The following is a 111,922-nucleotide window of genomic DNA, read 5'->3' as shown; positions in this document are numbered from 1 at the left end:
ATAATGGTCAGGACGATGGCGCGATCCATTAACTGGCGGCGCTCGTCACGGCTCAAACCCTTTCCGTTATCGATCTCTGAATGACAGGTGACGCAGATAGCAGCGGTGGCGCAGTCGTCTGTTTTCATACCGATACCCTTACCCTCGTTGCGGTGTGCCACCTGCACGCCCCACGCTCCGCACAGGACGCATTGCTCAATCTGGCCGACTGCGGCTAGCCACTTCTTGCTGCGGTAGGTTTTACTCATGTTCACCACCTTGAACCTGTACCAGTGTGAGGTTTCCGCAGAACACAGCTCCGGTGTCGATGTACATCTGGTTGGCATACTTAAGCGGCTGGCGCGCTGGGGTGTGCCCGAAGATAAACAGATCAGCACCAGCTATAGGCGAGACAATGCCGTCCTGAGCGTCGCTAACCCGCTCACGATTCCAGATGACCATATCTTTCGGGACGGGCTTATCGAACGCATATTCGTTATGCGGGTAGTCAGCGTGGCAGATAACGATTTTACGCTCAGCGGTAACCAGCTCGATGACGAGTGGCAGCTCAGCTGCTTTGTGAACTAGAGCCTTAGCCAGCACTTCTTTGTCATAGTCGAGATTGAAGAACCAGCCGCCACCATTTGCCAACCAGTGATTGACGTTCCCATACTCCGATAGCCCATCAATCATCATCTGCTCATGGTTTCCTCGCACAGCCCGGAACCACGGCATAGTAATCAGCTCCAGGCACTCGACGTTTTCCGCGCCTCGGTCAACAAGGTCTCCAACCGAAATCAGCAAATCACACGCAGGGTCGAACGAAACTTTTTCGAGCTCATTCATCAGCAGCGTGTAGCACCCATGCAGATCCCCGACGACGAAGATATTGCGCCAGTCAGCGCCATTAATGCGTTGATACATGCTCATGCGGATTTTCTCCTCGCTGCGAGACGCAGCCATTTCTGATCCACCAGGCGGGCGGTGTAGTCTTTCATGGTCGGGATGTCGGACGGCTTAACCGCGGGCTTGCGCTGGCGGCGCGCCGGAACGTTGAAGATGTGATTTGTGATGACGCGCGCGAGAGGACTACCCACGGGAAGCCCTCCACTCTTGCGCCCAGGCGATGCGCTTACTGGATGCTTCGGAGAACTTCACGCCGCGGTCGGTGCCGAACCAGTAAATCGCCTCGATGACGTCGACCATGTAGCGCTTGCTGGATTTGGATGTGCGGACGCCGAAATAAACGCGTCCGCCGTTGATGCCCGGCGCGGATTTCTGCTCCTGGTCCTGAGTCTGATTTACCAGAACGGTGATGAGGTCCTTCCACTCTTCGCGGGTCAGCTTTTCGCCGTGCCAAACAACCTGATCAGACAGGTCTTTCAGCAGCGGCCACATCAGACGGTTTTGCTTGTCGGTGCGGGTCTCTTCCCGAGCCTCGACTACCATCGGCGCGCGAGGGTTTACCGGCAGGGCGCGAATGTACGCGATGAGATTCTCTTTAACGGTGTCGTTAACGATGCAGTAGTGCTGTTTCATGCGCCACCTCCGAGAGGTAACGCAGAATGCAGAAAATCGCAGGTGCATGTCTGCATCTGTGACAATGTGAGGAGTTCAGATTGTGGTCGCATTTAAGTCCCCTTAAATGCGCAGAAGTCACCGGAGTTGTTCAAGCTCCGATGACATGATTATGGACGGTTGATTCAACAAAATCAACGCGAGAAAAAGGCCTCCGAAGAGGCCATGGCTCTCGATATGGGGATTCCCATATCGCTTGTATGGTAGCTATGGTTTGAATCTATGCTTAGTTAACCTCGCCCCCAGTTCCCACTCTTCCCTGGCCACAGTCTTGCCCTTCCTGATTTGGCTTTCTACCTCCTGCTGCGGTGCTGCTGGCATTGCGCAAGCTTCTACTGCTGCCTCATGAATTCGCTTTATGGTGTCCCAGCCAACGGGGATTTCAGCATCCCACCCGCCTGTATGGTTACAGTCTTCACAACCTTCACCTACGCATGACTGACAAACGATGCGGTATTGAACATGAAACTCTCCGCATAGCGCGCCTTTGGCTCCATTATCGGCAGTCAACTTTAGTGGCATGATGCAGTAACCATCCGGAATCACCGGGGCGTTGAGAGCATCACGCTCTGCAAAGATTTTCTCAGCGTCGATTTCAATGCCGGAGTTGCGTATGGTTTCCACTGCGTCGCGCAACTTGTTAGCCGTCGTTACAAGTTCGGCACCCTGAAGCATGGCGGCGCGGCATTCATCTTCGCGCTCACCAAAAATTGCTGACTCCAGGACATCGATAGCCTGCGATGGTGAGTACGCGTATTTATCGAATGACGCCCCCTTGATTCGCTGTGCGAGCTTGAACAGCCGTTTCTCCTGCGCGTGATAAAGCTCACTCAGATGCTGATAACGCTCATCAGGCACAGATACCGGCGCTGGCGGGGCGGCGTAATAATACTCGTCCTCAATCCCATCAACTGGTTTTGAGAAGCAGATAAAATTACCGTAATGCCAAGGATAAGGGCCGTATGGCTCAGCGGTCACCCTGCGCCAGCGATGAATGGCAGGCTCCGCTTCGAGCGATGCCAGCGCGATACGCGCCAGCTCAAGATCCATTTGCGCTTTTTCTGACTCCGGAAATCCTGATGCGACAGAAATTCTGTGCTGAAGCTTTTCGATTAACTGCTCTTTGGTGAAGGTGCTCATGATGCCTCTCCTTTACCGGCTGCGGCGGCGCTTAATTTTGTATTCACGTCGCCTTCAAAAATCGGCAGCACACCAATTGCAGCGGCCCAGTTTTTAGCTAGCTCAGGGTCAGATGTCTCGTCGGTGTAGTCTGATGCTCGCCAACCAATAATTCGCTTCTGGTCAGGAAGGTCAGAATTTCTCTTCTCTGATGATTGCCCTAACGCATTAAGAAGCGTTCGTATCTCCTGCTGCTGAGTGGCTATGGTTGAGTCTTTTGCTTCCAGCTCATCCAGCAGCGCCTCAATGCGCTTCTGCTGAAAATTCCACGCCTTTGCTTCATTCGAATTTACGTCTCCCCAATCCGCCCGTTCCGTGTCATCTGCTCCGCACAGATGGCAGTAGCAATCGCCGTAATCCCCGGAGTCAGCAATTGCTTCTCCACCATCCAGAAGGTTGCTGGGGTACATTTCACCGCAATTGCAGCATTCCACCAGGTAAAATGATCCTTCAACGCTTTGATCACGCAGCGCCTGTTTGTCGATGTGTTTGTCGATGTTGCTCATTGGGCGGCTCCTTCTGTGCGATACATCATGATTGTCAGATCGCCTTTAGTCGCCAGGCGCACCGTTGTTCCTGGTTCGATGCTGGACAAGTCAAACGCATCGTAAAATTCGTGTACTGCCTTCTGTCTACGAGATAGTTTTCTACGCTTCTCCCACTGCTTTAGCGCAATGGAGATAAACCACTGGCCCGTTTTGAACATGATGAATAACCACCCCATCAGAGCGAGGCCAGTGTTTAGAATGTCCAGAATGCTCATGACTGCACTCCTTTGCGAAGCTGGGCGGTGAAGTCACCGCAGATAGTTGCTGCTGCATCAAGCCCAATTTGTTCGTCCTGATAGCAATTAATAATTGCATTGCTAATTTTCAGGCAAACTTCATCTACTGCGGCGGCCCGCACTTCAGCCAGGAAAGCGTCGGTGGCTGGGGTTTCTGCTTTGATGATTTCGATCGCTTGCGGATGGCTGATGCTGCCGCGCATCTGATGAGTTGCCCATGCGTCGATGTCCTCTACCTCATCAGGGAACTCAAATCCCGGACCGGCAATAGTTCCGTACAGCAATTCCTGTGCGGCCTTCTTGTTGCCATTATCCAGATACATAATCGCCGCTTGAATGCCAATGAGGTACTTATGAAGCACCCAGGCATTTGACAGTTCGCTGGCCGCTTTGGGCACCAAATAGGCATTCTCCGCAGCCAGCGCCGCGCATCTGGCATCTGCTTCGGCAAATTTACGCACAAGATACTCGGCGTTGGTTTCGTTAACCTTCAGATCGCGTGGAATGCACTTGCCACGCAGAAAACCTTCCATCTCAAATAATTTCATGCCCCTACCCTCCCCCAAACCATCAAAACCCTTCTCATTGCCGGGCTGTTCCGGCACTCCTGGCAGATCGCGTTCGTCTCTGTACGCTGCACCAGCTTCGAATTCCCCTTCGGCATGGCAGGTATGGTTTCCGGTGCGTATTTCATGCCGTAACTGGTCAGCCGATAAAGCCGCTGGCCGTGCTTGCCCTCACAAGTGATCAGGCCGTCTGCCAGAAGCGAGCTGACCGTGCCTGACATCTTTTTGGTGGTCATGCCGATCATCTTGGCAATACGCCCGCTGTTCAGGCCCGGGTTATTACGCAGGGCTGCAAGAATCTGCCCACGAATTGTTATGGTCATGCTGCCCCCTTAGAACGGTAAGAACCCCACGTGAATGACAGAGTGCACCCGCCTCCATCGCTCATGCGATCAAGAACGCGTTCGCCGATGAATGCAGCCAGTTCTTCCCGGGTCTGGTTGCTGATCAGGATGGTTGGCTTCATCCGCTCATAACGGGTGTTGATGATTTCGAACATGATCAACTTCTCGGCGTCGCTTCCGAACTGCACGCCGACCTCGTCGATAATCAGCAGGTCGGGCTTCGTGAAGTAACGGATCACTTCGTCTTCAGTACGGCTTGACCCCTTCGACCAGGTTGACTTGTACTCCCTGGCAATTTTCAGCGCGGTGGTGAACACAGCTGAGCTTTGGTGCTCGGTGATTGCATGCCGGGCGATAGCCAATGCGAGGTGGTTCTTGCCGGTTCCAGGCTTGCCACACATCACCAGGCCACCACCCTTCTGCAAACGCTCAGGCCAGCGGCTGGCGTATGCCTGACAGACCTTCAGGGCGCGTTTCGCTTCTTCGTTCACCGGTTCATAATTCTCCAGTGAACAGGATTCAAACCTGGCCGGGATGCTCAGTCCATCCAGCAGGCGCTCGATGTTTCTTTTGCGGGCTGCTTCGTTGATGCTAATTCTTTCCGCCTGCAAGCGGCCTAACTCCTCTTTGAGGCATTCAGGGCAGCAGCTTGGGCGCGGGGGAATTTTCACGACTGAGTTTAAGAAATGCCTGGTCCTGCATTCAAAGGGGCCATGCGTTTCGCAGTTCTCGGTGCTGATAGTTAGCTCGATATCTTCATGCTGAACTGGCGGCTGGCTCAGCTCAGTAATGCGTTTCTCAAGTTGATTGATTTTTTCATCCAGCGTCATGATCAGTCCCTCGCCCATGCAGGAATTTCAGTCTGGCCATAGTCTTTGCCAGCAAAGTTCTCAGATACGCGAGACTGCGCGCGAGGGGTCTGCTTGGCGATCTTTGGCTCAAACAAACCCTGCCAGCCATTCGCGATGCTCTGGTTGATGATTTCTTCAGGCTGGTATCCGCTGCACTTGCAACGCTCAAGCAGGTTGATGGCCTGGGTAACCGTCTGCTGAGACTTGATCGGTTTCTTCAGGTCGCGACGATAATCGACCCATGACTTCCAGACTGAAACTGACAGCCATTCAGGAAGGTCAACACCAGCCGGATCGAACGAAGCCGGTTTGGAGGATTTAGGGGGTTTATTAATATTGTCTTTATTGTCTTTTGTATGTTTGTCTTTTGTGTTTACCTTATTTGGGTAAGTGTCGTTACCTGATTCGGGTAAACATTCCTTACCTGATTCAGGTGAATTTACCTCTTTCAGGTAACGTTTATTTTCATTACCGGTTTTGGGTAATTTCACCCATTCACTAACCGTTTTGTTAATGCCGACAGAACGCCCGATTTGGGTAAATACTCCACGCTTAACTAACGAGCTTTTAGCAGCAGAGCATTTGTGCGGAAGAATGCCGGTAAGGGCAGATAACTGATCGTTACTAACCCAGTCAGATTTTTTGTTGAAACCGTATGTTTTACGCATTACAGCCATGAAGACCAGCAGCTGATGCTGAGACAATCCTGCCAGCATGACAGCCTCCAGAAGTTCATTGGCAATACGCGTATAGCCATCATCAAGATCTGCCACGCGCGGCTCCACGACCTGCAAATCAGGCCTGATTGGTGAGATATTGTTAATTGCTAAGTTCATCAGCAGCCTCCCCGCCTTTCTTGAAGATAATTTCGACACAAAGCAGAATGCAGTTATCGCAGATAGCAACGCCTGGACCGGCAACTATGGTTTTCACGTCGCTATCAATATTGCTTCTGTCGCAGAAAGAGCATTTATGAGTTGCGTGCTGATTTGCCTTTTCGTTTATTGCTGGCATACTTACTCCCGTTACTTGGCGTAACACAGTGTCTTGAAAGCCGTTGCTGCTACCAACAGCGCGGCTTTCGCCTTTTCAGAGCAGACCTGGCTGCTGCTGCACACGCTTAACGCGCTTCTTTTCGAACTTGTCTGACGGAACCTGTTGTTTCTCCGCCCAGAGTTTTGCGTGTCGTAACACGTCATCGAAAATCCTCCCCTTACGACTGGCCTGTGACATACGCTTGTACATATCGACGGCCTGAAATGCCCCCCCCTGAGCCACCGCTACGGTGAATCCCTGTTTGATCAGTTCATCGCGTACATGCTTCTCGATAAATTCGATGTGGTTCATGGTCTTCTCCGGTTACATGACGCCGAGCATCGACGTGACCATCGTCATCAGCGGGCCTACTTGCTCCGGCATGAGGCGGAACAGCGACGCTATACCTTCGCTTACCTCTTTCAGCTTCTGATGCTCTGGAGCGTCCAGCAGCACGGCCTGTTTAGCTTCGGCACACTCTTTCATCGCAGAGGCGATCAGCGACATCGTGTCGTTCTGCGGCGCTAAGCGGTTGCGGTACTCCAGCGGCAGGACGGACATAATTGCCGGTGCCAGCTGGCGAATGTTGTTGGCGGCGTACTCTGTGTCGCCATCAATCCAGCGGAATACCTTCTGCATCTGGCGGTGTGAGTCAGTCGGGATATCCAGACCGGTTCCGCCGGACGCCCGCCACTCTTCCACAATCAGCGCTGCGACAAATTCACGGCTGCGGCAATCAGCTGCCCAGGCGCGAACAGCTGCGCGAATCCCATCGATGTTTAACGCCGCGGAATCAGGCTCCCGGCGATTCTGGTAAATCATCGCCGTTGGCGAAAATTTGTTACCTTGTTGATACGCAAGTGAATGCATTGCTTTCCCTTTCGTGGTTAGGGCCGCCAATTAGGCGGCGTTGTTGCTGATTGGTGGAAAAACGTCATCAACGCTTACTGAAGCGCCATGCTTATTCAGAGCTGCAACAATCGCCCGGCACTGCTCAAGGCTTAAGCTGCGTTTATTTTTTTCGTAATGGCAAACCGCACCTGTCGACAGGTTCAGCTCTTCGGCAATCTGTCGCTGAGTCAAACCGATGTTTCTGCGGATTTTTCGGATATTGTTCATGTCGGGTCTCCTTTAAACAACTTAAATATACGTTTTGTATTCTTTGTTCGCAAGTAAAATATACGAATTGTGGCTCGCGCAAATATATACAACTTGTATCATTCGGGTATGACTATGAAATGGTACGACTTAGCTAAGACCCTGATGAAAAGTCAGGGCATCAATCAGGAACAGCTGGCGGAGCACCTCGGTATTACTAAAGGTGCGGTAAGTCATTGGCTGAACGCTCGGCGTGAGCCAAGCCTTTCCGAGATCGCAAAAATATTGCAGTTCCTTGGCAAAAAGAACTTCTCCGTAGGAGCTGGCGGTATGATCATTGACGACACGCTTAAGGGTGATGTGGAGTACGCTGGCCCCTACAATCCTGGTAACAAGTATCCAGTAATCAGCAGTGTCCAGGCTGGTTCATGGTGCGAAGCGGTTGAGCCATACACCCTAAAAGATATAGATCTGTGGCTTGAGTCGAATGCTCACATTCAGGGTGACGCGTTCTGGTTGCTCGTTGATGGCGAGTCAATGACAGCCCCTACTGGCTTGAGCATACCTGAAGGAACCTATGTACTTTTCGACACCGGTAGAGATGCGGTAAATGGCAGTCTGGTAATAGCAAAGCTATCCGATTCGAACGAGGCAACATTTAAGAAGTTAGTGATCGACGGTGCACAGAAGTATCTGAAGGGCCTTAACCCGCAATGGCCACTCGTGCCGATTAATGGTAACTGTCGAATTATCGGTGTTGCTGTAGAGACGAAGATGCGGCTGGTGTGATAGGAAAGGTGTTCTGGTCGGCGCATAGTTGGTGATCGGTATTGTATCTGGCATCTAAAACGCCATTACGGCTCGAAAGCATCACTAGTGCCAGAACTACTAATCAGTGATAAAAACAAACTTTGACTGACATTTTTTATCAATATTTCAATCCCTAAGTGACGGAGCAAAAAGATGACAGCTGAAATTGCAGTATATAATCGTTCTGGCATAGCATTAGCCGCAGACTCCGCTGTAACTACTACAAATGGCTTCTCCGAGAAAATATATAATAACGCAGATAAACTATTTGAATTATCAAAGCATCATCCCGTCGCACTAATGATATATAATAATGCGGGTATATGCGGCGCCCCATGGGAATTGATGATTAAAGCTTACAGGAAAAGCCTTAATGACAAGTCTTTTGACTTTATTAGCGAGTATGCTGCCGATTTCTTTAGTTTCGTTCAGAGCAACCAGAATATTGTCACCTTTGATATGCAGGGGAAATATTTCTTTAGCTTGTTTTCAGATGCCATCCTACCCAAACTGTTAAAGGATGTGCAGGATGAGGACGTTGCTGGCTTCATTAAAATAAATAATGCCGCCCCATCTTTTGATGAATATCACAATTTCATCGAGCAACGGTGCCGAAGAAAATTTTCTGAGATAAACGAGAACCCATTTTTTGATTCATTTACGCAGGAAGATTTCGAATTAGCATTTAATGAGCTATCTCCAATAACATATCAATTATGCGCCTTAAGAATACAACCAAATATTGATACTCCTGAAACCCCATACCCTGAATCATTAAAAGAAGCGCTAGCATTGCTTCTTTCATCTTATATGTGTAAAGAAAATGATTTGCAGACTTATTCTGGGATTGTTTTTGCTGGCTATGGGGACGAGGAATTCTATCCTGCAATAGAGTCACATCATATCTACGGTGTTTATAATGGAAAAATTATGAAACCAAGCACCAAGGATAAAGACAACAGTGGCTCTTCAATTGGAATATTCCCTTTCGCACAAGAGGATGAGGTGCACACCTTTATGCAAGGCTGCAGCCAAGGAATTATAAAGTGTGTAGAAGATTCAGTATTTGGCTCTCTTCAGAAATTAAAAATGGAAGTGACTGGATTGATATCGGCACAGCATCCGTCAATCCCTAGATATGAGATTGAAGCAGCCTTCGATGCAACCATTGCAACGACTCAAGGTGATACTCTCGAAGCACTTCAAAACCATATGACGTTAAATCATGTGCAAAAAGTGCTTTCAGTGCTGGGTTCTCTAGCCAAGGTTGATTTAGGGTATATGGCTGAATCACTTGTAAACCTTACCGCCTTTAAGCGTAAAGTCTCAAATGATAGCGACAGTGTTGGCGGACCTATTGACGTTGCTGTATTATCTAAGGGTGATGGCTTCGTTTGGATGAAACGCAAGCATTATTTTGATAAAGAACTGAATTATCAATTTTTTAAGAGAAAATGATGGGGGGAAGCGTGAGCTTACAACAGGTAGTTGATAACGCCTACAAGGCACTTGCAGCAGCTAAGTTCCCGATTGGTAGTGGTAGCAGCTCTCAACAAGCTGCATTAGCTACCAAAAAGAAATAATCTAACCCGGCCACCGCGCCGGGTTTTTATTGCCCACCCATAAAGCCATCCCCCATTCTGCCGATAACTATCCAGCCTGAAGCTGATAACAATAACTATCGCAACACTACCTGCCCGCTCCGTGCGGGCTTTTTTATTGCCCTTTCCGCACTATCTCAGCCGCACCCCTGTTCACGCCCTTCCCTATCACGTTTCCTGTTTCCTTCCGGTACTGCTTCAGCTTGTCGATGATGTTTTGCTGGGTCATAGGTAAATCTGCCAGTGACAACTCCATGACCGCCCGCCCCATCGCCTGAATTTTCATGCTTATACGCTCTTCATCCAGAACCATGCACATCCCTCCTGCTGTTTTTTTTAAGCGTAGCACTGGTATTTAAAAAAATAAATCACCTTAGAATACAATTTGTTATCACAAAACCACCCACCAATTATACATTTCGTATTGCATGATAAGAATACGTTTTGTATATTCAATCCATCGAAACGAAACATCGACAGCTGAGCGAAGTTAGCCAGCGGCGAAGTGGAGATTCGGTCAGTCGAACGGCGCGACAGTAAACCATGCGTCGGACCATAGGCGGGCTCAGGAAGAGCGGCAATTATGGCAAAGCGAAAAAAGATTTATTCCAGTCCATTCGAAGCTGAGTGGGCTGTGCTGAATCACAAAGCATATCTCCCGCATCAGCGGGTAACGACAGAGGGTAAGGATATGGTAAGCACAACGGATAAATACGCTGCCGAGTGCAGTGAAGATTACAGGCAGTACCGCAAAAAATGCCGATCCTCAGTGCGTGGTGATGGGCTTCATGACCTTTGGGTAAAGCTGGCATGGATGAGCCGTCGGAACGCACGAGAATGGATTAACAGAGCCGCCTAACCAGCGGCTTTTTTCATACCTGGGGTCATTTACGAGTGGCTCAAGTTATGACAACCGGCGGCCATCCACCGCCCATAGAAACACTGAATAAATGCGTTGAAGTCTTGTATTAACCGTTCCGTTCGCCGCGATAAGGCTAAGAGGAAATCATGGTAAACCAGCAGCAGATCAGAGAGGCCCAACGACTCGCTTCGTTCGCGGTGCTCCATCGCAATGCTCCGGCGTGGGAAGAAGCAAAGCGTCTTTACGCCGTCGCCATCGGGAGGACTCTTCACTGATGGAAACTTTATTCGCGCTCGTCCTGACCGTGGCAATGACAAACGGTGATTATCAGGATGTCATTCTCGGCGTTTACGACAGCCAGCAGGAATGCAGCCAGGCAGCTACGGAGCAGAAAGTGTCAGCTGAGTGCTGGCCGGTAGAAAGCATCCTCCGAAACGGCGAGCTCCCGGCGAAATCCATCGCGCAGCACTAACCACCCTATTCAACCGATCGGCCTGGCTTTCTGCGGGCGGCATCTGCACATCCAAATTTCAGGAGTTCAGCCATGAACGCATACCTCACTTACGACCGAATCGAAGATCGGCGCTGGGTTGAGCAGCAGCTCACCGACGAGAAAGAGAAGTGGATCGACGACCGGGCACAGCAAATCATCGACATGATGCCAAAAGAGCCGTCCGGCCTCTTCCACTTCTCCGTACCGATTGACTCCAGCCCATACGAAGGACTTCGCAGCGATAAAGCTGGCGAGGCCTACAACGATTTCATTTCGGCAGTTGCTTATGCCCAGGCGGAATACGACTGGGAACACCGTACCGGCTGCCCGTTTTAATTTTTGAGGGAATTAACAATGAGCACTGCACTTTCCACCATGGCCGGGAAACTGGCCGCACGACTCGGCATGGATGCCGGCACAGACCTGATGAATACACTGAAGAATACAGCTTTCAAAGGTGGCAACGTCACGGACGAGCAGTTTACAGCCCTGCTGATCGTCGCCAACCAGTACGGCCTGAACCCATGGACCAAAGAGATTTACGCATTCCCAGATAAAGGCGGGATTGTCCCGGTCGTTGGTGTTGATGGATGGGCTCGCATTATCAATGAACATCCTCAGTTCGATGGCATGGAATTCTCTTACGACAAAGAGGAAGGCGCGTGCACCTGCAAGATTTATCGCAAAGACCGTAAGCACCCGACTATCGTCACCGAGTACATGGGAGAGTGTAAGCGCAACACTCAGCCATGGCAGTCCCACCCTACGCGCATGCTTCGCCACAAGACGCTTATCCAGTGCGCGCGCCTGGCCTTTGGTTTCGCTGGCATCTTCGACCAGGACGAGGCGGAGCGAGTTATTGAAGGAACAACGGCAGAGGTTCATGCGGGCCATGAATCAGATAGCCGTCGCCCGGATCTGATCGCAAAAGGTGAGTCCGCCGCGCGCCTTGGAACCGTCAAGTATCAGGAGTTTTGGGTAGCGCTGAGCGCTGAAGAGAAGCAGGTGATCGGCGCAGTTGAGAAGCGACGCATGTATGACATGAGTCTTGCTGTCGACAACGCCGAACCTGTCAATGTCGCAGAGAAGGAGGCTGAATGATGGAGCAACGCACCCCTGAATGGTTTGCTGCGCGCTGCGGCAAGGTCACAGCGAGTCGCCTGGCTGATGTCATGGCCCGGACTAAGTCGGGCTACTCCACCAGCCGCCAGAACTACATGGCCGAGCTGATTTGCCAACGGCTGACCGGGAAGCTGGAGGAAGGGTTTTCGAATGCCGCGATGATGCGCGGCACTGAACTTGAGCCAGTGGCGCGCGAAATGTACGCCCTGAATGAGTTCGATGCGGAAATCACTGAAGTTGGACTCATCGATCACCCATCCATACCCGGATTCGCAGCCAGCCCGGACGGACTTGTTAACGACGACGGGCTTATCGAAATCAAATGCCCCAATACCTGGACCCATCTTGAAACGCTGAAAACTGGCGAGCCAAAGCGCCAGTACATGCTGCAAATGCATGCGCAGATGATGTGCACCGGGCGGAAATGGTGTGATTTCGTTAGTTTCGATGATCGCCTGCCGCCCGACCTCGCCTATTTCAAGAAGCGCATTCATTTCGATGAAGGGCTGGCGCGCGAAATCGAGTCTGAGGTTAAGAGCTTTCTTGCAGATCTGGAATCGGAAATACTGAAAATCACAGAGCGTGCAGCATGAAGCGCACACCCTTCTACCGCAGGCCCGGGCGAACCGGGCAATTCTCCGGCCTCCGTGAACGCGTTATCTGGATGATTCAGACGCGCGGCCGCCCGGTAACGGGCAGCGAAATCGCCGAGAAGTTTGGCGTAACGCTCATCGAGTTTAACCGGGTTGCCAACGGCATTACCCGCGGCACCGGACAGATAGCGCAGATCGTTGAGTCGGAAAAGTGGATCAACGAGGACGGCATCTGCGACCGCACTTTCGACCTCGTCACGAAGCCGAAGGTTGTAACGCCGCAGGGCAAATCGCGGCTGTTCACCCGGCGTGCCAGAGAGCAATCGCAGGAAGGTAGACGGCAGGAATGCATTGAACGTGCCGCCCGCCGTCGCCGCCTAATTGCTCAGGGCCTCTACATCGACGAAATGGAGCCCATCCTATGACTCACGCTCACGACGACATCACGGTTGGCACGCTGTGCCTTCCCTTCATTGGTAACGGCTGGCTAATGCCATGGGGCGAAGTGGTCAGCAATCCATTAAAGGCGCAGCGGCTCGCTGAGGAATATCGGGAAAGGCAGGAGGCGGCATGACAGCGAAATACTCACTTCTGTATGTCGATCCACCATGGTCTTACGGAAACACCATCAGTAACGGGGCCGCTGCCGACCACTACTCCACCATGAAGCTCATCGACATCAAGCGCCTGCCAGTGTGGGAACTTGCCGCCGAAAACTCGGTGCTGGCGATGTGGTACACCGGCACGCATAACCAGGAGGCTATCGAACTGGCCGAGGCCTGGGGATTTACAGTTCGCACGATGAAGGGCTTTACCTGGGTGAAGCTGAATCAGAACGCCGAGTTGCGCATCAACAAGGCGCTGGCCGAGGGTGGAGTCACCGACTTTTACGACTTCCTCTATCTGCTTAACGCCGAGACGCGCATGAACGGCGGCAATCACACCCGGGCCAATACAGAAGACCTGTTGATTGCCACCCGCGGCGCCGGGCTGGAACGAAAGCACGCAGGGATTAAGCAGGTGGTATACAGCCCGCTCGGCGCGCACAGCGAAAAGCCGTGGGAAGTTCGGCACCGGCTTGAGCTGCTTTACGGCGATGTGCCGCGCATTGAGCTGTTTAGCCGCAGCGCGGCACCGGGCTGGGATCATTGGGGAAATCAGTGCGCCACCGCCGCGGTTGAATTGCTACCCGGCTGCGCCATCGATGTTGTGAAAACGGGGGCAGCATGACGCCAGAAAATGACAACGCCATACGCGCCGCCTGCCGCCGCCGCACCGAGGAAATCCAGCAGGCCATGCGCAAGAAGCCAAAGCCAAACTGGAACGAAACGGTGCCTCCCATCATCAACAAGCACCACAAGAAAATTGAAGCTCTGGGAGTTAGCCTCCTGGAGTTCGTCGTCAAAACTGGCCGCCTTAACGGGCGGTTTGGAGCCGAACAATGAATATGAAAACTGAAAAAATCGTGATGATGGACAGCGCTGAAGCGGCCAGCATCCAGACTGTAACTGGCTGGGTAGACCGACAAGGCCGTTTCTGGGGTGGTGACGAGCACCAGGCGCGTTGGTGCGGTGCCACTCATCGCAAGTGCAAAAACAAACCTGAAGAGCACCCTATTCATAGCACTCATGGCTATTGCGAAGAATGCCACCGCGAAAGCCGACAGGCGAAGTTCTCTACCTTTGAGCGCGCGGTATGGGCCGGAGAGCCGCTCGTTATCTTTGACAGTGACCAGTACTTTTTCGACGCTGAATCGCTGGCTGACTATTGTTGTGAGCACTCCCTACTGCCGAGTGAGTTGCAGTTAATGATCTGCGAGCCTAACTACCCGCCGGAGTTCGACCTGGAACAGCACTGCGAAGAGATAATACCTGATGGTGATGACTATTACTGCTTGCCACAAGCTGTGCGTGATGCTGCTGAGGCGCTGAATAAAGCACTGAAAGAAAGTGCTCCAGTATCGTGGAGCGCCAGCAACCGTGTGGCGATCGTCTCTGACGACATGCTCAACGACGAGCAGAGGGCCGAAATAATGGCGGAGCGCGCCGCATGAAGGCACTAATAACCAGGTCGCTAAAGCGGCCTTTTTTATTGCTGGCTTTCACCTTCAACCGTATTAACCGACAGTTCCGGGAGCATTGAATATGATTACTCAGGCAAGACTTAAGGAGTGCTTAGATTATGACCCGCTTACTGGATCGTTTACTTGGATAAAATCCACCGCTTATTGCATAAAGCCGGGAATGCCAGCTGGCAGCCTGACCTGCAATGGTTACATCGGGATTAAGCTCGACGGGAAGAATTACTTGGCGCACAGATTGGCCTGGCTTTACATGTTTGGCGAATTCCCTCCTGGTCACCTTGACCATATCAACTGCGTTCGTACCGACAATCGTATCGCAAATCTACGCCCAGCGACTCACACCCAAAACATGCATAACCAAAGGCTGCGCAAGACCAACAAAAGCGGTCACAAAGGTGTCAGTTGGTGCAATAAAACTAAGAAATGGCACTCCCAGTGCATGTTTGAGAGAAAGAAATATCACTTGGGTAAATTTGAAAATATTGAAGATGCAATTCAAGCCGTTGAGTCATTTAGAAATGCACGACATGGCGAATTCGCTAATCACGGCCAAACCGCGAGTAAGGAGTGACCATGGACATCATCGACACCGCAGCAGAGATTGAAGAGCTTCAGCGTAACGCTGCCCTTTCCGTTCACCGCATAGACCGCAGCGCCGTGTCGGCTGAGCGTTGTGAAGAATGACGAAGACGACTGACGCAACTGATAGCCAGTTATGAGCTATGAGCTGGCTATTGGGTGCGAAAGCCCACCTCGTAAATACCTTGATGTTATTACCGCCTACGGGCGGCTTCTTTTTGCCTGGAGAAAACCATGAGCGACATTATTCAGTTGGTACCGAATAAATGGGTCACAGAGGAACTTTTAACTGCGACAACCGGCATGTCAAAGCACATGATTCAGCATGCTCGCCGGTCTACCTGGATGGAGGGAAAGCATTATCGCTATGTTGCCCCTGATATGGCACCTAAGCAAAACAGCCCAATCATGTATAACCGCGATGAGATAAACCACTGGATCGAGCACCAAAGCCCAGCGAAACGCCGGAGAATATCTGCTTAAATGTCCTTTGGCACATCAAACGAGGAATGATTATGGCAGCATACCCAACAGGCGTAGAGGTTCATGGCGAATCGTTACGCATATGGTTCATATATCAGGGGAAGCGTGTCAGGGAAAATCTCGGCGTTCCTGACACGCCAAAAAACAGGAAAATGGCAGGCGAACTTCGGGCTTCAGTCTGCTTTGCGATAAAGACAGGCACATTCAATTATGCCTCGCAATTCCCTGATTCATCGAACGCAGAGAAATTCAGCACTGTCAGAAAGCAAATCTCACTACTTGAACTGAAATCGAAATGGCTTGGGCTTAAGGAGATGGAGCTTAGCCTCGGGACGTTGAGGCGTTACGATTGCCACCTCACAACCACTATCGAAACAATTGGTGAGCACAGGTATATCGGCAGCCTGAACACTGAAGATATCCTTAGTGCCAGGAAGGAGCTACTGAACGGCTGGCAGAAGACCAGACATGGCCTAAATCATCCACCCAAAAAGGGAAGAAGCGTTCCTACAGTCAATAGCTATATGGCATGCCTTGGCGGGATGCTGGGCTTTGCTTTCAAAAGTGGCTACCTGAAAACCGATCTGATGGCAGGTATTACCCCTCTCGCAAAAGAAAGACCCATTCCAGATCCTCTTACTTCTGTCGAGTATCAGAGAGTGGTTGCGGCCTGCCCAACGCTGCAGTTTCAGAATATGGTTATCTTTGCGGTAAATACAGGCGTCAGGCATGGCGAACTAAGCGCGTTATCCTGGGAGGATGTGGATACTGTCAACTGGACTGTTACAGTGTCACGGAACTATTCCCTGAAGGGAAACTTCACCCTGCCAAAAACCAACGCCGGGATTCGAACAATACAGCTGACCCAGCCAGCAATTGATGCACTCAAGGCGCAAATGCCACTGACCAGAATGATGGCATCCCACAAGGTAAGCGTCAGCCTACGGGAATACAAGAAAAAGAGAACTGACGAATGCACCTTTATATTCTCCCCGTCCATTACTTCAATGAACGGCAAGAAGACAATGTGCTACGTTCCCGGGTCTATTAATTCGGCCTGGCGCACTGCCCTGCGTCGTGCAGGCGTCCGGCAAAGACGATCTTATGAAACCAGAAACACATATGCTTGCTGGGCACTGGTAGCTGGAGCGAATCCAAACTTCGTTGCGCACCAGATGGGCCATTCGTCAGCGCAAATGCTCTTCACGGTTTACGGTAAATGGATGACCGAGAATAACCATGACCAGGTGGGCATTTTGAACGCGTCTTTTACTCAAAATGCCCCACTGATGCCCCATAGAAAAACCGCATAACCTCAAGTATCTGATTTTAAATATCAATATCACTTCAATCATGATTCATCTGGATGAGCAAGGTCGGCTCTTTTGCCTTTAGCTTCCTGCCGGTAATGTTCTGTATCGCCATTCCTCTGGGTCTGGCGCGGGAAAACAAAGGCGTGGCGGCGTTTGCAGGCTTCGTTGGCTATGCGGTCATGAACCTTGCGGTTAACTTCTGGCTGACCGCCAAAGGGATCCTGCCCACGACCGACGCGGCGGTACTGAAAGCCAATAACATTCAGAGCGTGATTGGAATTCAGTCCATCGATACCGGGATCCTTGGAGCCGTGATCGCGGGAGTGATCATCTGGATGCTGCACGAGCGCTTTCATAACATCCGCCTGCCCGATGCGCTGGCCTTCTTCGGCGGCACCCGCTTTGTGCCAATCATTACGCTGGTTGTGATGGGTCTGTTTGGTCTGATCATCCCTCTGATTTGGCCGGTTTTTGCCATGGGGATCACCGGTATTGGCCGCATTATCAACGGCGCGGGTGATTTCGGCCCGATGATTTTCGGTACGGGTGAACGTCTGCTGCTGCCATTTGGTTTACAGCACATCCTGGTTGCCCTGATCCGTTTTACTGAAGCAGGCGGTACTATGGACGTTTGCGGTCATTCCGTTAGCGGCGCGCTGACCATCTTCCAGGCCCAGCTGAGCTGCCCGACCACGCACGGCTTCTCTGAAAGTGCGACGCGTTTCCTCTCTCAGGGGAAAATGCCTGCCTTCCTCGGCGGCCTGCCGGGCGCTGCGCTGGCGATGTACCACTGCGCCCGCCCGGAAAATCGTCATAAAATTAAAGGCCTGCTGATCTCCGGCGTTATTGCCTGCGTGGTGGGCGGTACGACAGAACCTATCGAGTTCCTGTTCCTGTTCGTGGCACCGGTGCTGTACCTCATCCACGCCGTACTGACAGGCCTGGGCTTTACCGTGATGGCTGTGCTCGGTGTGACCATCGGTAACACCGACGGTAACGTGATTGACTTCGTGGTATTCGGTATCCTGCACGGCCTGTCCACCAAGTGGTATCTGGTGCCGGTTGTGGCCGCCATCTGGTTCGCGGTTTACTACGGGATCTTCCGCTTCGCCATCACCCGCTTTAACCTGAAAACGCCTGGCCGCGATACCGATACGGCCACCAGCGTTGAACAGGCAGTGGCCGGTACCGTTGGGAAATCCGGATATAACACGCCGGCTATTCTGGCGGCGCTGGGCGGTGCGGATAACATTACCTCTCTGGATAACTGCATCACCCGCCTGCGTTTGTCGGTGGCGGACATGTCCAAAGTGGATACCAACGCACTTAAAGCTAACCGGGCTATCGGCGTGGTACAGTTAAATCAACACAATTTGCAGGTCGTCATTGGCCCGCAGGTACAGTCAGTGAAGGATGAGCTGGCAACCCTGATGCGAACCGTCGAAGCCTGATGCCTCGCCCCCCTCGTCATGAGGGGGTTTTACTTTACGGAGCACCGTCATGTTTGATTTTTCTACTGTCGTGGATCGACACGGCACCTGGTGTACCCAGTGGGATTATGTCGCTGACCGTTTTGGGGCTGCCGACCTGCTGCCCTTCACCATCTCTGATATGGATTTCGCCACCGCTCCCTGTATTACCGATGCGCTGCACCAGCGCATCAACCACGGCGTGTTTGGCTACAGCCGCTGGAAAAATGACGAATTTCTGGCTGCCGTGGCGCACTGGTTCCGGCAACGCTTTAACAGTCAGATTGATACCGAAACCGTAGTGTATGGGCCGTCGGTCATTTATATGGTCTCGGAGCTGATCCGCATATGGTCCGCGCCTGGCGACGGCGTGGTGGTTCATACTCCGGCTTACGATGCCTTTTATAAAGCCATTGAAGGCAACCAGCGTACCGTTGTTTCCGTGCCGATGCAGAAAACGGCGCGTGGCTGGGACGGCAATATGGCCGCGCTGGAAGCGGCGCTGGCAAAACCGGAAAACACGGTTCTGCTGCTGTGTAGCCCGCAAAATCCGACCGGCAAAGTCTGGACGCGGGAAGAGCTGGCCACTATTGCAACGCTTTGCAGCCGTCATGATGTGGCGGTAATCAGCGACGAAATTCATATGGACATGGTATGGGGCACGCATCGCCATACCCCGTGGAATGAGGTTGCACGCGGTAAATGGGCGCTGCTGACCTCCGGTTCCAAAAGCTTCAATATTCCGGCACTGACAGGTGCCTGGGGGCTTATCGCCGATGACGACAGCCGTAACGCCTATCTGAATGCATTAAAAGGGCGGGACGGACTCTCTTCCCCTTCCGTGCTGGCGCTGACCGCGCACATTGCTGCTTACCGGCAGGGCGAACCCTGGCTGGACGCGCTGCGGACCTATCTCGAAGAAAACCTGCGCTACATTGCTGACGAACTGAATGCTGCATTTCCGACACTCAACTGGCAACCGCCAGAGGCCACCTATCTGGCCTGGATTGATCTCAGCCCACTCGGTATTGATGACAATACGCTGCAAAACGTGCTGATTGAACAACAAAAAGTGGCCATCATGCCGGGATATACTTATGGGGATGAAGGAAAAGGCTATGTGCGACTGAACGCTGGCTGTCCGCGTAGTAAGCTTGAACAGGGCGTTCAGCGCCTTATTGCTGGCATCAACACTCTGCTGTAAATAATTTGCGCAACGGAATATTCCCTTGCGCAAATAGCTTTTTCCCCCGTTTTGTTTTTATAATATGGCGCACTTTAACCAGCAAAGAGTGCGACCATGATTGATACACGCCTGCCTTTAACTGATATTCACCGCCACCTCGACGGGAACATTCGTGCCCAAACTATTCTCGATCTTGGTCGCCAGTTCAATTTAACGCTTCCTGCCGAAACGCTTGAAACCCTGATCCCCCATGTCCAGGTGACGTCGAACGAGCCGGATCTGGTAAGTTTTCTGAGCAAGCTTGACTGGGGTGTGAAGATGCTGGCCTCGCTCGATGCCTGTCGCCGTGTCGCCTTTGAAAACATCGAAGATGCCGCTCGCAACGGCCTGCACTATGTCGAACTGCGTTTCTCTCCGGGCTATATGGCGATGACCCACAGTCTCCCCGTAGCGGGCGTGGTTGAAGCGGTCATTGAAGGCGTGCGTGAAGGCTGCAAAACCTTTGACGTTCAGGCGCGTTTGATCGGCATTATGAGCCGTACCTTCGGTGAAGCGGCCTGTCTTCAGGAGCTGGAAGCGTTACTGGCGCATCGCGACCAGATCACCGCCATCGACCTGGCCGGTGATGAGTTGGGCTTCCCGGGCAGCCTGTTCCTGTCTCATTTCAACCGCGCACGTGATGCAGGATGGCATATTACCGTTCATGCTGGCGAAGCCGCGGGGCCGGAAAGCATCTGGCAGGCCATTCGTGAACTGGGTGCGGAACGTATTGGTCACGGTGTGAAAGCCATTGAAGATCGCGCGCTGATGGATTTCCTCGCTGAACAACGTATTGGAATCGAATCCTGCCTGACCTCCAATATTCAGACCAGTACAGTGGCGTCGCTGGCGCAACACCCGCTGAAAACCTTCCTTGAACACGGGGTGCTGGCTTCACTGAACACGGACGATCCGGCGGTTCAGGGCGTGGATATTATTCACGAATACAACATCGCCGCGCCGCAGGCCGGGCTGAGCCGCGAGCAGATCCGTCAGGCGCAAATCAACGGGCTGGAGATCGCCTTCCTGACGCCTGAAGAGAAACAGGCGCTGCGCGATAAAGTTGCTCAGTAGTCCTCTTTTCTGCCGGGTGGCGCTGCGCTTACCCGGCCTACGAAAGCGTTTGGAACTTATGCCAGACAGAGCGTTGCGCGATGTTTGGCAGATTCGATCCCCAGCTCGATGAGCTCCATAATCTGGATTGCCTGGCTCGCCGGAACCGGATTTTCACCTGAACCGTTCAGCGCGTCACGAATTGCGGCGTAATACGCCGGATAGTTCCCAGGCTGGGTCAACACCGTCTCTTCAACCAGTACCTCACCCTCCGCACGCGTCACCACCCCGTCCCGCATGTCGTAGCCCCAATCCTCCTGCGGTAAGCGTTCGCCATTTTTGAGGCGCTCTTCCTGCGGATCCAGGCCGAACTTCACATAGCTGCCGCGCGCCCCGTGAAGGATATAACGGGCCGATTCCGCCGCCGCAAGCATTGTCCCGTGCAGCACAATGCGCCGCTGCGGATAACTCAAAACGGCGTGGAAATAGTCGGTGGTCTGCGCCCCCGGCCTGAGCTGAGCTAAATCGACCGTCATGCTTACGGGCAGACCAAACAGATGAACGGCCTGATCGAGAAGATGCGGCGCTAAGTCATACCAGATGCCGCTGCCCGGTCCCGCCTGCTCGCGCCAGCGATCTCGCACTTGCGGACGATAACGATCGAAGTGAGACTCAAAAAAAGCAATTTCGCCGAGCGTGCCTTCGTTTATCAGCGCTTTGATCGTCAGGAAATCACTATCCCAGCGCCGGTTGTGAAAGACCGACAATAACCGACCCAGGCTTCGCGCCAGCGCATCCAGCTCGCGCGCCTGTGACAACGTCACGGTAAAAGGCTTATCGACAACGACATGTTTGCCAGCCTCCAGCGCCGCTTTCGCCAGGGGGAAATGGGTGTCGTTAGGGGTGGGAATGACAATAAGGTCAATATTAGGATCGTTAAACAGATGCTTAGGCTCCGTTACCACCGGCACGGCTGGCCAGTCGGCATGGACTTTGGTTTCATCGCTGCTTGTGATAGCCGCCAGTTCCATTCCCGGCGTGCCGGCAACCAGCGGCGCATGAAAGGTTTTGCTTGCGTACCCGTAGCCAATAAGACCGACGCGGATGTTTTCACTCATCGTATGCCCCCTCGCTGTGCGCTTATTTATCACTGGCCTTGTGCTTAACGCACAGATTAATAATGTGCCCTGTGAGTTAAAATAGCATCTCGCGACAGCTTTTTTTGTTACCTCGCATTAAAGTGTGTATATGGGGCCCGGGAATCGTTCCCAAAGCGCTTGCTCTGTCGAAAAGGCCGCTGTAACATTTGTAATCTGTATTTATGGATAAATTACAAACACAAATTATGTCATCAATAATTAATCGAATCATTGAATTAGCGGGATGGATTGTCCTTGGCGTTTCAGTCGTGTTGCTCGGCATTGCCAGCCATATCGATAACTACCAGCCGCCGGAGCCTGTTACTGTTGCTCAACAAAAGTAAGCCGCATCGTCATAAAGCGTGACACATTACGTCATGGAACGTATTGCCAGCCGTAATGAACGGGGTTACCCTTCTCTTCCAGGCATCTGCTGATGCCTGAATCTTCGCAAAGAAAACTCCTAATTTCGTCGCGTTACCCGAGTGGACAGTTTACGTCTTTATTAATCCGTTTATTATTCGAACGCATTACCTTTATGGGTATTACCCTTTTATATGGAAACTTATTAATATGACAGTTCAGGACTATTTATTAAAATTTCGCAAGATCAATTCCCTCGAAAGCCTGGAAAAACTGTTTGACCATCTGAACTACACGCTGTCGGATAATCAGGACATCATCAATATGTACCGCGCGGCTGACCATCGTCGCGCCGAACTCGTCTCTGGCGGTCGTCTGTTCAACGTGGGGGAAGTACCTAAATCTGTCTGGCGTTACGTTGTATAAGAAAGTAGCCTTCGGCGTGAAATGTTATATACTCTCCGCCCTGCAAATTTCTGTATAACATTTCGCGCAGACTATGGGAGAGCGTATGACCGCATTGCCTGGAGAGAGAATTGGGGGCTGGTTAATCGCCCCGCTGGCATGGCTGCTGGTGGCTTTATTAAGCGCTTCGCTGGCGCTGTTGCTTTACACCACTGCACTGGTTACTCCTCATGCTATCCAGACACTGATGTCTCAGAGCGCGCTCAATATTGCGACGTGGTTTGTGTCGTTCGTTTTCGCAATCGCGATGTGGTACTACACGCTTTGGCTGACCATCGCCTTCTTCAAACGCCGCAAAAGCGTGCCGAAACATTACATTATCTGGCTGCTGGTCTCCGTGCTGCTTGCCGTCAAAGCGTTCGCTTTTTCGCCAGTTTCTGACACACTGGCGGTTCGCCAGCTACTCTTTCCGTTGCTTGCAACGGCGCTTCTGGTGCCCTATTTCAAGCGGTCGACGCGTGTTAAGAAAACCTTCGTTAACCCGTAATAACCTTACAGTTAACCTGTTGTGGCCTGTTGTCGTTTATCCGATAATAGGCGGCTCTTTTATTTCAGGCTAAATAATGACCGATTACTTACTGCTCTTTGTCGGAACTGTGCTGGTTAATAACTTCGTACTGGTGAAGTTCCTTGGCCTGTGCCCGTTTATGGGGGTCTCCAAAAAGCTGGAGACGGCAATGGGCATGGGGCTGGCCACCACCTTCGTGATGACGATGGCCTCCATTTGCGCATGGCTGATTGATACCTGGATCCTGATCCCGCTGGACATGCTCTACCTGCGCACCTTGTCCTTTATTCTGGTCATTGCGGTGGTGGTGCAATTTACCGAAATGGTAGTGCGTAAAACCAGCCCTGCCCTGTATCGCCTGTTGGGTATTTTTCTGCCCCTCATCACCACCAACTGTGCTGTGCTGGGCGTGGCGCTGCTCAACATCAACCTTGGGCATAATTTCATGCAGTCGGCGCTGTACGGTTTTTCCGCGGCGGTCGGTTTCTCTTTTGTTATGGTCCTGTTCGCGTCGATTCGCGAGCGTCTGGCAGCGGCGGATATTCCCGCGCCGTTTCGCGGTAACGCCATCGCTCTGGTGACCGCAGGTTTAATGTCTCTGGCCTTTATGGGCTTTAGTGGTCTGGTGAAGTTGTAATGAGTGCTATCTGGATTGCCATCGCGTCCATCAGCGTACTGGGACTCGTCTTTGGCATCATTCTGGGTTATGCCTCCCGCCGGTTTGCGGTAGAGGACGATCCGGTGGTTGAAAAAATTGATGAGCTTTTGCCGCAGAGCCAATGTGGGCAGTGCGGCTACCCTGGCTGCCGTCCTTACGCTGAGGCGGTGGGCGTGCAGGGAGAAAAGATCAACCGCTGCGCGCCGGGTGGCGAAGCGGTCATGCTTAAAATAGCTGCCCTGCTGAACGTCGATCCGCAGCCTGTCGACGGCGATGAACAGGCGCAGGAGCCCGTTCGTGCCCTTGCTGTTATCGACGAAGCCAACTGCATCGGCTGCACCAAATGTATTCAGGCGTGCCCTGTCGACGCCATTGTAGGCGCAACCCGCGCCATGCACACCGTTGTGGCGGACCTGTGCACCGGCTGTAACCTCTGCGTGGCCCCCTGCCCGACGCAGTGTATAGAACTCCGCCCGGTTGAAACGACGACCGAAAGCTGGAAATGGGATCTTCAGACCATTCCGGTTCGCAATATTCCTGTGGAACAACATGCTTAAGTTATTTTCTGCTTTCAGAAAAGAGAAGATCTGGGACTTCGACGGCGGTATCCATCCCCCGGAAATGAAAACCCAGTCAAACGGTACGCCGCTGCGTCAAATTCCGCTGGCGACCCGCTACGTTATGCCATTGAAACAGCACATCGGCGCGGAAGGCGAGCTGTGCGTGAAAGAAGGCGATACCGTCCTTCGCGGCCAGCCGCTGACCTTTGGTCGTGGACGTATGTTGCCGATACATGCCCCGACTTCGGGCAAGGTGGTGGCTGTTGCCCCCCATACCGTTGCCCATCCCTCGGCGTTGTCTGAGCTGAGCGTCATCATTGAAGCCGATGGGGAAGATCGCTGGATCGATCGTGACGGCTGGAGCGATTACCGTTCCCGCAGCCGCGAAGCGCTGATTGAACGCATTCATCAGTTTGGCGTAGCAGGTCTTGGAGGCGCTGGCTTCCCGACCGGCGCCAAGCTTCACGGCGGCGGCGATAAAATCGAAACGCTGATTATTAACGCCGCCGAGTGCGAACCGTACATCACCGCCGATGATCGTCTGATGCAGGACTGTGCCGCGCAGGTGGTGGAAGGTATTCGCATTCTTGCGCATATCCTGCAACCCCGCGAAGTGCTGATCGGTATTGAGGACAATAAACCGCAGGCCATTTCGATGCTGCGCGCGGTGCTGGCGGACAGCCATGATATCGCCCTGCGCGTGATCCCAACCAAATACCCGTCCGGCGGGGCGAAGCAGCTGACGCAGATCCTGACCGGAAAACAGGTCCCCCATGGGGGCCGTTCGTCCGATATCGGCGTGCTGATGCAAAACGTGGGTACTGCCTACGCGGTGAAACGTGCGGTGATTGACGGCGAGCCATTGACCGAACGCGTCGTCACGCTGACCGGCGAGTCCGTCTCCCGTCCCGGCAACGTCTGGGCGCGTCTGGGTACGCCGGTGCATCATCTGCTGGAACAGGCTGACTTCTGCCCGGGGAGCGAGCAGATGGTCATTATGGGCGGCCCGCTGATGGGCTTTACCCTGCCGTGGCTGGATGTGCCAGTGGTGAAGATTACCAACTGCCTGCTCGCCCCTTCCCCAACGGAGATGGGCGAAACGCAGGAAGAGAAAGGTTGTATACGCTGTAGCGCCTGCGCGGATGCGTGTCCGGCAGACTTGCTGCCGCAGCAGTTGTACTGGTACAGCAAAGGCCAGCTGCACGATAAAGCCCAGGCGCATAACCTGGCTGACTGTATTGAATGCGGTGCCTGTGCCTGGGTCTGCCCAAGCAATATTCCGCTGGTGCAGTACTTCCGTCAGGAGAAAGCCGAAATCTACGCTATCTCCATGGAAGAAAAACGTGCCGCTGAAGCGAAGGCTCGCTTTGAAGCGCGCCAGGCGCGACTGGAGCGCGAGAAACAAGCCCGTCAGGAACGCCATAAGCAGGCTGCCGTGCAGCCTGCGGCGAAAGATCAGGATGCGATTAACGCTGCCCTCGCCCGTGTGCGGGAGAAGAACGCGACTGCCGCTCAGCCGGTAGCGATCGTGTCTGGCCAAAAGCCGGACAATAGCGAAGCGATTGCCGCCCGCGAAGCGCGTAAAGCCGAAGCGCGTGCACGTCAGGCGGAGAAGGCGCAAAACGCCAAACCGGAAGCCGACACAGACCCGCGTAAAGCGGCGGTGGAAGCGGCTATCGCCAGGGCAAAAGCCCGTAAAGCCGGTCAGCAGACAGTGGTGGTTGAACAGGAAGCGACCGATCCGCGCAAGGCGGCCGTTGAAGCCGCTATCGCCCGCGCCAAAGCACGTAAAGCGGCACAGCTTCAGCCTGCCGAAGAGAGTGAAGCGCCTGTCGACCCACGTAAAGCCGCCGTTGAAGCGGCCATCGCCCGTGCCAAAGCACGAAAAGCGGCACAGCAGGACGAACGGCCCGTGGCCGCCAACGACGATCCACGCAAAGCCGCAGTCGCCGCCGCGATTGCGCGTGTTCAGGCAAAGAAAGCCGCGCAGCAAGCCGTTAACGAGGATTAAATGGTTTTCAGAATTGCAAGTTCCCCTTATACCCATAACCAGCGCCAGACATCGCGTATTATGATGCTGGTGTGCCTGGCCGCGTTGCCAGGTATTGCCGTACAGTGTTGGTTTTTCGGCTGGGGTACGCTTTTCCAGTTAGTTCTGGGTTGCGCCAGTGCCGTCGCAGCGGAAGCAGCGATCCTGAAGCTGCGCAAAATGGAGGTGACTCGCATCCTGAGCGATAACTCCGCCCTGTTGACCGGCCTGTTGCTTGCCATCAGCATTCCCCCGTTCGCCCCGTGGTGGATGGTAGTATTGGGAACGGTATTTGCGGTGATCATCGCCAAGCAGCTGTACGGTGGGCTGGGCCATAACCCGTTTAACCCGGCAATGATTGGTTACGTGGTGCTACTGATCTCCTTCCCGGTACAGATGACCAGCTGGCTGCCGCCGCATGAGATCGCCGCCACGGTGCCCGGCTTTATGGATGCCCTGAACGTTATCTTTACTGGCCACACCGCGATGGGCGCGGATATGAACGCGCTTCGCATGGGCGTGGATGGCATCAGCCAGGCCACCCCGCTCGATACCTTCAAAACCTCCCTGCGTGCCGGCCACAGCGTCGAGCAGGTGATGAAATCGTCTATTTACAGCGGCGTACTGGCGGGTGCGGGCTGGCAGTGGGTCAATCTGGCCTACCTGTTGGGCGGTGCCTTCCTGCTGCAACAAAAAGCGATCCGCTGGCATATTCCGGTGAGCTTCCTGGTGACGCTGGCCGTCTGTTCAACGCTCGGCTGGGTCATCTCACCTGAGTCACTGGCCAGCCCGCAGCTCCATCTGCTCTCCGGCGCGACCATGCTCGGGGCATTCTTTATTCTGACCGATCCGGTCACCGCCTCTACCACCAACCGAGGTCGTCTGATTTTCGGCGCGCTGGCGGGCTTGCTGGTCTGGCTTATTCGCAGCTTTGGTGGCTATCCGGACGGCGTGGCATTTGCCGTACTGCTGGCTAACATCACCGTTCCGCTCATCGACTACTACACGCGTCCACGCGTGTACGGTCATCGCTAAGGGTTACGCCATGCTAAAGACTATGCAAAAACACGGCGTCACGCTGGCGATCTTCGCCGCCGCCCTCACCGGGCTGACCGCGCTGGTAAATGAACTGACGAAAAGCACCATTGAAGAGCAGGCAATGAAGCAGCAAAAGGCGTTGTTCGATCAGGTGATCCCATCAGACTTCTATGATAATGACCTGCAAAAAAGCTGCTTTGTCGTGCAGACCCCGCAGCTCGGTAAAGGAACCCACCGCGTTTATATTGCCCTTAAGGGCGAAAACCCGGTGGGTGCCATCATGGAAGCCACCGCGCCGGACGGTTACTCTGGCGCAATTCAGCTGCTGGTAGGCAGCGATTTTTCCGGCACCGTGCTGGGTACGCGCGTGACGGAACATCACGAAACGCCGGGCCTTGGCGACAAAATTGAAACACGCCTGAGCGACTGGATTTTACACTTTGCCGGTAAGATGATTCATGGCGAGGACGATCCTGCTTTCGCGGTGAAAAAAGATGGCGGTGAGTTTGACCAGTTCACGGGCGCCACGATTACGCCCCGCGCGGTCGTCAACGCCGTCAAACGCGCCGGTCTGTATGCCGAAACGCTGCCCGCGCAGATCAATCATCTTTCCGCCTGTGAGGAGTGACCATGAGCCAGGTTAAAGAGGTTATCGTCCAGGGACTCTGGAAGAACAACTCGGCATTGGTACAGCTGTTGGGATTGTGCCCGCTGCTGGCGGTGACGTCTACCGCCACCAACGCGCTCGGGCTGGGGCTGGCGACCACGCTGGTGCTGACCCTGACCAACTTCTCCATTTCTGTTTTGCGCCGCTGGACGCCATCGGAAATCCGTATTCCGATTTATGTCATGATCATTGCATCGGTGGTCAGCGTCGTGCAAATGCTGATTAACGCCTACGCATTTGGCCTGTACCAGTCGCTCGGGATCTTCATTCCGCTTATCGTGACTAACTGTATTGTCGTGGGACGCGCTGAAGCCTTCGCGGTGAAAAACAACCCGGCAATTTCCGCGCTGGATGGGTTTTCCATCGGCATGGGCGCGACTGCCGCCATGTTCGTCCTCGGCTCTCTGCGTGAAATTCTGGGCAACGGTACGCTCTTCGACGGTGCGGACGCGCTGCTTGGCGGCTGGGCGAAATCGCTGCGTATCGAGGTGTTCCATACGGACACCCCGTTCCTGCTGGCCATGCTACCGCCAGGCGCCTTCATTGGCCTTGGGATGATGCTGGCGTTAAAATACCTGATTGATGAAAAACGTAAACGCCGCGCCGCTGAACGCAGCGTACAGGAAGGGATCCCCGAGAAAGCAGTATGAATAAAGAGAAACGCATTGCGATCCTGACGCGCCTGCGCGATGAGAATCCTCATCCAACGACAGAGCTGAATTTTAACTCGCCGTTTGAACTGTTGATCGCGGTGCTGCTCTCTGCGCAGGCCACTGACGTAAGCGTCAACAAAGCCACGGCCCTGCTCTACCCTGTCGCCAATACGCCGCAGGCTATGCTGGAGCTGGGGGTTGAAGGGGTAAAATCCTATATCAAGACCATCGGCCTGTTTAACAGTAAGGCCGAAAACGTCATTAAGACCTGCCGGATCCTGCTTGATCAGCACGGCGGTGAAGTCCCGGAAGATCGCGCAGCGCTGGAAGCGTTGCCAGGCGTCGGGCGTAAAACGGCAAATGTCGTGCTCAACACGGCGTTTGGCTGGCCGACGATCGCCGTGGACACTCACATCTTCCGCGTTTCTAATCGCACCCGGTTCGCGCCGGGTAAAAACGTGGAAGAGGTGGAAGAAAAGCTATTAAAAGTGGTCCCTGCGGAATTTAAGGTGGATTGCCATCACTGGCTAATCCTTCACGGGCGCTATACCTGTATTGCACGTAAGCCACGCTGCGGCTCCTGCATTATCGAAGATCTCTGTGAATACAAAGAAAAAGTCTATCCCTGAAGGTACATCCACTTGTTACTGTTCAAGCCCTTAGATTAAACAAGGGCTCTGATATCTTCTCCCTTGGCCGTAATTTTCCCTCTCATTGTCCATAAAGTGTTGTCGATTCTGCGGATATTTAACACTCAAACAGGTTAATAGTTTTTTCATCACCAAAAATTTCTATACATCTGTGATCGCGATCACTCTGATAACTTGATGTTGGATTTTTGTTGTTAAAAGCCTCTCCACGCCTTTGCCAGACAAGATCTCATCCTTTACTCACCGCATATAAGACCAGTCATTTTTCAGAATATGGGCTATATCACTGCCTTTCACCCAAAATAGCAGAACATATCGCCATACAGCCATTCATCAGGGTCATTTACAGTGAAAAAAACCACCAATTCTCAACGGATGAAATTTAACGCTGCATAACATTTGCGTGAACCGATGATTATACCGCCACAGTTATATGTAACAGATTATTACAAACGTATTGCCAGATGGGGCTGGATAGTGAACATTACCCGCCGTTTCCCCTCCCAATATAACTATAAAGCGGATGGACTACGGTCATCACGCTATGAACACCCCCGTTAATATGGGATGTAAAAAAAGAGGTATATGTGTCTACTGCAAACAATAAACCAACAGATGAGAGCGTAAGTCTTAACGCTTTCAAACAGCCTAAAGCGTTCTATCTCATTTTCTCTATCGAATTATGGGAGCGTTTTGGCTACTACGGCCTGCAAGGGATTATGGCCGTTTACCTGGTTAAGCAACTGGGTATGTCCGAAGCCGATTCCATCACGCTGTTCTCGTCCTTCAGCGCTCTGGTCTATGGCCTGGTCGCCATCGGCGGCTGGTTAGGCGATAAAGTCCTCGGTACGAAACGTGTCATTATGCTGGGCGCCGTGGTTCTGGCGATTGGCTATGGTCTGGTTGCATGGTCCGGGCACGATGCGGGCGTGGTATACATGGGCATGGCTACCATCGCGGTAGGTAACGGCCTCTTTAAGGCTAACCCGTCCTCCCTGCTTTCTACCTGCTACAACAAAGATGATCCGCGTCTGGACGGTGCATTTACCATGTACTACATGTCCATCAACATCGGTTCATTCTTCTCTATGCTGGCAACCCCATGGCTGGCCGCGAAATTCGGCTGGAGCGTAGCGTTTGCGCTGAGCTTCGTGGGTATGCTGATCACCGTTGTGAACTTCCTGTTCTGTCGCAGCTGGGTTAAAGATTATGGTTCTAAACCAGACTTCGAACCCGTGCATATGGGCAAACTGCTGGCAACCATCGTCGGCATTGTGATCCTGGCCGCTGTCGCGACCTGGCTGCTGCACAACCAGGGTATTGCACGTGCCGTACTGGCCGTGGTTGCGCTGGGTATCGTGATTATCTTCGCTAAAGAAGCCTTCGCGATGCAGGGTGCGGCACGTCGTAAGATGATTGTGGCGTTCATCCTGATGCTGGAAGCGATTATCTTCTTCGTCCTGTACAGCCAGATGCCAACGTCCCTAAACTTCTTCGCAATCCGCAACGTTGAGCACTCCATCCTGGGTATCGCGTTCGAGCCGGAGCAGTACCAGGCACTGAACCCGTTCTGGATCATGATTGGTAGCCCGATTCTGGCCGCTATCTATAACAAGATGGGCGACCGTCTGCCGATGCCGCACAAGTTCGCTATCGGTATGGTGCTGTGCTCTGGCGCATTCCTGGTGCTGCCGCTGGGGACGAAATTCGCGACCGACGCGGGTATCGTGTCTGTTAACTGGCTGATCCTGAGCTATGCGCTGCAATCCATCGGTGAACTGATGATCTCCGGTCTGGGCCTGGCGATGGTTGCACAGCTGGTCCCTCAGCGTCTGATGGGCTTCATCATGGGTAGCTGGTTCCTGACGACCGCTGGCGCAGCCATCATTGCAGGTAAGATTGCGAACCTGATGGCGGTACCGGACAACGTTACCGACCCGCTGGTCTCCCTGAACGTCTACGGCACCGTGTTCATGCAAATTGGTATCGCGACAGCCGTAATTGCCGTGCTGATGCTGCTCACCGCACCAAAACTCAATCGTATGACGCAGGACGACGACAAATCCGCTAAAGCGATCAACACCGCGAACGCGTAATGTCATCGGGAAACGACTGAACAGAAGCCGCTAATTGATTAGCGGCTTTTTTTTTATCTGAACGCGCACTAACATAGCGGGAACCTCAGCAAAAAGGAGTTACCGATGAAACTGTTCTATAAACCGGGCGCCTGCTCTCTTGCTTCGCATATCACCCTTCGCGAGAGCGGTAAGGATTTCACGCTGGACGGCGTTGACCTGATGAAAAAGCGCCTGGAAAACGGGGGTGACTTTTTTGCGATTAACCCAAAAGGGCAGGTTCCGGCCCTGCTGCTGGACGATGGCACCCTGCTGACCGAAGGGGTGGCGATTATGCAGTACCTGGCCGACAACGTGCCTGATCGTCAGCTGCTGGCACCAACAGGCAGTATCTCTCGCTATAAAACCCTTGAGTGGCTTAACTACATCGCGACCGAGCTGCACAAAGGCTTTACGCCGCTGTTCCGCCCGGATACTCCTGAAGAGTACAAACCGACCGTACGTGCGTTGCTTGAGAAAAAGATGCAGTACATTAATGAATCACTGAAAGACGATCAGTGGATCTGCGGTGCGCGTTTCACTATTGCTGATGCGTATCTGTTTACCGTTCTGCGCTGGGCGCGCGCGGTGAAGCTGAACCTGGAAGGATTAGATCATATTGCGTCGTATATGGAACGCGTAGCGGCACGCCCTGCGGTTGCAGCGGCGCTGAAGGCAGAAGGGTTGAATTAATCCGAGCGCGCTGTATTGCCGGGTGGCGCTGCGCTTACCCGGCCTACACTATCCCTGCTCTTACAATTGGGTTGCGCTGAAATAATGCTCGGGCTTCGCGATGCGATCCTGCGCCGCAACCACCTGTAGCTCATATTCCTGCATCGTCTTCGTCGCAATCATGATTTCATAAACGGCTGCGGTGACGTGCTCCAGCGCATCGCGCAGGCTTGCGCTCTGCAATAGCTTCACCAGCAGCAAACCGCTGGTCACATCCCCAACCCCGACAGGCTGACGTGTACCGAAATCCACCAGCGGTCGACTGATGTGCCAGGCTTCGTCCTTGGTCACCAGCAGCATCTCAAAACGGTCCTGGCTCACCCCTGCGCGTGCCAGGTGCTTAACCAGCACAATCTCTGGCCCCTGGGCGAGGAGCTCGCGAGAGGCGCGTACAGCCTCTTCTACGCTGTTGACTGGATGCTCGCACAGGATCTCAAGTTCAATCAGGTTGGGCGCAATAATATCGCTGGCAGGCAATGCATGACGGACATGAAACTCCGCAACGCCCGGCGCGACGATGCAGCCTTTTTCCGGATGTCCCATCACCGGATCGCAGAAATATTTCGCCGCGGGGTTTGCCGCTTTCACCTGGCGCACAATGCCGAGGATATGTTCCCCCTGCTCCGCCGAACCCAGATAACCGCTCAGTACGGCATCGCAGCGTTTAAGCTGGTCGATATCCGCAATCCCCTGAACGATCTCCGTCAGATGCGACGGCGGCATCACGCAGCCGGTCCATTTACCGTACTGGGTGTGATTCGAGAACTGAACGGTATTGAGGGGCCAGACGTTGGCCCCGAGGCGGCGCATCGGGAATTCCGCAGCGCTGTTGCCAGCATGTCCAAAAACAACGTGGGACTGAATGGCGAGGATGTTCTTCATGTTGTACTTACCAAACCCTGTCAAAACAAAAGGGGCGTGGTTTCCCACGCCCCTGCGTACTTTTAATTACTTCCAGCAGACCAGACAGTAATTTTTCTTACCGCGACGCAGCAGCGTGTAGCGACCATAGAGACGGTCGTTCTCGGTAAAGGTGTATTCCGGATCGGCCTGTTTTTCGCCATTAATGGTGATCGCGTTAGAGGCGATGGTTTTACGCGCCTGACCGCGAGACGGCTGGAGCTCGGAGTCCACCAGCGCCTGCATCAGATCGGCGCCTTTTTCCATCTCCACCATCGGCACGCCATCCTGAGCAAGCTGTTCGAAGTCCGCTTCGCTTAAATCGCTCAGGGTCCCGTTGAACAGGCTCGCCGTAATGCGTTTCGCCGCTGCCAGACCTTCTTCACCATGAACCAGTTTAGTCACTTCGTCGGCCAGCACATACTGGGCGCGCGGTGCTTTACCGCTGTTCTTGTCTTCTTCTTCCAGCGCATTGATTTCTTCGATATCCATAAAGGTGAAGAATTTCAGGAAGCGATAAACGTCGGCATCCGCCGTGTTGATCCAGAACTGGTAGAATTTGTACGGGCTGGTTTTCTTCGGATCCAGCCATACTGCGCCGCCTTCGGTTTTACCAAACTTGGTACCGTCTGCTTTGGTGATCAGCGGCACGGTCAGACCAAACACCTGATTCTGGTGAAGACGACGGGTCAGATCGATACCGGAGGTGATGTTACCCCACTGGTCAGAACCGCCAATTTGCAGCGACACGCCGTGCAGCTTGTTCAGGCAGGCGAAGTCATACCCCTGCAACAGGTTGTAGGAGAACTCGGTGAAAGAGATACCCTGATCGTCACGGTTAAGACGCTGCTTGACCGCTTCTTTGTTAATCATCTGGTTAACAGAGAAGTGTTTACCGATGTCACGCAGGAACGTCAGCACGTTCATGCCACCAAACCAGTCGTAGTTGTTCGCCGCAATCGCAGCGTTGTCACCACAGTTGAAATCCAGGAACGGTGCAACCTGTTTACGGATCTTATCCACCCACTCCTGCACGGTGTCTTCGGTATTCAGCTTACGCTCAGCGGCTTTGAAACTTGGGTCGCCAATCAGACCAGTCGCACCGCCAACCAGGGCAACAGGCTTATGACCCGCCATCTGGAAGCGTTTCAGGCATAACAATGGAACAAGATGCCCCAAATGCAAGCTGTCAGCGGTGGGATCGAAGCCGCAATAGAGCGCGATCGGGCCTTGCGCCAGTCGCTCTGCTAACGCTTCCTCGTCCGTCACCTGGGCCACCAGGCCCCGCTCTTGCAATTGTTTAATCAAGTTACTGCTTGCCATCAAATTCTCCATGTATAAACGACTGCACCTTTGCCGGTACACGACTTTTCGCCTGATGCGAAAGGACCATAGAATAAAGCGCCAGCGCGGTGTGCGCTAGCGCTTAAATCAACAAATTTTGGGGATTACGGTGCCAGTCGGTCTATTTTCCAGCCACCGTTGTCGCGCTGGTATAAAAAGCGATCGTGCAGGCGGTGCTCACCGCCCTGCCAGAATTCCATCTGCTCAATGGGGATGCGGAACCCGCCCCAGAAACTCGGCAGCGGCACTTCACCCTGCTGAAACTTCTGTTTGAGTTCGAGGAATTTACTTTCAAGTACGCCGCGGGCCGAGATTCGGCTGGACTGTTTAGAAACCCAGGCGCCAATCTGACTGTCGCGCGGTCGGCTGTGGAAATATTTCACCACTTCGAGCGTAGAGAGGCGCTCTGCCTTGCCGGTAACCATCACCTGGCGCTCAAGCATATGCCACGGGAAGAGCAGGCTAATACGCGGATTATTTTCAAGGTGATGCGCTTTACGACTGCCAAGGTTGGTGTAGAACACCAGCCCTTTCTCGTCATAATGCTTAAGAAGAACGATGCGTTGATACGGCTGACCGTTTTCATCAACCGTGGCAACGACCATCGCCGTCGGGTCGGCCAGTTTCGCTTCGCAGGCCTGTTTCAGCCAGCGTTCAAAAAGCACCAGCGGTTCGGCGGGAAGATCCTGGCGGCGCAGACCGCCTTTGGTGTATTCACGGCGCAGATGCGCAATTTGCTGTAGTTCGTCGTTATCTGACATGGCGTTAGCTGAAAGTAAGGTTGGGTGGCGCTATTGTGCGCGCCCCCTTCAAAAATCTCAACGCTTCGGATTTTCCAGCTGACAATTGTTCAGCACAATGCGGTCTCGCTTATAGACGGTGGCGCTGTCACCTTTTGACCAGAAGACGTAGATCCCATCCGTGTAACGCGCCCCGGAGGCGGACATCCCCTGCTTCAGCGTCAACAACTTATTGTCATAAACAAAGCTGGCTTCCTGGCGAGTGTTGTTCAGCTTCACCGTCAGCGGTTTTTCATCACAACGATATTCCAGCGTATCGGTTTGCATACGCTCAACGAACTGGTTATAGACGCTGCATCCGGTCATAAGAAAAGGTACAGCAATGAGAAGAAGTTTTTTCATGGGCAGATTCCGAAGACTATCCTGGTCCTGGAGGGCCTAACCGCCCTCCTGTTTTTCCCTATTTTACGGGTTATGCCTCCCGCTGAATTTCAGTTAACTCTGATTATGGCGCGGATTTGCCGGGAAAATAGCACCGAGGACGCTCGCCTCCCGCGCACCGGTTACGGAGGGTAAATTCCCGGGCAGACCGGCAACCGTACGCCAGGCAAGCCAGGCGAAGGCCAGCGCTTCCATGTCGTCTCCGCTGATCCCGGCTTCGTCAGTGGTCGTGACTTCGGTGCCCGGCAGCAGGGCGGCGAGGCGTGCCATCAGGAGCGGGTTGCGGCTTCCGCCTCCGCATACCAGCAGACGCTCGCACCCGCCGCTGAGCAACACCTGTTCAGAAATCGACACGGCGGTAAGCTCAGTCAGCGTAGCCTGCACATCCTGAGGCGCAAGGCCGGGGAAGCGTGCCAGATGACGTTCAAGCCAGCCGTAGTTGAAATACTCTCGCCCCGTGCTTTTCGGCGCGGGCAGGGCAAAGAATGGATCGCTTAACAGGGCTTGCAGCAAGGGAAGGATCACTTTCCCCTGACTGGCCCACTGCGCGTCTTTGTCGTAGGGTTTACCGTTCTGACGCCAGATCCAGGCATCCATCAGCATATTACCGGGCCCGGTATCGTATCCACGCACGGGCTGCCCGGGAATGAGCATCGACAGGTTGGCAATCCCTCCAATGTTCAGGACCATTCTGCGCTCCACCGGGTGCGCCAGCAGCGCCTGATGAAATGCCGGAACCAGCGGCGCCCCCTGCCCGCCGAGGGCCATATCGCGACGACGGAAATCCCCCACCACCGTCACGCCGGTTTTTGCCACAATCTGGTTATTATCGCCAATTTGCATCGTGTGCGGCGCCTCGCCGACAGGTTCATGCCAGACGGTCTGCCCATGGCAGCCTATTGCCACGACATCCTGCGGATGAAGTCTTTCTTGCTGCATCAGAGCCAGTACCGCATCAGCAAACAGCGCCCCCAGACGCACATCCAGTTGGCCCAGTTGGGAAAGCGTCAGCTGTTGCCCCTGGCAGATGCTCAGGATCTCTTCTTTTAACGAGACCGGAATAGGCCAGGTCAGGCTTGCCTGCTGCGCCACCATGTTTTCATCAATGGCGGCCAGAACGACATCCACACCGTCAAGACTGGTACCAGACATCACACCGATATAGCGACCCGATTTCATGCGCTTTCCTTACGTTACATGGGCTAAGTGCAACCACTCCATCATAAATAACGCTGCTTTGCTATCCGGTGATAATATTTTTTAACAATCTCAGACCTGTAGCACAGACGGTTTTTGTTTATGTCCCGTTAAGCCCCGTTCAGGTAAAATTTATCTATTCGGCATGCAAAGATATGAACTGTGGTCAGGAATGCCATATAATTTAGCCATAACGGATGCCCCAACCGGGCGTTTTTTGGTGAACAGGAGAGTCAAATGATTTTACGTGTACTGGGCGTTTCGCTGATTGGTTTAACACTGGCGGGTTGTGTGAACGACAATTCACTCTCCGGCGACGTATATAGTGCTTCTGAAGCTAAACAGGTACAGAACGTGACCTACGGTACTATCGTTAATGCCCGTCCTGTTCAGATTCAGGGTGGTGATGACACGAACGTCGTGGGCGCAATCGGTGGTGCTGTGCTGGGTGGTTTCCTGGGTAACACCATTGGTGGCGGCACCGGTCGCTCTCTGGCTACCGCAGCAGGCGCAGTTGCAGGCGGCGTAGCGGGTCAGGGCGTTCAGGGTGCGATGAACAAAACTCAGGGCGTTGAGCTGGAAATCCGTAAAGACGATGGCAGCACCATTATGGTTGTGCAGAAACAGGGTAATACTCGCTTTTCTGCAGGCCAGCGTGTTGTACTGGCAAGCAACGGTAGCCAGGTCACCGTCTCCCCGCGTTAATATCCCGACGGATGCGGTCCTTTCGGGCCGCATCCATTTACAAAAACTATCATTTTAAAAAATGTATTTATAAAAATACATTCACACGGCGTATAATTAATTCCCTCTGATATTGTTCCTGCGCAAAGTATTTTTTATTTCCCTCCTTTAGACTCGTCTGATTCTCTTTTTCCTCTTTTTAATTTTTTAACATTCTATGCTTGCGAACTGTCGATTTGTAATGAACCGCTTTGTGGCCTTTGCACTTGGGTGCATTTTTATCATTGCCGTGTTACAAGGTTGTTTTATAAAACTTGTTGAATGGGTTCCTTCATTCTCTCCGCTATTTTTCCCTACGCTCACTATTTTTCTTCTGGTATTCCATCTGTTTATCGCCTGTTTTATGGCAATGAAATACTGGTGTGATAAAAAACGGCTATATCTCGTTCCGATTGCGTCAGCCTTTGCCGGTTCAGCACTGCTGATGGTGGGTACGCTATCCAGTTTTCCAGGCTGGCTGGATCTCTATCAGTTCAACGAGGCGAACTATAATGACGCGATGATCTTTTATATGTTCCGACACCTCTTAATGGCGGTGCTCATGATGGCCTCAGCCTTACTTTATACGCTTCGCGTTTCCCCCCTTTCACGAAGCACCCACATCGGTATTGTTGTCGGATCGGCTCTCTTTACGGGCTGCATGCTTTGGCTGGCGTGGTTCTATTCCAGCCATTCCACGACGTTAACCCTGGATCTTGTGGATAATGAAACCCGGCAGTTCATGATTCTCTGGAGCCAGACCATCAACATCATTTTGGTCATTCTTTGGGTTGTCACATTAATCACCCTGATGGTCGTGACCCGGATAAAAAATTTGTTCTGGGCGGGCGGCAATTTTTTATGCGTCTGTTATGTCGTCACGCTGTTAATGCTGTTGTTAGGTGGATACGTAGAAGATGTATCATGGTACCGCGCCCGGTTATTCGAAACTGTCGCGACATTAATGATTATTTTCATTTTGCTTTCCGACGTCTTTAATTTGTATCGTGACTCGCACGTCAAATACCAGCAGTCATATCAAAATTCAATCCGCGACCCGCTTACCCGTCTTTATAATCGCAGCTATTTTTATGATTCATTAAACTATGCCCTCAGCTCTGCAACGGAGGCACACCCGGTATCGGTGGTGGTAAGCGACCTTGACCGTTTCAAACGTATCAACGACTGTTACGGGCATTTGCAGGGCGATAAGGTATTACAGTTCGTCTCTAATCTGCTGACGGATTCCGTGCGCCCCCAGGATATCGCGGCCCGAATCGGTGGTGAAGAGTTTGTGTTGATGCTGACAAATACCCCTTCAGACGCCGCGCGGCAGGTGGCCGAGCGCATTCGCCTCAAGCTGAGCGGGTTTGATAAAGCCAGCAGCGGCGGTCATCTGCCGGAACCCATTACCATCAGCATGGGCGTATTCACCGCAACCTCGCCGGAAACCAGTGCGGAAACCTGCGTGGAGAGCGCGGATAAAGCCATGTATGAGGCAAAAGAGACAGGGCGCAACCGGGTGGTGGTGTTCAGATAATAAGAAAGGCCTTGATTTCGCAAGGCCTTTACCTTCGGTCAGTCGCGAGACTGCAGATCGTGGATGTTCTGCTCAAGACGGGCGATGAGTCCTATCAGCATCTCCAGCTCAGCGGGGGAAATACCTTCAAGGATCTCCCCACGCGTTTTACTGATGACAGCTTCCATCTCAGTAATAATCGGGGCCGCTTTTTCCGTCAATTTGATCCGCTTGGCGCGACGGTCGCTGGCGCAGGTTTGTCGGGAGATAAGTCCCTTCTCTTCCAGTTGGTCAAGAGTGCGCACCAGTGACGGCTGCTCAATGCCAATCGCTTTTGCCAGTTGGATCTGTGACTGGTCGGGCGGGAGCTGATGAATGTTATGCAGCGTAACCCAGTGCGTCTGCGTGAGTTCCAGAGGTTTCAGGCGATGGTCAATCAGAGCACGCCAGATGCGTACCAACCTTGCCAGATCAGAACCTAATGGCGATTCCAATTTCATCTCCTTATAATTAGCTTGCTAAGTGATTATAGTGATTTTAGAATAGTTTGCAGTATTTGTATTGCCAAAACAAATGCAATCACGGTATTCATCATTCCTGAAAGGATGATTTACACTGAACGGTAATGCGCCATCGCATTGAAATATGCCATTGTGGCCCTCACCCCACTGCAAAGGATCACTGCTTGTGACGTTCTTTTCCCTCTCCGCAGGGTTGCCCCTCCAGGATCTGATTGTCGGCGCATCGGTCTACTTTCCGCCACTGTTTAAAGCCGTGATGGTCGGTTTTGTGATCTGGCTCATTGCGCATCGTCTGCTGCGCGACTGGATGTATTCCGGTGAAATCTGGCACCCGATGTTAATGGATCTCTCCCTGTTTACCCTTTCCGTCTGTCTTGGCCATGCCGTGTTAACCGTGTGGTGAGAATAGCATTGAAAACGTTAAAATATTTTTCCACTCTTTTCGTTTTAGCGCTGGCGCTTATGGCCGGCTGGTGGCTCTGGAATTATTACATGCAGTCGCCCTGGACGCGTGACGGCAAGATCCGCGCAGAACAGGTCAGCATCACGCCACAGGTGTCCGGCAGTATCAGCGCGCTGCTGGTGAAGGACAACCAGTTCGTTCATGCGGGCGATGTGTTATTCCGCATCGATGAGACCCCTTTCCACATTGCGGTGCTCAATGCCCAGGCGCAGCTCGCAAAAGCTCAATCAGATCTGGCAAAAGCCAATAACGAAGCCGAACGTCGCCGACATCTGTCGAGGAATTACATCTCTGCGGAAGATCTCGATACCGCCAATATCAATGTAAAAGCCATGCAGGCCAGCCTGAAGGTTGCAGAGGCAACGCTGAAACAGGCCGAGTGGCAACTGACCCAGACCGTTGTCAAAGCTCCGGTGGATGGATGGATCACGAGCCTGTCGACCCGTGTGGGGGATTACGCCACCACAGGCCAGCCGGTCTTTGCCCTGGTAGATAGCCACTCTTTCTATGTTGTAGGTTATTTTGAAGAGACCAAGCTGCGCCATATCCGCGAGGGTGCGCCTGCCCGGATCACGCTTTACAGCGGTGCAGAAAAGTTACAGGGTCACGTTAGCAGTATAGGTCGGGCAATTTACGATCAGAGCGTGGAAACCGATTCTGGTCTGGTGCCTGACATCAAACCCAACGTACCGTGGGTGCGTCTGGCTCAGCGGGTGCCTGTTCGCGTCGAGTTAGAGCAACTGCCGAAAGACATTACTCTGGTCTCTGGCACAACCTGCACCGTCGCCATCGGATCGCGATGATGAACCTGGGAGCTTTCTCCTGGCGCAATACGCCGTGGATAAAAGCGACACGGCCGCAGTGGCGTTACGCGCTGCGTAACGGCATCGCCATGTGCCTTGCGCTTACGGTTGCCTATTATCTGAATCTGGATGAGCCTTACTGGGCGATGACCTCTGCGGCGGTCGTCAGCTTCCCTACCGTCGGGGGCGTTATCAGTAAAAGCCTCGGGCGCGTGGCGGGTAGCCTGCTGGGTGCGACCGCTGCACTGCTTCTTGCCGGCCATACCCTGAACGATCCCTGGCTCTTTCTGTTAAGCATGTCGGCATGGCTGGGGCTGTGCACCTGGGCCTGCGCCCATTTTACCAACAACGTTGCGTACGCGTTTCAACTGGCAGGTTACACCGCAGCCATTATCGCCTTTCCGGTCGTCAACGTGCTGGATACCACCGAGCTATGGGACATCGCCCAGGCACGCGTATGTGAAGTGATGGTCGGCATTCTGTGCGGCGGCGTCATGATGATGATCCTGCCCAGCACCTCGGATGGCACTACGCTTATCACCGCCCTTAAAACGATGCACGCGCGTTTGCTGGAGCATGCCAGCCTGCTCTGGCAGCCTGATAGCAGCGATAACATCCGTCTAGCACACGAAAAGGTCATCGGCCAGATCCTGACCATGAATCTGCTGCGCATCCAGGCATTCTGGAGCCACTACCGTTTTCGTCGCCAGAACACGCTCCTGAACTATTTACTGCACCAGCAATTGCGGATGACGAGTGCGATCTCAAGCCTTCGCCGGATGTTGCTGAACTGGCCTGCGCCGCCAGCCCATACCCGGGAAGTTATCGAGGCGCTTCTCGCCGCCCTTGCGCGTCCGGATGCCGATATCTATACCGTGGCCCGCATTATCGCGCCGCTCGCCCCAACGGATGAATATGATTACCGGCACCGCGCCTTCTGGCAGCGTCTGAACTATTTCTGCCGCCTGTATCTGCGCAGCAGCCGCTGGTTAAAAGCCGTCGAAAATGCCACGCCCGTCACCGAATTTTCCGTTCCCGGTAGCCCAGCTCTGGCGCGCCATACCGACGCAATGGAGGCGCTGTGGAGCGGTTTTCGTACGTTTTGCGCGTTGACGGCCGTGGGCGCATGGGCCATCACCACGCAATGGGATGCGGGCAGTGCAGCCCTGACGCTTGCGGCAATCAGCTGCGTGCTCTATTCCGTCGCAGCTTCCCCGTTTAATTCCCTGACGCTTCTGCTGCGTACGCTGGTACTGCTGTCGCTGTTCAGTTTCGTGGTGAAATTTGGTTTGATGGTGCAGATAACCGACCTCTGGCAATTTCTGCTGTTTCTGTTCCCGCTGTTAACCACCATGCAGTTGCTCAAACTGCAAATGCCAAAACTGGCCGGTCTGTGGGGTCAGTTGATTGTTTTTATGGGCTCATTTATCTCTGTAACGAATCCTCCGATTTACGATTACGCTGATTTTCTCAACGATAACATGGCGAAGATCCTCGGCGTGGGGCTGGCGTGGCTGGCTTTCGCCGTGCTACGCCCGGGCTCGGATGCGCGTAAAAGCCGCAGGCATATTCGTGAGCTGCGCAGGGGTTTTGTCGATCAACTGAGCCGCAGGCCGCATCTGCGTGAAAGCGAGTATGAATCGCTGGTTTACCATCATGTCAGCCAGCTGAACAACAGCCAGGATTCCCTCTCCCGTCGCTGGCTACTGCGCTGGGGCGTGGTGCTGCTGAACTGTTCGCACGTGGTGTGGCAGCTGCGTGCCTGGGAGACGCGTTCCGACCCGCTTTCGCAGGTCCGCGATAATTGTATTTCCATGCTTCGCGATGTGATGAGCGAGCGCGGAGTTCAGCAACGCCCCCTGAGCGTCACGCTCGCCGAGCTTCAGCGTATTTGCGACGCTCTGGCGCACCACCATCAGCCTGCGGCCCGCGATCTGGCGTCCATTATCTGGCGGCTGCACTGCTCCCTGTCACAGCTTGAACAGGCGCCGCCACCCGGAACAATTGGCGATCAGATCACCCCGCAGGCATAGCGCGCCCCGCCGCCGCCAAGCGGTTTAGGTTGATCGGACATGTTATCGCCGCCCACATGGACCATCAGCGCCTTGCCTTTGACCTCGTCAATCTTTTTCAGCCGGGGCGCAACAACCGGATCGGTGGCTTTACCGTCGTTATTCACCACCAGCACCGGCAGATCGCCGAGGTGCCCCATACCTTCCGGGCCTTCATGCTTACCAGAGTTGTGCGGATCCAGATGCCCCCCAGCGGCCTCAGCGGCTGAAGGTTTCCCCTCTTTCATTGCAGGTTGACAGCTGCCTTTGGCATGAACGTGAAAACCATGTTCACCGGGTGGAAGGGCCTTGAGATCGGGAGCAAATTCCAGCCCTTTATCGGTTTCGGTGATTTTCACCGTCCCGATGGACTGGCCTACTCCCTGAGAAGTGACGAGATTCATTTCAACTTCTTCGCTGGCTGCCTGCGCTCCTGCGCAAACAACCAGCGTGACCACTGCCAGAGCAAAACGCTTCATATGACCTCCACGGGTTATTTTTTGCACCTTAAGTCTATACCAGAGGCGCAGATTTCACCGGAAAGTCAGACTCCACGCACTCAGGGTACGTCGTAGCCCAGAGCCGCCTTGCGGATGCGGAACCACTGCTGACGCGACATATCCAGCTCTTCAGCCACCAGCGCAGCGCGTACGCGCTCAATTTTGCCGGAGCCGATAATTGGCAGCGGTTTAGACGGCAGGCGCAGGATCCAGGCGTAAACCACCTGCTCGATGCTTTCCGCATTCAGTTCGCGGGCCACGGTTTCAAGCTCGTTACGCAGCGGCTGGAAGGCCTCATCGTTAAACAGGCGGCCGCCGCCGAGACAAGACCAGGCCATCGGACGAATGCGTAACTGTTGCAGCTGATCGAGCGTTCCGTCCAGCAGCAGCGGCTGGTGAACAGGCGAGATCTCCACCTGATTCGTCGCCAGCGTAAACGGCAGGCGAGACTGCAATAGCGCAAACTGTGCCGGGGTGAAGTTAGACACGCCAAAATGACGCACTTTGCCGCTCTGGTGTAGCGTCAGGAACGCTTCCGCAACCTCATCCGCATCCATCAATGGATCGGGACGGTGGATCAGCAGCAGGTCGATACGATCGGTGGCCAGGTTGACCAGTGACTGCTCAGCGCTTTTAACGATATGCGCGCTGTCAGTGATGTAATGCCCAAGTGCATGCTCCGGTTTTGCTGTGGTGGCAATACCGCATTTGGTCACAATCTCCATACGTTCACGCAGCGCTGGCGCACGCTTCAGCGCTTCGCCAAAAGCGGCCTCGCACTGATAGCCACCATAAATATCAGCGTGATCGACGGTGGTGATCCCGAGATCGAGATGCTCTTCTATAAAGTCCGCCAGCTGGACCGGAGACATATTCCAGTCCATAAGGCGCCAGTAGCCCATAACGAATCGGGAGAATTCCGGGCCCTGCGGGGCAAGGGTAATACGCTGAACCATAACATTTTCCTCAAGGAAGTCATGTCACCAGTATACGCAATTACCCTGCTAAAACAGTGAAGGTTGCTGAGGTTCTTCGGTTTCAACCGCTTTGTTTGCACGAATTTTGCGCAGCAGACGTTGTCGGCAGAGCCGTAAGACCTCCTGCTTTTGCGCGTCGCTGAAATTTTGCCAGTTAAAACGTTCATCGCGTGTGCGCATGCAGCCACGGCAGTATCCTCGTTCATCAACCTGGCAAATACCCCGGCACGGGCTCTGGACAGGGAAAAATTCCAGTTGCTCTGCCACACCTACCTCCAGAACGTCATTATTCCCTACAGTGAAGACCCTAAATGGCCTGCATGCAAGGCGTGTCCGTCACAAACAGGGCATTAAGGTTTCGCTAATCTTCCCTTCTTATACTCGCCGCATTGATATAACGAATGGTCTGGTCATCATGTGGCTCACTAAAAAGTTACACTGTAACGATACGAAGTTTACCCTCGCCTGTGCGCTTTTCTTCACCGTGTTCAATGCGCTGTTTATCCAGCGCAGCTGGTCAATTATCGCACCTGCCCGTCTGCACGACGTGCTTTTTGCCGCCAGTGTGCCGCTGGTTCTGTTCTGCGGCTGGGTCATTGTTTTTAGCCTGCTGAATATTCCCTTTATTCGCAAGCCGCTCATGATTGCCCTGACCATAGGATGCGCCGCCGCGACCTGGTTTATGTACACCTATGGCGCGGTTATCGATCAGAACATGATTGTGAACGTGTTTGAGACTAACTCCCAGGAAGCGACAGCCCTGGTAACGCCGCAGCTGATCCTGTGGTTGGCCGTCGCGGGTCTGGTCCCTTCCGTCATCTTAGCCCTGACGCGCATTCGAACCGGAAAATGGTGGTATGCCCTGCTAACACGTTTCGCCGCTATACTGGGTGCGCTGCTGGTGATCATTCTCGTCGCGGCAGTGTTCTATAAAGACTATGCTTCGCTGTTCCGCAATAACAAAAGCATCGTCAAAATGGTCACTCCGGCGAACTACGTGAGCGCCGTTGTGAAGTACAGCAAAATGCGCTGGTTTGCCGGCGACCAGACGCTGGTCCGCATTGGCGAGGATGCCCATAAAGGGGCGCTGATTTCCGGCCAACGTAAGAAAACCGTGCTGCTTCTGGTGGTGGGCGAAGCCTCCCGCGCTGCAAACTATTCGTTAAATGGTTACCCCCGTGAAACCAACCCCGAGCTGAAAAAGCGGGATGTCATCAACTTCCCACAGGCCTCCTCCTGTGGCACGGAAACCGCCGTTTCCGTCCCCTGCATGTTCTCCGGCATGACGCGAAAAAAATATGACGCGGACTTCGCCCATCATCAGGAAGGACTGCTCGATGTGCTTAACCACGCCGGGTTCAACCTGCTGTGGCGCGACAATGACGGCGGGTGTAAAGGTGCCTGCGACCGCGTGCCGCACACGGATATGACCCAGTGGAAACTGGATCAGTTCTGTAAGGACAAATCCTGTATCGACGACGTCAACCTGTACCGCCTGGACAACGTGCTGGACGGAATAAAGCAGGATACCGTACTGGTGATACACCTGATGGGCAGCCACGGTCCGGCTTATTACAACCGTTACCCGGACCGCTTCCGGAAATTCACCCCAACCTGCGATACCAATGAAATTCAGGATTGCGATCATCAGTCGCTGATCAATACCTATGACAACTCGATTCTGTATACCGATAGCGTGCTCAGCCGAACCATCGACGCGCTAAAAGCCCGGAAGGCCAGTATGAACACAGCGCTCATTTACCTCTCCGATCACGGCGAATCGCTGGGCGAAAGCGGAATTTACCTGCACGGTACGCCGTATATGCTGGCCCCGGAGCAGCAAACGCATATTCCGTTTATGTTCTGGCTCTCCCCGGACTATGCGAAAAACTTCGGCGTAAACACGGATTGCCTGCGTAACCATGCTGCAAAAGAGGCAGTTTCACAGGACAATTTGTTTGCCACGGTTCTGGGCATGATGGACGTGAAATCAGTGGCTTATCAGCCGCAGCTGGATATTTTGTCGCAATGTCGTCGCTAAGCGGGCTTGCATTAGACCGAACGGTCTATTAGAGTAAGAGCATGAGCAGACATACAGAACACGATACACGAGAACATTTGCTGGCTACCGGCGAGCGCCTTTGCATGCATCGCGGGTTTACCGGTATGGGGCTGAGTGAGTTATTAAAAACCGCTGAAGTGCCTAAGGGATCGTTTTATCACTATTTTCGATCCAAAGAGGCGTTTGGCGTAGCCATGCTGGAGCGGCACTACGCCAGCTACCATCAGCGCCTGGCAGCCCACTTCGCCAGCGGCGAAGGTGACTACCGGGATCGTGTTCTGAACTACTATCAGGATACGCTGACGCAGTTCTGTCAGCAGGGCATCATCAGCGGCTGCCTGACGGTAAAACTGTCTGCCGAAGTGTGCGATCTCTCCGAAGATATGCGCACCGCCATGGATAAAGGGGCCAGCGGCGTAATCGCTCTGCTGGCTCAGGCGCTGGAAAAAGGCCGCGATGAAACAACGCTCTCCTTCTCCGGCGATCCGCTCACGCAGGCACAGGTGCTCTATTCCCTCTGGTTAGGCGCCAACCTGCAAGCAAAAATGTCTCGCAGCGCCGTGCCGCTCGAAAGCGCGCTGGCGCATGTGAAAAACTGTATTACTGCGCCTGGCGTGTAACCGGCGTTTTTATTTACCCTTTTACTAGTCGACTGGTCTACTCAGGAGCCATTATGTCCGCTGAAAAGCTATTTACCCCACTGAAAGTGGGTGCCGTTACTGCCCCAAACCGCGTGTTTATGGCCCCACTTACCCGTCTGCGCAGCATCGAGCCGGGAGATATCCCAACGCCATTGATGGGTGAGTATTACCGTCAGCGCGCCAGCTCGGGCCTGATTATTTCCGAAGCCACGCAGATTTCTGCCCAGGCTAAAGGCTACGCCGGTGCGCCGGGTCTGCACAGCCCGGAACAGATCGCCGCGTGGAAAAAAATCACCGCAGGCGTTCATGCTGAAGATGGCCGTATTGCGGTTCAGCTGTGGCACACCGGTCGTATCTCGCACAGCAGCATCCAGCCTGGCGGTCAGGCGCCCGTTTCTGCCTCTGCCCTGAATGCGAATACCCGCACTTCCCTGCGCGATGAAAACGGTAATGCTATTCGCGTCGACACCACCACGCCACGCGCGCTTGAGCTGGACGAGATCCCGGGTATCGTGAATGATTTCCGTCAGGCCGTCGCCAACGCCCGTGAAGCGGGCTTCGACCTGGTTGAGCTGCACTCTGCGCACGGCTACCTGCTGCACCAGTTCCTGTCACCGTCTTCCAATCAGCGTACCGACCAGTACGGCGGCAGCGTTGAAAACCGCGCGCGTCTGGTGCTTGAAGTGGTAGATGCCGTGTGTAATGAGTGGAGCGCAGATCGCATTGGTATTCGAGTTTCCCCAATTGGTACCTTCCAGAACGTCGACAACGGTCCGAACGAAGAAGCGGATGCGCTGTATCTGATTGAAGAGCTGGCTAAACGCGGTATCGCGTATCTGCACATGTCCGAGCCGGACTGGGCAGGCGGCAAGCCCTACAGCGAAGCCTTCCGCCAGAAAGTTCGCGAGCGCTTCCACGGCGTGATTATCGGGGCGGGCGCTTATACGGCAGAGAAAGCCGAGGATATGATCGGTAAAGGTCTGATCGACGCCGTGGCCTTTGGCCGTGATTACATTGCTAACCCGGATCTGGTTGCCCGTTTGCAGAAGAAAGCCGAACTGAACCCGCAGCGCCCTGAAAGCTTCTATGGCGGCGGCGCGGAAGGTTATACCGACTACCCTTCACTGTAATCCCGCTTTGTACATTGATAGCGGCGACCTTTCGCCGCTATACTAAAACATCGTTTCTGTTCAAAAAGATAATCCATTCCACTGGTTAATGAGGAAATTATGCGCCTACTTCACACCATGCTGCGCGTTGGCGACCTGCAACGTTCCATCGATTTCTACACTAACGTTCTGGGCATGAAGCTGCTGCGCACCAGCGAAAATCCGGAATATAAATACTCTCTGGCGTTTGTCGGTTACGGCCCGGAATCTGAAGAAGCGGTCATCGAGCTGACCTACAACTGGGGCGTGGACAGCTACGAGCTGGGTACGGCTTACGGCCACATCGCGCTGGAAGTGGATAACGCGGCTGAAGCCTGCGAACGTATCCGCAGCAATGGCGGTAACGTCACCCGTGAAGCCGGTCCGGTTAAAGGCGGCACCACCGTGATTGCGTTTGTTGAAGATCCGGACGGGTATAAAATCGAACTGATCGAAGCTAAAGACGCTGGTCGCGGTCTGGGCAATTGATCCCGCAGGGCGCACTATGCGCCCGTTGTTTTGCTGCATCCCCTCTCAAAATTTGCCATAATGCGCACTGCTTTTTCCCCCTTGTAAGAGACCCTGATGTCCGATAACGCTCAATTTACCGGTCTGTGCGACCGTTTTCGTGGTTTTTATCCCGTTGTCATTGATGTAGAAACAGCCGGATTTAACGCTAAAACCGATGCGCTGCTTGAAATTGCCGCCATCACGCTGAAGATGGATGAACAGGGCTGGCTTGTACCGGACACCACGCTGCATTTCCACGTTGAACCCTTTGAAGGGGCAAACTTACAGCCAGAGGCGCTGGCCTTTAACGGTATCGATCCGACAAACCCGCTGCGCGGGGCGGTAAGCGAATACGAGGCGCTGCACGCCATTTTCAAAATGGTGCGCAAAGGCATGAAAGAGAATGACTGTAGCCGCGCCATCATGGTGGCCCACAACGCTACGTTCGATCACAGCTTCACCATGGCTGCCGCCGAGCGCGCCTCGCTAAAGCGTAATCCATTCCATCCGTTTGTGACCTTCGACACCGCCGCGCTGAGCGGCCTGGCGCTGGGGCAAACCGTGCTCTCTAAAGCCTGCATCACGGCGGGTATTGCGTTTGACGGCACTCAGGCGCATTCCGCGTTATACGATACCGAGCGTACGGCGGAGCTGTTCTGTGAGATCGTCAACCGCTGGAAACGTCTGGGTGGCTGGCCGCTGCCGATGGGCGACGAGGCCGATCTTCAATCGTAGACTGGGTAATCAACAGCCCCACAGGACAAAAAAAAGCGACCAACATAATGTGGTCGCTTTTTTATATCCGCAGAAAACTTATTCTGCGTCCGGCTCTTCGGTTTTATACTTCGCCGCAGTCTCTTTGATCAGCTGTTGCAGTTCGCCGCGCTGATACATTTCAATCAGAATATCACAGCCGCCAACCAGTTCACCGTCAACCCACAGCTGTGGGAAGGTCGGCCAGTTTGCGTATTTTGGCAGCTCAGCGCGGATGTCCGGGTTTTGCAGGATATCAACGTAAGCAAAACGCTCACCACAGGCGGACAGCGCCTGAACCGCTTGCGCGGAGAAGCCGCAGCTTGGCAGCTTCGGAGAACCTTTCATGTACAGGAGAATCGGGTTTTCAGCGATCTGGCGCTGAATTTTTTCAATAGTGGTGCTCATGTCTTGCTTCCTTTAACTTCTGTTACGGCATCAGTCTGACATTGTAGCGGGTCAGGCCGACATCGGAAAATAACATTTTTGTCACGTCTCATTATTTTATCCGCTATCGCGTAAAGTTGCATTGATAATGACGTTTAAGGCTGCGCGCCGTGCGGTTTTGCTTAAGGAGCGAACAAGAGTGCGACAGAATGGTGAATTTTTTTGCACTTGCTAACGAAACACATTTTTTGAATGAAAAATGCTATTAACTTATTCCGATTTTATGGATTAGAATCGACTGGTTTTGTAAATCTCATGCGGGTATGTATTTTGGCTCGCACTTATCAGGGGACTGCCCAGTGGCGCGGATAACTAAAATCTCGATGACGCTCTGTGCTTTACTGTTTACCACACTCTCATTTACGCCAGCGGCGAACGCCTCCGAACAGGCGCGGCATTCTGCTGTACAAAAAACGCATCTGGCAAAAACCACAGAACGTAAGAAAAAAACCACCAGCAAAACAGTAAAGAAGAAAACCACCGCTCACACCAAAAAGACCGCCTCCAGTAAAACCAAAACTCTCCGTTCCGGCACGCACAAAACCACTCGCACGACCGCCAGCCTGGTGAATGATAAATGCACCGTGCGCAAAGGCCATAAAACGAAATGCGCAAAAGTGACGAAGCTGGCTGACGTGCATAAAGCGCGTATGCAGAAAGCGCAAAAAACGGCGATGAATAAACTGATGGGGCAAATAGGTAAACCATATCGCTGGGGTGGCACCTCTCCGCGCACCGGTTTTGACTGTAGTGGGCTGGTTTATTATGCCTATAAAGATCTGGTGAAGTTTCGCATTCCACGCACCGCCAATGAGATGTACCATCTGCGCGACGCCGCGCCTGTAAACCGTGGCGAATTGCAAAATGGCGACCTGGTGTTCTTCCGCACCCAGGGACGCGGCACGGCCGATCACGTTGGGGTGTATGTGGGTAACGGTAAATTTATCCAGTCACCGCGCAGCGGTCAGGACATTCAGATCACCTCCCTCAGTGAAGATTACTGGGTGCGCCACTATGTGGGTGCGCGCCGAGTGATGACGCCAAAAACCATTCGCTAGACCCTGCCCTGCCGCCTCCGTGGCGGGGTAAGTTCCTCTTTTGCATACCCTTTCAATTTGCTATTCTGTCCTTGTTGTCTGTAGGGTTATTGGCAACGTATAAAACTATAAGGAGAGTAGCAATGTCGTTCGAATTACCTGCACTACCGTATGCAAAAGACGCCCTGGCTCCGCACATTTCAGCGGAAACCCTGGAGTACCATTACGGCAAGCATCACCAGACCTATGTCACCAACCTGAATAACCTGATCAAGGGCACCGATTTTGAAGGCAAAACGCTGGAAGAGATTGTGCGCAGTTCAGACGGTGGCGTATTCAACAACGCCGCTCAGGTGTGGAACCACACCTTCTACTGGCACTGCCTGGCTCCAAATGCAGGCGGAGAACCTACCGGTGAGCTGGCCGCAGCGATTAACGCCGCGTTCGGCAGTTTCGCGGATTTCAAAGCGAAATTTACTGACGCAGCCGTTAAAAACTTTGGCTCCGGCTGGACCTGGCTGGTAAGAGAGGCTGATGGCAAACTGGCTATCGTTTCCACTTCTAATGCGGGTACCCCTCTGACCACCAGCGCAACGCCGCTGATGACCGTGGACGTATGGGAACACGCCTATTACATTGATTACCGTAATGCGCGCCCGAACTACCTGGAACATTTCTGGGCACTGGTTAACTGGGAATTTGTTGCGAAGAACTTCGCCGCATAAGGGACACGCAGAAGGGGCAACCCTTCTGCGTTTTTATTTATTCCGCCGTACACACCGCTTCTGGCTGTTTACGCCCGGACATCAACACCAGCAGCAAGCCGAGTGCGGCAATGATCGCCCCCATCACCGGCACAAAGCTGTAACCCAAACCACTGGAGATCACCGCCCCGCCCGCTGCGGCCCCCAACGCATTGCCCAGGTTAAACGCACCGATATTCACGGACGAAGAAAGCCCCGGTGCTTCGTGCGCAACGCGCATTACACGCATCTGCAACGGTGGCACCACGGCAAAGGTTGCGGCGCCCCACACCACCATGGCAATCGCGGCGCCCACTTCGTTTCGCGCCAGCCACGGGATCGCCACCATGATGACAATCAGCAGCGTTAAAAAACCTTTCAGCGTCCCGCTGACGGAGCGGTCGGCAAATTTCCCGCCGAGATAGTTGCCAATCGAGAACCCGACACCAATCAGCACCAGCATCGCGGTAACAAAGAGTGGCGTTGCGTGGGTAATGTCGTGCAGCACCGGGGAGATATAGGTGTAGAGCGTAAACATCGCCCCTGCCCCCAGCACCGTGGTGAGCAGCGCGGACAACACCTGAGGACGCATCAGCACCGCCAGCTCTTTACGTACTTCCGGACGCTCACCGGCACTCCCTTTGGGCAGCGAGAAGAACAGCGCGACCATCGCGACCACGCCCAGTCCGGCGGTTGCGAGGAAAGACATACGCCAGCCGATGGCTTCTCCCAGCCAGGTGGCAGCGGGAACGCCGCCGATATTAGCGATGGTGAGGCCCATAAACATAGTGGCTACCGCGCTGGCCTGCTTATGTTTTGGCACTACGCTTGCGGCAACAACCGAGCCCAGCCCGAAGAAAGCGCCGTGGTTCAGGCTGGTCAGAATACGGGAAAGCATCAGCGTGGTGTAATCCGGCGAAATCGCGGAAAGCACATTTCCGAGAGTAAAAATTGCCATCAGGAAAATCAGCGCATTGCGTCGCGCGCGGTGCGAAAGCAGCAGCGTCATCAGCGGTGCGCCCACCATCACGCCGATCGCATAGGCGCTAATCAACATACCGGCCGCAGGGATAGAGACGTCCACACCCCGGGCGATAACAGGCAATAACCCCATCGGGGAGAATTCAGTGGTGCCAATCCCAAAAGCGCCAATCGCCAGGGCCAGCAGGGGAAAATTGATTTTCATGAAAAGACTCCGGATACCGTGCCGTTACCCGGCACAGACTAAGAAGGCAAAAGCATGACATCAATCACAAAAAATGAGAAGTTAACATTTTGGCAAAAGATTTTTGCCGGAGAGGTAACAATAGCGGCAAGGGAGGGAGAAGACTCTCCCTCCACCTAAATCAGTGCAGCGCAGCGGTTAAACCACCCGCAACAATCAGGGCAAGAACAACAATGGTGGTAAACAGCGAAAACTTCAGATCGGTACTCATCAATTTTTCTCCTTTTATTCACCCTACGAAAAGTGAGCTTGCTCATTTTTACACAGTTCAGGTCAAAAATCTTCCAGGATTTAAACGGATATCCACTTTACCTCTTCCCCTTTTCATCAAGATAGGACAAAATTCCACGCTAAATTTATTAGCGTACCGGCCACTGACCCCCTCCTGACGTCCTGTGTCGTTTTCCCGGCGTGTCGCAACTCATGTTTGCGTAATAAGGGTGAGAGAAGGCAAACGTTTACCTTCATTTTTTTCAGGAGCTTAGGATATGGTCTGGAGTGACACTTAATGGCAACAATTAAAGACGTAGCAAAACGCGCAAACGTTTCCACTACAACCGTATCACATGTTATTAACAAAACGCGTTTCGTCGCAGAAGAGACGCGTAATGCCGTTTGGGCGGCAATCAAAGAACTGCACTACTCGCCAAGTGCGGTCGCCCGTAGCCTGAAGGTTAATCACACCAAATCGATTGGCCTGCTGGCCACCAGCAGTGAAGCGGCTTACTTTGCTGAAATCATCGAAGCCGTTGAAAAAAACTGCTTTCAGAAAGGCTATACCCTGATTCTGGGCAACGCGTGGAACAACATTGAAAAACAGCGCGCTTACCTGTCGATGATGGCGCAAAAGCGCGTCGACGGCCTGCTGGTCATGTGTTCTGAATACCCTGAGTCGGTGCTTTCCATGCTGGAAGAGTATCGCCACATTCCGATGGTAGTGATGGACTGGGGCGAGGCGCGCGCAGACTTCACCGACTCTGTTATTGATAACGCCTTTGAAGGCGGCTACATGGCCGGGCGTTATCTGGTAGAACGCGGGCATCGTGAAATTGGCGTGATCCCGGGCCCGCTGGAGCGTAACACCGGTGCTGGCCGTCTGGCCGGTTTCATGAAAGCGATGGAAGAGGCGCTGATTACCGTGCCAGAAAACTGGATTGTCCAGGGCGATTTCGAACCGGAGTCGGGCTATCGCGCCATGCAGCAGATCGTCTCCCAGCCGCATCGCCCTACCGCTGTGTTCTGCGGCGGCGATATCATGGCAATGGGCGCGCTCTGCGCGGCGGATGAACTCGGCCTGCGCGTTCCGCAGGACATCTCGGTGATCGGCTATGATAACGTTCGCAACGCCCGTTTCTTTACCCCGGCGCTGACCACCATTCACCAGCCGAAAGATTCGCTGGGTGAAACGGCCTTCAATATGCTGATGGACAGGATCGTCAACAAGCGAGAACAGTCCCAGTCCATTGAGGTCCACCCGCGCCTGATTGAACGCCGTTCCGTTGCCGACGGTCCGTTCCGCGACTACCGACGTTAATCTCTTTACGGGGCCAGCTACGCTGGTCCCCGCAACCACTCCCGGTTCAGCGTTTCGCTGTCTCCCAGATAATCCAGCAGCCAGGCCATGGCGGGCGAGACGTCGTTTTGCTGCCACGTCAGACAGCATGCAGCATCCGGGAAAGGGTTTTCCAGCGTCAGAGCCACCCACTCTCCCGCGTCGATGCGCGGGCGCGCAAAATGCACCGGCACCATGCCAACGCACAGCCCCGCGCTCAGACAGGTGGCTGACGACTCCCAGTCCGGCGCAACCACGCGGCGCTGATTATCCAGCAGCCAGGTAATGCGCTTGGGCAGCGAGCGGGAGGTATCTTCCAGCACCAGCGAGGGCCAGTTGCGTAAGGTGTCATCACTCAGCGGCCCGTCCAGCGCCGCCAGCGGGTGATCGCGCGCGACCACGCAGGTCCAGCTCAGCATGCCCATGTCGCGGAACGCGTAGCGCCCGCCAACCGGGATCGCCTGGGTTGCACCAATCGCCATCTCCGCCCTGCCGTCCGCCAGCGCATCCCATACGCCGTTGAACACTTCCTGCGACACACGCAGTTCGACGTCGGAAAAATGACGATAGAAATCGACGATCATCTGCCGGGTCCGCTCCGGCTTAACGATGTTATCCACCGCGATAGCGAGATGCCCGCGCCAGCCGTTGGCGATCTGCTGGCACTGCTCACGGGTGATCTGCATTTTTTTGATAACAGACCGGCCTTCCTTCAAAAACCACGCGCCGGCAGGCGTGAGCTCCACGTCGCGATGACGCCGCTCGAACAGCGGGACTGCCAGCCACGCTTCCAGCTGGCGCACCGTATAGCTGATAGCCGAGGGAACGCGGTGCAACTCCTGGGCGGCACCAGTAAAGCTGCCGTTACGCGCCACGGCATCAACCACTTCAAGGGAATAATCTGACCACATCTTTAGCCTGCAAATTTTTTGAATGCACCCACCAAATATTAGCGTTTCACAAGCCGCTTTGCACTCCCTACACTCTGCGCCAACGTACACCTGCCTCCTCAGGAGAAAAAACAGTGCAACCCAGGAAAGGATTTTTAGTCTGGCTCGGCGGCTTAAGCGTGCTGGGCTTTTTGGCGACCGATATGTATCTGCCCGCATTCGCCGCGATGCAGGAGGATTTGCAAACCCCTGCCGCCGCCATCAGCGCCAGTTTGAGTTTGTTCCTCGCCGGCTTTGCTTTTGCGCAACTACTCTGGGGACCGCTCTCTGATCGTTTTGGCCGTAAGCCCGTCCTGTTGCTGGGACTGGCGATTTTTGCCGTAGGCTGTCTGGGCATGCTGTGGGTCCGCGATGCCGCCTGGTTACTGGTGTTGCGCTTTATTCAGGCGGTCGGCGTCTGTGCCGCAGCGGTCACCTGGCAGGCGCTGGTGACCGATTACTACCCCGCCTCACGCACTAACCGCATTTTCGCCACCATCATGCCGTTGGTCGGCCTGTCTCCGGCACTCGCCCCGTTACTGGGCAGCTGGATCCTGGCGCATTTCGACTGGCAGGCCATTTTCGCCACGCTCTTTGCGATCACGCTGGTCCTGATGCTGCCCGCGTTCGGGCTTAAACCTGCGCATAAAAAAGAGACGCATCCGGACGCGAAGCCCATCACCTTTACCTCTTTACTGCGGTCGAAAGCCTATCGCGGTAACGTGCTGATTTATGCCGCCTGCTCTGCCAGCTTCTTTGCCTGGCTGACCGGTTCGCCGTTCATTTTGCATGACATGGGCTACAGCCCGGCGGCTATCGGCCTGAGCTATGTACCACAGACCATCGCCTTCCTGGTGGGTGGCTATGGCTGTCGCGCCGCGCTGCAAAAATGGGAAGGCCAGCAGATGCTGCCCTGGCTGCTGGTGCTGTATGCGCTAAGCGTGATTGCGACCTGGGCTGTCGGCTTTATTCCCGGCGCCGGGCTTGCAGAAATTTTGATTCCGTTCTGCGTCATGGCGATCGCTAACGGGGCCATTTACCCTATTGTTGTAGCCCAGGCGCTGCGTCCATTCCCTCAGGCGACAGGCCGCGCTGCCGCGCTGCAAAATACCCTGCAACTTGGCCTGTGCTTCCTGGCAAGTCTCGTGGTCTCTGCATTGATTGCAACCCCGCTGCTCACCACCACCAGCGTGATGCTGGTCACCGTTGTGCTGGCAGGATTGGGTTATCGCATGCAGTCCTCCGCCCATCGCGAGCAGAGTGAAAACGCGCAGACAGAAACGTCGCACGCCTGATTACGCGGGAAACTATGTTAAAAACCAGTGATTAGGTTGCTAACAATTTTCTGTTGAATCACCAAATTTTGCGGCCTATACTGAATTTGGTTCGATTAAATACGATAAATATTAAGTGTTAACGGGAGCCGGAGCGCTCCCGTTTTACCATGGAAGGCATTTCGGCAAGGGTTATCTCCCTTCCTCTGTTCTACGTCGGATATTAGCCTCGCGGGCATTTACCGTGAGATTTCTCACAAACCAAAAAAGCGTCTACGCTGTTTTAAGGTTCTGATCACAGCAAGGTGATGGAGAAGCTATGAGTTCATCGTGTATAGAAGAAGTCAGCGTTCCGGACGATAACTGGTCCCGGATCGTCAGTGAACTGTTGGGACGTGCGGGCATTACGATTAATGGCTCATCCCCCTCCGATCCCCAGATTAAACATCCCGATTTTTTCAAACGCGTGTTACAGGAGGGATCGTTAGGGCTGGGTGAAAGCTATATGGACGGCTGGTGGGAGTGTGAGCGGCTGGATATGTTCTTCTCCAGCGTTTTACGCGCCGGTCTTGAAAATCAGCTCCCTCGTCATTTCAAAGATACGTTACGTATCGCCTCCGCCCGCCTGTTCAATCTGCAAAGTAAAAAGCGCGCGTGGATCGTCGGTAAAGAGCATTATGACCTGGGCAACGATCTGTTTAGCCGTATGCTCGACCCGTTAATGCAGTACTCCTGCGGGTACTGGAAAAAAGCGACAACCCTGGAAGAGGCGCAGCAGGATAAGCTACAGCTGATTTGCGATAAGTTGCAGTTGCAGCCCGGCATGCGCGTGCTGGACATCGGCTGTGGTTGGGGCGGCCTTGCCTGGTTTATGGCGAAACATTACGGTGTCAGCGTAGTCGGCGTCACGATTTCAGCTGAACAGCAGAAGATGGCACAGGAACGCTGTCTGGGTCTGGATGTCGATATTCGGCTTCAGGATTACCGCGACCTGAATGAGCAGTTCGATCGGATTGTTTCCGTGGGTATGTTCGAGCACGTGGGGCCAAAGAACTACAAGACTTATTTCGACGTCGCCGACCATAACCTGAAGCCTGACGGAATTTTCCTGCTACACACCATCGGCTCTAAACGCACCGATAACAATGTGGATCCCTGGATCAACAAATATATCTTCCCGAATGGTTGTTTGCCCTCTGTTCGCCAGATTGCGAACGCCAGCGAACCGCATTTTATTGTGGAAGACTGGCATAACTTCGGCGCAGATTACGACACCACGCTGATGGCCTGGCATGAACGTTTCCAGGCTGCATGGCCTGAAATCGCCGACAACTATTCGGAACGATTCAAACGGATGTTCAGCTATTATCTTAATGCCTGCGCGGGTGCGTTCCGCGCGCGGGATATACAGCTGTGGCAAGTGGTGTTTAGTCGTGGGATTGAGCACGGCCTGCGCGTGGCCCGCTGAAAAATAACCCCGGGTAACCGGGGTTATTTTTTATTCTTCTTCCACGGCCTTTATTATCGCCGCCTCTTTCGCCGCCAGCACGCGCTCAACGGTATCCACGACCGCCTGGGTCTGCGGATCAATTTCGATATTTACGCGCTGCCCCAGTTTTTTTGCGCCAAGCGTAGTACGTTGCAGCGTTTCAGGAATTAAATGCACGCAAAAACGCGTCGACGTCACTTCACCGACGGTCAGACTAATCCCATCGATGCCAATAAATCCTTTATAAAGGATGTATTTCATTAATGACGGATCCTGCACCTTAAACCAGATTTGACGGTTATTTTCCGAGGTCACGATTTTCGCCACTTCTGCGGTGGTCATAATATGGCCCGACATCAGATGCCCGCCAATCTCATCGCTGAATTTCGCCGCACGTTCAACGTTGACGGTATCCCCCACCACCAGCTCACCCAGGTTAGTGATGCGCAGCGTCTCTTTCATTAAATCAAAGCTTATCTGGTTACCGTTAATTTCGGTCACCGTCAGGCAGCAGCCGTTATGCGCTATCGACGCCCCGGTTTCAATGCCGTCGAGCATATATTCAGGCAGCTCAACTACGTGAGTGCGGAAATTCGGTTTTTCATCAATGGACACCACTTTGGCAGTGCCCTGCACAATACCAGTAAACATGCTTACAGCTCCTGTTCATTCCGAACGGCGATGACACCGTATAATCACACCACAATAACAGTTGAAAAAACAGGTTGCCAGTGATGCGCAATTTCTGGCGATTTTTTCACTAGATAATTAGTTAAACCCCGCTACAATAGCTGGCATCCCTCTGTTTTTTCTTCTTGCTGCCAGTAACGGCGGCCTTTTTAGTCTCTCAAATAACTACAATACAAAGGTGTTCACGTGCAGAAGTATATGATCGAAGCGCGTCAGTTATTGGCACTGGCCATACCGGTGATCGTCGCGCAGGTAGCCCAAACCGCAATGGGATTTGTGGATACGGTAATGGCCGGTGGTTACAGCGCCACCGATATGGCCGCCGTGGCGATCGGAACCTCAATCTGGCTCCCGGCCATTCTGTTTGGTCACGGCCTGCTGCTGGCGCTGACGCCCGTTATCGCGCAGCTTAACGGCTCCGGTCGACGCGACCGCGTAGCCCATCAGGTGCGCCAGGGCTTCTGGCTGGCCGGGGGTGTCTCCGTCCTGATTATGATCGTCCTGTGGAACGCCGGGTATATTATTCGCGCCATGCATAATATCGACCCGGCGCTGGCAGATAAAGCAGTCGGTTATCTGCGCGCCTTGCTCTGGGGCGCGCCCGGTTATCTCTTCTTCCAGGTGGCTCGTAACCAGTGTGAAGGGCTGGCAAAAACCAAGCCGGGCATGGTGATGGGCTTTATCGGCTTGCTGGTGAACATTCCCGTGAACTACATCTTCATCTACGGTCATTTTGGCATGCCGGAACTCGGCGGCGTGGGTTGTGGCGTGGCGACGGCTGCGGTGTACTGGGTGATGTTCGGCTGTATGCTCACCTACGTTAAACATGCGCGATCCATGCGCGACATTCGTAACGACACCGCCTTTAGCACGCCTGACTGGTCGATGATGAGCCGCCTTACCCAACTGGGTCTGCCCATTGCGCTGGCGCTGTTCTTTGAAGTGACGCTGTTTGCCGTTGTCGCCCTGCTGGTCTCGCCGTTAGGGATTATTGACGTGGCAGGCCACCAGATCGCCCTGAACTTCAGCTCTTTGATGTTCGTCCTGCCGATGTCCCTGGCTGCTGCGGTGACGATTCGCGTGGGCTTCCGTCTGGGGCAAGGCTCGACGCTGGATGCGCAAACGGCAGCCCGCACCGGGCTGGGCGTCGGCGTCTGCATGGCAGTCTGTACCGCGCTCTTTACCGTGCTGTTGCGTGAGCAAATTGCCCTGCTCTATAACGACAACCCGGAAGTAGTGACTCTGGCCTCGCATTTGATGCTGCTGGCGGCCATTTATCAGATCTCTGACTCCATCCAGGTAATTGGCAGCGGCGTGCTGCGTGGGTATAAAGATACGCGTTCCATCTTCTTTATCACCTTTATCGCTTACTGGGTTCTGGGCCTGCCGAGTGGGTATATTCTGGCGCTCACGGATCTGGTGGTGGATCGCATGGGGCCAGCCGGATTCTGGATGGGCTTTATCATCGGCTTAACGTCTGCAGCCATTATGATGATGCTGCGCATGCGCTTCCTGCAACGTCAGTCGTCTGCGGTCATTTTGCAACGAGCTGCGCGTTAATGACACAGTAGCCGCCGGCTGGCGGCTACTTTCTCTTCACTTTGCGCGGTATTGAAGCAATCGCGTGAAATCAGAGAGAAAAATGCATTTTCCCTCTTGCCACCTTGGGGCTGTGCCGCTAATATTCGTCCCCGTTGTCACCGACAACACAATGCGTTCATAGCTCAGTTGGTTAGAGCACCACCTTGACATGGTGGGGGTCGTTGGTTCGAGTCCAATTGAACGCACCATTCTGCGTCCGTAGCTCAGTTGGTTAGAGCACCACCTTGACATGGTGGGGGTCGGTGGTTCGAGTCCACTCGGACGCACCATTTCAGTCCTGAAATGGTGCAAAAATCCTCTTCTGAACGTCTTAATTTTTCCCTTCATTGAATGACTTAACCTTTCTCCTGCTACGCTTGTTGTATGGTTCAGAAACGCAGGAACGCTTTCGATGAAAAAAATCGCCATTATCGGCTCAGGCCCAACAGGGATTTACACCTTTTACTCACTTCTTAACAACGCAGCACCGCTGTCGATCACCGTGTTCGAAAAAGCAGACCAACCCGGCGTTGGGATGCCCTACAGCGACGAGGATAACTCCCGGCTGATGCTGGCGAATATCGCCAGTATCGAAATCCCGCCCATTTTTATCACCTACCTCGACTGGCTCAAACAGCAGAGTGAAGCCCATCTTGCCCGCTATAACGTCGACAAAGACAGACTGAATGAACGGCAGTTTCTGCCGCGTATTCTGCTGGGTGAATATTTCCATGACCGCTTTCTCGCCGTCGTTGCCGAGGCGAAAAAGGCTGGGTTTCATATCGAGGTTCACCCCAATGCAGAAGTCACTGATATTAAGGCTGATGCAGACGGCGTGGCCCTATCAGTGAACGATGCCCCTTTCTCAAGGCGGTTTGATCTTGCAGTGGTCGCCACCGGTCACGTCTGGCCTGATGAAGATGAATCCACCCGCGACTATTTCCCAAGCCCATGGTCGGGACTGATGGACGCGGATATCCGAGCCTGTGAGGTGGGGATTATGGGTACCTCCCTCAGCGGACTGGACGCTGCTATGGCTGTAGTAATGCAGCATGGTCGGTTTAGCGGGGAGCAGTTCGTTGTCAATAAAGGTAGTGAGGGGCTAAACATCACGCTGATGTCCCGCTCGGGCGTTCTTCCGGAGGCCGACTTTTACTGCCCTATCCCTTATGAACCGCTGTCGGTGTTAACGGAGTCTGTGGCAGAAAGCGAAATTGCCAAAGGCCCTGACGGGCTGCTTGACCGCATCTTTGCGCTGATGGTGAAAGAGCTTGAGCTGGCCGATCCGCGCTGGTGCCAGGCGATAGCGATCGGCACGCTGAATGCTGACACGCTTCGTGATGTCTGGTTTGAGGATCGTAAAAAGCATGGTCCTTTCACCTGGGCCGAAGCGAATCTGAAAGAAGTGGAGCGCAACAAGTGCGAGAAACGCACCGTTGCCTGGCGCTATACCGTGCTTCGTCTGCATGAAGTAGTTCAGGCCATTGTCCCTTCACTCAATGAACGTGACAGAGAACGGTTTAAATCCGGGCTGGAGCGTGTGTTTATTGATAACTATGCCGCCATTCCACCGCAGTCTATCCGCCGGTTACTGGCACTGCGCGAGGCAGGGATCATTAGCGTAGTCGCACTCGGTGATGATTACGACCTGGATATCGGCAGCGATCAGACCGTCATCACCACGAAAGAAAAGCGTTATCGCTTCGACGTCTTTATCGATGCCCGCGGGCAGAAACCGCTCAGAAATAAGGATATTCCCTTCCCGACGCTGCGCAAACAGCTTGAGGAAACGGGGGATGAAATACCGGACGTGGGGGAAGACTACACGTTGCTGTCACCTGCGTCTCTGCGCGGACGTATCGCTTTTGGGGCGATCCCCTGGCTGATGCACGATCATCCGTTTGTTCAGGGTTTGTCTGAGTGCGCTGAAATTGGTAAAGCGATGGCGAAAGCGGCGGGGAATCCTGCATCTGGCGTGCGACGGAAGTTACCTTACACGGAGTTTTAACAGGGCTTCCCTGCCCTGCGGTGTCGGATTACTCGAAGAAGACTTCCGGGTTTTCCGACAACGACACGAAGGATTTAGTGTTCTTGTCCAGGGCAAGGATTTTGCCGCTTTCGATGTCATATACCCAGCCGTGCAGGCGAATGGCGTTGTTGCGCAGGCCTACCGCCACCGACGGATGGGTCTTGATGTTGCTCAGCTGAGCAAAGACGTTCTCCTGCACCATCGCATTCACTTTATCGATTGGCTGATCCCAGGTTTTCTTCTCAACCACCGCTTTTGCCGCATCAGAATAGCGCAGCCAGTGGGAAACGGCTGGCATCGGCTCCAGATCGGCGTTGTCAGCAATCGCCTTCATCGCGCCGCAGTTGGAGTGGCCGCAAATAACAATATCGGTCACGCCAAGGGCCACTACCGCGTATTCGATGGTTGCAGAGACACCGCCAGGCTCCGGCCCGAACGGTGGCACAATGTTGCCCGCGTTTCGAATGACAAAGAGCTGTCCTGGCTCCTGCTGCGTGACCAGTTCCGGAACCAGACGGCTGTCGGAGCAGGAGATAAACAGCGCTTTGGGATTCTGACTGGACGCTAAACTACGAAAAAGCTCTTTACGTTGCGGGAAAATCTCTTTTTGAAAGCTGAGAAAACCTTCAATGATATGTTGCATAGCCATTTCTCTTTTATCTGTTTTAGTTTAGGTATGATCGCGATCACACTCGTAAAATTTAACCACCGTGCCTTAGCGGAGACAAGCAATATATTTCTGGCCCGACCGCTGCACAATCTCATCTGCGTTCGCCGGGATGTTTTGCCCTTCAAAGGCCCCGTACAGTCGCTGGTACGTTTTCCCGGTCAGTCGACCGATCACCGCCTCAACGGTGCGGGCAGGCAGCGGCAGCATATTCGGATAACTCCACATAAACGACACGGCGTCCTTACCAGGCGTAACCTGCAAAATATCACCGGCCAGCAGCACGCCGTCGCCTGACTGCCAGTGCAGCACCGTGCCGCCTGCAAAATGCCCGCCCAGACGCAGCAGCGTCACCGACGGCATAATCTCCAGGGCGTCCTCCTCCCAGAAGCGTATCGCCGGACTGTCACGCATCACCCACTGCCGATCGCTGGCGTGCAGATAGATCGGCGCGTTAAACGCGGCGGCCCACTCCTGCATGGTGGTGTAGTAATGCGGGTGCGAAATCGCGATCGCGCTGATGCCCCCGAGCGCGTCAACTAACGCTCTGGTCGCCGGATCGAGGTTGGCGATGCAGTCCCACAGAACATTGCCCTGCGGCGTACTCAGCAGAAGCGCCCGCTGGTTGATGGCAAAAGCGGGAACGGTTTTGATGCTGAACAGCTGCGACTCCAGCTGTTGCCATTTGTTGGTGTGCGTGGTCGTAAGGCTGTCGAAGTCCGTCCATGCCTGGCCCGTCACCGGGACATACTGGCGCTCATCGTCGCAAATCGGGCAGTTTTTGGGCTGTTTATCGTAAGCGGTACCGCAGGTTTTACAGAGTGTAATCATCGGCTTTCCTCAGCAATAAAGCACTGAGTATGGCAGGGATTAACCATATGTGCTGAGGGGTGCCTGGCCCGCTTTTTTTGACTTATACTGTGCCAGTATCAAAAACTGAATAACGCAGGTGGCACATGGAAATTGATCTCGATAACTTAGTCTTTAACGGGCTGGATGAAGCAGAAGAGCGCAACGCGGAACGTCTCGACGATGCGGATAAAAAAGCCCAGGCGATTGTCGCCGATGACGACTGCGGCGATGCCTGCAAGATCTGAAGAAAAAGCACCGGGCTCCCCGGTGCTTTTTTTATGAATACATTTGCTACCCGCTATCAGATCTCCGGCGTTTTGCTAAACCCGGTCAGCATCAGGATCAGGCTTTGTTGAGATGACCCCGTCTCAAACTGATAGTGGTTTCCCTGACGATCGCCGCCGATATACCACGAAATTTCAGTTTTCCCTTCTGCCAGCGCCTTGCGTACCGCTTTATCGACATCCACCATCCGGTATTCGCGGGAGTGGTTCAGGTAAAGCACCGCATCCGAGCGATAGTTGCAGGGCGGCCGTGAATGCCAGCTCATGGTGGCCGGATCCCAGTCGTTGCTCGCCGGATAGAAGAAGATTTGATCCGCGCCGTTGGTTTCCACTTTCCCGCCATAAATTCTCACGCGGTATTTAAACTGGGCAGGATCCTGTCCGGCAGGCAGCGGAGGGATGTTGAACTTCACCAGCGACAATGTTTCGCTGTTTTTCGTGCGTCCACCGTTCTTCCAGTTATCCTGCACCAGTAAGAGCTGGGGATCGGGTTGTGAAAGTGCGGGTTCCATGCTGCTGAGCCAGACGTTGGCCTTCGCTTTTGAATAACCATACGGCACGGTGGTGCCGCAATCCATTCCGCGGTTCATGCACAGGTCGGTCATAAAGCGCGCGGCATCTTCCGTCCAGCCGTTCATGAAGTCAGCATGCGCCGTATACAGGCTCCCCCATCGCTCTTCACGTTCACTGCCATGCATGGTGGGGTCGAGGGAAAGCTGGACTTTACTGGTATCCAGAGAGCTAATTGTCGGAAGCACGTACGCAATATTCATGTTCACCGTCGGGATCTTCACCGGGAAGGCGGACGGACACTGTCCTTTCGTATCGTAGGTGGCGTTAGCCAGGCCGTGGGCGGGCTTCAGGTTGACCCCGTCCCAGCAGTTCGGGAACTGAATGCCGATATTAAACTGCACGGCATCCTTCGCCTTGCGTAAGCCGCAGACTTCACCCGTTCTGGTGGTGTAGCCCTTGCCGTTGGCGCATAAAAAGGTGATATGTCGATTCGGCGCGGTGCCGTGATGATCGCCTGCCAGCAGCGACAGCCCCGCCGGGAACGGGTGCAGCGGCCAGGCGTCAACGTTCGATGCCTGATAATAGGTTTTTTGATAGGCGGGTTTGACCACCGTTCCGTCCGGTAATTTTAGCGACGGAGCCCAGTAGGCCGAGCTGTCTGCTTTGTTATCGCAGGTGGTCTTTTCCTGGGTACGCAGCGATTCACGGCTGGAGTAAGCATCCGTTTGCACGTTACCAAAAAAATCGTGCAGCATGGCCTCGTTGGGCATGCCGTACATCATAATGGCATCATCGCCGAGGGTATGGGAATAACTGCATACAACATGCGCCTGTGGACCAGCGTGTGCCGCCTGCATGGCAAGCAATAGCACGGTGGCAGAAAGCGCGGGGGTTAATACTGTCCGTTTCATTATCATCTCCATCTGAGAAAGGAGATAGTGGTAACAAAACGGCTATCGTTTACCGAGGATTAGCCAGGGCATTTTTCCCTTCATTCTCACTTTACACGCATCACGCACAGCTCATTCCAGTACATTTCGCGCGTCCGGCGAAGTTCAGCGTGACGTTTTAACATAGAACCACTCCGGGTCGATGTTGGCTACGTCCACGCCATAGAGGCTGGCGACAGGCAGTATTGACTCAAGAACACGTTGCGCGCTGTTCTCCGCATTCGCTGGTCGGGGCGCAAAAAACCGCCGTAACGTGCTTATCCATTTTTTCATCGTCATTACCCTTCTCGCTTAACCTGGAGTCAGTTAAACACGCCTTCATCATGAAGAGGAAATAACAATAATGACTGTTGATATGCAGGATCTGAAAAACTCGCGAGACGCTGTCGTCCTAACCGGCCAGCGCTTTAACCACCGTTTCCATCGCTTTGGTGGTCAACTCACTGCGCTTAACGCGCTGGTTCGCCAGCGCGGTACGCAGTACCCCGGCAATCACGATATGCTTGGGCTCCTGCCCTAAGTCACGCATCTCCAGAACGACCTTGCCAACCACCCGACACATCTCCTGGTACAGCGCTTCGTCTTTGGTCACATTGCCCATTGCCATCACTCCGTTGCCCTAAACCGTCAGCTTAAATCATTCGTCGGCTGGATACAAAAAAGAAGCCCGGCGTGTTGTTCGCCGGGCTTCGTCTGGAAAATCAGGCGATTAGTTGTTTACCGGGATGACCGCGCCTTTGTATTTGGTGCGGATCCAGTCCTGAATCTCTTTGGAGTGCAGCACGTTCACCAGCGCGACGATATCCTTCTTCTTCTCATCACCGCGATGAACGGTAATGATGTTGGCGTACGGGTTATTCTCACCGCTTTCAACCGCAATTGGATCGTGGACCGGATCCAGACCGGCATCAATTGCGTAGTTGGCGTTGATCACCACCGCAGCACCTTCGTCGTTGTTGTACATCTGCGGCAGCAGAGATGCCTCGACGTTAGGGGTGAATTGCAGCTTTTTCGGGTTCTCCACAATATCACTGATGCGCGCGGTCACTTTATCGATGCCTGGCTTCAGCTTGATCACGCCCTCTTTTTCGAAGATGGAGAGAATACGCCCTTCCTCGGAAACCGCATCACGCATGATGATTTTGCCGCCTTCCGGCAGATCCTTCAGCGATTTGTATTTTTTTGAATAGATACCGATCGGCTCAATGTGGATTGCGCCTGCACTGACAAAATCATAATCCTTATCGCCCGCATGGTCTTTAAGCACACTGTTCAGGTAAGGGATGTGCTGGAAATAGTTGGCATCAATGTCATGCCCTGCCAGCGCCGTGTTTGGCAGAATGTAGTCCTGGAACGGTTTAATCTCCAGATCGATCCCCTGCTTTGCCAGAATCGGCTTAGCCTGCTCCAGAATTTCCGCGTGCGGGGTGTTGGACGCCCCCACGGTGAGCGTGTCCGCCCAGGAGGCAAAGCTCAGGGCGCTCAGGGTGGCTGCGGCGATCAGTGTCAGTGTCTTTTTCATGATGTGGTTCCTGTGTGTATTTATTAGCGTTTATCTAACAGTGAAGTAATGGCATCGCCGCAGAACTGGATAATGAACACGATGATCAGAATGGTCACCGTTGCCACCAGCGTGACGTCACCATGGTTGCGCTGGAATCCTTCCAGATAAGCCAGATTTCCCAAACCGCCGGCACCTATCACCCCCGCCATTGCGCTGTAGCTCACCAGCGCAATCAGCGTCACCGTCATACCTGAAACCAGAGCGGGTGAAGATTCCGGCAGTAAAACCCGAAACACTAACGTGCTCAGCCGCGCGCCCATCGAACGCGTGGCTTCAATTACCCCTTTATCCACTTCCCGCAGGGCAATCTCGACCAGACGGGCGTAGAACGGCGCGGCGCCCACAATCAGGGCGGGCAGCGCAGCGTTAGCGCCGAGAATGGTCCCCACAACGGTCTTGGTGAACGGGATCAGCAGAACAATGAGAATGATGAACGGAATCGAGCGGAACACGTTCACCACAATCGACATCACGCTGTAGACCGTGCGGTTGTGGAATAACCCGCCGCGGGCGGTTAAAAACAGCGCCAGACCGAGCGCGATCCCCAGAACAAACGTCGCCACGCCGGAAAGCGCGGTCATGTAGAGCGTCTCCTGGGTTGCAGCCCAAAGTTGATCCCACTTCAGGTGCGGAAAGAGTTCTTCAGCCATGCTTGATTACCTCGCCTTCAATATCGCTTTGCTTCAGGTCGGCGAGGATATTGTTCAGTTGTTCATCCGATGCCACCACGTGCACCCAGAGCTGCCCGAAAACACCGTGGGCGGTTTGCGTCATTTTGCCGTGCAGGATGTTAAACGGCAGGCCGTAGCGCAGGGTCAGTTCACCGACGATCGGCCTGTGCGTGCTGTGCCCGGTGAAGGTGAGCTTGATGACCGCGCCCTCCAGCTCATTTGCCAGTTCGGTATTGAAGGTCTCTTCCTCCGCGTACTGGCTCACCTGGCGGACAAACTGCCGGGTGATCGGCTGCTGAGGATGCGTAAACACGCTCAGCACCTCCCCCTCTTCCACCACCTTGCCGTTCTCCATTACCGCCACGCGGTCGCAGATTTTGCGCACCACATGCATCTCATGCGTAATGAGTACGATGGTCAGGTTAAAACGACGGTTAATGTCCAGGAGCAGATCGAGGATCTGATCGGTGGTCTGCGGATCCAGCGCCGAGGTGGCTTCGTCACACAGCAGTACGTCCGGATGATTGGCCAGCGCGCGGGCAATGCCCACACGCTGTTTTTGCCCGCCGCTCAGCTGCGACGGGTAGGCATTCTCGCGCCCCTTCAGGCCGACCAGCTCCACCAGCTCGGCAACGCGAGCCTGAATTTGCGCTTTTGGCACACCGGCAATTTGCATTGAAAAGGCGATGTTTTCCTTCACCGTGCGCGACCAGAGCAGATTAAAGTGCTGGAACACCATGCTGATTTTCAGGCGTGCCTGACGCAGCGCTTCTCCTTTCGCGGCGGAGATATCCTGACCGTTAATGGTGACGCTGCCGGCGCTGGGCTTTTCCAGACCGTTCAGCAGACGGATAAGCGTACTTTTCCCGGCCCCGCTGTAACCAATGATCCCGTAAATCTGTCCCTGCTCTATCGTCAAGTTGACGTTATCAACGGCTGTCAGCGCCAGCTTCCCGTTGTCAAAAACCTTCGAAATATTACTGAGTACGATCATTCTTATTCGTTATCCGTTACGCATATAGCGGTTTAGCAGTATGGATGTCCAAAAGATAGTAAACAGCCGTTATCAGCTTTTAAATGACCAAAAAAGAATTTCTTATAATGCGGCGGAATAAGCAGCGAACTGGCGGGTGAAAAGCATTTAGATGAATATCTGCAATAATTATCTGCCTTTTGCATATCAGGTCTCATTCATCCGACGAAATTGGTTAATTTTTCAGCACCATGTACTGATATAGCCATCCTCACATCCGGGCACCTTTACGTCTTGCTGTCTTTCAATCCAAAAACATAAGGATTATTCCCTTCTGTTCTAAAACCCAGTGAAACGTTCTTTATTGAGAAAATTTCATGGTCCTATTATCCGGTCATCACCTCTTCACAGGACATGACCATGACGCTTTACCACTCCGTCACCGAACTAATTGGCCATACGCCACTCATCCAGCTGCACAAGCTGGATACCGGCCCCTGCTCGCTGTTTCTGAAGCTGGAAAATCAGAATCCAGGCGGCTCGATTAAAGACCGCGTCGCGCTGTCGATGATTAACGAGGCCGAGCGTATGGGGCAGCTACGGCCCGGCGGCACCATTATTGAAGCCACGGCGGGGAACACCGGCCTGGGGCTGGCGTTGATTGCGGCGCAAAAGGGATACTCGCTGATCCTGGTGGTGCCGGACAAAATGAGCCGCGAGAAGATTTTCCACCTGCGCGCGTTAGGGGCGCAGGTCGTGCTGACCCGTTCAGATGTGAATAAAGGGCATCCGGCCTACTACCAGGATTATGCCCGGCGGTTGGCGAACGAACTGCCAGGCGCGTTTTATATCGATCAGTTCAATAACGCGGCCAATCCGCTGGCGCACCGCACCACTACCGCACCGGAACTGTTTGAACAGCTTGACGGCCAGATCGATGCCATCGTCGTCGGCGTGGGGTCGGGCGGTACGCTGGGTGGCTTACAGGCGTGGTTTGCAGAACATTCGCCGCAGACGAAATTTGTGCTTGCCGATCCGGCCGGGTCGGTACTGGCGGACCAGGTTGAGACCGGACGCCATCACGATGCCGGATCGTGGCTGGTTGAAGGGATTGGCGAAGACTTTATCCCTCCGCTGGCGCACATCGAAGGGGTTAACCGCGCCTGGCGCATTACCGATCGCGAGGCGTTCACCACCGCCCGCGATCTGCTAAAAACGGAAGGGATCCTGGCAGGCTCCTCCACCGGCACGCTGCTGGCGGCGGCGCTGAAATATTGCCAGGCGCAGACTACGCCAAAACGTGTGGTCACCTTCGCCTGCGACAGCGGCAATAAATACCTCTCAAAGATGTTCAACGACGACTGGATGCGCCAGCAGGGGCTGATTTCACGTCCGCAGGCAGGCGATCTCTCGGACTATATTGCCCTGCGCCACGATGAAGGCGCGACGGTGACTGCCGCCCCGGACGACACGCTTTCCACCGTGCTGGCCCGCATGCGCCTGTACGACATCTCCCAGCTGCCGGTGCTCGATAACAACAAGGTCGTCGGCATCATCGACGAGTGGGACCTGCTGCGGCACATCGGGGGGGAAGCCGATCGCTTCTCTCTCCCCGTGACGGCGGCCATGACGCGTCAGGTGGAATACCTGGACAGGCAGGCCCCGGAGAGCGCCCTGTACGCCATCTTTGACCGTGGCCTGGTGGCGATTATTTATGACGAAGACCGCTTTCTGGGTCTGATCACACGCAGTGACGTACTCACCACCTGGCGTAACCGCCTGACGAAATAAAAGGAGCAAAAGATGAAAAACCTGGCCACCCTCAGCGTTCACAGCGGTGAGTATCACGACACGCACGGCGCCGTGATGCCGCCAATTTACGCCACGTCGACGTTTGCGCAACCGGCACCGGGTGAACATACCGGCTACGAATACTCCCGGAGCGGCAACCCAACCCGCCATGCGCTGGAGACCGCCATCGCCGAACTGGAAGGCGGCACGCGCGGGTACGCCTTCGCGTCAGGGCTGGCGGCCATTTCCACCGTGCTCGAACTGCTGGATAAAGACAGCCATATCGTCGCCATTGACGACGTGTACGGCGGTACGTATCGCCTGATCGAAAACGTGCGTAAGCGCAGCACCGGGCTACAGGTGAGCTGGGTTAAGCCGGACGATGTAGCCGGACTTGAGGCCGCCATTCGCCCGAACACCCGCATGATCTGGGTGGAAACGCCGACGAACCCGCTGCTGAAACTGGCCGACCTGGAGGCCATCGCAGACATTGCCCGGCGCCATAATGCGATCAGCGTGGCGGATAATACCTTCGCCTCCCCGGTCATTCACCGGCCGCTGGAGGCGGGGTTCGACATTGTGGTTCACTCCGCCACCAAATATCTCAACGGTCATTCAGACGTGGTTGCCGGGCTGGCTGTTGTCGGGGCAAATAAGGATCTCGCGGAGCGTCTGGGCTATCTGCAAAACGCGGTTGGCGGCGTTCTGGATCCGTTCAGCAGCTTCCTGACGCTACGGGGGATTCGCACCCTCTCCCTGCGCGTTGAGAAGCACAGTGCCAACGCGCTGGCGATTGCGCAATGGCTGGAGCAGCATCCGCAGATAGAGAACGTGCTCTATCCCGGGCTGGAGTCACACCCCCAGTATGCGCTTGCCCGCAGACAAATGGCGCTGCCGGGCGGCATGATCTCCGTTGTGATTAAAGGCGATGCGCAACGCGCGACAGAGGTGATTCGTCATCTTACGCTCTTTACCCTGGCGGAAAGCCTGGGCGGGGTGGAGAGTCTGGTGAGCCAGCCCTACAGCATGACCCACGCCTCCATTCCACTGGCGCAGCGTCTTGCAAACGGCATTGTGCCGCAGCTGATACGCCTGTCGGTGGGGATTGAGGATGCGAAGGATCTGATCGCCGACCTTCAACAGGCGCTGGAAAAGTGAGCAAAAAACGGCGGGCGTTGCGCCTGCCGTCATAAGATGACATTAGGCCTTAACGCCTTGATAACAAACTTATGTGAATCTGCACAGAATGTTTTTGAAACGCTGTTTCCATTTTCCTTTTTACTGTGAATCAGCGTATAATGCGCGCCAAATCCCTGGTGAATGGTTTCAGCGCTTGGAATACAAAAAACAACGTACAACTTCTCCTCTCCTTCGTTGGGCTGGCACTCAGGCACACTTTCTTCTGCACGCTCATTTGATGTCACCTATTCTTAGTGCGTGTCATATACTCTTTCGCAACACAGGTTTGACTCCGCGGCGGTGCGCCCCCGGAGCGAGATTCCCATATCCTTCCCAACTTAAAGACTAAGACTGTCATGAAAAAGACGAAAATTGTTTGTACTATCGGCCCGAAAACCGAATCCGAAGAGATGCTGAGCAAAATGCTGGATGCCGGCATGAACGTGATGCGTCTGAACTTCTCCCACGGCGACTATGCTGAACACGGTCAGCGTATTCAGAACTTGCGCAACGTGATGAGCAAGACCGGGAAAAAAGCGGCAATCCTGCTCGACACCAAAGGTCCTGAAATCCGCACCATCAAACTGGAAGGCGGTAACGACGTTTCCCTGAAAGCGGGCCAGACCTTCACCTTCACCACCGACAAATCCGTTGTAGGTAATAACGAAATCGTTGCCGTGACCTACGAAGGCTTCACCAGCGATCTGTCCGTTGGCAACACCGTGCTGGTAGATGACGGCCTGATCGGCATGGAAGTGACCGCGATTGAAGGTAACAAGGTTATCTGTAAAGTGCTGAACAACGGCGATCTGGGCGAAAACAAAGGCGTTAACCTGCCGGGTGTGTCCATTGCTCTGCCAGCGCTGGCTGAAAAAGACAAACAAGACCTGATCTTCGGCTGCGAACAAGGTGTGGACTTCGTTGCGGCGTCCTTCATCCGTAAACGTTCTGATGTGGTTGAGATCCGTGAGCACCTGAAAGCGCACGGCGGTGAGAACATTCAGATCATCTCCAAGATCGAAAACCAGGAAGGCCTGAACAACTTCGACGAAATCCTTGAAGCGTCTGACGGTATCATGGTAGCGCGTGGCGACCTGGGCGTAGAAATCCCGGTTGAAGAAGTGATCTTCGCGCAGAAGATGATGATCGAGAAATGCGTTCGCGCGCGTAAAGTGGTTATCACCGCAACGCAGATGCTGGACTCCATGATCAAAAACCCACGCCCTACCCGTGCTGAAGCCGGCGACGTGGCGAACGCCATCCTCGACGGTACCGATGCCGTTATGCTGTCTGGCGAATCTGCAAAAGGGAAATACCCCCTGGAAGCGGTCGGCATCATGGCGACCATCTGTGAGCGTACCGACCGCGTGATGAAAAGCCGTCTGGATTACAATAACGACAGCCGTAAACTGCGCATCACCGAAGCCGTGTGCCGTGGTGCGGTAGAAACCGCCGAGAAACTGGAAGCCCCACTGATTGTCGTGGCGACCCAGGGCGGTAAATCTGCGCGTGCCGTGCGTAAATACTTCCCGGATGCGACCATTCTGGCGCTGACCACCAACGAAACCACCGCGCGTCAGCTGGTGCTGAGCAAAGGCGTGATCCCACACCTGGTGAAAGAGATTGCCTCTACCGATGATTTCTATCGTCTGGGTAAAGAAGTGGCTCTGGAACTGGTTGATTGTGGCCTGGCTCAGAAAGGCGACGTGGTGGTTATGGTTTCAGGTGCACTGGTACCAAGCGGTACAACCAACACTGCATCTGTCCACGTACTGTAATATTTCACGAACAAATTATTGTTTTGTTAAAAAGCGTCCTTCGGGGCGCTTTTTTTATTCCCGCCATTAACCAGAACTATTCAAAAAGCAAATCGGGTTTTTCTATTTAATCGCGATTTATCTAAGATGAATCCGATGAAAAATGCCTTTTTTAACATAGCTTTTTCGTCAAAATTGCCGATTTCGTTGCTTCTTTGAGCGAACGATCAAAAATAGGCGTAATCCCATCAAAAAAATATTCTCAACCCAAAAAACTTTGTGTAATACTTGTAACGCTACATGGAGATTAACTCAATCTAGAGGGTATTAATAATGAATCGTACTAAACTGGTACTGGGCGCGGTAATCCTGGGTTCTACTCTGCTGGCAGGTTGCTCCAGCAACGCTAAAATCGATCAGCTGTCTTCTGACGTTCAGACTCTGAACGCTAAAGTTGACCAGCTGAGCAACGACGTGAACGCAATGCGTTCCGACGTTCAGGCTGCTAAAGACGACGCAGCTCGCGCTAACCAGCGTCTGGACAACCAGGCTACTAAATACCGTAAGTAATAGTACCTGTTAATAAAATGGCGCACATTGTGCGCCATTTTTTTTGCCTTCGTCAAACCTCTACTGAAGCGCTTTCTCTCCCTCGCCTTCCGTCACCGCCGCTGAGACACGACTGTTCTGAACCGACAGGACAGAATTGCTGGCTGACGAACCATTGCCTGCTGAAACGGCAACCGGGATCCCGGCTCTGCGCGCCAGAGCTTTGTCGATTAGCGTTTTATCGCTACCAGATTCCGCTGCGAAGGCGGTAAATGCCGCTGAGTGCGTGAACGGCACCGTCTGTGGGTTTTCGCCCTCAGCCTGCGCCAGCGGCCTGTGCACCTCGATATAACGTTTGCCGTCCGGCTCGACGGAGAACTTAACCGGCTCATTGATAATCTGCACCCGCGTGCCGACGCGCACTTGTTCAAACAACGCTTTGATATCCGGCGCGTTCATTCGCATACAGCCCGAGCTGACCCGCAGCCCTACGCTGTCCGGCGCGCTGGTGCCATGAATAAGATATTCCCCATTCCCGATGCCCAGACGCAGCGCAAAGCGCCCCAGCGGGTTATTTGGCCCTGCGGGTACCACAGGCGGCAGTTTAATGCCCTGCGCCAGTGAGCGCGCTCTGATGCCCGCTGTGGGGGTCCAGGTAGGGTTAGGGATTTTCTGACTCACACGGGTGGTGCTGACCGGTGTTTCCAGCCCAAGCTGACCAATACCCAGCGGATAGACCTGCACGATATTTTCGCCAGGCGGATAGAAGTAAAGACGCAGCTCCGCCAGATTCACCACAATGCCCTCACGCTCGGTGTCCGGGAGCAGCATCTGGGAAGGAATGGTAATAACCGTTCCTGGCGCAGGGTTAACCGGTGCAATGGTATTATTGGTTTCAAGGATAAGCTGTGCGGCGGTATTAAACCGACGAGCGATAGCCTGGAGCTTATTGTCGCCTTCCTGAATGGTGTATGTCTGATTTTGCCCAATCAGGCGGCTGCCTGCGGGCGGTAAAGGATAATCAACCGCCCTGGCTGAATTAACTGCACTGAGCGAACCAAGGAGTAATAGAGTTATTAGAGACGCGCGCTTCATGCTGAGATTCCTTATTCACTGACCAAACGTCAGAAAGCTGAAAAACCAGCGAGGTGGAAACCACCCCGCGAAACAGAATGAATGCTGTTCTGTCAGTTTAGCTAAGGATTGCGGCTTTGGCGCGTATGGCGCGGATCATCGCTTCCAGTCCCTGGGAGCGGGACGGGGTGAGGTGTTGGGTTAAGGCCATTTTTTCAAACCACGAGCGAACGTCAAAGGCGACAATATCCTGCGCCGACATCTGGTGATAAAGAATAAATACGACGGCAATAAGCCCCTTCACAATGGCCGCATCGCTGTCACCCTGTAAATCGATTACGCCATCATCCGTCTGCTGCATCTGGATCCAGACCTGGCTCTGGCAGCCCTGAATGATGTTGTCCGGGTTATGCGCCTCTTCGCTGAGCGGCGGCAGGCGCTGACCTAGCTCGATAATATAAAGGTATTTCTCTTCCCAGTTTGCGCAACGCCCAAAGTTACGCAGCAATTTATCTCTGTCCGGCAAATCTGCCATCTCTCGCCTCTCCGTTAGCCAAGCAGTTGGTGAATACGTTTCAGTCCCGCCACCAGTCTGTCGACCTCTTCCGTTGTGTTGTACATCACCAGCGATGCGCGGCACATGGCCGGTACCTGATAATACGCCATCAGTGGCATCGCGCAGTGATGCCCGGTACGTACGGCGACGCCGTAATTATCCAGGAAACTGCCCACATCATAAGCGTGATGCTTGCCGAGGTTGAAGGCTATCACACCCAGACGGTCAGCAGGGCCATATAAGGTCAGATCCGGGACGCCGGCAAGCTCCTGCAAGGCATATTGCATCAGCAGCTGTTCGTACTCCTGAATCGCCACCAGCCCCGTTTCAGATACGTAGCTAATGGCCGCGCCCAGCCCGATGATCCCGCCCGTGTTTGGCGTACCCGCCTCGAAGCGCCAGGGCGCCCGGGCGTAGGTTGTGCCTTCCGTCAGGCTGACGGTGGCAATCATTGACCCGCCCCCTTCCCACGGCGGCATGGCCTGGAGAATATCCTCCTTCACATACAGCACGCCGATGCCCGTCGGACCATACAGCTTGTGCCCGGAGAAGACGTAGAAATCGCAGTCCAGAGTCTGAACGTCAACCGCATGGTGCATCACCGCCTGGGCACCATCAATCAACACTTTCGCACCGGCCTGATGGGCTTTGTCGACGATCAGCGCCACCGGATTTTCCGTCCCCAGCACGTTTGAAACGTGGGTCACCGCTACCAGCCGCGTTCTGTCGTCAAGCAGGGCGTCCAGCTGTTCAAGCTGAAGCGTACCGTCTTCGTTTAGCGGGATCACCCGCAGTTGCGCCCCCACACGCTCACAGAGCATCTGCCAGGGCACGATGTTAGCGTGGTGCTCCATCTGGGTGATGATGATGTTATCCCCCGCGTGCACCTGCGCATTGCCCCAGCTGTTAGCCACCAGGTTGATCCCTTCGGTGGTGCCACGCACGAACACCAGCTCTTCCGGCGAACGCGCGTTGAGAAACGCCGCAACCTGCGTGCGCACGTTTTCCATGCGCTGGGTCGCCTCGGCGCTCAGAGTGTGGATCCCGCGATGGACCGCCGCATAACCGTGGCGGTAAAACTCGGCTTCCGCATCCACCACCTGATTCGGTTTTTGCGCGCTGGCCGCACTGTCGAGATATGCCAGCGGCAGACCGTTCACTTCACGGGTCAGTACCGGAAAATCTGCCCGGACTTTCTCTACGGGAAATGTCATGCTTCGCCTCCAGGCAGCCGCTGACCGATACGGGCCAGCACCTGCTGTTTAAGTCCGCCATCGGGCAGCGCTTCCGTCAGCTCAGCCGCAAAGGCGTAAATAATCATCTTTTGCGCGGCCTGCTGGTCTATCCCGCGAGAGCGCAGGTAGAACATCTGCTCATCGTCAATACGCCCGACCGTTGCGCCGTGGCTGCATTTCACGTCGTCCGCATAAATTTCCAGCTGTGGTTTGGTGTCCACCTCTGCCAGACGTCCCAGCAAAAGGTTGTTGTTGGTCATCTGCCCGTCAGTTTTGATGGCGTGCTGCGCCACATTGATCAGGCCGTTAAACACCGCACGTCCTTTGTCGCTGACGATGGTTTTGTGCAGCTGACGGCTGTTGCAGTAGCCTTTGTTATGCTCAAGCCAGGTGCGCGTGTCGCACACTTCTGACTTCACCGGCATCGCCAGGCTGTTAATACGCAGCGTAGTGTTCTCACCGTTCAGCTGGGTGCTGGTATTGTGGCGCAGCACCGCGCCGCCAAGCAGGAAGCTGTGGCTGTAAGCCGCGGCATCCTGGCCCAGCAGAATATCGTTGTGGGCGAAGTGGTGACTGAGCGGATTCTCAAACGCCAGCTTGATATGGTGCAGCTGGGCGTTGGCCGCCACGTTCATCGTCAGACGCGAGCCGGTAAAATGGCGGGTGTCGTTCAGACTAACGTAATGTTCAATTACCGTCGCTTCTGCCCCTTCTGCCAGCTCGAGATGGTGGCGATAGTGGGCGGTGTTGATCTCGCCGCCCTCAACACCCTGGGTGATATGCATCAGCAGCAGCGGTTTCGCCGGGCGCTGGTTACGCTTAACGTGAATATGGGTGACAGACTTAGACAGGCTCTCTGTGAGGTGCAGAAAGACGTCAGGCTGGACCGGAGCACTCAACGACTGGCGCTCGTCGTTAATGGCGATATCGAACCCGCTCTCCTGTACGCTGTCGCTGAGTTCCTCACGAAACTGCCCGTCTACAAACACCAGACGCACGGCATCCACGCTCAGCGCCAGCACATCGCGCTGGCCGGGGCTAACCTGCGCCAGACGGGTGACAAACTCGCCGTTCAGCAGGCCGTCCAGCGGGGTATATTTCCAGTTCTCATGCTTACGCGTCGGTAAACCGAGACGCAGCATCTGCTGGAGATGGTGCTGAGCCTGTTCAGAGCGCGCTCCACCCTGGGCTTCAAACAGTCGGTGCCACTGCTGGAGTGCATTACTGCTGTTCGGTAAGCCAGCCATAACCCTGCTCCTCCAGTTGTTTAACCAGCGTAAAGTCACCGGATTTCACAATGCGCCCCTGATAAAGCACGTGGACATAGTCCGGTTTGATGTAGTCCAGAATACGCTGGTAGTGAGTCACGATAATAAATGAGCGGTTACCGTCACGCAGAGAGTTTACGCCGTCGGCAACGATCTTCAGGGCATCAATATCCAGCCCTGAATCGGTTTCATCGAGAATGCACAGCTCCGGCTCAAGAACCGCCATTTGCAGAATATCGTTACGTTTTTTCTCACCGCCAGAAAAACCCACGTTCACCGAGCGGGTGAGCAGATCTTCGGGCATTTTCAGCAGCTTGATTTTCTCTTCCATCAGATCCTGGAAGTCAAAGCGATCCAGCGCCTCAAGCCCGCGATACTTGCGCACCGCGTTCAGCGCGGTTTGCAGGAAGAACTGGTTGCTGACGCCCGGGATTTCCACCGGATACTGGAAGGCCATAAAGATGCCCTCACCGGCACGCTCTTCAGGCGACATCTCCAGCAGATCCTTGCCGTTAAACTCAACGGAGCCGCTGGTGACCTCATAATCTTCGCGTCCTGCCAGCGTCGCTGAAAGCGTACTTTTCCCGGAGCCGTTTGGCCCCATGATGGCGTGAACTTCACCCGGTTTGACGTCAAAATTGAGCCCACGCAGGATCTCTTTCTCTTCCACGCTAACCTGTAAATCTTTAATGCTTAACATGTGCTTTCCTTAACCGACGCTGTGTTCAAGACTAATGGCGAGGAGTTTCTGGGCTTCAACGGCAAATTCCAGTGGCAGTTCAGAGAACACGTCCTTACAGAAGCCGTTAACAATCATTGAAATCGCATCTTCTTCACTGATCCCGCGTTGCAGGCAGTAGAACAGCTGATCTTCACCGATACGTGATGTAGTCGCCTCATGCTCGAGCTGGGCGCTGTTATTGCGGCATTCGACATAGGGGAAGGTATGCGCCCCGCAGTCCGCACCAATCAGCATGGAGTCGCACTGGGTAAAGTTACGTGCGTTGGTGGCTGTCGGCATGATTTTCACCAGCCCGCGATAGCTGTTCTGGCTGTGACCGGCAGAGATCCCTTTGGAGATGATGGTCGATCTGGTGTTTTTGCCGATGTGGATCATCTTGGTACCGGTATCGGCCTGCTGATGACCGCTGGTCAGTGCCACGGAGTAAAACTCACCGATGGAGTTGTCGCCGCGCAGAATACAGCTCGGGTATTTCCAGGTAATGGCGGAGCCGGTTTCTGACTGCGTCCAGGACATCTTACTGTTTTCACCTTCGCACAGCGCACGCTTGGTGACGAAGTTCAGAATACCACCGGTGTTGCCATCGCCCGGGAACCAGTTCTGTACCGTAGAGTATTTCACTTCCGCGTCTTTATGGATGATCACCTCTACCACCGCCGCGTGCAGCTGGTAGCTGTCGCGCACCGGCGCCGAACAGCCTTCGATATAGCTGACGTAGCTGCCTTCATCGGCCACCAGGATGGTGCGTTCAAACTGGCCGGTTTTTTCCGCGTTGATGCGGAAATAGGTCGAGAGCTCCATCGGGCAGCGCACACCTTTAGGCACGTAGATAAAGGTGCCGTCTGACGCCACCGCCGCATTCAGTGCCGCGAAGAAGTTATCGTTACTGGGTACCACGGTGCCAATGTACTTTTTCACCAGCTCCGGGTGATCGTGAATGGCTTCCCCAAAGGAGCAGAAAATTATCCCCTGCTCCGCCAGCTTTTCACGGTAGGTGGTTGCCACCGAGACGGAGTCAAAAATGGCGTCCACCGCCACCTCTTTACCTTCGCGCACGGGCACGCCGAGCTGATTGAAGGCCTCTTCCACCTCTTTACTCAGGAAGCTGTTCTCGGCACCGGTTTGCTGTACCGCGCCGGGCTGCGAGGCACAGGTATCATCGCAGCTGCCGCATGAGGGCGCGGAGTAGTAGCTGTAATCCTGATAGTTCAGCTTATCGTAATGCGCTTTCAGCCAGTGGGGTTCTTCCATCTCCAGCCACGCGCGGAATGCGCTCAGGCGAAACTCCAGCATCCACTCCGGCTCGTTACGTTTCGCCGAAATGGCGCGCACGACCTCTTCGTTGATGCCTTTCGCCAGCTCGTCAGTTTGCAGCTGCGTGAAGAAACCCTCTTTATAGTTGAGGTGTCCGCCGCTCCAGGTGTTTACATCACTCGTTGCTTCAGTATTACGAGACATAGTACCGCCTATACCCCAAAGCTTTCGCCGCAGCCGCATTCGTTCTGAGCTTTCGGGTTATGAAATTTGAATAACTGGTTTAAACCTTCCCGAACGTAGTCGACTTCGGTTCCATCAATAAACGGCATAGCCTGTAGCGCGACGTATAACTTTGCACCGTCGGTTTCAAAGACCAGATCGTCCTTTTTGGGTTCGGTTACGGTATCCAGCACGTAGCCAAATCCTGCGCAGCCCGTCTGCTTAACGCCTAAGCGTACGCCGAGGATGTCGGGATTTTTTGCCACCAGCTCATGAATATGCGCCGCCGCCGCGGGCGTCAGCGTTAAGCCACGCCAGGCAAAATCGGCCGGATTGAAGGTTTCTGAATGCAGTTCCATAGGTCCACCTCATCTGATAAGCCACCAGGGCATAACACCATGTTAGTGATAACGATTATCACTTCAACCCCCTGCGAGCAGGGGCTTTGGGCTAAACCGCCCTTTTTGGCTACTTTCATTAAGCATAGACCCTGTGACGGGATGCGGATGGGTGGGTTAGTTTTGTTCAATGCATTGATAAATAATGCATTTCATAAGAAAGGCGGTAAGGTGGCGGGCAATAATAAAAATTGTATTGAAAATACCTATTTTTGAGATAGCTAAAGTACGCCCAGGCATCATATACATTTTTTACGTATGCCTCCCCCTTAAGCCAGGTTCTTTTTAATTCTTTTTTGCCTTACCTGGGCGCGCATAAAGACGTTTGATGGATAAGTTAACCATTATTTATCAGTCTGATAGTGGTTAAATTCCGATCATGATTAATTACATAAACTCGTCCCTTTTCGGCGTAATGTTTCCCTTGTTAACCATTTATTCAGTAAGGGATTAAATTATGTGGAGTGCCCATAAAGCCGCAGTTCATGCTCGCCAGCATGCAGGTCAGTATAGCCAGAAAAGATGTGCAGAATTTGTTTCAAAATCCATTCGCGCCGGCGGTGCTAATCTACAGAACACACATTATGCTAAGGATATGAAAAGCAATTTAATTCTGGCGGGCTTCCACCAGGTTTACGGTGAGCCTGTTGAGGGCGATGTGGCGGTGATCCAGCCCACAGCGCACCACCCCTATGGCCACGCTTGCATCTATGGTGGGAACGGCGTCTGGTACTCTGATTTTGTTCAGCGAACAATGTATCCGGGAAAAGAATACCGGGAAGTAAAGCCAGCATATGCAATTTACAGGCATGACTGACATGAAAAAAATAATTCTGGCGATCCTGCTTCTGCCCACTCTCGCATCCGCTGCAAAGGAGTTACCCCCTGAGGTATCCGCTGCCCTTCAGTTTAATAAGTGGTACATCTCGCAAATTATTACCGGGAAAGAGCCCCTGAAAAACTATGAAGCGCTGAGGCCATATGTGACCCGCGAAACCATCAGCAAACTCAAAGCCATGGATAAGTTGGATCCAGATGAATATGACGTGCCTGACGTCGATTTGTTCATCAAGGCTCAGGGATATGAAGATGACTGGAACATCGTCAGTGCCCGGGCGCTGGATTACGATGCCGCCTATCTCATTCGGCAAAAAGCGGGATCACACCGTGATTGACTGCATGCTCAAGGAAGATGGCGTGTGGAAAGTTGAATCCGTGGCCAGTATGAATATTTCAGACAACCTGATGATGGAATAAACCGACGATATGACAGGGGTACTGATGCTATGCATCTTCGCGGATACCCCTGTCGTATCGCCAGAAAGCAAAAATCCCGCGCTGGCGGTTTACCGTTGGACCCCTTAACATCAGTGATGGAACGAGACGGCGAAACCCTGTTCACGCCAGTGGTCGAGCTGCTCCTGTTGACGAGGCGTAGGTGCTTTACCGGTCCAGACGAAAATTTTTTGTCCAGGGAAAAGTTCCGGACGTGGAGAATCAATCGGTTCAGCCAGCACGTCAATATGCCAGCCCTTATAGGCAAGACGGGCAGCTTCCAGCCATAAATGCGTACGGTCGTCGCACTCCCACCCAATCAGCAGCGCATCCTTACCTGCTTTTTTTCGCGACTCACCCAGGCTTGTAACGGCAAACTCAATCAGGACACCGTCGAGCAGGCTCGCCATGTGACGCACCGTATTCTGGTCCTGGTTCATTCGCTGACGCACAGGGGTGATGATGTTATCTATCAGAACATCCATCGCATGGTCGCGGCGGAACTCGCCGATTTTGGCGCGCAGTTTTGCCGGGCTGGCATAGCGCAGAACGGTTAACATCTCTTCCTGAAACGATGCCCAGTTCCCCTGAGTCATCACTTCTGTATTTTCAAGAAGCGCTTTTACTTTACCGACCGAAACACCCGTTTTCATCAGGCGTTTGATCTCTTCGATACGCAGGATATCTTCATCGTCAAACTGACGATGGCCCCCTTCGCTTCGCTGCGGCTTCAACAATCCATAACGGCGCTGCCAGGCACGCAACGTAACGGGGTTGATACCGCATCGTTCGGCCACTTCGCCGATACTGTAATAGGCCATTAACTCCCTCACGCACAATACTTCCATACCTAACCAAACCAACCTTATCAGATTGTACAAATCATTTGTATAACTAACTCCTCGTTCTGAGACAAGTGAATGGCTCAACGAACCACTCACTCGTTAATGTATTGTTGTATAAATTTAGCCGTACGTACAGGTCACTTTTAAGAGTTACGTACAGGTTTTTATAAATCGTACTTTTTCTCGGGCCAGGCAATCGCCGGTATGCCCCCCAGGCGCGGGCTGGCGAAAAGGTGCCCCTGGAACTGAGAAATCCCGGCTGATTCCAGCCACATCCACTCTTCAGCCAGCTCTACACCTACCGCACAGAACAGGATTTCCAGGGACGCACAGCATTTAATGATCGACTGAATGATCGCCTGACGCGGGCCGCTCTTGTGCACGTTGGCAATCAAATCACGGTTGATCTTGATTCTGTCCGGCTGGAACTGGGCCAGCAGTTGCAGACCGGCGAATCCCGCGCCAAAGTGATCGATGGCCACGCTGATCCCGGCGCTTTTAAGCTGTCTGACCGCGCTGGTGAACTCTTCAAAGCGCGAGATGGCCTCGCTCTCGGTGAACTCGACTACAATTTGCTCCGGCACAAAACCGTTCGCCTCAATTGCCGTCAGTAAAAAATCGACGGCGCCAGGAACATTGACCAGCGTCATCGGCAGCAGATTAATGGACAACGTTTGAGTCTGTAGACCCAGCGCGCTGGCCATCGACAAAGCCACCTGTTTACTCTTCAGATCCGATTCGTACAGCGCCTCACGCGACAGGTTGGCAAAATAGCTTTCCGGAGACTCACCGGACGGCGTGCGGATCAGGGCTTCCCAGGAAACAACCTGCTGCATAAACGGATCGACGATAGGTTGAAATGCGAAACTACAGTCCGCGCCCTTTGCCACTACTGTCGGCTGGGAGGATAACGGCGTGTTTTCGATGACAAACTCCCAGGCGTCAGCCGGAGGCAGCTCAAAGTAGTTGGCTTTTTCAGTGGCCTCAACGAAGGTGCGGAAAAATTGCAGGGCGCGATCGTTATAGGTTAGCTGATAGCGGCTTGTGCCTTTATCAAGAACCTGTTGCAGCACTTCGTTGGTGTCGTACTGACGAAGGTCGAAGAGCTCCATACCCACATTGCCAAAACGTCTTGAAGGCCCGTGATCGCTCAACAATTCGACCACGTTGTGATGCCGTGGGTCACGGCAGATGAGCTCATAGATCTCCTTAACGTTATCAGCGGGCCCTTCAAGTAACTGAAAAAAGTGTGTGCCGTTAAACAGCAAAATCCCCGTCACATCGAACTGGCGATTTCTACAATTTGCAGCAGCGACCATGTCTTCCAGCGCTTTCACTGGAACGTCCTCGCAGATATGACTGCGGTAAATGATGGTTGTGAGCATGCTAATCCTGAAGATTGAGGGGGTGACCACGAAAACACGTGGGGAAAACTCTGTTATAGCACATTAATTGCCCAACAAATAATTTACATCTCAACGATTTACACGGCTTTTTTGCGTCATTTACGGACTTGTACAACTCTGCGACGCCGCTTCGGATTGTACAATATATCTTGTGAATACCGCAGTAAATCGTATAAGAATAAGCATCTGATAAATAATGATTTCATAAAATATATTATAAAATATTTAAAAAATTGTACATTTTAAATGTACAGATTTGAAAATTATGTATACCTTAAATGTAACGTTACTGATTACGAAAATTTACAGGAGCGAAACATGCAGCAGAACGGACACCTCGCAGACTCGGCAACAGCGATTGCGCAGTATTTCGAAAAAGCCGCGCTTCCAACCCAACAGGAAACATTGGGTCAGGTTGTTGTTGAAATCCTTAGCGACGGGCGAAATCTGAATCGCAAATCGCTCTGCACAAAACTGTTGAGTCGCCTTGAAAAGGCCAATGGCCCGGAAGAGGAACATCATTATCACATGCTTCTTGGTCTGCTCTTCGAACGTTAATGTCATGAACAGCAGTGATGCGGACAGACTGATCGACAAGCTTATTGGAGAAGCCGCTCTTTCACTTTTGAAGGAGCGCGGTCCCGTGACGACCGAGGGATTGGTTCAGCGTCTGCGTAACATGCAAGCCTGTGAGACGGATCCCCAGCGGCGGGAGACATTAGCGAGGGTGATAGCTGAAATCAGCTCAGGCACGGTCGCTTTTAAAGGTCGCAGAACCGCACAAGGACGAATACAGAGAGAGGGATCTCTCAAAAATAATCGAGACAATGTAGTGCCGTTATTTGGAAATGGAAAACCGTCCGATCCCAAAAAGATGCATTGACTACAACTTTACAGCAACGGTGAGAACAAATGAGACAAAATATTCAGCTTCAACCCGAATACCACTCCGCCTTTTTAGATAGCGCGTTGTCGGAGTATTTCCGTCACGCAGGCGATCGCTTTGCTGAAGAGTCTGCCATTTTTTCGACTGCGGTTCGTTGTGTTCTCGCTTCTGAAGGTCATCTGACCAACAAAGCGATCATTCTCTGGCTGATCCAGACGCTGGAAACCACCGACGATGTCGTTAAGGCGGATGTGATCCGCAAGACGCTGGAAATTGTTGTCGGTTATACTATGGACGATCTTTAACGCCTCTCCCTTCCCATCCCTACGGATAGCGTGTCATCGTCAATTCTGACGAGCAGATTGACGATGACACACCCTCTCTTCCCTGACGCCCTGTTAATCAAGCACGCTGAATGTGGCATGGATCCTGCTTAGTCCGCTAAGGGACTGGGCTTTCCAGTAAACATTGCTTCATTTCTTAACAGGTCTGTTATTGATGAAAAAAATCGCCAGCGTCTGCCCTTACTGCGGTGCAGGCTGCAAACTAATCCTCGTCGTGAAAAATAACCGGATTATCCGTGCCGAAGCCGCTGATGGCGTAACCAATCAGGGCACGCTTTGCCTGAAAGGATTCTACGGCTGGGACTTTCTTAACGACACACGGCTGCTTACCCCCCGTCTGACGCAGCCCATGATCCGCTACAGCAAAGGTGAGTCCTTTACCCCTGTTACCTGGGAAGAGGCCATTCGCTATACTGCTCACAGGCTTAAAAGCATCAAAGATCAGTACGGCCCTCGATCCATTATGACCACGGGGTCCTCGCGGGGAACGGGCAATGAGACCAACTATGTGATGCAAAAATTTGCCCGTGCGGTGCTGAACACTAACAACGTCGACTGCTGCGCCCGCGTCTGTCACGGTCCGTCCGTTGCCGGTTTACAGGAGACCCTCGGCAACGGTGCCATGAGCAATTCCATTAACGATATTGAAAACTCAAAATGCCTGCTGGTGTTCGGCTATAACTGCGCCGACTCTCACCCCATCGTCGCCCGACGCGTGCTTAAAGCACGTGAAAATGGCGCAAAAATCATCGTCTGCGATCCGCGTCATATTGAAACGGCACGCATTGCCGATCTTCATCTTCAGTTGAAAAACGGCAGTAACATGGCGCTGGTCAATGCCTTTGGCTATGTCCTGCTTGAAGAGGAACTGTACGACAAAAACTACGTTGCCCGCTTCACAGAAGGGCTTGAGGCTTACCGACTGACGGTAAAAGATTACGCACCCGAGCAGGTTGAACATCTGACGGGCATTCCCGCGCGGGATGTTCGTCAGGCAATGCGCATGTTCGCGGCGGCGCCTTCAGCAACGGTAATGTGGGGAATGGGCGTTACGCAGTTTGGTCAGGCGGTTGATGTGGTGAAAGGTCTCTCCAGCCTGGCGCTACTCACCGGCAACCTGGGCCGCCCTGCCGTCGGCGTAGGTCCGGTTCGCGGGCAAAATAACGTTCAGGGTGCCTGCGATATGGGCGTTTTGCCCAATATGTTCCCCGGCTACCAGGATGTCACTGACCCGGCGGTCAGACTGAAATTTGCCGATGCGTGGAAAATCAATGTCAGCCGGATGGACGATCGCGTCGGGACGCGTATCACCGAAGTGCCGCATCTCGCGCTGGAAGGTAAGATCAAAGCCTATTACATCATGGGGGAAGATCCGCTTCAGACAGAAGCCGATCTGGGCCTGGTCCGCCGCGGCTTTGAGTCCCTCGATTTTGTGGTGGTTCAGGACATCTTTATGACCAAAACGGCAGAGGTGGCTGACGTACTGCTCCCTGCCACGTCATGGGGAGAACATGCTGGCGTGTTCACCTGTGCCGATCGCGGCTTCCAGCGTTTTGGCAAGGCCATTGAGGCCAGCGGCAACGTCAAGCGCGACTGGGAGATCATCAGCCTGCTGGCCACGGAGATGGGCTATCCCATGCATTACGAGAATAACCAGCAGATCTGGGACGAAATGCGCGAGCTGTGCCCCCTCTTCTACGGCGTGACTTACGAAAAAATGGGCGAGATGGGCCATGTCCAGTGGCCCTGCCCAACCCTTGATCATCCCGGCACACCCTATCTGTACAGGGATAATCAGTTCGACACCCCCACTGGCAAAGGCCAGCTGTTTGCTGCCCCCTGGCGCGCTCCGGCCGAGACACCGGATACGGATTACCCGCTGGTACTTTGCACGGTGCGCGAAGTCGGTCACTACTCCTGTCGCTCAATGACCGGGAACTGCGCGGCGCTGCAAAGCCTGGCCGACGAGCCGGGCCGGGTGCAAATGAACCCGGCCGACGCGGATGAGCGTGGGATCGCCGACGGCCAATTGGTCTGGGTACGTTCACGCCGGGGTAAAGTGATCACGCGCGCCAGCATCAGCGAGCGCATCAATGCGGGAGCAATCTATATGACCTACCAGTGGTGGATTGGCGCCTGTAATGAGCTGACGCAGGATAATCTAGACCCGATCTCCAGAACGCCTGAAACGAAATATTGCGCCGTGCAGATGGAGGCGATCGAGGACCAGCGCTGGGCGGAGGATTTTGCGGCTTCTGCATACCAGACCATGAAGACGCGGTTGATCGCTGCGGTTAACGTTTAAATACATTGCCGGGTGGTGGCTATCACTGCCCGGCCAGCTATCCGCTGACGTTTTAAGCTATCTGTTCTGCATAATTATTTTCCAGGTAATCGCGAAGCAGGTTCGGACGGTTCTTTTTCTCCATCAGCCTTCTCAACAGTACGATCAGCTCGTAATCGCTTCGCAGATTAAATTTTTGCATCAGCATATATTTATGGGTAAAGACCGTTTTCTGGCTCATCTCCAGCGCCTGAGCGGTCTGCACTACCGACAGCCCTCGGTAAAAATTGACCAGAATACGAATTTGTTGCCGGGATAACCCTTTATGCTGGCAGTCGAAGCAGTTATGTTTAGTCCATGTATAACCCGGTAATTGCGTCCTGAACCACGCGATAAACAGTACGCCACTGATACGATCAAGCGATGCACGTCGAGGGAGAAAAATAATGTCCTGAAAGCAGGAGGGTAACGCCGAAAAGCGCAGTTCATCGTCGACAAACCCTAGCACAATCCCTTTTTGCCGGGCGAGTAACTCGGGAAAACAGGTCAGTGTTTCACCCTGGCATAATGACAGGACAATAATATCGGCCTGACTGACGTTTTCATGGGTCAGCGCCAGGTTAAATGTGATGGCACGATGAAAGTTATGTTTAAAAAAATCCTCGAAAAATTCATGTAGCCCAACCTGAAAAAATAGATCGGTTTCCTGAATCAGAATATTTAACATAGTTCATACCAACGTCTTTAAAAAAGGCATATCACCGGCGCTCAGTTGTACTGCATCGTCATCACCACAACTGCACTGATGCTTCCCGGCGTGACGCCACCCGTCACGGATTTGACCGAGGCCTGCATAGCCATTGTCGCGGTTCTGTCGGCACCAATAGTTTGAGTCATGCCAGAGCCTGTTCCTTTAAGCGTACCCGTTTGGGCATCGCGCATGGCTATCGCCACGTGCGTGGCCGAACCGCTGTTCATAAATAGTCCGCGCCCGCCGCGGGATCGGGGCTGCCGGTAAAAGAGACGGTCACACTTTGCGTTCCCGTTGGGCACTGGGTGAACAGCAGACTAAATGGCACCGGATCCGATGTTGAGCCCGGCGTCGCCATATTGGTTGCCTGAATATTGCCCAGATTGACATCGAGGCTGTTACTCCCGCCATTAAATATGCACGGCGACGCAACGATATTTCCCGTCACACCGATGTTGACGCTATCAGCGGTGAAAGCCTTCCCGCTGAGTAAAGCCAGTAACAGCAGTGTCCCGTATATTATTTTCATCTTCGTACCTGCTACTGATAGGTCAAATTAAGGGTGGCGGAGGCATTTGCTGAACCTGACTCCACGCGGTTCAACGTCTGGTAATATCGGGCCGTTAACGGCAATGTCTCTTGCCCGCCGGCAGACTGCCGCAAGAATAGTCGGCTGTTCATCACCAGCGGCACACCGTTATAGATAAGCTGCACCCCAACCCCTTTTGCGGTGCCGGCATTTCCCTGCCCGGTTAAGGCCATCACGCTGGTATTGGCGCTGTCCGGATTCTGTATTCCACTGAGCGAGACCGTAATATTGGTTCCGGCGGCGCAGGTTAAGCCCAGGTTTTGCGTGTTTTGTGCTCCCGCTGGCGTGGTGCCCACCACGGTGCCGAACGCCGAGGCGGGGATATCCCCGATCGGAAACGTCAGCTGTGACGTATTCACCGTGCACGCCATGGCATTAATGGTTCCGGCGGTGAGCTGCGTGGTCAGGCCGTCACGATAGATGCCGTCGCTCCCCTGAAGCGTCACGACGCCGATCGCCCCCGGGGTTAACGCCCCCGATGAGACCGGGCCAGTCACCACCAGCTCAATCCTCCCGCCATACCAGTCGACATAGGAGGTCTGCGCATTGTACGAGAACGTATTGCTCGGGTTTTCAAAATAGGCGTTGGAGGAAAAGCGTATGCCTATCCCGCTGACGTTAGTGTTGTAAACATGATTGCCGTAGCTGCTCAACGTGGCGCTGTTGTAGCGCATGCTGAATCCCAGCATCAGCGGATTAGCACATCCAGTAAGATAGGAACCGGTGGCTGTCGCCGCGCCGGAAAAGACCACCGTGCCGACAGGCGCATCACGCTGCACGTTAATCGTCCCCACGGACAGGGTTGACAGCTGCGGCGTGATGGTGGTGCACGTACCGGCACGGGCGAGGTTTCCCGCCGCGAGCAAACAGAGAAGCAAAATCACGATAAGCCATTTCATGTTAACGTTCCTGACGGCAGGAGGCGCGCATGTCAGCGATCCCACCGAATGTTGAGTGTGTCGGCAGGCTGAAATCAGCGCGGCATTGCTGGCTGGGCTGACTCCCCCATGTTGCGACTAACGTCCCCTCCTCGCGCATACCGGTTAAATAAACCTGGCCGCGATCGCCCACAATAAAACTGCTGCTCTCATCACCGACAAGGGTGACCACCGCCCCAAACGGAACGGCGCGTTCGTTGTCGGTCAAGGTCATCAGCACCCGGCGACCTGACTTCGGCAAATAATCGGCTCTCACCACCGCTCCCCGCGTCGGCGTCACCGTGCGGGTGTTGATCTCCAGTTCGACATCCTCCGGCATATTTTCCGGATCGAGAGTGAGATCGTTTTTTCGGTAGACCGAAAGGTTGCTCACGACCGTATAACCGCGAACATCTGTCCGTACACCGGGCTGATTGCGGATATCCACGCCGTGGGCGCCAGGAGCTTTAATTAAGGCGTTGGTCTCCCCCAGCGGCTGAGAAAGCGTGATGCCATCAGCATGGGCGAGAATGCCGCCTTGTAGCCCGTAATTCAGGCGTTCACTGTTTTTGTCATAACCATACCCCGCCGTGGCTTCGCCATAGGTGCCTCTGTAGTTCGCGTTAACGTTGCCGGTATAGCCCACGCCCTCTGTGCCGTATCCCTGCTGCACGTTCCAGTTCAGGGCTCGGTTTTCGAGTGCCACCCCGTTCAGACCGATGCTGTGTGTCGTCCCGTTATTCCTGTTGGCGTTCATGCCATAGTTCGCCCATGTCTGCGGCAAAAATTTATCCAGCGGAATGCTGATGTTGAACGCCAGAAGCTGGTCGTGATCAGCGTTTTTTTGGTTGTCGCGGGTTTCTGACGCTGAGCGGACATTTTTGCTGTAGGTCCATGTCAGGCCATAGCTGATGTTGTGCCAGTAGTTGCTATAGCCGACGCTCCACGAAGCCATCGACTTACCGTCATTCCAGTAATCTTCCTGCGCCGCACTGAGGGTGAGCGCGCCCAGGTTGTCCCCCAGCGTCTGGCTCATTGTCAGCTCGGCACGGTTACGTCGCCTGTCCTGAAGCGCGCTGCTGTCGCCGTACGAATCGAGGACCTCCTGCATCCCGTAATAGCCGCGGGTCGAGTAGCGATACCCGGCAATCGAAAAGTTCGTCCCGGTATTAATAAAATTCTTGCTGTATCGGGCCCGCCACGACTGACCGCTTGTTTTCGCGGCATGCTCCGGCGTTGACAAGCCCTGGGTGAGGTCTGCGGATATCGCCCCGAGAACGCCCATGTTCTTGCCCACCCCCAGAGCCGCCGACTGGTACTTATCTGCCCGCTGGACGCCGCCATAGAGCGTGAGGCCGTGAGAGAGGCCGTAAATTCCGGTCAGTTGCCCGAAGGGGGTTTTCTCCACGCTACGGTTATACGATCGATACTGCCCGGCGGTAAGGGCATATTTCAGGCGCCCCTCCCGTAGCAGGACCGGCAGCGAAGCGTACGGCAGGGTGAAATGTTGCTCACTGCCATCGGCTTCGACGATCGTGACATCAAGATCGCCCGCGCCGCCGGTGGGATACATATCCGCGATCTCAAACGCGCCCGGCGCCACATAGCTTTGGTAGATTTGATAGCCATTCTGACGCACCACGACCTGCGCGTTAGTTCGCGCAATACCGCGCACCACCGGCGCATAGCCTTTCAGGGAATCCGGTAGCATGTCGTCGTCGGACGCCAGCTGGACGCCGCGAAAAGGCATGCTGTCAAAGACATCGGCAGGGGCGGAACTGTCTCCGAGCGTAAGCTGGGCTTGCAGGGGAATAATCGCGCGCTGCATCAAGGTATAGACATTGTCCCACTTATCCTGGCCGGACGCATCGCGGGACCAGGTGGTGTAGTTGCGTAACCGCCAGGGACCGACGTTGATCCCCGGTCGCAGGTTTGCATACTGACTGTCGCTGCGGGTGCCTGCCCCGCTTCTTGCCCGGCTGTTCGCGCCGCTCAGGCTGTAGTTGAGCATAGCCGCGGTAATGCCTTCATCCCATATCTCCGGCGGAACGTAACCTCTCGCTGGCAGATCTATGGCCGCCTGTGGGATGCTGATTGCCAGACGCTGGGCGCCAAACTGGAAGTCCGCGCTGGCCTGTGGAATCGCCTTGAGATCGGCGCATTCTCCTTGCCCGGCGTCGAGCTGCGGGAAAAGCGCCGTTTTCACGCCCCACGCTTTTAACTGCCCGATACTCAGGCACGGCTGCAACGTTTCACTGCCGTTAGCATCCTTCACTGCCATGAAACGAATATCCCGCGTTTCCAGCAGCCGATCGTCAAGAATAATATCCACGTGGTACGTCCCGGGTGCCTGCGAGCCGGATTCAAAGGCAGATAAATCCGCTTTTCCCATTCCGGGATTATCCAGTTCTACCAGTTCCGTATTAAACGTCTCACTGGCCCACAGTGTGGGAGAGAAACCCGCAAGCGCGAGGGCAATGAATATTGCCAGGCGCGCAGGCTGCACTGTATTAAATGCCGTTGTCATGACGAGCACCCGATTAATGCAAAGGGATCACAAACTGGCCCGGTGTAATTCGCCAGGATTGCCATAATCGTTAATGACTTTAAACGTCAGCGTATTGCCATTGGTCCCATTCGGTAACGGGAAACGAACTGAGCCTGAAGGCATTACGTACGTGACATCGTCAAGTTTTTTACCCCCGACCGTTATTTCATTGAAATTGATAACGTACGGCGTAGGGTTATTTACCTGCAGAGCATTTCCCGCACGATGCCAGGTTAATTTGTTGGTTTGTTCCTCAGGGGTAGACGCACGAAGGCTCTCTGGCCGATAAATAAGTTTAATCCGCGTTTTGACGGCAATTTGCAGCGAGTTCATCTGCTTTGAGGCTGATGGAATAGCTTTAATGTTCAGCCAGAATAAACTCTCCTGCCCCTGAGGCAGCGAGCCTGTCATGACAATACGCTCAAGGTTTTTTTGCCCGCCATCCAGCCGATACAGCGGAGGCGTAATAATAAAAGGCGCTTTACCGGATTGCCCATCCTGAACATCAATCCACGACTGGATTAAATAAGGAACGTCATCAGGATTGGTGATACTTATTGACGTTTCTTTTTTTGCCCCATCGAAAATAATGCGGGTGCCGCCAATAACTACTCCAGCACTGGCGGATGTTAATGTCAGCGATAACAGCGCCATCGCCAGGCCAGTTGTCGTTATAAAACGCATTTCAATACCTCATAAAACAAGGGGCCGGGAAGCCCCCTGCTAATTACTGCCAATGACTTAGTTGTAAACCACTGAGAAGTTCGCGACCGAGTTAGCCGGGCCCGCGGTCACGGACGCTGCGGTGGAGATATACTGCGCGTAGAAGTTCAGTGTATTATCAGCCGTACTGCTGAGCGCGTAGGTATAGCTGTTGCTGCCGTACAGCGGCAGATCGGCTTTATCTGCAGTCATCAGGTTAATCGCTACCCCTGTGGCCGCCCCCGCCACGGACGTATCAATCGCCAGCAGGCTGGCGTTGGTTAAATCCGGCGTACCGTCAAAACGGACTTTTGCATTAGTGACCGTCACAGGACAGTTTTTCAAAATAATATTAAACTGCGTCGCAGCCGTTCTGGCTCCCGCCGTCGGGAATTCCGTTTTATAATAATCGCCCAATACCACCACCTGGTTCTGAGATGCCACATCTACGTCGCAGGCAGAATCCAGAATATTTCCGTTAAAATTAACGGTACCTGCTGCTGCAAATGCATTGGTCATGGTGAGTACAGAACCTGCCGCTAACATTGCCATCATCAATTTTTTATTCATAATTCTCTTTCCTGTATTACTTTATTTATTACCGATATTCAGTTGCAGAAACAAAACCCCTTTCGACGAATCAAAATTTATACAACTCTTTTTCTACGCACAATCGATTTTAGGGTCTAGCTGTAGACTCTCTTTTAACAAAAACAAAACAAATTACTTTGGAAATATCTTAACAATAAAGTCCCCGGTCTACTTTTAGACCTAAGTCAAAAATGTTTCAAATTCAACTAATTAACACTCATTAATAGGCAAGTCTATAATTAGACTCGACGAAAATATTCCCTGACTAACTGTTTTTTAAGATAATTCTTTATGTCGATCAAAAAATGATCGCATCAGTGTCTGAGGCCTCTTATGAACACCCGTATTGCGCCCGTTTCAGGCAATGAAATAACAACAGTGCTTGGCGCTAAGCCTCTTAAGCACATTGAAAAAATAATCGATAATGTTTTGCCGCATACCGAAAGATGCATCATGGCTAAAGGTGAAGTCATCCATTATTATTCCGGTGATATCCGCCAGTGCTTTTTACTGTTACATGGCAGCGTGGCATTGCATCGTCGAGGTGACGGTATCGTCTTAAATTCCGAATCCGCACCTTTTATACTCGGCGTGAGCAGCCAGTTTTCTTCTGAGCACCTCTACGTCAGAGCGCTGGAAACTTCAGAGGTGGCTAGCGTTACGCTGGAGCGTTTTAATCACGTAGTCGCACAACAGAATTTATGGGAGTCCTTCTCGAACCTGCTGATCTATACCGCATCGCGCGTTTACGAACATTGTGCCCAGATATCGCAGATGTCGGCTTACGACATTATCCGCTTTCAGCTGGTAGAACTGATGCAGGAGCCGGAAGCCATAAGACAAAGCATTACCGCCGCAGCCTATATCAAAAGCCGCACCTATCTTTCACGCAGCGGCATTATGCGGATCCTGGCGGAGTTGCGGACGGGGAAATACATCACTATGGAGCGCGGCGTGCTAATCGAGATCCATCACTTACCCCGCAAGTACTGAGGCTGTTTTTATCTCTGGAGAAGGTGGAAAATAAGAGCGACACTATAGAAAGTACAGTCTCTTTCCAGGTTAACGCTATGTCTTCTGACAAACCATCGCATCGCGGCTCTCCCTATGCCCAGGAACTGATTTCCCACTTACAGCCGCACTGCGCCACGTATAAAACCGATCCCGGTGAGCAACTTGATCTCCAGGTTAACGGGCAGAGTATGTGTTATTTAATTCTCGAGGGCACAATCGCGGTATACAGAAGAAGCGACGACATGATGCTTACCACCGCGCGCAGTCCCGCCCTGTTTGGTCTCGCTAATCTGACGGACATATATTTTAACGATTATCTCAAAACGGTGACGCCATGCCTGATCGGCGTGCTAGCAACCGATCGGGTGGCAGAAGTTATCAAAGAGAAGGCGTTATGGGGGCTGCTTTCTAATCATCTGATGTTTGTCTATAACCGCCTTTATCACAACGTCATGCCGAAAGGTGCGCCAACGGCTTACGAGATGATTCGTCAGCAGCTCATGATGCTGATGCAGGAAGATGACAACTACCGACGCAGCGTGACGGCGGAAAGGTACATCCGGGATAAAACCCGGCTTTCCCGCAGCGGCGTAATGCGGATACTGGCTGACCTGAAAACGGGCGGGTTCATCGAAATGGAAGAAGGCCGGCTCATTAAAATTAACAAACTGCCTGCCAAATACTGAGTTTCAGACACAAAAAAGGCCGCGCGGGCGGCCTTTTCTTCACTGCTCAATGGACGTGAACGCCCAACCGCCAGGCAAAGTAGATCTCTTCTTTCAGCTCGTTTGAAGAGAGCGCCAGCAAATCCGTAAATTCCAGCTCAAGCTGTTTCAGCTTTTTCAGGTACTGCGCCGGAGACAGATTGCTTTTATCGCGACGTAAATATTCAATTGCCAGCTGTGTTGGGGTTATTTCAGTATCCATGATGTCCTCGCTTATGTTCAAAACGTGACCAGTATATCACAATCAGACGGCTAATTTTTGACCAAAAGCAAGACATTCGGAAACTTTACACAACGGCCGTCGTCAGTCTGGATGAACAACACAGGCGATCCTGCTCGTCCAGAATATCAATCTGCCACACCTGATGACGACTTCCGGCGTGCAGTGCGCGGCAAACACCGCGCACGCGCCCGCTGCGAACGGAGCGGATGTGGTTGGCATTGACCTCCAGCCCGACCACCTTCTGCTCCCCTTCCGTACACAGGTAACCTGCGACCGACCCCAGCGTTTCGGCCAGCACGACGGACGCGCCGCCGTGCAGCAGGCCAAACGGTTGATGAGTACGACTGTCTACTGGCATCGTCGCTTCAAGTTCGGTATCGCCAATGCGCGTAAACTGGATATCCAGCAAACCGACCATGTTTTCCGCACCCATGGCATTTAAGGCCTGCAGAGTGACCGCACGTTTCCAGATCATCCGATAATCTCCAGTAAAGCCTGCAAGGGATGGCGAACGCCGTTACCTTCCACCCGTTTCACCTGGCTGCGGCAGGAGTAGCCCGTCGCCAGACAGCGGTTACGCGGCAGGCGCTGCATTGCCTGGTGCCACGACAGCTCGTAAATGCCGAGCGAGTTAGCGTGGTTTTTGACTTCATGACCGTAGGTTCCGGCCATACCGCAGCAGCCCACGCTGACGCTTTCCAGCTTCGCGCCAAAGCGGGCGAAGATAGAAGCCCACTGGGCAGGCGCCGTCGGCAGCGCGGTCACTTCAGTGCAGTGCCCAAACAGGTACCAGGATTCTCCGCTGACCTCCTGAGGGGCCGTTTGCTTCAGCACCGCAGGCAGCCACTCATGCACCAGTAAGACCTGAAAATCACCGCGCTTATCGCCGAGCGTCTGCTTATATTCATCCCGGTAACAGAGCACCAGCGCCGGATCGACGCCCACCATTGGCATATCGAGCTGCGCCACGCGATTCAGGAAATCTGAAGTTTTCTGCGCGGTTTTCGCGAAGCGGGTCAGGAAACCTTTAATGTGCTGCGCCTTGCCGTTCGGCGAGAACGGCAGTACCACCGGCTGGTAGCCAATTTTCTCTGCCAGACGGACAAAATCAGCCACCACCTGTGCATCGTAATAGCTGGTAAACGGATCCTGCACCACCAGCACCACCTTCGCTTTCTGCTCAGGGCTTAATGCTTCCAGTTGTTCCAGGGTCATGTTCGCCGAGCGGTGCCCCACCAGCCGACGCTGGAGCGATGGCACCGACAGCAGCGGCAGATCCACCATGCCGATATGTTTTTCAGACAGTTTGCGCACCAGCGGCTGATTGATAAAGAAGTTAAAGGTTTTTGGCGCACGAGCCATTAGCGGCGCGTAACTCTCCACCGTTGCCACCAGATGATCGCGCATCGGGCGCAGATAACGCGTGTGGTACAGCTGGAGGAAGCGGGAACGGAATTCCGGCACGTCAATTTTAATCGGGCACTGGGTTGAACACGCCTTGCACGCCAGGCAGCCGGACATCGCCTCTTTCACCTCATGCGAGAAATCGTATTCGCCTTTATTCGCATGCCAGCTGTTGCGGGTCCGTTCGATGAGCCCGCGCAGGCTGGCGCGTTTTTCCGGCAGCTCCTGTTCCATCTTCAGCGGGTCAATGCCGCGGTCAGCCAGCAGGCGCAGCCATTCGCGCACCAGCGTCGCACGTCCTTTTGGGGAGTGGATGCGGTTGCTGGTGATTTTCATCGACGGACACATCGGGCTTTTCACATCGAAGTTGAAGCACAGCCCGTTGCCGTTGCACTCCATCGCGCCGCGCCAGGAAGCGCGAACCGCAATCGGAATTTGTCGGTCATAGGTGCCGCGCTTGACGGCGTCTACCTGCAACATCGGCGCATCAACGCCCTCTGGCGGGCAGATTTTACCCGGGTTAAGACGGTTATCAGGATCAAAAGCGGCTTTCACCTTACGCAGCTCGGCGTAGAGTTGTTCGCCAAAAAACGCCGGGCTGTACTCGGCGCGGAATCCTTTGCCATGCTCTCCCCATAACAAACCGCCATATTTGGCCGTAAGGGCCACGACTTCGTCGGAGATCTCCTTCATCAGGATCTCCTGCTGCGGATCACACATGTCCAGCGCCGGGCGCACGTGTAGCACACCCGCGTCAACGTGCCCGAACATGCCATAGCTCAGACCATGGCTGTCGAGCAGCGCACGAAACTCCACAATATAATCCGCCAGATGCTCCGGCGGCACGCAGGTATCTTCCGCAAACGGAATCGGCTTCGCCGCCCCTTTCGCGTTACCGAGCAGCCCCACCGCCTTTTTACGCATCGCGTAGATTCGCTCGATGCCGGAGAGGTCGTTACACAGCTGCCAGCCAATGACGCCGCCTTCCCCCTGTGCAATCAGCTCATCCAGACGCTGACAGAGCGTGCTCACCTGGCTCTCAATCAGCTCTGCGTCATCGCCGGCGAACTCGACGATGTTCAGACCGAGCATCTCTTTATCCGGCACGTCGGTAATCAGTTCGCTCACCGAATGCCAGACAATATCTTCCCGGGCCAGGTTCAGTACTTTTGAATCAACGGTTTCCACCGACAGCGCCCGCGCCTCCACCATAAACGGGGCATTACGCAGCGCGGAGTCAAAGGAGTTGTATTTGACGTTCACCAGACGGCGCACCTTCGGCAGCGGGGTGATATCCAGACGCGCTTCGGTGATAAAGGCCAGCGTACCTTCTGACCCGGTCAGTACGCGGGTAAGATCGAACTGGCTCAGATCGTCATTAAAGACATGGCGCAGATCGTAGCCCGTCAGGAAGCGATTGAGCTTCGGGAATTTGTCGAGGATCAGTTCGCGATTTTCGCGGCAGCGCTCCAGCACGGTGCGATAAATCCGTCCGCTGGTGGTGCTCTCTTTTGCCAGCGTTTCAGCCAGTTCGACCGGCAACGGCTGGGTATCGAGAATATCGCCCCCCAGCAGCACCGCCCGCACACCCATGACGTGATCGGAGGTTTTGCCGTAGACCAGCGAGCCCTGCCCTGAGGCATCGGTGTTGATCATCCCGCCAAGGGTTGCGCGGTTACTGGTGGAAAGCTCGGGCGCAAAAAAATAGCCATACGGTTTTAAAAACTGATTCAGCTGATCTTTGATTACCCCCGCTTCCACACGCACCCACCCCTCTTCCGGGTTGATCTCAATGATGCGATTCATATAGCGGGACATATCAACGATGATGCCCTGGTTCAGCGCCTGCCCATTGGTGCCCGTCCCGCCGCCGCGCGGGGTAAAGACCAGGGAGCTGAAACGCTCCTGCGACGCCAGACGGGCGATGAGGGCCACATCGGCGGTAGAGCGCGGGAAAACGACGGCATCGGGAAGAAGCTGGTAAATACTGTTATCGGTTGCCATCGTCAGCCTGTCGGCATAATCGGTGGCGGTATCACCTGTAAAACCCTGTTGCTCCAGTGCCTGCAAAAAATTAAGCACCAGTTGAACGACGCCCGGTGCCTGAGAAATCTGTGGGATCATTGCTGTCGACCCTAATGAGAATAGTGTGAAATCGTTTGCGTTGTGTCTGGAAAGTTTTATCACATTTTTTTCTTATGTGCTTCGTAGAATTACGGGCAAAATCCGCCTGTCAAAAATCGCTGAAATCACTAATGATTAGAGAGATGCGGTTTATATTCCCATCAGCCTTGCTGGTGTTCATTTAAGGAAAGTTTCGTTTATGGTCAATCTTCGTCAGCCCAGGGATGTCGCACAGATACTGCTGTCGGTGCTGTTCTTAGCCATTATGATTATTGCGTGTCTGTGGATTGTTCGTCCTTTCGTGCTCGGATTTGCCTGGGCCGCGACCGTCGTGGTCGCAACCTGGCCTTTACTCTTACGTTTGCAGAAACTGCTGTTTGGTCGCCGCGGCCTTGCCGTGCTGGTGATGACGCTGCTGCTGTTCCTGCTGTTTATTATTCCCATTGCGCTGCTGGTTAACAGCCTGGTTGACAGCAGCGGCCCGGTTATTCGCGCGGTCACCAGCGGTGACATGACGCTGCCGGATCTCGCGTGGCTGAACAGCATTCCTGTTGTGGGCGCAAAACTATACAGCGGCTGGCACAGCCTGCTGGAGATGGGCGGTAGCGCCCTGATGGCCAAAGTGCGCCCGTACATCGGCACAACCACCACCTGGTTTGTCGGGCAGGCTGCACATATTGGTCGCTTCATGATGCACTGTACGTTGATGCTGGTCTTCAGCGCCCTGCTGTACTGGCGCGGCGAGCAGGTTGCGCTGGGGGTACGCCATTTCGCCACCCGACTGGCAGGTAAACGCGGCGATGCGGCCGTGCTGCTGGCAGCCCAGGCCGTTCGCGCGGTGGCGCTCGGCGTGGTGGTCACAGCGCTGGTGCAGGCGGTGCTTGGCGGTATCGGGCTGGCGGTTTCCGGCGTACCTTATGCCACCATTTTCACCGTTGTCATGCTGATGACCTGTCTGGCACAGCTTGGTCCGCTGCTGGTGCTGGTTCCCTGCATTATCTGGCTTTACTGGACGGGGGACACGACCTGGGGCACGGTGCTGCTGGTCTGGAGTTGCGTGGTGGGCACCATGGATAACGTGATTCGTCCTCTCCTCATCCGCATGGGCGCTGATCTGCCGCTGATTCTGATCCTGTCTGGGGTGATCGGGGGGTTGATTGCCTTCGGCATGATTGGCCTGTTTATCGGTCCGGTGCTGCTTGCGGTAACCTGGCGTCTCTTCTCTGCCTGGGTGCATGAAGTGCCGCCACCCGGAACCGATCCGGACCTCATCTTAAGCGAACTTGAAGAGCTGGAAGATAAGAACGCGCAGTAAGAACCTTTGCCGGGTGGCGCTAACGCTTACCCGGCCTACACTCTTCGCAGGAATACTTAAACGTTGCTAAACTATTTATTCTCTGCGCACTGGTCAGACCCGCCTTTTCATGCCTAAAACCGTCATTCTCTTCAAGAAATCTTTACCTCCCTTTAACTATTGAGACGAATCCGATCGACTCATAAAGTTGGCATGCCTACTATTAAGACACGGTTATAAATCAACACCTTGATTTATAAGCATGGAAATCCCCTGAGTGAAACAACGAATTGCTGTGTGTAGTCTTTGCCCATCTCCCACGATGGGCTTTTTTTTATTTAACTTATGCTGAGCGCGCAGGATTTAGGCGTGTTTTAAACGAAAAAACCGTTCATTACAGACGAATGAATAGCGATGAAAGAGTTTTACTGTTTAGTTCCATTCGTCATAAGCATATGCCATTTCACTATCTTCTGAATATCTTTCTCGTACCGCCAGCTGTTCCTTTTACTCTGAATTATTAGTAGCCTCTGCCCGTTCATCAGCGCGAGCACGTTCACGTTGTAATGAGCATCACCACGTTTAAGGCGGCTGACCACTGCAGGAGCAGCGCCTGCACCTTTTTCTTCTGTCAATAATAGTTATGTGGGTTATTCTCCCGCCATAAGAAAAAAGATAAACGTCAAGGCAAGCACAGTAAATGATATAATAGCCAAACTGGCGTTCCTAAAAACGCCATCATTTAGCTTTATCTTTTATACTTTTTTCAACCTGAGCATGAAGATTCATGCAGTTTATATACCCTTCTCTACGCGCTGCGTTGACTTCCGTAGCGTGTCTTAACTCCATTGCTAACAACTTATCTTCCATGACAGAAAGGCGATAAATCAGGGCGCACACAATCATTAAAAGAATAATGAATAACACCGAAATATCTACAACCACTTAACCTCTCCAGTTACTTATTGAATCCTGAGTTCTGACGCTATGCACTGTAGGTCTTCGTTTTCCCTGCATTGCGTTGTCATGTAGCCGTTGCACAGGGAACTTAAATCAGACAGAGTCCGTATCTTCATTTAAATTTCATCTTTTATAGCTCATCAAACCTATCAGGCTATCTGGCGCAGTCCTGCAACCAGCAGACGGTGAGGAGTAGCTATATCAGTTCCAGGCTCAGAGCAAGGCGGCTAAGACTATTCTTATGCGAACTATTTTTTTAAGTTATTAGTGCTTTGTAAGTTCATTTTCCTCTTTTAATTGCTTGAAAGAGGACTCGCCTTTGTGGCCAGGCGAGTCCTGAATATTAATTTTTACAAATTTCACTCCTACTCAACATCTGCCATTCCCCCTCCAGCACCCGCGTCTCCCCGGTCACCTGCACGTTCACCACCTCGCGTATATCCGCCGAGGACGCGCCAACCTGTAGCTCAAATTCCCCTGGCTCGACAATCCGCTTCCCGTCCCGGCGGGTGAAATTAAACATCTCCACCGGCAGGGTAAAGGTCAGGGTGGCGTTTTCTCCCGGTGAAAGCGTAACGCGTTGAAACGCTTTCAGCTCCTGAAGCGGACGAACCTGCGTCGCGACTTTGTCACGCACGTACACCTGTATTACTTTGCTGCCGCTGCGCTCCCCGATGTTGCTGACATCGACGCTTAACACCACCTCTCCGTCGACCGGGACGTGGCTTTCAGCGAGACGCGCCGCACTCCAGCGAAACTGCGTCCAGCCAAGACCGTAACCGAACGGGTAAAGTGCGCCAAAATGGAACGCAAACGGCGTGCCGCCGCTTTTCAGCTTGTGGTTATAGTAGTACGGCATCGCCCCGGCGTTTTTCGGCACGCTGACTACCAGCCTGCCCTGCGGCTCCGCGCGGCCGGTTAAGATATCGGCAATCGCCCAGCCCCCTTCCTGCCCCGGCGCCCAGGCCATCATCAGCGCGGCCACCTTCTCTTCCAGCCCCTGAAGGTTATAAGGACGCCCGCCCGTCATGACGACAATTACCGGCTTGCCGGTTGCCACCAGCTCCTCAAGCAGCTCTTGCTGCACGCCCGGCAGATTTAGCGAATCGGTATCCGATCCTTCCCCCACGGTGCCGCTCTGGAATAGCCCGGCGAGGTCGCCCACGCAGGCCACCACCACGTCACTCTCTTTTGCCGCGCTCACGGCTTCGGGGATCAAATCCGTGCGTTGTGAAACCGGCGATTGCTGCATCGGTTTACCGCCGCTGTCGCCCGGGAACACCGGCGCACCCGCCATCCGTTTTTCGATAATGTGGCACCCTTTGGCGTAACGTACCTGTGATGCGCCAAGGTACTGTTCCAGCGCCGCGCGCGGGGTTGTCACCTGCGAGGTCTCTTCAACCATATCGCTGATGATCAGGTGAACCGGGAAGCTGTAGCCGCTCAGCAACGCCAGCGGATCGTCCGCCGTCGGCCCCACTACCGCTACACGGGGTTTTCCGCCGAGGGGCAAAATGCCGTTATTTTCCAGCAGCGTGATCGATTTTGTTGCCACCTCGCGCGCCACCTGCCGGGTCGCCTCATTCTGCAAATCGATACCTTCTTCGTCGGCGTACGGTTTTTCAAACAGCCCGAGACGGAATTTTTCACTTAGCACGCGCGCCACAATCTCATCCACTTTCGCCATTGAGATAAGCCCACGCTCTACCGCTTCCGCCAGATGACGCGCGCAGTCATCCTTCGGCAATTCCACGTCCAGCCCGGCGTTAAACGCCAGCGCCGCCGATTCTGCGGGATCGTGAGAAATCCCGTGGTGCTGGTGCAGCAGGCTTACGCCGCCGTAATCCGCGACAATAATGCCGTCGAAGCCCCACTGTTCACGCAGCACGGTGGTGAGCAGGAAATGGTCGCTGTGCCCTGGCTGATTATCGATGTCATGATAGGCTGGCATCACCGAACCGGCGTTGGCCAGCTTCACCGCCATCTCAAACGGCAGCAGGAAGGTATCGTTTAGCTCGCTGAAACCCAGATGGACCGGCGCATGATTGCGCGCCCCTTCGCTGAAGGAGTGCCCCACGTAATGTTTCAGGGTCGCCAGCAGATCGCGCTTATCGCCCTGCAACCCCTTCACGTACGCCGTCGCCATCACCCCTACCAGCCACGGATCTTCCCCAAAGGTCTCTTCCGTCCGTCCCCAGCGCACATCGCGCGAGACATCCAGCACCGGGGCCAGCCCCTGCTGGCACCCGACAGACCGGGCCTCGTTGCCAATCTGCTCCGCCGCGCGCTGCACCAGCGCCGGGTCCCAGGTGGAACCGTAGTTCAGCGACGACGGGAACAGGGTTGCATCTTTGCACAGCAGCCCCACCAGACACTCCTCATGAAACAGCGCCGGAATGCCGAGCCGGGTCTCCTCCATCATCATACGTTGCAGGCGGTTAGCGGCACGCACGCCGGTTTTTGCATCAACAATGTGCGTGCCGAGCGGACGGGTGATCTGCCCGACGCCCAGCTTCAGCCTTTCGCTGAGGGACGCCTGTTCGCTCACGCCGGCGAACTCATCGCTCAAATCGCTACGCTCGCGGTGGTTGCCGTGTTCATCGAGGATCAGCCAGTACGCGTGCATCTGGGCAAATTTCTCTTCCGGCGTCATACGCGCCAGTAAATCAGCGACACGCTCGTGTACGGGACGTCCCGCGTCCTTGTAGATCACAGTCATGGTTTACTCCTGTAGTGCGGATTGGGTTACCGGGCTGAGCTGCCCCGCATCGTTTCGAATGTCTCGCTTGCTGGCCAGCTCACGGGCAATGGAATCCACCAGTCGGCTGTTGAGTTTGTAGATAGCAAGGAGCGCCACCATGCAGAGGAACAGCGCGCAGGGGATCAGGGTGAAAAGGGCATTGATGGTTGCGAGGACGTGAGGCGCCTGGTTTGCCTGTCCGGGCGCGTAATCCACCATGCCCAGCACCCAACCGACTACCGCCCCACCCAGCGCCAACCCAAACTTGATGGCAAACAGGGCGGTAGAAAAGACCAGCCCGTCCAGACGGCGGCCGCTGCGGTGTTCTTCGTAGTCCACCACATCGGAGAACATGGTCCATTGCAGCGGCGTGGTCAGGTTCTGAATAAAACTAAACACAATATTCAGACCGAATATCAGCCACACCTGCGAAGGAGGAATGAAGAAAATCAACGCGCCAAAAATAACGAAAGAAATAATGGTCCACTGATAGGCACGTACGCGATCAAATTTCCCCAGCAGGCGTTCAGATAATAATGCGCCGCTTAAGGATGCCACCATGCCGGAAACAATAAAGGCAAAGACCAGTTCAGGACGTAACAGAACATAGTTAACGTAATACATGGTCGCAGAGCCACGCGTCACGACGGCGGTTAACAGTAAAATATTAAACAGAAAAACAATTCGCCACTGGTTGTTGGCGGCCAGCAGTTTTAAATCCGTCAGCATCGAGCCGGAGGTGTCATTGCGTGGCGAGTAACGCTCCCGGGTCATAAAGAAGCAGCAGAAGAATAAAACAATACCCAGCAGCCCCATCAGGCTCATGGCATAGAAATAACCTTTTTGCACATTCCCCTGACCTAATAATGAGACCAGCGGCAGCGCGATGACCGTTACAATCAACCCGCCGATAAACGACAGGCCAAAGCGCCAGGATTGCAGCGAGTGGCGCTCGCGCGGGTCGAGCGTCAGCGCGCCGGGCATGGCGCAGTATGGAACGTTAATCGCGGAGTAGATCAGGCTCAGGATGGCATAGGTTACGCAGGCATAGACAATTTTCGCCGTCTGCCCGGCATCCGGTACGTAGAAGGTAATCAGGCAGCTCACGCCAAACGGAATGGCAAACCAGAGTAGCCAGGGACGAAAACGACCGTGGCGGGTCTGAGTGCGGTCCACCAGCGCGCCAATGCACGGATCGACAAACGCATCGATCACGCGCACCACTAAAAACATGGTGCCCATAATGGCCGCCGGCAAACCGAATACGTCCGTATAGAAATACGCGAGAAATAACGTTGCCGTTTGCCAGACCAGCGCGCTGGCCATATCACCGAGGCCATAACCTATTTTATCTTTGGTACGTAATACAGAGGAGATTGTCATTGTTATTTGCCTTTTTATCAGGTTAAAACGTATTTCAACCAGTCGCGCATCATCCCGACGGATGTACGCGGTAAGGCTCAAGTATTAGCAACGCCCTGCCCACTAACAATTGTCTAAATTAACAGATAAATTATGATATTTGGTTTTTTGCTTTATTTGTGATGGTGAGCATATTCGCAGGAAAATAAAAAAGGCGAGGACAGATATCCTCGCCTTTTTCAGGTTATGCAGGTTTTACTTGTTCAGCTCTGCCAGGCTCAGCCAGGTTTGCACCACGGTGTCCGGGTTCAGGGAGAGGCTATCAATCCCCTCATCCATCAGCCAGGCCGCAAAGTCTTCATGGTCAGAAGGACCCTGCCCGCAGATCCCGACATATTTACCCTGTTTCTTCGCCGCACGGATGGCCATGGAGAGCAGCGCCTTCACCGCCTCGTTACGCTCATCAAACAGCTCAGAGACGACGCCGGAGTCGCGGTCCAGGCCGAGCGCCAGCTGCGTCATATCATTCGAACCAATGGAGAAGCCGTCGAAGTGCTCCAGGAACTGCTCGGCCAGCAGGGCGTTGGACGGAATTTCACACATCATGATGATCTTCAGCCCGTTCTCGCCGCGCTTCAGCCCCTGACGCGCCAGCTCATCCACCACCGCTTTCGCCTGATCCACGGTACGGACGAACGGGATCATGATTTCCACGTTGGTCAACCCCATGTCGTTGCGCACGCGTTTTACCGCTTCGCACTCCAGCGCGAAGCAGTCGCGGAAGCTTTCCGACACGTAGCGTCCGGCGCCGCGGAAGCCCAGCATCGGGTTCTCTTCTTCCGGCTCGTAGCGTTCGCCGCCCACCAGGTTGGCATATTCGTTGGACTTAAAGTCCGACAGACGCACGATCACGCGTTTCGGGTAGAAGGCCGCGCCGAGCGTGGCGATGCCTTCCGTCAGACGACCGACATAGAACTCTCTCGGCGAGTCGTAACCCTTCATCATCTCGCGGATTTCGTTTTGCAGCTTCGCGTCCTGGTCGTCAAACTCCAGCAGCGCGCGCGGGTGAACGCCGATCATGCGGTTGATGATGAATTCCAGACGCGCCAGGCCCACGCCTTCGTTCGGCAGGCAGGCGAAGTCAAACGCGCGATCCGGGTTACCGACGTTCATCATGATTTTCAGCGGCAGGTCCGGCATGGTATCCACGCTGGAACTCTTCACGCTGAAGTCGAGGATATCGGCATATACGTAACCGGTATCGCCTTCGGCACAGGAGACCGTCACGTTCTGGTCGTCCTTCATGCGTTCGGTCGCGTCACCGCAGCCGACCACCGCCGGGATCCCCAGCTCACGGGCGATAATAGCCGCGTGGCAGGTACGGCCACCGCGGTTGGTGACGATAGCAGCCGCTTTCTTCATGATCGGCTCCCAGTCCGGATCGGTCATGTCGGTCACCAGCACGTCGCCAGGCTGAATGCGATTCATCTCGCTGATGTCGTGGATCACTTTCACCGGACCGGCACCGATGCGGTGGCCGATTGCGCGGCCTTCCGCGACAATTTTGCCCTGCGCGTGCAGGGTGTAGCGCTCCATGACCTGACCGCGCGAACGGACGGTTTCCGGACGCGCCTGCACGATAAACAGCTTGCCGGTGTGTCCGTCTTTGGCCCACTCGATGTCCATCGGACGGCCATAGTGTTTTTCAATCTGCACCGCCTGCTTCGCCAGCTCTTCCACTTCGGCGTCGGTGAGCGAGAAGCGATCCCGCTGCTCCTGCGGCACATCTTCAATGGTGACCTGCTTGCCATGCTCTTGCGTCGGGGCATAGATCATGCGGATTTTTTTCGAGCCCATGGTGCGGCGTACCACTGCCGGACGGTTAGCCGCCAGCGTAGGCTTGTGCACGTAGAATTCGTCAGGGTTCACCGCCCCCTGCACCACCATCTCGCCCAGACCCCACGCGGAGGTGATAAACACCACCTGGTCGAAGCCGGATTCCGTGTCGATAGAGAACATCACGCCGGAAGAGCCTACGTCGGAGCGCACCATGCGCTGTACGCCTGCGGAGAGCGCGACGCCGCGGTGGTCATAGCCCTGATGCACGCGATAGGAGATGGCGCGGTCGTTGAACAGGGAAGCAAACACATGCTTCACCGCCACCAGTACCGCCTCGTAACCCTGAACGTTGAGGAAGGTTTCCTGCTGTCCGGCGAAAGAGGCATCCGGCATATCTTCCGCGGTAGCGGAAGAGCGCACGGCAAAGGAGGCCTGCGCGTCGTCAGCGGAGAGCTGGTTGTAGGCGTCATGGATGGCTTTTTCCAGTTCCGGCTGGAAAGGTGTGTCGATAATCCACTGGCGGATTTGCGCCCCGGCTTTGGCAAGCTCGGTGACATCATCAATATCCGTTTTATCCAGCAGGTCGTAAATGCGCTGGTTTACACCGCTCTGGTCTAAAAACAGGTTAAACGCATCGGCGGTTGTGGCAAACCCGTTTGGTACGGAGACACCCATACCGGACAGATTTGTAATCATTTCACCCAGGGAGGCATTTTTGCCCCCAACTCTGTCTACATCATTCATGCCGAGTTGGTTATACCAAAGCACCAGCGGTGACGAGCCATTGTTGGACATCGAAACAATCCTTTTGTGATATTTGATCGGAGTAAGAAACACCTGACTACGTATTTATACTGGCATATTTATTTCCGCTAAAAAAACGGTGAATCGTGTAAGCAATTTAAATTTTCAACTTTTCGGACAGTTTCCCCGCACTCGCTAACCCGATGATTCCTATAGATTCCGGCAAAAACCATAGAAATAACGCCGCTAATCAGAAAATGAAATCCACTTTTCAGGAAAATCAAAAACACCATTTCATTTTAAATTCAGATAAGTTCTTTACTGTGCAATTAACTTTTTTAATTTATGCTTTCAGGCAATTACGTACGCTATTCTGGGTGGATAAAATGGATAATGCTGTCGATCGTCACGTTTTTTATATTTCTGATGGGACGGCGATTACCGCCGAGGTGCTGGGACACGCGGTGATGTCGCAGTTTCCCGTGTCGATAAACAGCATCACGCTGCCGTTCGTGGAAAACGAGAGCCGGGCCAAAGCGGTCAAGGACCAGATCGACGCCATTTACCAGCAGACCGGTGTTCGTCCGCTGGTGTTCTATTCCATTGTGATCCCTGAGATCCGCAACATCATTCTGCAAAGCGAGGGCTTCTGTCAGGATATCGTGCAGGCGCTGGTTGCACCCTTGCAAAGCGAGCTGAAGCTCGACCCGACGCCGATCGCTCACCGTACCCACGGGCTGAACCCCGGCAACCTGACCAAATACGATGCGCGTATTGCCGCCATTGACTACACTCTGGCGCACGACGACGGGATCTCGCTGCGCAATCTGGACCAGGCGCAGGTCATTTTGCTAGGCGTGTCGCGCTGCGGTAAAACCCCCACCAGCCTTTACCTGGCAATGCAGTTTGGCATTCGCGCCGCTAACTACCCCTTTATTGCCGATGATATGGACAACCTGGTGCTGCCTGCCGCGCTCAAGCCGCTTCAGCATAAGCTGTTTGGGCTGACCATCAACCCGGAACGACTGGCGGCGATCCGCGAAGAACGTCGCGAGAACAGCCGCTACGCCTCAATGCGCCAGTGCCGAATGGAAGTCTCCGAAGTCGAAGCGCTGTACCGGAAAAATCAGATCCCCTGGCTGAACAGTACCAACTATTCAGTAGAAGAAATTGCCACCAAGATCCTCGATATCATGGGACTGAATCGCCGCATGTACTAATATGCTAGTACATTAATCCAGTTTCAGTTATTATCATGCCATCCTCGGGGCGACGTGCCCCGAACTTGAAATCAGCAGGGATTGGTTTAAGGTGATGCCCATCACTTCCCGGTAGTCTGCCGATGAAGCAAAAAATTTCTGAGACATTCCATGAACAAAACCGACGAACTGCGCACCGCGCGCATTGATAGCCTGGTCACCCCGGCTGAGCTGGCCCGGCTGCACCCCGTTTCCGCCGAGGTGGCGGACCATGTGACGGCCTCCCGTCGCCGCATCGAAAAAATTCTCAATGGTGAAGACAAACGTCTTCTGGTAGTAATTGGCCCCTGCTCCATCCACGACCTGGACGCGGCGATGGATTATGCACAACGCCTTCAGACGCTGCGCGGCACGTATCAGGATCGCCTGGAGATCGTGATGCGTACCTACTTTGAAAAACCGCGTACCGTCGTGGGCTGGAAAGGATTGATATCCGATCCCGATCTGAACGGTAGTTACCGGGTGAATCACGGCATTGCGCTGGCGCGCAAGCTGCTGTTACAGGTTAACGAGCTGGGCGTGCCGACCGCTACCGAATTTCTGGATATGGTGACCGGACAGTTTATTGCCGACCTCATTAGCTGGGGCGCGATTGGCGCGCGTACCACCGAAAGCCAGATCCACCGTGAAATGGCGTCGGCGCTCTCTTGCCCGGTGGGCTTCAAAAACGGAACGGACGGCAATACCCGCATCGCCGTTGATGCCATCCGCGCGTCACGCGCCAGCCATATGTTCCTCTCCCCGGATAAAAACGGCCAGATGACCATCTACCAGACCAGCGGCAACCCGTTCGGACATATCATTATGCGTGGCGGTAAAAAACCGAATTACCATGCAGAAGATATTGCCGCCGCCTGCGAAACGCTGGCGGAATTTGACCTGCCGGAGCATCTGGTGGTGGATTTCAGCCACGGCAACTGCCAGAAACAGCACCGCCGCCAGCTGGACGTCTGCGATGAAGTCTGCCAGCAGATCCGCAGCGGCTCGACCGCCATTGCAGGAATTATGGCGGAGAGCTTTATCAAAGAAGGCACCCAGAAGATCGTCGCCGAACAGCAAATGGTGTACGGCCAGTCGATTACCGACCCGTGCCTGAGCTGGGAAGACAGCGAACGGCTGCTGGAGAAGCTGGCTTCAGCCGTGGACACGCGCTTTTAAAATCCTGCCGGGTGACGCTGCGCTTACCCGGCCTACGGTACGTGCCCTTCTCCCTCTCCCCATGGGCTGAGGGATCCCCAGTAATTTTTTTATGCAGAAGCAATAAAGTTGCTTTCTAAATGACTGAGGGCTGTCAGCGATGCCCTGGTCCGGCTGTAAATCGCTGAGGCGTTTGCCTTCCGGCCGGGGCGAGGCGCAGGGATGCGCCGAGAGGGCGGCTTTACAGGGACGTTGCCTCCGCCCGTACCCGATAAGCCGGAAGGAATAAGCCGAGGGCACCGCGAAGCGGCGATTTACCGCCGGGAGCCCGGGTCGCCAGGGTGGTGGCGACTGAGCCACCCTGGCACGTTCACCGGTCATGTCGTTACAGAGTAGCAAGGAACATAAAGTGAACGGAATGACCACCACCGCCGTATGTTCCCCTCACCCTAACCCTCTCCCCGGAGGGGCGAGGGGATTGCTCAGTGCTCGCAT

At 54.0% G+C, this 111,922-nt stretch carries 121 protein-coding genes, 2 tRNA genes, 1 other RNA gene and 3 pseudogenes (1 of these 127 cut by a window edge); 66 read left to right on the top strand and 61 right to left on the bottom strand.

The features are described from left to right. The 15 genes from CKK19_RS23995 to CKK19_RS23925 all read right to left on the bottom strand — a co-directional run. Positions 1-248, bottom strand: partial view of a hypothetical protein gene (locus tag CKK19_RS23995; RefSeq protein WP_000048136.1) — the 5' portion only. Its footprint begins 37 nt before the window's first position; 248 of the gene's 285 nt are visible here — the first part of the coding sequence; the start codon lies at positions 246-248; the stop codon falls past the left edge of the window. After that, on the bottom strand, positions 241-909 hold the full coding sequence (locus CKK19_RS23990; RefSeq protein WP_225455249.1) for a serine/threonine protein phosphatase: 669 nt from the start codon (positions 907-909) through the stop codon (positions 241-243). Before CKK19_RS23990 ends, CKK19_RS23995 begins: the two co-directional genes overlap by 8 nt. Then, positions 906-1,076 (bottom strand): NinE family protein, encoded by a 171-nt coding sequence (locus tag CKK19_RS23985; RefSeq protein WP_225455248.1) that lies wholly within the window; start codon positions 1,074-1,076, stop codon positions 906-908. Before CKK19_RS23985 ends, CKK19_RS23990 begins: the two co-directional genes overlap by 4 nt. Further along, entirely contained in the window at positions 1,069-1,518 is a 450-nt protein-coding gene (locus CKK19_RS23980; protein WP_105322448.1) for a recombination protein NinB, read from the bottom strand. Before CKK19_RS23980 ends, CKK19_RS23985 begins: the two co-directional genes overlap by 8 nt. A 246-nt stretch (positions 1,519-1,764) precedes the next feature. Continuing rightward, the gene (locus tag CKK19_RS23975; RefSeq protein WP_225455247.1) at positions 1,765-2,697 is read right to left on the bottom strand and encodes a hypothetical protein; all 933 of its coding nucleotides are present in this window, start codon (positions 2,695-2,697) and stop codon (positions 1,765-1,767) included. Continuing rightward, a complete protein-coding gene (locus CKK19_RS23970) occupies positions 2,694-3,242 on the bottom strand; it encodes a hypothetical protein (protein ID WP_225455246.1) in 549 nt (182 codons plus the stop codon). Before CKK19_RS23970 ends, CKK19_RS23975 begins: the two co-directional genes overlap by 4 nt. Beyond that, on the bottom strand, positions 3,239-3,499 hold the full coding sequence (locus tag CKK19_RS23965; RefSeq protein WP_032621567.1) for a DUF4752 family protein: 261 nt from the start codon (positions 3,497-3,499) through the stop codon (positions 3,239-3,241). Before CKK19_RS23965 ends, CKK19_RS23970 begins: the two co-directional genes overlap by 4 nt. After that, positions 3,496-4,068 (bottom strand): hypothetical protein, encoded by a 573-nt coding sequence (locus tag CKK19_RS23960; RefSeq protein ID WP_225455245.1) that lies wholly within the window; start codon positions 4,066-4,068, stop codon positions 3,496-3,498. Before CKK19_RS23960 ends, CKK19_RS23965 begins: the two co-directional genes overlap by 4 nt. After that, a complete protein-coding gene (locus tag CKK19_RS23955) occupies positions 4,065-4,409 on the bottom strand; it encodes a winged helix-turn-helix domain-containing protein (RefSeq protein WP_225455244.1) in 345 nt (114 codons plus the stop codon). The genes CKK19_RS23960 and CKK19_RS23955 overlap by 4 nt, the downstream gene beginning before the upstream one ends. Continuing rightward, complete coding sequence (locus CKK19_RS23950) at positions 4,406-5,278, bottom strand: ATP-binding protein (RefSeq protein ID WP_225455243.1); 873 nt, start codon at positions 5,276-5,278, stop codon at positions 4,406-4,408. The genes CKK19_RS23955 and CKK19_RS23950 overlap by 4 nt, the downstream gene beginning before the upstream one ends. Next, positions 5,263-6,117, bottom strand: a complete 855-nt coding sequence (locus CKK19_RS23945; RefSeq protein WP_225455242.1) for a replication protein — start codon at positions 6,115-6,117, stop codon at positions 5,263-5,265. Before CKK19_RS23945 ends, CKK19_RS23950 begins: the two co-directional genes overlap by 16 nt. Beyond that, positions 6,101-6,295, bottom strand: a complete 195-nt coding sequence (locus CKK19_RS23940) for a ClpX C4-type zinc finger protein (RefSeq protein WP_047721649.1) — start codon at positions 6,293-6,295, stop codon at positions 6,101-6,103. Before CKK19_RS23940 ends, CKK19_RS23945 begins: the two co-directional genes overlap by 17 nt. A 75-nt stretch (positions 6,296-6,370) precedes the next feature. Beyond that, a complete protein-coding gene (locus CKK19_RS23935) occupies positions 6,371-6,628 on the bottom strand; it encodes a hypothetical protein (RefSeq protein WP_023303587.1) in 258 nt (85 codons plus the stop codon). A gap of 12 nt (positions 6,629-6,640) precedes the next feature. Beyond that, complete coding sequence (locus CKK19_RS23930; RefSeq protein WP_063867006.1) at positions 6,641-7,186, bottom strand: toxin YdaT family protein; 546 nt, start codon at positions 7,184-7,186, stop codon at positions 6,641-6,643. A 30-nt stretch (positions 7,187-7,216) separates the two neighbouring features. Further along, the gene (locus CKK19_RS23925; protein ID WP_022650973.1) at positions 7,217-7,435 is read right to left on the bottom strand and encodes a helix-turn-helix transcriptional regulator; all 219 of its coding nucleotides are present in this window, start codon (positions 7,433-7,435) and stop codon (positions 7,217-7,219) included. A 108-nt stretch (positions 7,436-7,543) separates the two neighbouring features. Between CKK19_RS23925 and CKK19_RS23920 the strand changes: the two genes are divergently transcribed. Further along, positions 7,544-8,203, top strand: a complete 660-nt coding sequence (locus CKK19_RS23920) for a LexA family protein (RefSeq protein WP_225455241.1) — start codon at positions 7,544-7,546, stop codon at positions 8,201-8,203. A 174-nt stretch (positions 8,204-8,377) separates the two neighbouring features. Beyond that, the gene (locus tag CKK19_RS23915) at positions 8,378-9,682 is read left to right on the top strand and encodes a hypothetical protein (protein ID WP_059291141.1); all 1,305 of its coding nucleotides are present in this window, start codon (positions 8,378-8,380) and stop codon (positions 9,680-9,682) included. 258 nt (positions 9,683-9,940) lie between these two features. Here CKK19_RS23915 and CKK19_RS23910 read toward each other — a convergent pair whose 3' ends face one another. Beyond that, positions 9,941-10,138, bottom strand: a complete 198-nt coding sequence (locus CKK19_RS23910) for a hypothetical protein (protein ID WP_063867007.1) — start codon at positions 10,136-10,138, stop codon at positions 9,941-9,943. 823 nt (positions 10,139-10,961) lie between these two features. On the opposite strand from CKK19_RS23910, the gene CKK19_RS23905 reads away from it, so the two are divergent. The 16 genes and pseudogenes from CKK19_RS23905 (at position 10,962) to add (ending at position 21,121) form a co-directional block, all read left to right on the top strand. Further along, positions 10,962-11,159 carry a DUF1482 family protein gene (locus CKK19_RS23905; protein ID WP_047731065.1) on the top strand — a complete coding sequence of 66 codons (198 nt, stop codon included), beginning with the start codon at positions 10,962-10,964 and terminating at the stop codon, positions 11,157-11,159. Between the two features lie 72 nt (positions 11,160-11,231). Next, positions 11,232-11,516: a host nuclease inhibitor GamL gene (gamL, locus tag CKK19_RS23900; protein WP_022651075.1), complete on the top strand. Its 285-nt coding sequence runs from the start codon at positions 11,232-11,234 to the stop codon at positions 11,514-11,516. A gap of 18 nt (positions 11,517-11,534) precedes the next feature. Continuing rightward, entirely contained in the window at positions 11,535-12,281 is a 747-nt protein-coding gene (gene bet, locus CKK19_RS23895; RefSeq protein ID WP_063259392.1) for a phage recombination protein Bet, read from the top strand. Further along, positions 12,278-12,895 carry a lambda exonuclease family protein gene (locus CKK19_RS23890; protein ID WP_225455240.1) on the top strand — a complete coding sequence of 206 codons (618 nt, stop codon included), beginning with the start codon at positions 12,278-12,280 and terminating at the stop codon, positions 12,893-12,895. Before bet ends, CKK19_RS23890 begins: the two co-directional genes overlap by 4 nt. After that, positions 12,892-13,320 (top strand): regulator, encoded by a 429-nt coding sequence (locus tag CKK19_RS23885; protein WP_225455239.1) that lies wholly within the window; start codon positions 12,892-12,894, stop codon positions 13,318-13,320. The genes CKK19_RS23890 and CKK19_RS23885 overlap by 4 nt, the downstream gene beginning before the upstream one ends. Then, positions 13,317-13,469 (top strand): DUF1317 family protein, encoded by a 153-nt coding sequence (locus CKK19_RS23880; protein WP_045348785.1) that lies wholly within the window; start codon positions 13,317-13,319, stop codon positions 13,467-13,469. Before CKK19_RS23885 ends, CKK19_RS23880 begins: the two co-directional genes overlap by 4 nt. After that, positions 13,466-14,125, top strand: coding sequence for an MT-A70 family methyltransferase (locus CKK19_RS23875; protein WP_225455238.1), 660 nt, complete (start codon positions 13,466-13,468; stop codon positions 14,123-14,125). The genes CKK19_RS23880 and CKK19_RS23875 overlap by 4 nt, the downstream gene beginning before the upstream one ends. Then, positions 14,122-14,340, top strand: coding sequence for a hypothetical protein (locus CKK19_RS23870; RefSeq protein ID WP_225455237.1), 219 nt, complete (start codon positions 14,122-14,124; stop codon positions 14,338-14,340). Before CKK19_RS23875 ends, CKK19_RS23870 begins: the two co-directional genes overlap by 4 nt. Then, a complete protein-coding gene (locus CKK19_RS23865; RefSeq protein WP_225455236.1) occupies positions 14,337-14,948 on the top strand; it encodes a hypothetical protein in 612 nt (203 codons plus the stop codon). The genes CKK19_RS23870 and CKK19_RS23865 overlap by 4 nt, the downstream gene beginning before the upstream one ends. Before the next feature lie 91 nt (positions 14,949-15,039). Next, entirely contained in the window at positions 15,040-15,549 is a 510-nt protein-coding gene (locus tag CKK19_RS23860; protein WP_225455235.1) for an HNH endonuclease, read from the top strand. A gap of 2 nt (positions 15,550-15,551) precedes the next feature. Next, positions 15,552-15,659: pseudogene (locus CKK19_RS23855) on the top strand (TraR/DksA family transcriptional regulator); the annotation flags it as partial. Between the two features lie 132 nt (positions 15,660-15,791). Beyond that, a complete protein-coding gene (gene xisR, locus CKK19_RS23850) occupies positions 15,792-16,040 on the top strand; it encodes an excisionase family protein (RefSeq protein WP_225455234.1) in 249 nt (82 codons plus the stop codon). 32 nt (positions 16,041-16,072) lie between these two features. Continuing rightward, positions 16,073-17,353: a site-specific integrase gene (locus tag CKK19_RS23845; RefSeq protein ID WP_063853895.1), complete on the top strand. Its 1,281-nt coding sequence runs from the start codon at positions 16,073-16,075 to the stop codon at positions 17,351-17,353. 44 nt (positions 17,354-17,397) lie between these two features. Continuing rightward, positions 17,398-18,804 (top strand): annotated as a pseudogene (gene malX, locus CKK19_RS23840) (maltose/glucose-specific PTS transporter subunit IIBC); the annotation flags it as partial. Positions 18,805-18,853: 49 nt separating this feature from the next. Next, positions 18,854-20,026 (top strand): MalY/PatB family protein, encoded by a 1,173-nt coding sequence (locus CKK19_RS23835; RefSeq protein ID WP_032624356.1) that lies wholly within the window; start codon positions 18,854-18,856, stop codon positions 20,024-20,026. Between the two features lie 96 nt (positions 20,027-20,122). Beyond that, entirely contained in the window at positions 20,123-21,121 is a 999-nt protein-coding gene (gene add / locus CKK19_RS23830; RefSeq protein ID WP_022647922.1) for an adenosine deaminase, read from the top strand. Between the two features lie 56 nt (positions 21,122-21,177). Here add and CKK19_RS23825 read toward each other — a convergent pair whose 3' ends face one another. Then, on the bottom strand, positions 21,178-22,218 hold the full coding sequence (locus CKK19_RS23825) for an oxidoreductase (protein ID WP_023306015.1): 1,041 nt from the start codon (positions 22,216-22,218) through the stop codon (positions 21,178-21,180). Positions 22,219-22,457: 239 nt separating this feature from the next. Between CKK19_RS23825 and blr the strand changes: the two genes are divergently transcribed. The 12 genes from blr (at position 22,458) to gstA (ending at position 32,637) form a co-directional block, all read left to right on the top strand. Next, positions 22,458-22,583 (top strand): division septum protein Blr, encoded by a 126-nt coding sequence (gene blr / locus CKK19_RS23820; protein ID WP_151884424.1) that lies wholly within the window; start codon positions 22,458-22,460, stop codon positions 22,581-22,583. A gap of 229 nt (positions 22,584-22,812) precedes the next feature. Further along, a complete protein-coding gene (gene ydgT / locus CKK19_RS23815) occupies positions 22,813-23,028 on the top strand; it encodes a transcription modulator YdgT (protein WP_000217941.1) in 216 nt (71 codons plus the stop codon). 85 nt (positions 23,029-23,113) lie between these two features. Continuing rightward, positions 23,114-23,554, top strand: coding sequence for a DUF2569 domain-containing protein (locus CKK19_RS23810; protein WP_063853896.1), 441 nt, complete (start codon positions 23,114-23,116; stop codon positions 23,552-23,554). A gap of 76 nt (positions 23,555-23,630) precedes the next feature. Beyond that, complete coding sequence (gene rsxA / locus CKK19_RS23805; RefSeq protein WP_022647920.1) at positions 23,631-24,212, top strand: electron transport complex subunit RsxA; 582 nt, start codon at positions 23,631-23,633, stop codon at positions 24,210-24,212. Beyond that, positions 24,212-24,790 carry an electron transport complex subunit RsxB gene (rsxB, locus tag CKK19_RS23800; protein ID WP_015570664.1) on the top strand — a complete coding sequence of 193 codons (579 nt, stop codon included), beginning with the start codon at positions 24,212-24,214 and terminating at the stop codon, positions 24,788-24,790. The genes rsxA and rsxB overlap by 1 nt, the downstream gene beginning before the upstream one ends. After that, positions 24,783-26,804 carry an electron transport complex subunit RsxC gene (gene rsxC, locus CKK19_RS23795; protein WP_063853897.1) on the top strand — a complete coding sequence of 674 codons (2,022 nt, stop codon included), beginning with the start codon at positions 24,783-24,785 and terminating at the stop codon, positions 26,802-26,804. The genes rsxB and rsxC overlap by 8 nt, the downstream gene beginning before the upstream one ends. Then, positions 26,805-27,857 (top strand): electron transport complex subunit RsxD, encoded by a 1,053-nt coding sequence (gene rsxD / locus CKK19_RS23790; RefSeq protein WP_022647918.1) that lies wholly within the window; start codon positions 26,805-26,807, stop codon positions 27,855-27,857. 10 nt (positions 27,858-27,867) lie between these two features. Further along, the gene (gene rsxG / locus CKK19_RS23785; RefSeq protein WP_063853898.1) at positions 27,868-28,488 is read left to right on the top strand and encodes an electron transport complex subunit RsxG; all 621 of its coding nucleotides are present in this window, start codon (positions 27,868-27,870) and stop codon (positions 28,486-28,488) included. A 2-nt stretch (positions 28,489-28,490) separates the two neighbouring features. Further along, complete coding sequence (locus CKK19_RS23780; protein WP_003857592.1) at positions 28,491-29,177, top strand: electron transport complex subunit E; 687 nt, start codon at positions 28,491-28,493, stop codon at positions 29,175-29,177. Beyond that, entirely contained in the window at positions 29,174-29,809 is a 636-nt protein-coding gene (nth, locus tag CKK19_RS23775) for an endonuclease III (protein ID WP_063853899.1), read from the top strand. The genes CKK19_RS23780 and nth overlap by 4 nt, the downstream gene beginning before the upstream one ends. Positions 29,810-30,417: 608 nt before the next feature. Continuing rightward, entirely contained in the window at positions 30,418-31,926 is a 1,509-nt protein-coding gene (gene dtpA / locus CKK19_RS23770) for a dipeptide/tripeptide permease DtpA (protein ID WP_022647916.1), read from the top strand. A gap of 105 nt (positions 31,927-32,031) precedes the next feature. Next, positions 32,032-32,637 carry a glutathione transferase GstA gene (gene gstA / locus CKK19_RS23765; protein WP_045308481.1) on the top strand — a complete coding sequence of 202 codons (606 nt, stop codon included), beginning with the start codon at positions 32,032-32,034 and terminating at the stop codon, positions 32,635-32,637. 60 nt (positions 32,638-32,697) lie between these two features. Here the strand turns inward: gstA and pdxY are convergent, their stop codons facing one another. The 5 genes from pdxY to anmK form a co-directional block, all read right to left on the bottom strand. After that, entirely contained in the window at positions 32,698-33,558 is an 861-nt protein-coding gene (gene pdxY, locus CKK19_RS23760) for a pyridoxal kinase PdxY (protein ID WP_063853900.1), read from the bottom strand. A gap of 66 nt (positions 33,559-33,624) precedes the next feature. After that, entirely contained in the window at positions 33,625-34,899 is a 1,275-nt protein-coding gene (gene tyrS / locus CKK19_RS23755) for a tyrosine--tRNA ligase (protein WP_022647913.1), read from the bottom strand. Between the two features lie 125 nt (positions 34,900-35,024). Beyond that, complete coding sequence (pdxH, locus tag CKK19_RS23750) at positions 35,025-35,681, bottom strand: pyridoxamine 5'-phosphate oxidase (RefSeq protein ID WP_003857601.1); 657 nt, start codon at positions 35,679-35,681, stop codon at positions 35,025-35,027. A 57-nt stretch (positions 35,682-35,738) separates the two neighbouring features. Continuing rightward, on the bottom strand, positions 35,739-36,062 hold the full coding sequence (mliC, locus tag CKK19_RS23745) for a C-type lysozyme inhibitor (protein WP_022647912.1): 324 nt from the start codon (positions 36,060-36,062) through the stop codon (positions 35,739-35,741). Between the two features lie 93 nt (positions 36,063-36,155). After that, the gene (gene anmK / locus CKK19_RS23740) at positions 36,156-37,280 is read right to left on the bottom strand and encodes an anhydro-N-acetylmuramic acid kinase (protein WP_032624364.1); all 1,125 of its coding nucleotides are present in this window, start codon (positions 37,278-37,280) and stop codon (positions 36,156-36,158) included. Between the two features lie 255 nt (positions 37,281-37,535). Here anmK and slyB point away from each other — a divergent pair, with 255 nt between their 5' ends. Beyond that, the gene (gene slyB / locus CKK19_RS23735; protein WP_022647910.1) at positions 37,536-38,003 is read left to right on the top strand and encodes an outer membrane lipoprotein SlyB; all 468 of its coding nucleotides are present in this window, start codon (positions 37,536-37,538) and stop codon (positions 38,001-38,003) included. 196 nt (positions 38,004-38,199) lie between these two features. Then, positions 38,200-39,561 (top strand): GGDEF domain-containing protein, encoded by a 1,362-nt coding sequence (locus CKK19_RS23730; RefSeq protein WP_032671098.1) that lies wholly within the window; start codon positions 38,200-38,202, stop codon positions 39,559-39,561. A gap of 38 nt (positions 39,562-39,599) precedes the next feature. On the opposite strand, the gene slyA is transcribed toward CKK19_RS23730, so the two are convergent. Continuing rightward, the gene (gene slyA / locus CKK19_RS23725) at positions 39,600-40,040 is read right to left on the bottom strand and encodes a transcriptional regulator SlyA (protein WP_032623345.1); all 441 of its coding nucleotides are present in this window, start codon (positions 40,038-40,040) and stop codon (positions 39,600-39,602) included. Positions 40,041-40,227: 187 nt separating this feature from the next. Here slyA and CKK19_RS23720 point away from each other — a divergent pair, with 187 nt between their 5' ends. Genes CKK19_RS23720 through CKK19_RS23710 form a run of 3 tightly spaced genes read left to right on the top strand, consistent with a single transcriptional unit; the run spans position 40,228 to position 43,360 of the window. Next, positions 40,228-40,464, top strand: coding sequence for a DUF1656 domain-containing protein (locus CKK19_RS23720; protein ID WP_063853901.1), 237 nt, complete (start codon positions 40,228-40,230; stop codon positions 40,462-40,464). 2 nt (positions 40,465-40,466) lie between these two features. Then, on the top strand, positions 40,467-41,327 hold the full coding sequence (locus CKK19_RS23715) for an HlyD family secretion protein (RefSeq protein ID WP_038417029.1): 861 nt from the start codon (positions 40,467-40,469) through the stop codon (positions 41,325-41,327). Next, the gene (locus tag CKK19_RS23710; RefSeq protein WP_063853921.1) at positions 41,327-43,360 is read left to right on the top strand and encodes an FUSC family protein; all 2,034 of its coding nucleotides are present in this window, start codon (positions 41,327-41,329) and stop codon (positions 43,358-43,360) included. The genes CKK19_RS23715 and CKK19_RS23710 overlap by 1 nt, the downstream gene beginning before the upstream one ends. Here CKK19_RS23710 and sodC read toward each other — a convergent pair. The 3 genes from sodC to CKK19_RS23695 all read right to left on the bottom strand — a co-directional run bounded on the left by sodC (position 43,339) and on the right by CKK19_RS23695 (position 45,122). After that, a complete protein-coding gene (gene sodC, locus CKK19_RS23705; protein ID WP_022647904.1) occupies positions 43,339-43,857 on the bottom strand; it encodes a superoxide dismutase [Cu-Zn] SodC in 519 nt (172 codons plus the stop codon). The genes CKK19_RS23710 and sodC overlap by 22 nt on opposite strands. 80 nt (positions 43,858-43,937) lie before the next feature. Beyond that, on the bottom strand, positions 43,938-44,834 hold the full coding sequence (locus CKK19_RS23700) for an aldo/keto reductase (RefSeq protein WP_023299952.1): 897 nt from the start codon (positions 44,832-44,834) through the stop codon (positions 43,938-43,940). 48 nt (positions 44,835-44,882) lie between these two features. Next, entirely contained in the window at positions 44,883-45,122 is a 240-nt protein-coding gene (locus CKK19_RS23695; RefSeq protein ID WP_023299951.1) for a DUF1289 domain-containing protein, read from the bottom strand. 148 nt (positions 45,123-45,270) lie between these two features. Here CKK19_RS23695 and eptA point away from each other — a divergent pair, with 148 nt between their 5' ends. From eptA to rnt, 5 genes are all read left to right on the top strand, one after another. Beyond that, positions 45,271-46,896, top strand: coding sequence for a phosphoethanolamine transferase EptA (eptA, locus tag CKK19_RS23690; protein ID WP_063853902.1), 1,626 nt, complete (start codon positions 45,271-45,273; stop codon positions 46,894-46,896). A 41-nt stretch (positions 46,897-46,937) separates the two neighbouring features. Beyond that, entirely contained in the window at positions 46,938-47,537 is a 600-nt protein-coding gene (locus CKK19_RS23685; protein WP_063853903.1) for a TetR/AcrR family transcriptional regulator, read from the top strand. Between the two features lie 53 nt (positions 47,538-47,590). Then, entirely contained in the window at positions 47,591-48,688 is a 1,098-nt protein-coding gene (locus CKK19_RS23680) for an alkene reductase (RefSeq protein ID WP_063853904.1), read from the top strand. A gap of 99 nt (positions 48,689-48,787) precedes the next feature. Continuing rightward, on the top strand, positions 48,788-49,195 hold the full coding sequence (gene gloA / locus CKK19_RS23675) for a lactoylglutathione lyase (protein WP_022647898.1): 408 nt from the start codon (positions 48,788-48,790) through the stop codon (positions 49,193-49,195). Between the two features lie 96 nt (positions 49,196-49,291). Then, complete coding sequence (rnt, locus tag CKK19_RS23670; RefSeq protein WP_003857625.1) at positions 49,292-49,951, top strand: ribonuclease T; 660 nt, start codon at positions 49,292-49,294, stop codon at positions 49,949-49,951. Positions 49,952-50,029: 78 nt separating this feature from the next. On the opposite strand, the gene grxD is transcribed toward rnt, so the two are convergent. Continuing rightward, positions 50,030-50,377, bottom strand: coding sequence for a monothiol glutaredoxin 4 (grxD, locus tag CKK19_RS23665; RefSeq protein ID WP_003832760.1), 348 nt, complete (start codon positions 50,375-50,377; stop codon positions 50,030-50,032). A 338-nt stretch (positions 50,378-50,715) separates the two neighbouring features. On the opposite strand from grxD, the gene CKK19_RS23660 reads away from it, so the two are divergent. Together CKK19_RS23660 and sodB are read left to right on the top strand one after the other, a co-directional pair. After that, a complete protein-coding gene (locus tag CKK19_RS23660; protein ID WP_023299947.1) occupies positions 50,716-51,474 on the top strand; it encodes a C40 family peptidase in 759 nt (252 codons plus the stop codon). A gap of 122 nt (positions 51,475-51,596) precedes the next feature. After that, positions 51,597-52,178 carry a superoxide dismutase [Fe] gene (gene sodB, locus CKK19_RS23655; protein WP_063853905.1) on the top strand — a complete coding sequence of 194 codons (582 nt, stop codon included), beginning with the start codon at positions 51,597-51,599 and terminating at the stop codon, positions 52,176-52,178. A 37-nt stretch (positions 52,179-52,215) separates the two neighbouring features. Here sodB and CKK19_RS23650 read toward each other — a convergent pair whose 3' ends face one another. Beyond that, positions 52,216-53,382, bottom strand: coding sequence for an MFS transporter (locus CKK19_RS23650; RefSeq protein ID WP_063853906.1), 1,167 nt, complete (start codon positions 53,380-53,382; stop codon positions 52,216-52,218). A gap of 160 nt (positions 53,383-53,542) precedes the next feature. Next, on the bottom strand, positions 53,543-53,632 hold the full coding sequence (locus CKK19_RS23645; RefSeq protein ID WP_003857632.1) for a YnhF family membrane protein: 90 nt from the start codon (positions 53,630-53,632) through the stop codon (positions 53,543-53,545). Between the two features lie 297 nt (positions 53,633-53,929). Here CKK19_RS23645 and purR point away from each other — a divergent pair, with 297 nt between their 5' ends. Beyond that, positions 53,930-54,955, top strand: a complete 1,026-nt coding sequence (gene purR, locus CKK19_RS23640; RefSeq protein ID WP_006809011.1) for an HTH-type transcriptional repressor PurR — start codon at positions 53,930-53,932, stop codon at positions 54,953-54,955. 17 nt (positions 54,956-54,972) lie between these two features. Here purR and punR read toward each other — a convergent pair whose 3' ends face one another. Further along, the gene (gene punR / locus CKK19_RS23635; protein ID WP_022647895.1) at positions 54,973-55,884 is read right to left on the bottom strand and encodes a DNA-binding transcriptional activator PunR; all 912 of its coding nucleotides are present in this window, start codon (positions 55,882-55,884) and stop codon (positions 54,973-54,975) included. Between the two features lie 113 nt (positions 55,885-55,997). On the opposite strand from punR, the gene punC reads away from it, so the two are divergent. Together punC and cfa are read left to right on the top strand one after the other, a co-directional pair. After that, positions 55,998-57,197 (top strand): purine nucleoside transporter PunC, encoded by a 1,200-nt coding sequence (punC, locus tag CKK19_RS23630; protein WP_023299943.1) that lies wholly within the window; start codon positions 55,998-56,000, stop codon positions 57,195-57,197. Between the two features lie 298 nt (positions 57,198-57,495). Beyond that, positions 57,496-58,644 carry a cyclopropane fatty acyl phospholipid synthase gene (cfa, locus tag CKK19_RS23625; protein ID WP_022647893.1) on the top strand — a complete coding sequence of 383 codons (1,149 nt, stop codon included), beginning with the start codon at positions 57,496-57,498 and terminating at the stop codon, positions 58,642-58,644. 30 nt (positions 58,645-58,674) lie between these two features. On the opposite strand, the gene CKK19_RS23620 is transcribed toward cfa, so the two are convergent. Further along, entirely contained in the window at positions 58,675-59,316 is a 642-nt protein-coding gene (locus CKK19_RS23620) for a riboflavin synthase (protein ID WP_063853907.1), read from the bottom strand. Positions 59,317-59,541: 225 nt separating this feature from the next. Here CKK19_RS23620 and mdtK point away from each other — a divergent pair, with 225 nt between their 5' ends. The 4 genes from mdtK to CKK19_RS23600 all read left to right on the top strand — a co-directional run bounded on the left by mdtK (position 59,542) and on the right by CKK19_RS23600 (position 62,944). Beyond that, on the top strand, positions 59,542-60,915 hold the full coding sequence (mdtK, locus tag CKK19_RS23615; RefSeq protein WP_032622176.1) for an MdtK family multidrug efflux MATE transporter: 1,374 nt from the start codon (positions 59,542-59,544) through the stop codon (positions 60,913-60,915). 153 nt (positions 60,916-61,068) lie between these two features. Next, positions 61,069-61,145: transfer RNA gene (locus tag CKK19_RS23610), tRNA-Val, on the top strand. A gap of 4 nt (positions 61,146-61,149) precedes the next feature. Further along, positions 61,150-61,226 (top strand) — tRNA-Val (locus CKK19_RS23605). Between the two features lie 122 nt (positions 61,227-61,348). After that, positions 61,349-62,944 (top strand): FAD-NAD(P)-binding protein, encoded by a 1,596-nt coding sequence (locus CKK19_RS23600; RefSeq protein ID WP_063853908.1) that lies wholly within the window; start codon positions 61,349-61,351, stop codon positions 62,942-62,944. Between the two features lie 28 nt (positions 62,945-62,972). Here the strand turns inward: CKK19_RS23600 and CKK19_RS23595 are convergent, their stop codons facing one another. Together CKK19_RS23595 and CKK19_RS23590 are read right to left on the bottom strand one after the other, a co-directional pair. After that, entirely contained in the window at positions 62,973-63,608 is a 636-nt protein-coding gene (locus CKK19_RS23595; protein ID WP_022647889.1) for a carbonic anhydrase, read from the bottom strand. Positions 63,609-63,680: 72 nt separating this feature from the next. Further along, entirely contained in the window at positions 63,681-64,463 is a 783-nt protein-coding gene (locus CKK19_RS23590) for a hypothetical protein (RefSeq protein WP_063853909.1), read from the bottom strand. A 125-nt stretch (positions 64,464-64,588) separates the two neighbouring features. On the opposite strand from CKK19_RS23590, the gene CKK19_RS23585 reads away from it, so the two are divergent. Next, complete coding sequence (locus CKK19_RS23585; protein ID WP_003857665.1) at positions 64,589-64,729, top strand: hypothetical protein; 141 nt, start codon at positions 64,589-64,591, stop codon at positions 64,727-64,729. 56 nt (positions 64,730-64,785) lie between these two features. Here the strand turns inward: CKK19_RS23585 and CKK19_RS23580 are convergent, their stop codons facing one another. From CKK19_RS23580 to CKK19_RS23555, 6 genes are all read right to left on the bottom strand, one after another. Next, positions 64,786-66,192, bottom strand: coding sequence for a DUF1996 domain-containing protein (locus CKK19_RS23580; RefSeq protein ID WP_063853910.1), 1,407 nt, complete (start codon positions 66,190-66,192; stop codon positions 64,786-64,788). Between the two features lie 144 nt (positions 66,193-66,336). Next, positions 66,337-66,504 carry a hypothetical protein gene (locus CKK19_RS23575; protein ID WP_022647883.1) on the bottom strand — a complete coding sequence of 56 codons (168 nt, stop codon included), beginning with the start codon at positions 66,502-66,504 and terminating at the stop codon, positions 66,337-66,339. A 118-nt stretch (positions 66,505-66,622) separates the two neighbouring features. Then, positions 66,623-66,832: a fumarate hydratase FumD gene (gene fumD / locus CKK19_RS23570; protein WP_003857676.1), complete on the bottom strand. Its 210-nt coding sequence runs from the start codon at positions 66,830-66,832 to the stop codon at positions 66,623-66,625. A 108-nt stretch (positions 66,833-66,940) separates the two neighbouring features. After that, positions 66,941-67,753, bottom strand: a complete 813-nt coding sequence (locus tag CKK19_RS23565) for a MetQ/NlpA family ABC transporter substrate-binding protein (protein WP_003857677.1) — start codon at positions 67,751-67,753, stop codon at positions 66,941-66,943. Positions 67,754-67,776: 23 nt separating this feature from the next. Next, a complete protein-coding gene (locus CKK19_RS23560) occupies positions 67,777-68,445 on the bottom strand; it encodes a methionine ABC transporter permease (RefSeq protein WP_017384621.1) in 669 nt (222 codons plus the stop codon). Next, positions 68,438-69,460, bottom strand: a complete 1,023-nt coding sequence (locus CKK19_RS23555; protein ID WP_023299939.1) for a methionine ABC transporter ATP-binding protein — start codon at positions 69,458-69,460, stop codon at positions 68,438-68,440. Before CKK19_RS23555 ends, CKK19_RS23560 begins: the two co-directional genes overlap by 8 nt. Positions 69,461-69,859: 399 nt before the next feature. On the opposite strand from CKK19_RS23555, the gene CKK19_RS23550 reads away from it, so the two are divergent. The 4 genes from CKK19_RS23550 to lpp all read left to right on the top strand — a co-directional run bounded on the left by CKK19_RS23550 (position 69,860) and on the right by lpp (position 74,736). Next, entirely contained in the window at positions 69,860-71,230 is a 1,371-nt protein-coding gene (locus CKK19_RS23550) for a pyridoxal-phosphate dependent enzyme (protein ID WP_063853911.1), read from the top strand. A gap of 12 nt (positions 71,231-71,242) precedes the next feature. After that, positions 71,243-72,388, top strand: a complete 1,146-nt coding sequence (locus CKK19_RS23545; RefSeq protein ID WP_063853912.1) for a trans-sulfuration enzyme family protein — start codon at positions 71,243-71,245, stop codon at positions 72,386-72,388. Positions 72,389-72,765: 377 nt separating this feature from the next. Further along, a complete protein-coding gene (pykF, locus tag CKK19_RS23540; protein ID WP_015570703.1) occupies positions 72,766-74,187 on the top strand; it encodes a pyruvate kinase PykF in 1,422 nt (473 codons plus the stop codon). 312 nt (positions 74,188-74,499) lie between these two features. After that, the gene (lpp, locus tag CKK19_RS23535; protein WP_001082307.1) at positions 74,500-74,736 is read left to right on the top strand and encodes a murein lipoprotein Lpp; all 237 of its coding nucleotides are present in this window, start codon (positions 74,500-74,502) and stop codon (positions 74,734-74,736) included. A 60-nt stretch (positions 74,737-74,796) separates the two neighbouring features. On the opposite strand, the gene ldtE is transcribed toward lpp, so the two are convergent. The 7 genes from ldtE to sufA form a co-directional block, all read right to left on the bottom strand. Then, complete coding sequence (gene ldtE / locus CKK19_RS23530) at positions 74,797-75,810, bottom strand: L,D-transpeptidase LdtE (protein ID WP_038415919.1); 1,014 nt, start codon at positions 75,808-75,810, stop codon at positions 74,797-74,799. Positions 75,811-75,907: 97 nt separating this feature from the next. Further along, positions 75,908-76,324, bottom strand: a complete 417-nt coding sequence (gene sufE / locus CKK19_RS23525; protein WP_022647877.1) for a cysteine desulfuration protein SufE — start codon at positions 76,322-76,324, stop codon at positions 75,908-75,910. Positions 76,325-76,338: 14 nt separating this feature from the next. Next, entirely contained in the window at positions 76,339-77,559 is a 1,221-nt protein-coding gene (sufS, locus tag CKK19_RS23520) for a cysteine desulfurase SufS (protein ID WP_063853913.1), read from the bottom strand. Beyond that, positions 77,556-78,827, bottom strand: a complete 1,272-nt coding sequence (gene sufD / locus CKK19_RS23515; protein WP_022647875.1) for a Fe-S cluster assembly protein SufD — start codon at positions 78,825-78,827, stop codon at positions 77,556-77,558. Before sufD ends, sufS begins: the two co-directional genes overlap by 4 nt. Further along, the gene (gene sufC, locus CKK19_RS23510) at positions 78,802-79,548 is read right to left on the bottom strand and encodes a Fe-S cluster assembly ATPase SufC (protein WP_022647874.1); all 747 of its coding nucleotides are present in this window, start codon (positions 79,546-79,548) and stop codon (positions 78,802-78,804) included. The genes sufD and sufC overlap by 26 nt, the downstream gene beginning before the upstream one ends. Before the next feature lie 9 nt (positions 79,549-79,557). Next, complete coding sequence (gene sufB, locus CKK19_RS23505; protein WP_023299931.1) at positions 79,558-81,048, bottom strand: Fe-S cluster assembly protein SufB; 1,491 nt, start codon at positions 81,046-81,048, stop codon at positions 79,558-79,560. An 8-nt stretch (positions 81,049-81,056) separates the two neighbouring features. Continuing rightward, on the bottom strand, positions 81,057-81,425 hold the full coding sequence (gene sufA / locus CKK19_RS23500; RefSeq protein ID WP_022647873.1) for a Fe-S cluster assembly scaffold SufA: 369 nt from the start codon (positions 81,423-81,425) through the stop codon (positions 81,057-81,059). 496 nt (positions 81,426-81,921) lie between these two features. Here sufA and CKK19_RS23495 point away from each other — a divergent pair, with 496 nt between their 5' ends. Further along, the gene (locus CKK19_RS23495) at positions 81,922-82,281 is read left to right on the top strand and encodes a hypothetical protein (RefSeq protein ID WP_023305987.1); all 360 of its coding nucleotides are present in this window, start codon (positions 81,922-81,924) and stop codon (positions 82,279-82,281) included. Continuing rightward, positions 82,259-82,639: a DUF3828 domain-containing protein gene (locus CKK19_RS23490; RefSeq protein ID WP_225455233.1), complete on the top strand. Its 381-nt coding sequence runs from the start codon at positions 82,259-82,261 to the stop codon at positions 82,637-82,639. The genes CKK19_RS23495 and CKK19_RS23490 overlap by 23 nt, the downstream gene beginning before the upstream one ends. A gap of 192 nt (positions 82,640-82,831) precedes the next feature. On the opposite strand, the gene CKK19_RS23485 is transcribed toward CKK19_RS23490, so the two are convergent. Continuing rightward, a complete protein-coding gene (locus CKK19_RS23485; RefSeq protein ID WP_038415914.1) occupies positions 82,832-83,560 on the bottom strand; it encodes a MerR family transcriptional regulator in 729 nt (242 codons plus the stop codon). 188 nt (positions 83,561-83,748) lie between these two features. Beyond that, complete coding sequence (locus tag CKK19_RS23480) at positions 83,749-84,969, bottom strand: diguanylate phosphodiesterase (protein ID WP_022647870.1); 1,221 nt, start codon at positions 84,967-84,969, stop codon at positions 83,749-83,751. Between the two features lie 339 nt (positions 84,970-85,308). On the opposite strand from CKK19_RS23480, the gene ycgZ reads away from it, so the two are divergent. The 4 genes from ycgZ (at position 85,309) to fdhF (ending at position 88,525) form a co-directional block, all read left to right on the top strand. Further along, entirely contained in the window at positions 85,309-85,548 is a 240-nt protein-coding gene (gene ycgZ / locus CKK19_RS23475; RefSeq protein WP_017384632.1) for a regulatory protein YcgZ, read from the top strand. A gap of 4 nt (positions 85,549-85,552) precedes the next feature. Beyond that, a complete protein-coding gene (locus CKK19_RS23470) occupies positions 85,553-85,873 on the top strand; it encodes a hypothetical protein (RefSeq protein ID WP_032671092.1) in 321 nt (106 codons plus the stop codon). Positions 85,874-85,902: 29 nt separating this feature from the next. Further along, complete coding sequence (locus CKK19_RS23465; protein WP_022647868.1) at positions 85,903-86,181, top strand: biofilm/acid-resistance regulator YmgB/AriR; 279 nt, start codon at positions 85,903-85,905, stop codon at positions 86,179-86,181. Between the two features lie 193 nt (positions 86,182-86,374). Beyond that, complete coding sequence (gene fdhF / locus CKK19_RS23460; RefSeq protein WP_063853914.1) at positions 86,375-88,525, top strand: formate dehydrogenase subunit alpha; 2,151 nt, start codon at positions 86,375-86,377, stop codon at positions 88,523-88,525. Between the two features lie 52 nt (positions 88,526-88,577). Here fdhF and CKK19_RS23455 read toward each other — a convergent pair whose 3' ends face one another. From CKK19_RS23455 to CKK19_RS23430, 6 genes and pseudogenes are all read right to left on the bottom strand, one after another. Beyond that, positions 88,578-89,231, bottom strand: a complete 654-nt coding sequence (locus tag CKK19_RS23455; protein ID WP_063853915.1) for a helix-turn-helix transcriptional regulator — start codon at positions 89,229-89,231, stop codon at positions 88,578-88,580. 41 nt (positions 89,232-89,272) lie between these two features. Continuing rightward, positions 89,273-89,784, bottom strand: a pseudogene (locus CKK19_RS23450) (fimbrial protein). Between the two features lie 11 nt (positions 89,785-89,795). Further along, positions 89,796-90,743 carry a fimbrial protein gene (locus tag CKK19_RS23445; protein WP_032676314.1) on the bottom strand — a complete coding sequence of 316 codons (948 nt, stop codon included), beginning with the start codon at positions 90,741-90,743 and terminating at the stop codon, positions 89,796-89,798. A 1-nt stretch (position 90,744) separates the two neighbouring features. Further along, entirely contained in the window at positions 90,745-93,288 is a 2,544-nt protein-coding gene (locus CKK19_RS23440) for a fimbria/pilus outer membrane usher protein (RefSeq protein ID WP_063853916.1), read from the bottom strand. Between the two features lie 27 nt (positions 93,289-93,315). Then, positions 93,316-93,993: a molecular chaperone gene (locus CKK19_RS23435; RefSeq protein ID WP_063853917.1), complete on the bottom strand. Its 678-nt coding sequence runs from the start codon at positions 93,991-93,993 to the stop codon at positions 93,316-93,318. Positions 93,994-94,050: 57 nt separating this feature from the next. Continuing rightward, positions 94,051-94,581, bottom strand: a complete 531-nt coding sequence (locus CKK19_RS23430) for a fimbrial protein (RefSeq protein WP_022647861.1) — start codon at positions 94,579-94,581, stop codon at positions 94,051-94,053. Positions 94,582-94,935: 354 nt separating this feature from the next. Between CKK19_RS23430 and CKK19_RS23425 the strand changes: the two genes are divergently transcribed. Beyond that, positions 94,936-95,595 carry a winged helix-turn-helix transcriptional regulator gene (locus tag CKK19_RS23425; protein WP_022647860.1) on the top strand — a complete coding sequence of 220 codons (660 nt, stop codon included), beginning with the start codon at positions 94,936-94,938 and terminating at the stop codon, positions 95,593-95,595. 77 nt (positions 95,596-95,672) lie between these two features. Continuing rightward, entirely contained in the window at positions 95,673-96,302 is a 630-nt protein-coding gene (locus CKK19_RS23420; protein WP_045309069.1) for a helix-turn-helix domain-containing protein, read from the top strand. 46 nt (positions 96,303-96,348) lie between these two features. Here CKK19_RS23420 and CKK19_RS23415 read toward each other — a convergent pair whose 3' ends face one another. The 3 genes from CKK19_RS23415 to CKK19_RS23405 all read right to left on the bottom strand — a co-directional run bounded on the left by CKK19_RS23415 (position 96,349) and on the right by CKK19_RS23405 (position 100,092). After that, complete coding sequence (locus CKK19_RS23415) at positions 96,349-96,543, bottom strand: YdiH family protein (protein WP_003857766.1); 195 nt, start codon at positions 96,541-96,543, stop codon at positions 96,349-96,351. Between the two features lie 85 nt (positions 96,544-96,628). Then, on the bottom strand, positions 96,629-97,039 hold the full coding sequence (gene menI, locus CKK19_RS23410; protein WP_022647858.1) for a 1,4-dihydroxy-2-naphthoyl-CoA hydrolase: 411 nt from the start codon (positions 97,037-97,039) through the stop codon (positions 96,629-96,631). Continuing rightward, positions 97,036-100,092, bottom strand: coding sequence for an FAD-binding and (Fe-S)-binding domain-containing protein (locus CKK19_RS23405; protein ID WP_063853918.1), 3,057 nt, complete (start codon positions 100,090-100,092; stop codon positions 97,036-97,038). Before CKK19_RS23405 ends, menI begins: the two co-directional genes overlap by 4 nt. Before the next feature lie 199 nt (positions 100,093-100,291). Between CKK19_RS23405 and ydiK the strand changes: the two genes are divergently transcribed. Both ydiK and rprA read left to right on the top strand, forming a co-directional pair. After that, a complete protein-coding gene (gene ydiK / locus CKK19_RS23400) occupies positions 100,292-101,407 on the top strand; it encodes an AI-2E family transporter YdiK (protein ID WP_022647856.1) in 1,116 nt (371 codons plus the stop codon). 209 nt (positions 101,408-101,616) lie between these two features. Continuing rightward, an RNA gene (rprA, locus tag CKK19_RS23395) (antisense sRNA RprA) lies at positions 101,617-101,724 on the top strand. Between the two features lie 400 nt (positions 101,725-102,124). Here the strand turns inward: rprA and CKK19_RS23390 are convergent. The 4 genes from CKK19_RS23390 to ppsA all read right to left on the bottom strand — a co-directional run bounded on the left by CKK19_RS23390 (position 102,125) and on the right by ppsA (position 109,082). Further along, positions 102,125-102,331 carry a hypothetical protein gene (locus tag CKK19_RS23390; protein WP_022647855.1) on the bottom strand — a complete coding sequence of 69 codons (207 nt, stop codon included), beginning with the start codon at positions 102,329-102,331 and terminating at the stop codon, positions 102,125-102,127. Positions 102,332-102,689: 358 nt separating this feature from the next. Beyond that, entirely contained in the window at positions 102,690-105,065 is a 2,376-nt protein-coding gene (locus CKK19_RS23385; protein WP_225455232.1) for a glycoside hydrolase family 3 N-terminal domain-containing protein, read from the bottom strand. A gap of 3 nt (positions 105,066-105,068) precedes the next feature. Next, complete coding sequence (locus CKK19_RS23380; protein ID WP_023299919.1) at positions 105,069-106,469, bottom strand: MFS transporter; 1,401 nt, start codon at positions 106,467-106,469, stop codon at positions 105,069-105,071. A 234-nt stretch (positions 106,470-106,703) separates the two neighbouring features. After that, complete coding sequence (gene ppsA / locus CKK19_RS23375) at positions 106,704-109,082, bottom strand: phosphoenolpyruvate synthase (RefSeq protein WP_023305974.1); 2,379 nt, start codon at positions 109,080-109,082, stop codon at positions 106,704-106,706. A 335-nt stretch (positions 109,083-109,417) separates the two neighbouring features. Between ppsA and ppsR the strand changes: the two genes are divergently transcribed. Continuing rightward, positions 109,418-110,251: a posphoenolpyruvate synthetase regulatory kinase/phosphorylase PpsR gene (gene ppsR, locus CKK19_RS23370; RefSeq protein ID WP_017384644.1), complete on the top strand. Its 834-nt coding sequence runs from the start codon at positions 109,418-109,420 to the stop codon at positions 110,249-110,251. Between the two features lie 150 nt (positions 110,252-110,401). After that, positions 110,402-111,448: a 3-deoxy-7-phosphoheptulonate synthase AroH gene (gene aroH / locus CKK19_RS23365; protein WP_063853920.1), complete on the top strand. Its 1,047-nt coding sequence runs from the start codon at positions 110,402-110,404 to the stop codon at positions 111,446-111,448. The last annotated feature ends 474 nt before the right edge of the window (positions 111,449-111,922 follow it).

The sequence above is a fragment of the Enterobacter sp. CCUG 70166 genome (assembly GCF_020224095.1).
Classification (GTDB): domain Bacteria; phylum Pseudomonadota; class Gammaproteobacteria; order Enterobacterales; family Enterobacteriaceae; genus Enterobacter; species Enterobacter intestinihominis.
The sequence above is the reverse complement of the archived record's forward strand: the minus strand, read 5'-3'. Positions and strand labels throughout refer to the sequence as shown.

Bases quoted from the DNA above. Each gene is read 5' to 3' on its own strand.
- CKK19_RS23990 (WP_225455249.1), bottom strand. From the start codon at position 909: ATGAGCATGTATCAACGCATTAATGGCGCTGACTGGCGCAATATCTTC.
- CKK19_RS23980 (WP_105322448.1), bottom strand. From the start codon at position 1,518: ATGAAACAGCACTACTGCATCGTTAACGACACCGTTAAAGAGAATCTC.
- CKK19_RS23975 (WP_225455247.1), bottom strand. From the start codon at position 2,697: ATGAGCACCTTCACCAAAGAGCAGTTAATCGAAAAGCTTCAGCACAGA.
- CKK19_RS23970 (WP_225455246.1), bottom strand. From the start codon at position 3,242: ATGAGCAACATCGACAAACACATCGACAAACAGGCGCTGCGTGATCAA.
- CKK19_RS23965 (WP_032621567.1), bottom strand. From the start codon at position 3,499: ATGAGCATTCTGGACATTCTAAACACTGGCCTCGCTCTGATGGGGTGG.
- CKK19_RS23960 (WP_225455245.1), bottom strand. From the start codon at position 4,068: ATGAAATTATTTGAGATGGAAGGTTTTCTGCGTGGCAAGTGCATTCCA.
- CKK19_RS23955 (WP_225455244.1), bottom strand. From the start codon at position 4,409: ATGACCATAACAATTCGTGGGCAGATTCTTGCAGCCCTGCGTAATAAC.
- CKK19_RS23950 (WP_225455243.1), bottom strand. From the start codon at position 5,278: ATGGGCGAGGGACTGATCATGACGCTGGATGAAAAAATCAATCAACTT.
- CKK19_RS23945 (WP_225455242.1), bottom strand. From the start codon at position 6,117: ATGAACTTAGCAATTAACAATATCTCACCAATCAGGCCTGATTTGCAG.
- CKK19_RS23940 (WP_047721649.1), bottom strand. From the start codon at position 6,295: ATGCCAGCAATAAACGAAAAGGCAAATCAGCACGCAACTCATAAATGC.
- CKK19_RS23935 (WP_023303587.1), bottom strand. From the start codon at position 6,628: ATGAACCACATCGAATTTATCGAGAAGCATGTACGCGATGAACTGATC.
- CKK19_RS23930 (WP_063867006.1), bottom strand. From the start codon at position 7,186: ATGCATTCACTTGCGTATCAACAAGGTAACAAATTTTCGCCAACGGCG.
- CKK19_RS23925 (WP_022650973.1), bottom strand. From the start codon at position 7,435: ATGAACAATATCCGAAAAATCCGCAGAAACATCGGTTTGACTCAGCGA.
- CKK19_RS23920 (WP_225455241.1), top strand. From the start codon at position 7,544: ATGACTATGAAATGGTACGACTTAGCTAAGACCCTGATGAAAAGTCAG.
- CKK19_RS23915 (WP_059291141.1), top strand. From the start codon at position 8,378: ATGACAGCTGAAATTGCAGTATATAATCGTTCTGGCATAGCATTAGCC.
- CKK19_RS23910 (WP_063867007.1), bottom strand. From the start codon at position 10,138: ATGGTTCTGGATGAAGAGCGTATAAGCATGAAAATTCAGGCGATGGGG.
- CKK19_RS23905 (WP_047731065.1), top strand. From the start codon at position 10,962: ATGGAAACTTTATTCGCGCTCGTCCTGACCGTGGCAATGACAAACGGT.
- gamL (WP_022651075.1), top strand. From the start codon at position 11,232: ATGAACGCATACCTCACTTACGACCGAATCGAAGATCGGCGCTGGGTT.
- bet (WP_063259392.1), top strand. From the start codon at position 11,535: ATGAGCACTGCACTTTCCACCATGGCCGGGAAACTGGCCGCACGACTC.
- CKK19_RS23890 (WP_225455240.1), top strand. From the start codon at position 12,278: ATGATGGAGCAACGCACCCCTGAATGGTTTGCTGCGCGCTGCGGCAAG.
- CKK19_RS23885 (WP_225455239.1), top strand. From the start codon at position 12,892: ATGAAGCGCACACCCTTCTACCGCAGGCCCGGGCGAACCGGGCAATTC.
- CKK19_RS23880 (WP_045348785.1), top strand. From the start codon at position 13,317: ATGACTCACGCTCACGACGACATCACGGTTGGCACGCTGTGCCTTCCC.
- CKK19_RS23875 (WP_225455238.1), top strand. From the start codon at position 13,466: ATGACAGCGAAATACTCACTTCTGTATGTCGATCCACCATGGTCTTAC.
- CKK19_RS23870 (WP_225455237.1), top strand. From the start codon at position 14,122: ATGACGCCAGAAAATGACAACGCCATACGCGCCGCCTGCCGCCGCCGC.
- CKK19_RS23865 (WP_225455236.1), top strand. From the start codon at position 14,337: ATGAATATGAAAACTGAAAAAATCGTGATGATGGACAGCGCTGAAGCG.
- CKK19_RS23860 (WP_225455235.1), top strand. From the start codon at position 15,040: ATGATTACTCAGGCAAGACTTAAGGAGTGCTTAGATTATGACCCGCTT.
- xisR (WP_225455234.1), top strand. From the start codon at position 15,792: ATGAGCGACATTATTCAGTTGGTACCGAATAAATGGGTCACAGAGGAA.
- CKK19_RS23845 (WP_063853895.1), top strand. From the start codon at position 16,073: ATGGCAGCATACCCAACAGGCGTAGAGGTTCATGGCGAATCGTTACGC.
- CKK19_RS23835 (WP_032624356.1), top strand. From the start codon at position 18,854: ATGTTTGATTTTTCTACTGTCGTGGATCGACACGGCACCTGGTGTACC.
- add (WP_022647922.1), top strand. From the start codon at position 20,123: ATGATTGATACACGCCTGCCTTTAACTGATATTCACCGCCACCTCGAC.
- CKK19_RS23825 (WP_023306015.1), bottom strand. From the start codon at position 22,218: ATGAGTGAAAACATCCGCGTCGGTCTTATTGGCTACGGGTACGCAAGC.
- ydgT (WP_000217941.1), top strand. From the start codon at position 22,813: ATGACAGTTCAGGACTATTTATTAAAATTTCGCAAGATCAATTCCCTC.
- CKK19_RS23810 (WP_063853896.1), top strand. From the start codon at position 23,114: ATGACCGCATTGCCTGGAGAGAGAATTGGGGGCTGGTTAATCGCCCCG.
- rsxA (WP_022647920.1), top strand. From the start codon at position 23,631: ATGACCGATTACTTACTGCTCTTTGTCGGAACTGTGCTGGTTAATAAC.
- rsxB (WP_015570664.1), top strand. From the start codon at position 24,212: ATGAGTGCTATCTGGATTGCCATCGCGTCCATCAGCGTACTGGGACTC.
- rsxC (WP_063853897.1), top strand. From the start codon at position 24,783: ATGCTTAAGTTATTTTCTGCTTTCAGAAAAGAGAAGATCTGGGACTTC.
- rsxD (WP_022647918.1), top strand. From the start codon at position 26,805: ATGGTTTTCAGAATTGCAAGTTCCCCTTATACCCATAACCAGCGCCAG.
- rsxG (WP_063853898.1), top strand. From the start codon at position 27,868: ATGCTAAAGACTATGCAAAAACACGGCGTCACGCTGGCGATCTTCGCC.
- CKK19_RS23780 (WP_003857592.1), top strand. From the start codon at position 28,491: ATGAGCCAGGTTAAAGAGGTTATCGTCCAGGGACTCTGGAAGAACAAC.
- nth (WP_063853899.1), top strand. From the start codon at position 29,174: ATGAATAAAGAGAAACGCATTGCGATCCTGACGCGCCTGCGCGATGAG.
- gstA (WP_045308481.1), top strand. From the start codon at position 32,032: ATGAAACTGTTCTATAAACCGGGCGCCTGCTCTCTTGCTTCGCATATC.
- pdxY (WP_063853900.1), bottom strand. From the start codon at position 33,558: ATGAAGAACATCCTCGCCATTCAGTCCCACGTTGTTTTTGGACATGCT.
- tyrS (WP_022647913.1), bottom strand. From the start codon at position 34,899: ATGGCAAGCAGTAACTTGATTAAACAATTGCAAGAGCGGGGCCTGGTG.
- pdxH (WP_003857601.1), bottom strand. From the start codon at position 35,681: ATGTCAGATAACGACGAACTACAGCAAATTGCGCATCTGCGCCGTGAA.
- mliC (WP_022647912.1), bottom strand. From the start codon at position 36,062: ATGAAAAAACTTCTTCTCATTGCTGTACCTTTTCTTATGACCGGATGC.
- anmK (WP_032624364.1), bottom strand. From the start codon at position 37,280: ATGAAATCGGGTCGCTATATCGGTGTGATGTCTGGTACCAGTCTTGAC.
- slyB (WP_022647910.1), top strand. From the start codon at position 37,536: ATGATTTTACGTGTACTGGGCGTTTCGCTGATTGGTTTAACACTGGCG.
- CKK19_RS23730 (WP_032671098.1), top strand. From the start codon at position 38,200: ATGCTTGCGAACTGTCGATTTGTAATGAACCGCTTTGTGGCCTTTGCA.
- slyA (WP_032623345.1), bottom strand. From the start codon at position 40,040: ATGAAATTGGAATCGCCATTAGGTTCTGATCTGGCAAGGTTGGTACGC.
- CKK19_RS23710 (WP_063853921.1), top strand. From the start codon at position 41,327: ATGAACCTGGGAGCTTTCTCCTGGCGCAATACGCCGTGGATAAAAGCG.
- sodC (WP_022647904.1), bottom strand. From the start codon at position 43,857: ATGAAGCGTTTTGCTCTGGCAGTGGTCACGCTGGTTGTTTGCGCAGGA.
- CKK19_RS23700 (WP_023299952.1), bottom strand. From the start codon at position 44,834: ATGGTTCAGCGTATTACCCTTGCCCCGCAGGGCCCGGAATTCTCCCGA.
- eptA (WP_063853902.1), top strand. From the start codon at position 45,271: ATGTGGCTCACTAAAAAGTTACACTGTAACGATACGAAGTTTACCCTC.
- CKK19_RS23685 (WP_063853903.1), top strand. From the start codon at position 46,938: ATGAGCAGACATACAGAACACGATACACGAGAACATTTGCTGGCTACC.
- CKK19_RS23680 (WP_063853904.1), top strand. From the start codon at position 47,591: ATGTCCGCTGAAAAGCTATTTACCCCACTGAAAGTGGGTGCCGTTACT.
- gloA (WP_022647898.1), top strand. From the start codon at position 48,788: ATGCGCCTACTTCACACCATGCTGCGCGTTGGCGACCTGCAACGTTCC.
- rnt (WP_003857625.1), top strand. From the start codon at position 49,292: ATGTCCGATAACGCTCAATTTACCGGTCTGTGCGACCGTTTTCGTGGT.
- grxD (WP_003832760.1), bottom strand. From the start codon at position 50,377: ATGAGCACCACTATTGAAAAAATTCAGCGCCAGATCGCTGAAAACCCG.
- sodB (WP_063853905.1), top strand. From the start codon at position 51,597: ATGTCGTTCGAATTACCTGCACTACCGTATGCAAAAGACGCCCTGGCT.
- CKK19_RS23650 (WP_063853906.1), bottom strand. From the start codon at position 53,382: ATGAAAATCAATTTTCCCCTGCTGGCCCTGGCGATTGGCGCTTTTGGG.
- CKK19_RS23645 (WP_003857632.1), bottom strand. From the start codon at position 53,632: ATGAGTACCGATCTGAAGTTTTCGCTGTTTACCACCATTGTTGTTCTT.
- purR (WP_006809011.1), top strand. From the start codon at position 53,930: ATGGCAACAATTAAAGACGTAGCAAAACGCGCAAACGTTTCCACTACA.
- punR (WP_022647895.1), bottom strand. From the start codon at position 55,884: ATGTGGTCAGATTATTCCCTTGAAGTGGTTGATGCCGTGGCGCGTAAC.
- cfa (WP_022647893.1), top strand. From the start codon at position 57,496: ATGAGTTCATCGTGTATAGAAGAAGTCAGCGTTCCGGACGATAACTGG.
- CKK19_RS23620 (WP_063853907.1), bottom strand. From the start codon at position 59,316: ATGTTTACTGGTATTGTGCAGGGCACTGCCAAAGTGGTGTCCATTGAT.
- CKK19_RS23600 (WP_063853908.1), top strand. From the start codon at position 61,349: ATGAAAAAAATCGCCATTATCGGCTCAGGCCCAACAGGGATTTACACC.
- CKK19_RS23595 (WP_022647889.1), bottom strand. From the start codon at position 63,608: ATGCAACATATCATTGAAGGTTTTCTCAGCTTTCAAAAAGAGATTTTC.
- CKK19_RS23590 (WP_063853909.1), bottom strand. From the start codon at position 64,463: ATGATTACACTCTGTAAAACCTGCGGTACCGCTTACGATAAACAGCCC.
- CKK19_RS23585 (WP_003857665.1), top strand. From the start codon at position 64,589: ATGGAAATTGATCTCGATAACTTAGTCTTTAACGGGCTGGATGAAGCA.
- CKK19_RS23580 (WP_063853910.1), bottom strand. From the start codon at position 66,192: ATGAAACGGACAGTATTAACCCCCGCGCTTTCTGCCACCGTGCTATTG.
- CKK19_RS23575 (WP_022647883.1), bottom strand. From the start codon at position 66,504: ATGAAAAAATGGATAAGCACGTTACGGCGGTTTTTTGCGCCCCGACCA.
- fumD (WP_003857676.1), bottom strand. From the start codon at position 66,832: ATGGGCAATGTGACCAAAGACGAAGCGCTGTACCAGGAGATGTGTCGG.
- CKK19_RS23565 (WP_003857677.1), bottom strand. From the start codon at position 67,753: ATGAAAAAGACACTGACACTGATCGCCGCAGCCACCCTGAGCGCCCTG.
- CKK19_RS23560 (WP_017384621.1), bottom strand. From the start codon at position 68,445: ATGGCTGAAGAACTCTTTCCGCACCTGAAGTGGGATCAACTTTGGGCT.
- CKK19_RS23555 (WP_023299939.1), bottom strand. From the start codon at position 69,460: ATGATCGTACTCAGTAATATTTCGAAGGTTTTTGACAACGGGAAGCTG.
- CKK19_RS23550 (WP_063853911.1), top strand. From the start codon at position 69,860: ATGACGCTTTACCACTCCGTCACCGAACTAATTGGCCATACGCCACTC.
- CKK19_RS23545 (WP_063853912.1), top strand. From the start codon at position 71,243: ATGAAAAACCTGGCCACCCTCAGCGTTCACAGCGGTGAGTATCACGAC.
- pykF (WP_015570703.1), top strand. From the start codon at position 72,766: ATGAAAAAGACGAAAATTGTTTGTACTATCGGCCCGAAAACCGAATCC.
- lpp (WP_001082307.1), top strand. From the start codon at position 74,500: ATGAATCGTACTAAACTGGTACTGGGCGCGGTAATCCTGGGTTCTACT.
- ldtE (WP_038415919.1), bottom strand. From the start codon at position 75,810: ATGAAGCGCGCGTCTCTAATAACTCTATTACTCCTTGGTTCGCTCAGT.
- sufE (WP_022647877.1), bottom strand. From the start codon at position 76,324: ATGGCAGATTTGCCGGACAGAGATAAATTGCTGCGTAACTTTGGGCGT.
- sufS (WP_063853913.1), bottom strand. From the start codon at position 77,559: ATGACATTTCCCGTAGAGAAAGTCCGGGCAGATTTTCCGGTACTGACC.
- sufD (WP_022647875.1), bottom strand. From the start codon at position 78,827: ATGGCTGGCTTACCGAACAGCAGTAATGCACTCCAGCAGTGGCACCGA.
- sufC (WP_022647874.1), bottom strand. From the start codon at position 79,548: ATGTTAAGCATTAAAGATTTACAGGTTAGCGTGGAAGAGAAAGAGATC.
- sufB (WP_023299931.1), bottom strand. From the start codon at position 81,048: ATGTCTCGTAATACTGAAGCAACGAGTGATGTAAACACCTGGAGCGGC.
- sufA (WP_022647873.1), bottom strand. From the start codon at position 81,425: ATGGAACTGCATTCAGAAACCTTCAATCCGGCCGATTTTGCCTGGCGT.
- CKK19_RS23495 (WP_023305987.1), top strand. From the start codon at position 81,922: ATGTGGAGTGCCCATAAAGCCGCAGTTCATGCTCGCCAGCATGCAGGT.
- CKK19_RS23490 (WP_225455233.1), top strand. From the start codon at position 82,259: ATGCAATTTACAGGCATGACTGACATGAAAAAAATAATTCTGGCGATC.
- CKK19_RS23485 (WP_038415914.1), bottom strand. From the start codon at position 83,560: ATGGCCTATTACAGTATCGGCGAAGTGGCCGAACGATGCGGTATCAAC.
- CKK19_RS23480 (WP_022647870.1), bottom strand. From the start codon at position 84,969: ATGCTCACAACCATCATTTACCGCAGTCATATCTGCGAGGACGTTCCA.
- ycgZ (WP_017384632.1), top strand. From the start codon at position 85,309: ATGCAGCAGAACGGACACCTCGCAGACTCGGCAACAGCGATTGCGCAG.
- CKK19_RS23470 (WP_032671092.1), top strand. From the start codon at position 85,553: ATGAACAGCAGTGATGCGGACAGACTGATCGACAAGCTTATTGGAGAA.
- CKK19_RS23465 (WP_022647868.1), top strand. From the start codon at position 85,903: ATGAGACAAAATATTCAGCTTCAACCCGAATACCACTCCGCCTTTTTA.
- fdhF (WP_063853914.1), top strand. From the start codon at position 86,375: ATGAAAAAAATCGCCAGCGTCTGCCCTTACTGCGGTGCAGGCTGCAAA.
- CKK19_RS23455 (WP_063853915.1), bottom strand. From the start codon at position 89,231: ATGTTAAATATTCTGATTCAGGAAACCGATCTATTTTTTCAGGTTGGG.
- CKK19_RS23445 (WP_032676314.1), bottom strand. From the start codon at position 90,743: ATGAAATGGCTTATCGTGATTTTGCTTCTCTGTTTGCTCGCGGCGGGA.
- CKK19_RS23440 (WP_063853916.1), bottom strand. From the start codon at position 93,288: ATGACAACGGCATTTAATACAGTGCAGCCTGCGCGCCTGGCAATATTC.
- CKK19_RS23435 (WP_063853917.1), bottom strand. From the start codon at position 93,993: ATGCGTTTTATAACGACAACTGGCCTGGCGATGGCGCTGTTATCGCTG.
- CKK19_RS23430 (WP_022647861.1), bottom strand. From the start codon at position 94,581: ATGAATAAAAAATTGATGATGGCAATGTTAGCGGCAGGTTCTGTACTC.
- CKK19_RS23425 (WP_022647860.1), top strand. From the start codon at position 94,936: ATGAACACCCGTATTGCGCCCGTTTCAGGCAATGAAATAACAACAGTG.
- CKK19_RS23420 (WP_045309069.1), top strand. From the start codon at position 95,673: ATGTCTTCTGACAAACCATCGCATCGCGGCTCTCCCTATGCCCAGGAA.
- CKK19_RS23415 (WP_003857766.1), bottom strand. From the start codon at position 96,543: ATGGATACTGAAATAACCCCAACACAGCTGGCAATTGAATATTTACGT.
- menI (WP_022647858.1), bottom strand. From the start codon at position 97,039: ATGATCTGGAAACGTGCGGTCACTCTGCAGGCCTTAAATGCCATGGGT.
- CKK19_RS23405 (WP_063853918.1), bottom strand. From the start codon at position 100,092: ATGATCCCACAGATTTCTCAGGCACCGGGCGTCGTTCAACTGGTGCTT.
- ydiK (WP_022647856.1), top strand. From the start codon at position 100,292: ATGGTCAATCTTCGTCAGCCCAGGGATGTCGCACAGATACTGCTGTCG.
- CKK19_RS23385 (WP_225455232.1), bottom strand. From the start codon at position 105,065: ATGACTGTGATCTACAAGGACGCGGGACGTCCCGTACACGAGCGTGTC.
- CKK19_RS23380 (WP_023299919.1), bottom strand. From the start codon at position 106,469: ATGACAATCTCCTCTGTATTACGTACCAAAGATAAAATAGGTTATGGC.
- ppsA (WP_023305974.1), bottom strand. From the start codon at position 109,082: ATGTCCAACAATGGCTCGTCACCGCTGGTGCTTTGGTATAACCAACTC.
- ppsR (WP_017384644.1), top strand. From the start codon at position 109,418: ATGGATAATGCTGTCGATCGTCACGTTTTTTATATTTCTGATGGGACG.
- aroH (WP_063853920.1), top strand. From the start codon at position 110,402: ATGAACAAAACCGACGAACTGCGCACCGCGCGCATTGATAGCCTGGTC.